We start from the raw sequence: 115343 nt of genomic DNA, 5'->3' as shown, positions 1-115343 counted from the left end.
GTATAAACAGAATCAGCGGTTTCCACTTGCCGCCGATTAGTTGCAGTGTGGTCAGGATGCCGTCAGTGTTAGGCCGTTCATGTTCGGTTGTTCTCATATTCTCATCTCCCATAGGAAGTGTGCCATCGGTCTTTGTTCATGTGATGTTAGTAATGTAGCACAGTATTCGGTTAAAACCCAGTACTATTCTTTCTCGTACTTAGTATGTTTTATCGTACTATGCATGGGATGAATAGGTACGCTAAAACCGACTAAGTACATAAAAAGAGCGTACTTTTCAACGAAACCGATCCGAAACATAATGGGGGTGTCAAACAAACCAAATGAGACAGGAGAGACCTGAATATGAAAATCATGGTGATTGTAGCTCATCCGAATTTAGACAATTCGCGTGCGAATCGAGCGCTGATGGAGCACAGCGGGCTGTATGCGAATGGAAATGTAGATGTCCGAGATCTTTACAAGGAGTATCCGGACTGGAATATCGATATCGAGCGCGAGCAGCAGCTTCTTCTTCAGTATGATCGGGTGGTGTTCCAATTCCCTTTTTACTGGTACAGCTGTCCGCCCCTGCTGAAGAAATGGTTTGATGACGTGCTGATCTTCGGCTGGGCGTTCGGACCGGAAGGCAACAGCCTGAAGGGCAAGGAATTTATGCTGGCCATGACGGCAGCAGGCTCGGAACAGGAGTATCAGGCAGGCGGGGAAAATTGGTACACCGTCAGTGAGCTGCTGCGCCCGATTCAAGCCACGTTAGACCGGTGCAAAGTCCGTTATTTGCCGGCCTTCGCGGCCTATAACGTGGAGCGGGTAAGCGATGGAACCCTTCAGGCTGAGGCCGATAGATATGCCAATCAGGTTCTAGCACCTGCAGCCGAAAGTCGATACTGAGGCATGTTTGAACAGTAACTGATCGAATGTTGGGCCCCACTACGATTAGCTCGAGGCAGCTTCATAAGCATATGCGCACCAAATTGGAAGGAGGAAGCTTTATGACGATTGATGAAGACATTCATTTGGAGTCCTATGACAAGCAGTGGGCGGATCGGTATAGCGACGAACTTCAGACGTTAACCAGAGAGGTCGGTCCTTATACAGCTGCTATCGAACATTTCGGAAGCACATCGGTTCCGGGGATGACGGCTAAACCTATCATCGACATTCTGGTGGGCGTGGAGAACGCGCTGCACACGAAAGAAATCATCCGCAGACTGACTGCTATGGGTTACGATGACTTGGGAGAAGCCGGGATTCCCGGCCGTTTATATCTCCGGAAAAGAGGTAGGCATGCCTATAATGTTCATATTGTGCTACACCGTGGCGACATTTGGAATCATAACATCATGATCAGGGAGTACTTGCGAGCACATGCCGTCGAAGCTGATCGTTATAGTGAGATCAAACAACGGATCGTTTCGCAAGGAACTCGGACTCTGCTCCGATATTCCAATGAGAAGAATGCGTTCGTTGAGCAGCTTCTTGCCAGAGCCAAAGTCTGGATGAATGGTCTCCAATCCGAATAAGCGTCTGGTAACTCATCCTCCATACATGGCCTTGCACTGCTTTCGGTAAGCGGAAGGGGTGAGGCCATGAAATTTTTTGAACGTCTTGCTGAAATGGACATAGTCCGAGAAGCCGACGCGGTAGGCCGTTTCCTGGGCAGAAAGCTCAGACTCCGCCAGCAATTCCCTCGCTTTTTCCATGCGAACCTGCACCAGGTATTTCACGAAGTTCATATTCGTTTCGCTCTTGAAGGTACGGCTTAAATACGTGACCGACATCCCCACTGAATCAGCCACCTCCTGTAAGGACAAATCCTCCATCGCGTAATTCTCTTCAATGTATCGCTTGGCTTTCTGAATATTGTGGCGAGACCCTAGATTTCGAGAACCCTTAATTAACGCCAGCATTTCCTTGACCTTATCCTCGATTTGACGGCGGCAGGCCATGGGATCGTCCTGCGGCCATTGATCCTCGCCGATCTCCATTGCAAGAAGCAAACCGCGTTCTTCAAGCGCAGCTTGCAAATCCTGTATCAGCATATGAGCGTATCGTGATAAGCTCACCTCTTCGGGCCCCCTCGTCTCAAAAAGAGACATGATCTCGCGGATTTGTTCCAATGCTCCCTGCTCATCGGCAGAATACAGCAGCTGGGCGAGCCTGGCTTTATGGCGCTGCTGCGCAAGCGTCCATTCCGTTTGCCGGGAGAATCGCACTTTCCGGTTATCCAGCTCCCTGCAGGCACGTTCCAGCGTTGTATGGAACTGCACCGGGTCGATCGGCTTCAACAGGAAATCTGATGCACCATAGCGCAGGGCCTGACGTGCAAATTCGAAGTTGTCGTGGCCCGACAGAATAATGAAATGCATCTGTGGATGGGACTCCCGGACAAGGCGGATAAATTCCAGTCCATCCATTTCAGGCATGCAAATGTCGGTCACGATAATATCGGGCCGGCTGTTCTCTAGCATCTGCAGAGCTTCAACCCCGTCTTCGGCTTCGCCGGTGACCACAATTTGAAGACCGGACCTCTCAACAAGCTTTCGCAAACTCAAATGAATGGCGTATTCGTCATCAATCATCATTAACCGGTACATGGTGTCCCTCCTCGCTAGTCCTATACGGCAGTCTAATCTCAAATATCGTGCCTTCCAAGGGCACGGACTCCACAAGGTGCAGGCCATACTCGTCACCGAAGGTAAGCTGAAGTCTTTGATGTACGTTTAAGAGCCCGATGCCGCTGGTCGTTTCCTCCCCGCCGTTACGCAGAATGTCTTCACCCGGCTTCTCTCGGGTTTGCAGGATTCGCCTGATCTGCCACAGCGTTTCCGCTGCCATGCCAATCCCCTTGTCACGGATCATGATGGCAAAATAGCCCGCCTCCGCACGGGTGCTTATCCCGAGGTAGCTTGGCTTCTTGCCTCGGTATCCGTGTATGAACACATTCTCTACGATTGGCTGCAGCGTCAGTCTGACGGCATTTACGCGATCCAGGTCCCGTTCGTTCACATCCATATCAATCTGGAGTCTGCGGAAACGGGCGCTTTGAAGATCGAGATAATACTGGACATGCGTCATCTCCTCCCGCAGCGGCACGACAGACCCGGCATGGCCGATATTGTAACGGAACATATGGGCCAGCGCCCGCGTCATGCGACTGATCTCCATATGATCGTCCGCAATGGCATATGAATTAATAATCTCCAGTGAATTGTACAAAAAATGCGGGTTGATGTGGGACTGCATGGAGCGGAGCTCGGATTCCTTCTGCTTGATCAAGAGCTCCCGCTCCTTCAGTTGGGAATCCTGAACCTCCCGGATCAGCCGCTTCAACTCTCCCGTCATGCTGTAAAAGCTCTGGAATACGGCGGTCATTTCATTGTTGCGGAACCGGTTCATTTTGGTAGGAAGCACAAAATCGCCCCGCTCGACGCGGGCCATCAACTTCTGGAGCATGGATAGCGCTTTCGTCAAGGACAAGGAGAATCCGCCCACAAGCGCCAATGCAATGATCAAGAGAATGGCTGCGGCCGCAAGCGAGTAATTACGCTGGGTGATCAAACCGCCGATGAGATTGTTCAGCGGCAGGTCAGCGACGACCGTCCAGCCGGTGATCTGCGAGCGTTCATGCAGGACCATCTTTTCGGTGCTGGAAGCTGCGTCTTGATGCCGGAAGAAGGAGGAGTCCCGGTTTTGAATATGCGTTAACAGCCCCGGTTCGACTTGGGTTCCGACCCGACTCGGATCCGGGTGGTAGATCATCTGCCCATCCTTGCTCATGATCCAGACGTCAAAGCCGCCCAGCGAATCATTAGAGCAGATGGCTCCGATTTGCTTCAGATTGAGATCGACAATCAATAAGCCTTTATAGAGAAAGGAAGAATTGTCATAGAGCTTCCGGGCGACGGTAAGGGCTGGCGTGTTTCCTACCCGGCTGAGGCCGATGATTTGAAAATCGTTGAATTGATCCAGCTGCGCTTGAAAGGAACGGTTGCGTTTGCGGATTTCACTCATATCGAGCAGCCCCGGCGCGCTTTCGTAATCGGTGATTTGTCTCTTGTTCTCGGCGACGAGCGAGATTCCGATAATATCGGACCGGCCGTAGATCATCTGGGCAAACAAGTCGTCCTCCACTTTTTTGGCAAGCTGAAAGTACGCATAGGGAGTAAGCTGGGTGGTCGAGAGAAATTGCTGGATCTGCGGGTTGTGGATAAAGGGATAGGTAGAATTCTCCAGATTGGATATGTACGAATCCAGCGAGACGTTGGTTTGCTCGATGATACGCTTGTTAGCGCCTGCGGCAAACTGTTCTATCGCTTCGGTAGACGACTGGTACCAGAAGCTGCCGAGCAGAAAGAAGGGGAGGCCAATGAATAGGATGATCAGAACGAACAAACGTTGGTTAATGGTCAGATTACCGGTGGAAACGCCTTGGATGTTCATCGCTCTTCCGCCTTCCTCGCATTGAAGTAGGGAATTTAAGGAACATTGTAGCAAAAAAACACAAGTTGTAAATAAAAAACCATGATGTCGCAGCAAGAAATCACAAGTGGGCTAAGAAAGCACATGGGCGCATTCGGTCGTTATCAACTACAATCGCATTAATCCATTTTTCAAACAATAGGGGGCGAGGATTTGTGAAAAAGAGAAAAGGGCTTTACAGCTGGTTAACGGCCTTATTGCTGATATCCGTTATCGTAAGCGGTTGCAGCAATGCTGGTGAAGGAAAGGGTGGTACTGCCACACCCGGCACCGGAGGCGATGAAGGGAAAAAGGCTGAAATCCTGCTGGGGTATTATTCCAGCGACAGCTCCGATACGAAGATGAAGGAGCTGATCGAGCAGTTCGAAAAACAGCATCCGAACATTAAGGTGAAAACGCAAAGCGCGCCATACGGGCAGTTCTATCAAAAGCTGGATACGCAGATCGCGGCCGGCCAGGCGCCGGATGTATGGCTGTCTGACGGCGTCTACGTCATGAAATACGCCCAGCGGGGCGCCGCCAAGGATCTGACGGATTGGATCGCAAGAGACCTGAAAGCCGACGAGTACTACGGCCTCGATTTTAATAAGGATGCGGACGGGCGCTATTGGGGCGTACCGCAGGGCATTCAGGTCGGCGTGCTGTTTTACAATAAGGAGCTGTTTGATAAAGCGGGCGTAGCGTATCCAACGGATGAATGGACCTGGGAAGACCTGAAATCGTCGGCAGCCAAGCTGACGGTGGATGCCAGTGGAAAAACAGCCGAGGACAGCGGGTTCGACGCAGCCAGTGTGAACCAGTTTGGGCTGACGTTCTTCAGCATTACCGAAGGCTGGTTCTCGGTGATGAAATCCTACGGCGGCGGAACCCTTGACGAGAAAGCGGAAAATTCCATCATCAATTCGCCGGAGAACAAGCAGGCGTTCGAATGGATGGTCGACGGCATGCAGCGCGGCATCATTACCGATCCGGTCGACTTGAAGAGCTTTCAGAGCAATACCGCTGTGTTCCCAAGCGGATCGGCAGCCATGCGGATCGGCATCTATGCCCGGGTACAGGCAGCGAATGAAGCCGGCCTGAATTACGATGTAACGCTGCTGCCGAAGGGACCTGACGGCAAGCGGGTGTCCCCGGTCATCGCCAACTCGTGGGTGATTAACCAGAAGTCGAGCGACGAGAAAGCGCAAGCTGCCTGGGAGTGGATTAAATACTGGGCGACGGAAGACGATGTGCAGAAGCAGTGGACCGAGCTTGGCGAAGCCGTGCCCGTGAAAAAATCCGTAGCGGAATCCGAAGTGTTCCTCAAGGCGGGTGAGCAGCCGGCTAATCGCCAGGCCTTCCTGGATAGTCTGGAGTTCGCTCAGACGCTCGACAATAACGCGGTCTGGGAAGAATGGGTAGGCAAATTCAACGAACATGCGGAGCGTGCCTTCCTGGGGGATGCGACCATCGATCAAGCGCTCAGCGAAGCGGACGCAGCCGTTCAGGCGGTCCTCGATGATTTCTATAAAAAATAAAACCAAGGGTGGAAGAAAGGCGGGAGTGAAATGGACAATACGTTAAACGACAATGCAGCACTCAAAGCCGATCCGATGCCGCACGGAAAGCCCGCCCGAAAACGGAAATGGGATCATGAGGGGAGATGGGGGCTGCTCATGGCCTCCCCCTATTTTCTCCACTTTATCATTTTTGTGGCGGGTCCCCTCGCCGCATCCCTGTACTTCAGCTTTTCCGATTACGATATGCTGAATCCGCCCGAGTGGAGCGGACTGGATAATTTCCGGCGCATGGCCGAGGATTCGATGTTCTGGCGTTCCCTGTGGAACACCTTGTATTTTGCAGTTCTGTTCGTGCCGCTCCAGACTTTTCTCGCTTTAGTACTGGCTGTCGCGCTAAACCAGCGTTTGAAAGGGCTTAAATGGTTTCGAATGGCCCATTTTATTCCGGTGATCTCCTCATGGACCGTCATCTTGTACGTCGCTGACGCCGTATTCAACCCTCGCTTCGGCATAGCGAATACGCTGCTTGCCAAGCTGGGGCTGGCGGGGCAAGGCTGGCTGCAGGACCCGAAGCTGGCCATCCCGCTGCTTGTCTTCATCGCGGTCTGGAAAGGGATCGGCTATATTATGGTCATTTATCTGGCGGGTCTGCAGAGCGTTCCCGGGGATCTGTATGAAGCCGCGGAGATCGACGGCGCAGGAGCTCTGCGCAAATTTCGCTACATTACGGTTCCGTTGATCTCGCCGACCACGTTCCTGGTGGTCATCATGAGCACGATCTCTACCTTCCAGGCATTCGAACAGATCTATGTGCTGACCGGCAGGGGCGACATCAGCTCGGCAGGAGGCCCGAATAACTCCAGTCTGGTCATGATGCTGTATTTATATCGTGAAGGGTTCACGTTTATGAGGATGGGTTATGCTTCAGCCATTGCCTGGGTGCTGTTCATGATTCTCTTCCTGTTGACGCTGATACAGCTCAGGGGTCAGAAGAAGTGGGTGCACTATGACTGATCAAGCGATCAAGATGGAGCTGCAGATGTGGAACCGCATCGGAGGAAGGAGGAACCTCGCATGAGAAGAAAGCTGATGGGAAAAAGCATCGGTTACGTGCTGATCGGGATCAGCTCGCTTATCATGATCGTGCCGTTTCTGTCGGCACTCATGAATTCATTGAAAACCTACAAGGAATATACAACCGTTCCGCCCCGCTGGATTCCCGAGGTATTCCAATGGTCTAACTACGCGCAGGTGTTTCAGCTTGGGAATATTGGCGGCTACACATTAAACAGCATCTTCGTAGCCGTATTGTCCGTCGTCGGCGCCCTGATCTCCTGCTCAATGGTCGGGTATGCGTTCGCAAGACTGCGCTTTCCGCTGAAAAGTGCGCTGTTCGTGATGGTGCTGGGAACGATGATGATTCCGGCGGTGGTCATCATCATCCCGCATTTCATCATTTTTAATAAGCTGAACATGCTGGATACACTCACGCCGCTGTGGATTATCGAATGGCTGGCTCAGCCGTTTGGGATTTTCCTCATGCGGCAGGCTTTTATGAATATACCTAAGGAGTACGAGGAGGCGGCCAAGATGGAGGGCTGCAATCCGTTCCAGATTTACCTGCGGATTTTTATTCCGATGGCCAGGCCTACGCTGGCGACGCTGGCGATCTTTACGTTTATGGGCAAGTGGAACGAGATTTTGACGCCTGTTATTTATTTGACCTCGAATGAGAAGTATACACTGCCCATCGGCATTCTCTCCTTATCAGGCCAATGGACCGGCAATGAACAGCTTATGATCGCGGCCGCACTGGTCAGTCTCGTTCCGATTCTGCTGGTATTCCTGTTTGCCGAGAAATACTTTGTGCAGAACCACAATATGGCAGGGATTAAATAATGGAGTGTTATCATCGGCCCGGGAAGGGACCATGTCTGTGAAGGAAAGGATGAAAGACGAGATGAAAATAGCGGCATTCAGCGGATCGTTAATCGATTACAGCTTCCATGAAGCGATGTCGATCACGGCCGGGCTCGGTTTCGACGGAATCGAAATCGCCTGCCGCGAACCGCACTTAAGTCCGGAAGCTTCACTGCCGCGGGTTCGCGAAATGAAGGCTGTTGCGGAAGGCCATGGCTTGGAGATTCCTGCATTGGCCGGTTATATGGGACATTTCTCGACAAGCGGAGATGCGGAATGTGCTGAGGCATATGATCAGTTTATGGGCCTGCTGGAACGCGCGGTGATGTTGGAGGCGGGCATGATCCGGATCTTTCAGGGAGGGCCGAATGCCTTCCTGGCGGAGGATTATCATTATGCCAAGGCGGCTTTTTGGATTCGGAAATGCGCGGAGGAAGCCCGCGCTGCGGGAAAACGGATTGTGCTGGAGATTCACAATCAGAGCCTGGTAGAGACGACAGATAGCGCTCTGCGACTGCTGGATTTGATAGGCGATGATCAGGTTGGCCTGATTCATGATGCAGGGAATATGTACATCACGGACACGGAATTTGGGGAAACGTCGGTCCGGCAGCTCGGAAGCTATTTGTTCCATGTGCACATCAAGGATGAACGGCGGATCAGGCAAGGGGGCCCGCCGGGAACGTTCAAGAATTTGACCCGACACGGGGAAGAGTTCTTCCTGCAGTGCCGCCTTGGTGAGGGAGAAGTGGATCACGGCGGGCTGCTCAGGGGACTTCGGGAACAGCGGTACGCAGGTTGGCTTACGCTGGAATGCGCAGCACCCTATCCGCCGAAGGAACGGCTCGCTTATGATCTGTCGGTCATCAAGGAATGGCTGCAGGCTGTGGAGGTGTCGACAAGATGACGGGGAAAGCGCGGAAATTTGGAATCATCGGCTGTCAGCATGCCCACATCGGCATGTTTATCGAGGAGATGCTGGCCCTGGGCTACGAATGTGCAGGAGTATACGAACCGGATAATAAGCCGTTAGCCCGTACTCTTGCCGACCGGTACGGCCTGGAACTTACGGGGGATCGGGAATCGCTGCTGAGCGATAAAGGAGTGAGTGTTATCGGCTGCGCGGCCATTAACCATGAGAAGATGGATGTCATTGAGCTGTGCGAGCTCCATGGCAAACCAATCATGATCGACAAGCCCGCCGTGACGGATCGGGCGGGGCTGACCCGGCTGCGCGGCGTTCTGGAGCGGGGAAGGATCGAGGTAGGCATGATGCTGACCGAGCGTTTCCGCCCTTCTCTCCACACCGTTCATCGGATGATCCGGGCGGGTGAATTGGGGGACATTGTCCATATCTCGATGCGTAAGCCGCATCGGCTGAATCCGGAATCCCGGCCGGCCTGGCATTTTGACAGAGGGCAGTCCGGCGGCATCATCAACGATCTCTTCGTGCATGACTTCGACCTGTTAAGGTGGCTGACGGGCCGGGAAGTGGAGACGACATCCGGTTATCTGGCGAAGCATATGCTGCCGGAATACCCGACCTTCTACGATGCGGCCGGCGTGCAGGTATTCATGGCTGGTGGGATCACGGCACAGCTTTACGCGGACTGGCATACACCGGCAGGCAGTTGGACTTGGGGAGACGGCCGGATATTCATTACGGGGACGCGCGGCATTGCCGAAATTCGGCTGGAAGGCGATCCTTTATTATCGAGCCATGAGGTTGCGCTTGTTATCACCGATCAGGAGCTGCGCTCTTTGCCTTTAACGCCGCCGGCGTTCTCCCTTTCGCAGGATTTTCTGAACCGGCTGGAGGGAGAAGCAGGCATGGTCACGCATGACGATATTTACAAAGCCTCGGAGGCTACGGTAACGGCCGATGAGGAGGCACGGATCCTGATCCGGGAATAGGGAACGTATCGGCTTTCACCGCAAACAGAGCATATTGAGGAGGCGTAGGATACATGACAAAGGAAAAGCTGCCCGTCCGATTCGGTATCATCGGCTGTGGGATTATTGCGGATATTCATGCTCAGGGCATCTTGAATACAGAGGAAGCTGAGCTTGCCGCCGTATTCGATACGAAACGGGAATCTGCGGTCAAACTGACCGAAACGTACGGAGGAGATATCTGCGACACCGTGGAAGAACTGCTGGCACGCGAGGATGTGGAGGTGGTCTGTATCTGCACGCCAAGCGGTATGCATGCAGAGCAGACGGCGATGGTTGCCCAGGCGGGCAAACATGTGCTGGTGGAGAAGCCGATGGCGATCCGGCTTGACGATGTGGAGCGTATGATCGAGGTATGCGCGGAGAACAGGGTGCTGCTGGCAACCGTCTTTCCGAGGCGCATGTCCCCGCAGGCCCGATATGCCCGGCAGGCCATCCAAGAAGGACGGCTTGGGAAGCTTAGCTTATGCTCGGCGTATGTCATGCTGTACCGCGATCAAGCCTATTATGACAGTGCGGGCTGGCGCGGGACCTGGGAGATGGATGGCGGCGGGGCCATGATGAATCAGGGAATTCACACGGTGGATATGCTGCAATGGCTCGTTGGACCCGTTGCCTCCTTGTCTGCGAAGGCCAAGGCCGTGCTGCGCAATATCGAAGTCGAAGATACCGTTATCGCTGCGCTTGAATTTGAAAGCGGCGCGCTGGGCGTGCTGGAGATCACAACGACAGCTTGCGACGGGAAAGGGCAGCGGCTGGTGATCCATGGAGAGAAGGGTGTGCTCGTCATTGAAGAAGATACGATCGTATCTCTTGAGATCGATGGCCAGCAAGTTCATCTGCCTGAGTTCGAAGCGTTTAAAGTTATACCTGACGGGCACCGGCTGCAAATTCGAGATATGGCGCTTGCCGTTCGTGAAGGCCGCGAGCCTGTCGTCACCGGGAAGGACGGCCGGCATTCATTGGAGATTATTCTTGGCACATATGAAGCTTCCCGGCAGCGCAAGGAAATCGAACTGCAGGCCGAAACGCCGGTATTGTAGGGGGTGGAGGTGAGTTTATGATGTCTCAGCACAGTATAAAGCCTGTTCTTGAAGACGTTCAAGATCAATTGAAGGTCTGCATTTATGATCAGCGCGAAGCGATGGGGAAAGCTGCGGCCGCCGATATCGGCGCGGCCATGCAGCGCCTTCTGGCCGAGAAAGAGCGCATTCGCATCGTCTTCGCAGCCGCACCGTCCCAGAATGAGTGCCTGGCGGCGCTGGTTCAATCGGAAGGATTGGACTGGAGCCGGGTCACGGCTTTTCATATGGATGAATACATCGGCCTGCCTCCGTCGGCACCTCAGCGATTCGGGAACTTTTTATCCCGGCAGCTGTTCGATTTGGTATCTCCAGGAGAGGTGCATTTGATCGACGGCATGAATGATCCTGAAGCGGAGTGCGACAGATACAGCGGATTGATTACCGCTGCGCCGATCGATATGGTGGTCCTGGGCATTGGCGAGAACGGACATATCGCCTTTAACGATCCACCTGTTGCCGATTTTGCGGATCCTTTATGGGTGAAACGGGTGAAGCTGGACGAGGATTGCCGCCGACAGCAGGTGAATGACGGCTGCTTCGCGAGCTTGGAGGAGGTTCCGGAATACGCCCTTACGCTCACCATTCCGGCGTTAATGTCAGGTGCCCATCTGTTCTGTGTCGTTCCGGGCGCAAGCAAGCGGGCAGCGGTACAAAGAACGCTGCACGGCGATATAAGTGAGGCCTGTCCTGCCAGTATTCTGCGGCGGCATGCGGATTGCATGCTGTACGTGGACCTGGAGTCGTATGGGGAAATCCAGAATGGATAGCCATGCCCTTGTTCGTAGGGGCCGTTATTACGCAACAGGTGAGCGGATAAAGCTAACATGGAACTCTGACGGCCGGATCGAGCAGATGCTTCCTCATGATGATGAAGAGGACACCTGGATCGCTCCTGGACTGGTTGATCTTCAGATTAACGGTGGTTTCGGCCATGATTTCAATTCCATGCCGCTCACAACGGAGACGGTTATTCAGGCAACCCGGTGTTTATGGGAGAAGGGCGTAACGCTGTACTACCCAACCATCATTACCAATGGCGATGAAGAGATCGAACATTTGCTGCGTGTTATCGATGCGGCTTGCCTGGAGGATGAAGCGGTCGGTTCAACCATTGGAGGGATTCATTTGGAGGGCCCCTTTCTTTCTCCGGAGGAAGGGCCCAGGGGAGCCCATGATTCCCGGTACATCAAAGCGCCGGATTGGGCGTTGTTTACAAGATGGCAGGCGGCATCGGGAAATCGGATTCGGATCGTGACGCTATCGCCGGAGTGGCCGGAAGCTGCGAGTTTTATCCGGTCGTGCGTAGAGGCGGGGATCAGGGTATCGATCGGGCATACTGCCGCTACGCCTGCGCAAATTCGGGAAGCCGTGGAAGCGGGAGCGACGATGTCCACGCATCTAGGCAATGGCGCGCATCTAACGCTGCCGCGCCATCCGAATTATATATGGGAGCAGCTTGCGCAAGATCAGCTGTGGGCAGGAATAATTGCGGACGGGTACCATCTGCCGGATTCGGTCATCAAAGTGATGCTCCGCGCTAAGTCCTCCAAAGCACTGCTCGTCAGCGATGCCGTCTATTTAAGCGGTATGCCGCCAGGCGAATACGACACCCATATTGGCGGCAATGTCGTCTTAACGCCCGAAGGCCGATTGCATCTCGCCCGCAAGCCCGAGCTGTTGGCCGGTTCGGCCATGATGCTTGCCGATGCGGTATGGCGGCTGGCTCAGTCGGGGCTGTGCACGTTTCCTGAAGCTTGGGACATGGCTTCAACGCTGCCAGCGCAGGCGATGGGGAAATCAGACTGTTACGGATTGAAGAGAGGGGCACATGCCGACTTCGTGCTGCTGGAGAAAGAAGAGGGAAGTCTTCGCATAGTGGAGACTGTCAAGGGAGGGCGTTCGGTTTACCGGGCGGAGCGGTAGATGTCGAATACAAAACGTATAACTAATAACCCAGATTAGCCATCTGGGTTTTTCCTCATTACGGAACAGGAGACGTGACATTATAATGGATTATTACGTGTGAGGCCTAAGGTGAAAAATGGGGGTGTCCCAAAAGTCTAAAAAGACTTGGGACGCCCCCTTCTTTTGGCGGTCCGCATGCTGCGCAAGGACCCGCTGCCGAGGAAGAATGATTCAACCCGAAAGTTTGTTTGGTCAAATCGTGAACAATCGAGGATCATGTAACATTTAATTATCTAGTTAAACTATATGTGCATCCATAGGATTCGGCGGTAGCCGTCTCCTTAGAGATGCTATTTTTGATGGGAATTCAAACCTGATTTGTGGATTATTCTTGTGTGCTGTCAGTTGAAATCAAATTTTACAACTTCTATACAAGATGATCTAACTTATCATATATCGACTTGCTACACTTGTTGAGTCATTGAAGATATCAGCATGTACCGATTAATCGGAGTAAGGAGATTGTATGAAAAGGAAAAACAGAAAACAGCGTCAACGCCGCCAAGCGATATTGGTGGTCATTGTTGTTGCTTTGATAGGAATGATTTGGTCGATCTACGAGCAATTTTCACCCTCGGTTTCCGCGGAGTTAAAAGTTGCACTGTTCCCAAAAACGGCAGTGCCACAAGAAATATCTAAGCGTTACAAAATCGTGATCGATCCGGGGCATGGAGGCAAGGATCCCGGCGCGGAAGGCGTCAGCGGCAACCATGAGAGAGCGTACACACTGGCGCTGTCACAGAAGGTATTCGAATTGCTCCAGCAAGAACCTATGTTCGAGGCGTATATGACACGTACGGACGATACCTTTGTCCATCTGGAGGATCGTAACCAATTCGCACACGATCTCGATGCGGATGCATTGGTTTCTATTCATGGGAACACCTATCAAGATCCCGGTGTATCTGGCACTGAAACCTATTATTATGCGGACGATAGTATTCCGTTCGCGCGCGAGGTGCACGAGCGCTTGGTGGAGGCTACGGGATTCAGGGACCGCGGCGTGAGAAAGGAAGGTTGGAAGGTACTGACGGGAAGCAACAATCTCGCGATTCTGTTGGAGGTAGGGTTCCTCACGAACCCGGGCGATGAAATGGAAATGCTCAGTGAAAGTCATCAGGATCGAACGGCTCAAGGCATCGTGAACGGGATCAAAGATTATTTTACGAATAGAGAAGATTAGAAAGGGGCTCGTGACGCTTCTGAAAACTTCATAGAAGGGCTAGATAAATAATGAGAATATCACGAAATGATAATAAAAAAAGCAGGGTAATCAAGGCGAGAAGAAGATTAGTCGTAGTTTTAGCAGCTAGTTTCCTAATGATCTTTTTAATAGGGAAACTCACGGCTGCTCCTGAGGAAGACGTTGTAGCCAAAGAAAATATCATAGAAAGCACCGAACAACCAGCAAGCCCAAAAAAATCAGGCGGAAAGCCTGGGGACAAAGTTGTGTATTTAACGTTTGATGATGGTCCTACTACGTTAACGGAGCAATTCTTAGATGTATTGAAAGAGCAAGGTATACAAGCAACCTTTTTTATGCAGGGGACTAATTTACAAAAAAACGACTTGCAGGAAAGTGTCAAACGAGCCACAGAAGAAGGCCATTATGTCGGAGCTCATAGTATATCGCATGATTACAAAAAGTTATACAATAATGGATTGTTTGTATCCGAGATGAAAGAAACACTGTCTCTAATTAAAGATATTACAGGTACCAATCCTAAGTTGGTTCGTCCACCTTATGGTTCAGCACCCGGATTGGAAAGTGAACAGGTTCGTAATCAGATTGTAAAATCCGGGATGAAGGTTTGGGATTGGACCATTGATTCTAAGGACTGGGATTTAAAAGATAACCCAAACCAAATTGTAGAAAACATTAAAAGGCAAACTAGAATTGACAGAGAAGTTATTCTCATGCATGAAAAACTACAAACCTTACAAGCGCTTCCCGAAATCATTGCCTTTTACAAGGAAAAAGGATATGAGTTTGCTGTATATAATGACGCAGACCATTTTTCAGTTAACTTCCAAAATGACAAACGTTTGTAAAAGATATTTGGCTGGAGCGCCAAAGTTAGTGCTTGAGTCTAGGATACGGTTGCAATTTTAATATGGCTTCGTTATCGTAGCCTTAAGATAGAGACTATCATTTGTGTTAGGAGATTCAGAGGATGAGCAAAAAGATTTTGATTGTTGAAGACGACGTTCATATATCCAAAATCATTAAAATGAATCTCAATATCGTGAGCTACGAAACGATGGAGGTTTACGATGGCGAAGCTGCGCTTAAGCTAGTGCAACAGGAAAAGTTCGATCTCATTTTGTTGGATGTCATGATTCCGAAACTGGACGGTTTTGAACTTATGCAACGAATTAAGCCGTACAAAATTCCAGTTATTTTTTTGACGGCGAAAAACTCGGTTTATGATAAAGTGGACGGGTTGAAGATGGGCGCTGATGATTACATGGTCAAGCCTTTCGAAGCGATTGAACTGCTGGCCCGTATAGAAACGGTACTGCGAAGATATGACAAGGAAGAACAGGTGATGGCATTCCAAACCCTTCTCGTCGATCTGGACAAACGGGAAGTAACCAAACAGGGGAAAGTTGTAGAGCTAACGCCCAAAGAATATGATTTGCTTGTCGTTCTGCTGAAAAACAAGAACATCGCCTTATCAAGAGAGCAGTTCATCGACAAAGTATGGGGCGCCGAATATTATGGCGAAACAAGAACGGTCGATATGCATATTAAATCACTGCGCAAAAAACTAGAGCTGCAAGATCATATCAAGACCATTTATAAACTCGGCTATCGGCTGGAGGATTGAGGGGATGAAATTTTGGCAAAAAATTTATGTCTTCTCGATTCTAGTTTTCGTCATTATCTTTAACGCAGCCTCCATTATGGTTATCGAGCGCAGCCACAATAGAATGCTTGAGCAGGAGATCAATAGTGCGTTAAGCCAAAATATGAGTATTCAATCCAGTGTCAACGCGATTGTACCGATCCTTCGCATCTATGATTCGATTGATTATGAGAAAACCGTATTAACGAGAATCGCTAATGAATTTGTGGGTACAAATCATGAACAGCGTGTGTATTTGGATATCAGGGATCAGAAGAATCGAGCGGTCTTCAGTAATACCGATTTCCAAATGCCGACACAACGTGAGGAACTGGGCAAGCTGGGCCCGGATGAAATCCATTATATTTTGCGGGATATCCATGAGCGAACGATCCTGTTCACATCCAATACGGTGGATGTGAACCGAACAAGCTATCTATTTACCTATATGGTAGATGTCACCTCTTTATATCAGGACCGTGTAGATCAGTATCAGTTCTTTGTACAAGTGGATGTGGTGGCTTGTTTCATCTATATGCTGATCATGTTTTTTGTAAGCCGGGGACTGACGAGATCGATTGATCGGCTGGGTCGAACAGCTCAGGTCATTGCACAGGGGAATTTCTCCGAACGTGTCCAGTTGAAATCAAAGGACGAAATCGGGATGCTGGCCTACAATTTCAACAATATGGCCGCGGTTGTGGAGGACACCATCACGGAACTTGAGCGGAACAATCAAGAGAAACAGCGGTTTATCAATAATTTTACCCATGAATTAAATACGCCGCTGACTTCCATTATCGCCTATGCGAATTTTATGAGAACAACCAAATATGATGAGGAAACGTTTCTGGACGGTCTCAATGTGATTTATTCAGAAGGCAAGCGATTACAGATGTTGTCCATGAAGCTGATGAATTTGATTGTGTTGCAAGAGGATCAATTCGAGATGGAGCCGCATCATTTGGGAGCGGTTATAGCTGAAATCAAGCCTGCTCTGGACATGATGGCCAAAGAAAAGCAGGTGACAATCGTTACGGAGTGCGAGCCGGTCGAACTGAGATTGGAGAAGGATTTGATCAAAGTTCTGATCTTCAATCTGGTGGATAATGCCATCAAAGCTTCGGATGAACAGCAGACCATTACGCTGCGAGTCGTACGGCGCGACGGGGATGGTGTGCTTGAAGTGACGGATCAGGGCATTGGGATCGCTAAGGAACATCAGGATAAAATTTTTGAGCCTTTTTACATGGTGGATAAATCCAGAACAAGAAACGGTAAAGGGGCAGGTCTTGGTCTTGCGTTATGTCAAAATGTCGCGAGTGTCCACAATGCCGTCATTCGGGTAAACAGCAATGAAAACCAGGGTACTACCGTAGAAGTCGTATTCGCGCTTACCCATCCGAAAGGTGGGATAAAGGAATGAACAAGCTTATTGTAGTTATCATTTGTGTGTCGTTCATCATCCTGACGACAGGGTGCCAGAGTGTCTTCAATACGATTCCCAAAGATACCGTCATGGTTAAAAAAATAATCAGAGAGAACGAGGATATTGAGGAGGAATATGAGGGCGTTCTGTCCCAGGATGCGGTGAAGACACTTAGTCTTAATGCGGTAAATAAGTACTTCGATGAAAACTTGACGAAGGACGAGCTCCAATTCGATTTGGCGGTTATTGACCAGAACAAGTTTAAAGTTATGCTAAATGAGGCGGAGAAGGGCCTCGTCGTTACGCCAGCAGGGGGTTCAGCAGCGGTTCCAGAACTAAAGGTGAACGATCAAATTGATTTTTCTTCGTATTCTAGCGGCGTATATTATACGACGCTGACCAAACCGACCGATCCAGATGAAGGCTATCAAATCGTGCTGAATGCGAGGGACGGTGATGTCATTAGAGCTGTCAGAAGGCGAGAGGCGATGCAGGATCATGCCAGGTCTACAATGGAAGATGATCTAATGGTGAAATATCATATGAACAAAGTTGAACCTCTCGCAACAGCATTTATTCAGCATAAAGGGAGCTATCCGTTGCCCGATTTAACACTGAATGAGGACATGACGCGCTCGGGCAGTGTTGTGGAATTGTATTACATGAGCAAGGACGGGGAGAAGCTAAAATATAATGTTACCGTCGATTTGAAACGAAATGAAATTATCGGGTTCAGTAAGGATGTCATGGCGCTGCTTAGTTACTATTCCAGACTCTAAGCAGACCTGCTCGCCTAACCCGGTGCGGGAAGACCACACCAACCGGTTCTAACGGCGATAAACCAAGGACTGTCAGGGGAATCATTTACCTCTGACGGTTCTTTTTTTTATTTTTACAACTTCATTACAAGTCGATCTAACTCCTCATATATCGCTGTACTACACTTAATGGAGTAACTTTCGCGGGACGATCGCGGAGAGATCGATTATGGGAAGGAAGAAAAACAATGAGAAAAGCGATGGTCATTCTATTCACGTTCATCATGGTCATGGTCTCTGCTTGCAGTGCCCCTACTGGCGGCAATCAAGGGGGGGCGCAGACGACAGATGGAACAAGCAGTAATAGTAACGGTAACAATCAAGCGAAAGAAGAAGAAGGAATGCCGGTTGATGAAACGAAGGACGGCAAGAAAACTGTTGTTGTATCTCTCCTTGCAGCGGACGATTTCTACCTGCAAGCGAAGCAGAAATATGAAGCCCAGCATCCGAATACGACGATTGAGTTCAAAGAGTTTCCTACTGAGGGTGCAATGATGAGCCCAGCTGAAGTGGAGAGATATGTCAAACAGATCACGACAGAGGTGTTATCAGGTAAGGGAGCGGATTTATATGCTGTTTCAGTTGTTCCCCTGCCCATTGAGAAGTTTGTTAACAAAAAGGCCTTCGTTAATTTAGAAGAGCTAATTCAGAGGGATACCACCTTTGATCCCAGCCTGTACGAAATGAATATTATTGAAAATTCCCGAATGAATGACGGTATTTATACCCTTCCTTTAGAGTTTGGCTTAGAAGTTTTGTTTGGGGATGGTGCAATTATCGAGAATGCTGGTGTCACCATCGATGATAAGAAGTGGACATGGAGCGAGTTTGCAGAAATAAGCAAAGAGCTGGCTAATAAGGGAGGGCATTCCGTCTCCATGGATAATTGGCCTCCGGAACAGCTGTTAAATAACCTTGTATCCGACAATTATGCCAAATTGGTCAATGGGCGGACGGCATCGTTTGACTCCGCGTTATTCATAGATTTGCTGAAGCAAGTGAAAACATTGTATGACGACAATATTATCACGTCGGAAGTCGTTGGGGGCTCGCAAAAAACGAATTTCTTGCACTCTAGAATCCTCTCCCCTTCAGATTATCTTGTCCGTCTCAGTTTATATTACGATAACGCAAAAATCTTTCAGAAGCCGCATTCAGCGGACCAACAATCAGGCGTATCCTTTAGCGTGACCAGAGAGCTAGCGATGAATGCAAATTCTACGCTCAAAGGGGAAGCGTGGAATTTCATGAAGTTCTTAATGTCAGAAGAGATGCAGTCCTTCCCGGAGCTATCTAATATTTCGATAAATAAGGCGGTCAACGATAACGCTATCAAAGATGTAGTGGAGAAAGGAATTAATGATCCCAAGGCTGGCAAGGTCATTGAAGCAACCGAAGAGAATCTTCAACCATTTAAGGAATTGGTATCGGAGGCACGTTTAAGAAATTATGGATACGATGACGAACATAACATGTTTTCAAAGATCATCGCCGAGGAAGCCAAAGCATTCTTCACGGGTCAAAAATCTGCCGAAGCCACCGCTGAGCTCATACAGAACCGGATCATGACCTATTTGAATGAATAGGGAGCAGCGCATGGAGCGGAATGGATCTTGATTGATAATGAAGCGCGGGAACGAAGAATCAGCATTAACGAAAAAGGGAGAACCAACGTGAAAAAATCGATTGTTATTTTAACTGCGATTTTTATGATCATCGTTACGGCGTGCAGCCATTCGAGTAATGGCAATGGGGGAGAAGCAATTACATCTACAACGGAAAAGGAGGAATCCTTGACAAAAAAAGAAAGAAATGAGACATCGTCGTCTAATAACACGGAGAAAAAAACGATCGTCCTTTCTACCTTTTATCACGAGAATTTCTTCTTAGAAGCAAAGAAGAGATATGAAGCAAAATACCCTCATATCACAATCGATGTTCAATATGTTGAATCTACGGATGCAGATGGCGAGGCTAAGCTGGAAAAGTACGAGAAAACGATAGGAACGGCACTGCTATCGGGTAAAGGACCTGATCTGATTGAGATGGATCACTTGCCAACCGAGAGTTATGTAAACAAAAAGCTGCTAGTTGATTTGGGCACAATGATGGATCATGACGACACTTTTAATAGGGACGACTATTTCAATAATATTTTGGAAGGAATCCAAGTAAATGGTGGATTATACGGAATACCAATGGGCTTTTTCGTTTACGCTCTCGTTGGCAATGAAACGATGATCGAGAAGAGTGGTGTAACAGTCGACGACAGTCATTGGAATTGGAGCCAATTTGCCAACATAACGAAGGAAATTAGCAAGACTGTGAACGGTGGAGCATCGGGGCTAGGTGTAGGTGGATCAGCAGGTATCATTCCAGGGGATTTTAAAGTTAGTCAATATGTTAGTGAATTTGTTAACGACCAGTATGCAACGTTTGTAGAGCAAGAAAGCGGGAAGGCCAATTTTGAATCCACTGCTTTTATCGATTTGCTTAAGGAAGTAAAACGTTTAGTGGATGAGAAAGTTATAGATCCAGCAGCAAACAATGTTCTTTTTCGAGAAACTCAAATTAACTCCCCGGGCGACTATGTACGTGTGCTGAAGCAGAGTCAATATTACTCGAATAACGCTGATTACAGGTCTAAGCTTTACTTAAGACCGAATGGAAGCGGACAGGAAGCAGGGGGTTACTTTAGAACATATCAAATGGTAGGCCTTAACGCGAAGTCTGAAGTTAAGGAAGAGGCGTGGCACTTCTTGAAATTTATGATATCTGAAGAGATGAAGGATGTTGCAAGCAGTTCGGGATTTCCATTAAATAAAAAGTCCTACGCATCAATTGCCGAAAAGGCATTGGAAAAAGGAAAAGTGGAGTCTGATCAGACGATTGGACCGTTAAAAGGAGTCATATACGACATTACAAAACAGGACATCGACGACCTGGAAAAGTTTCTGGTCAACGCGAAGTATCCCGTACAATACAAGGAATCTAAAATCAATGACATCATAACCGAAGAGTCCCACGCTTATTTCACTGGGCAAAAATCACCCGAAGAGGTGGCAGGGCTTATTCAAAACAGGGTGACCACTGTATTAAACGAATAGGAAGACAAATAGGGATGAGCCCTGAACAGTTGGTCCAGGGTTCATTCTCTCTTTTTCGAAATGGTGAAGGAGGTATAAGGTGAAAGGCAATCTATTCTGGAGAAAAATGAGGGGCAAGCTGCGTCAAGACTGGTTCGTTGCAGCTCTGTTCCTGGCACCAAGCCTGATCGGTTTTTCTATCTTTTATCTCGTTCCGTTCGGCATGGGATTTCTCTATTCGTTTCAGGATAGTACGATCGATGGTTCATTTGTTGGATTTGATAATTACGATACATTGCTTGCAAGTTCTTCCTTCCGCAAGGCAGCGACGAATACGTTTCTATTCACAAGTGTGAGCGTGCCCTTTATGATCTTGGCGTCATTGTTGCTTGCGCAGCTGTTAAACAAAAAGTTATTTCTTCGGAATTGGCTGCAAACCGCTTTTGTATTGCCACTGGTCGTCCCCGTAGCATCGATCGTGATGATCTGGCAAATTGTATTTGACTGGAATGGCACCTTAAATGCATGGTTGCAGAACTTCAATGTGGAGCGGATTGATTGGATGAAATCGGAGTGGTCCATTGGTGTGCTGGCCATCGTCTATACGTGGAAAAATCTTGGCTACAACATCATATTATTTCTGGCGGGGCTGCAGAGCATTCCCAAAGACTACTATGAAACGGCAGATATCGAAGGAGCGGGCAGATTTCATAAATGGTTTCATATTACACTGGTTTATTTGACTCCAACGATGGTGTTTGTTTGTCTGATGTCTATTATTAATTCATTCAAAGTGTTTCGCGAAACATATCTGATTGCAGGCGATTATCCGCATGACCGTATTTATATGTTGCAACATTATATGAACAACATGTTTCTTTCTCTCGATGTTCAGAAACTGACTGCTGCTGCTGTGTTAATGGTCGTCTGTATTCTTATTTTTGTCATGATGATGTTAACTGTTGAACGTCGTTTTAGGAATTCAATGGAATAGGCAAGGTGGTTGGAAAATTGACTTTCATTCAAAAGCTTAGTCTATCGATAATGATGGGTGTGCTGGCTTTGATGATGCTGTTACCGATTGTGATCACGGTCGTAAACTCATTCATGACGGAGGCCGAAATCGAATATAACTATCATCTCATTGGCCAATTGATCGATATAGGAGCAGGGGAAAAAGATGGATTTATTAATGTAAAGCTGCTTCCTGATTGGGTATCTTTCCGTCAATATGCAGAGGTACTGGTTCACAAACCTGTGTTCCTCCAAATGTTTTGGAATTCGGTGTTTATGGTCGTACCTATTATTGTTTTGCAAGTGCTGGTAGCGTCATTAGCTGCCTATGCGTTTGCAAAGCTGAGATTTCCGGGACGAGACAAGCTGTTCTTTCTATATGTTTTAACGATGCTTATGCCATTTCAGGTGACACTCGTGCCCAATTATATCATTGCCGATAAGCTGGGGCTTATCAATACAACCTCAGCGATTATACTGCCGGGTGTATTCAGTGCTTTCGGTGTATTTATGCTCAGACAGTTCGTGATGCATATTCCTAATTCTTATATCGAAGCGGCTAAAATAGATGGCGCGGGGCATTTGAGAATTTTTTATCAAATTATTGTCCCGCTTGTTCAGCCGGGTATGGCTGCGCTCGTCGTTCTGCTATTCGTTGATCATTGGAATATGGTCGAGCAGCCGCTTATTTTTCTTGAGGATGCCTTTAAACAACCGTTGTCGCTGTATTTGTCGCACATTAATAAAGATGCACGGGGTGTCGCCTTTGCTGCATCAGTCCTATACATGACTCCGATGGTGCTTTTGTATTTGTACGCTGAGTCTTATTTTGTACAGGGCATTCAGCTATCCGGAGTTAAAGGTTAGTCAATTACGGGGGGATATGAATGGAAGTGCAACTTGCCAGTAAAACGATATCTGGACGCAAACGGAGGATTCGCATTTTCTTTGGTTTATTTGTGTTGCTACTCGTTGCATTGACGTTGTTTAGCAATACGCTAAAGGCGTTAACGCTCCCTAAGGTTGCAGTTGCAACTCCGGAAAGAGGGGAGTTAAACCACACTTTTCAAGGCATGGGAATTGTGAAATGGCGTGAGACAGCATCTTTATCGGGCACTGCAGGAGGCAAAGTTGAGAAGGTCCATGCCAAGGAAGGTGAAACGGTTAAGAAAGGAGCGATACTTGTTGTTTACAACCAACAGACGCTCCAGCGTCAGATCGAGGATGAAGAGACGCAATTGAGCCAGTTCATGCTAACGCTAAAGGAGCAGCAAAATAGTTATAAGGAAGCTTCGATAAGCGACGATGAGAAAACAATCGTAAAAGCTAAAAACGATATGAAGAGGACTCAAATCGATATCGATGTCCAAAGACGGAAAGTTCAGAGATTGCAGGAGGATTTGCAAGAAAACAGCACATTGATTGCACCTTTTGACGGGATCATTATGAAGGTTAATGCAGTGGAGGGGCTTGAATCAAAAGGGGAAGAATCCGATGTCATTCTCGCCAATTCGAAACTCGGCTTTGTGTTTGAGTTTACGGCTCCAGCTACATTAATTGATAATCTGGAAAAAGGAGCAAGATTGAATGTTCGATTAGGAGGCAGTAATGCCAGACAAGTCGAGGGGAGCATTGAGGATATTAAAGATACCGAACAACCGCTTAGTGAACCAGAAAACGGTGGAAACACACCTGCTTACACAACACCTATGAAACAACTGGTTATTGCTATTGAGGATAAGGAGCTAAAGGGCGGAGAGCCGGCAGAGACCCAATTGATTAAAACGGTGAATGATTTGATCCTGGTACCGAATGAAGCGATCCACAAAGAAGGAGACAAATCGTACGTATTTGGTGTCGAGGAAAGAAACGGACCGCTAGGCAACAGCTTTGTTGTTAAAAAAACCTACATTACGATCAAGGATTCGAATGAAAACCAATCGGCAGTAGACGGTTTAATGGAGCATCAACCGATCATTGTTGAGAGCAGTGCTCCGCTGCAAGAAGGCGATAAGATTCGATTGCACTAAATTATGTTTATCGGGAGGTACATTTATGTACAGGCCAAAAAAGATATGCGTGACCATGCTGCTCAGCGCTGCGGTGTTGAGTCCATTCGTTGCCATGGATACATATGGGGCATCTGCAGCTAACTCGTCCGTTTCCAAATCTACCGCAGCCGCTTCTATGTTCACATTGGATAAACTCGGTTCGGTCACATTGAAGCAGAACGTCAGTGTGAAGCTGACGGGGATGGATATGATTACGGCGCCTGACGGCAATATTCTGGTATACACGCTTCAATACAGTAACCGTAGTAACAGTAGAATAGATCTGATCGATTATTTCTCCAAGGTTTCCACGCCGAGTGGCGCCATCGTAAAAGGAAAAGCAGTCACGAGTGATGCTGGTAAAAGAACGTTGCATGCGAATAGCAGTCAATCCGTGACGTACTATGTGAATATCGGAAAATCGTCACAGGTAAACGGAATGAAGGTTTCCATGTTCGGTTGGGATTTTAGCAGCCCCACTTATGAAAAAAGACTGGGAGGTTTCACGATTCCTGCCCACTATTCGTCTGTAGTTCCTGTAGGCAAGAGCAAGAAGATGACGATGAATGATTCTTCAGTGACGGCCAAGGCAGATATCGTGGAGAGGTATAAAATCAATGGAAAAGTATATATAAAACTGGGGATGAAGCTCTCGAATGGAGGAACCACGGTGCTTAGCGATCCCGGATATAAAGCCTATCTAAAATCAGCCGGCGGCTCGGTATATGAGCTCTTGCCCGATTCGGCCAGCACCAGCTATAAGCTCCAGCCTCAGGAGAGCAGAATGATCTATTACTGGACAGAGGTTCCTTCCACGATGAAGACGAATGGCATGACATTGCAGCTCGCGCTAGAAGACAAAGAGTTGAACATAAATCTTCCGGTGCAATCGTTCAAACTTCCTGCGGTAGCTTCCGACAATGCTGTTGCTAAAGGCAAAAGCGCAAAGATTATGATGAAACAGCTGCCTGTTACGGTCAAGGCGGAAAGTTTGCAACGAATGAAAGATAATGGGAAAGTGTATATGAAGGTCGGGGTTCATCTCGCAAACGAGGGAAAGAGGGTACTAAGCGATCCTGGGTTTAAAGCACAACTGAAGTCAGTCGGCGGCTCGGTAATCGATCTTGAGCCTGAAGATGATACAGGAGGAAGTTTCAAGATTCAGCCAGGGCAGAAGAGAACGATATATTATCTGGCTGAGGTGCCTTCCAATCTGAAAACAGACAATTTGACGATGCAATTCACGCAGGAAGACGAGGGTTTGAAAATGACGCTTCCGGTAAAAACCTTCAAGCTTCCTGCCGTTACCGCTGATGTGCCTGTGGCTGATTATGCCGTTAAAAAAATATCCATTAATCACAGTACGATTGAAACGCAATTGAACAGTGCTTCCGTATTTGCTGAAAACGATACCGGGAAATGGAGCCTTCAATTCCGCGTTAAAAATCTCGGCGAAAAATCAGTGAAGCTGCCAGCTTACGAGCTTTCCATCCGAACTGCTGAGGGTTACAGCATACCGGTAAATGCGAAGGCGTTTGAGAATGTTACGCTCAAGCCGCTGGAGGAGAAACTTATTGATCTCGAGGCAGACATACCGTTGGACATGAAACAGAATATGCTTCAGTTGCAATTAATGGAGCCTGCTATGGAAGGGAAGGTCCGTTTCCCGACGGCCTATTATAAAATTCCTTATGCTCAAGAAGGTAAGAGCCATCTGGGCTTAGAGAATATCATGGAGAATAGTCATGGAAAATTCGGCGTAAAGCTAAGCTTGTATCAACGGCTGCCTTGGGGGGACGGCGATCAAATTGCCGCCCGGATCAGCATTCGTAACACCAAAGACTCGACCGTACAGCTGCCTGAACTTAAAGCCATGGTTAAGGCCGATATGCGAGATTTGAGCAGTACGGCTCAAATCGTGGTGCCAACCGATCAAACGACTCTGGCGCCTAATGAAACCGTAGAGATGTATGTGCTTGCCAAGGTGCCATATTCCTACAATTTTAATCAGTTACGAATTGAGCTGCAGGAAGTATCAGAAGAGAAGGTCACGAAATTTCTGTCGCTCAAAACCAACGCGCTTAACAATGTAATGAATCAGGTTGCTGCAGGCGAATCCTATCGTATCAATACTCCAGGCAAGAAAGCAGAAATCCGTGAACGCATGTCTACGGTATATCAGGGAAGCAGCTCCAATTTGATGTATACGGAACTGGAGATGACCAGTCAGGAAACACGTTACTCCAGGCAGGCGCAGCTGGTGGCGTACTACAAAACACCGGACAACGAGTATTTTGAAGCAGAAATCAACCAATCGGCCGACAAGACAAGTCCGAATGGAAAAAATCTGGTTACGGTTTGGAGCAAGCTTCCGCCGAATGTGAATACTTCAGAACTTGTACTGTATATCGGCGAAGGTGTGTCTAACGGAAAACTGACAGCTTTGGGAGAAGAATCAACAGGATCGATCAATACCATGGGATTAGCCTTAAGGCCTAGAGTTATAGATCCGGCAGCGAGTTTAGGGAGTGTGGAATTGTTCCCGTACAGACTCTCCATAACGAGAGGGGAAGCTGAGCTTAGCCAAGGGAAGGATCGGCTTGATACCGTCATTCATTATAACCTCTCTAGAGATGGCGATTACGAGACAGGCGAATATGAACACAAGCTCATCATGGAGATTATTGACCCGACCGGACAATCCACGGAGAAGACGTTAACACTCGGCACCGATTTGACCATCGGCAGCAATAAATCATACTCCATTACATTGAATAACAACTTCGGCAAAAATGTAAGCGGAGGGGCTGTTCGCATCAATCTGTATGATGAGTTCCAGGGGCGGAGAATGCTGCTTGGAAGTCAGTCGTATCCAATTATTTATGAAGGGATCCCAAGCGAAGGAACGGATAAGGCGAACGATTAAAAGGATGAGCGGCACATATACCAGTTAAAATTTGCTTAAGAAGGTGACGATAGACCAAAATAAAGAAACGGCGGTACAAGGAGACCATCCCTGTACCGCCGTTTCTTTATTTGTACGAAAAAGGAGAGTTAACTACCTCTATCCATACTTCGCCATCATCTCTGTGAGCATGCCCTTGATGCGAACCACCAGTTCCTGCGGCTCCTTCACGGTGGCTTCATTTCCTAATCCGATAAAAAATTTAGCAAAATACATAAGTTCGCTCGCAGGGACGTTCTGATCGAGCCGTCCGCTTCCATCCGGCTGCATGTCAATGCGGGGAACAGGACACAATTCGGATTCACAGCGCTGAACGCCTTCCCGGCTTAGTTCAATCACCATCCGGACATAGACCGATTTCTCTGCTCCGTATTCCCTCCAGTTGCCCAGATGGATATGGCGGTGATTCCGCTGCTCGATTCCGGTTGTATCATAGGCCACGGACTTCATGCGGTCACAGCGAAACAGGCGAAAATCATCGCGCAGAAAACAATAAGCGGGACAATACCAGAAGCCATTACTTGCATAAATGCCCACGGGCTGGATGCTTCGCTCGGCATAGCCTTCCCTGCTCTCGTATAACACCGTAACGACCCGCTGATCGACGGCGGCATCCAGCAGAACGCCGAGAGATTCAACCTTCTGCTGCCTGGTATGCGTCAGAAAATCCACCCGGTTCTTCATCTGGTCAATCCGGTCGCGCACATCCCCGGGCATGTAATAATAAAATTTTTGAAGTGCGGTAGAGGACTCGGCTTCAAAGGGAAGAAATAGATAGTGACGCAGGGCATGGCTGGCAAAAAACATCGCAACGGCTTCTTCCTCTCTAAAAGCGATTGGCGGAAGAATTCGTTCTTTCAGAACCTGATATCCGCCGTGAGGTCCTACCTCGGAATAGAGCGGCACCCCCAGCTCGCTCAGCTCCTGCAGGTCCCGCAAGATCGTGCGAGAGGACACGCCGAATTGATCGGCCAATTCCCTTACCGTGAATTTCCGCATCCGGTTCACGGTCATCATCAGCTCCATGAGACGTTTGGATTTGGACATAAGATCAGCTCCGTATCGTTTGATGACTATGACAATAGTTGTCACTATTATACGCTATACTGACCGTAGAACCCAGAGTACCCCTTATAACTAAAAAATGGAGTGATGAAACGTGAGTCAATTGAATGAAATGAAGCAGCTGTTGTTCGAGGAGCTGGAGCTTATCGTTAGGACCAGTTCGAATCTGATCGGCAAAATTTCGCCAGAGCACTGGGATTACAGACCTGCCCACAATATGAGATCGCTTCAGGAACTCGTGCATCATCTGGTTTCGGTGCCTGCTACGGACCTGTTGATTCTGCAAGAGAAGAGCGAAGCGGAGATCCGGGAGCTGGAAGCAAGCATCGCTGCTGACGGCGTGGACAAGGACAAGCTGATCTCCTGGATGACGAAGGGTCTTGCGGATGTAAAGTCATACATGAATGGGTTGACGGATGAAGAATTTATGCAAAAGAAAACGAAACCCTTCTATTTGGAGCACGGAACGACACAAGCCAAATGGCTGATTGAAATCGTCACGCACGCCCAGCATCATCGGGCGCAAATGTTCAATTACCTGAAAGCCCAGGGCTATGAAGTGAGCATGTTCGATTTATATTAAACTGCGGGTGCAGGATGATTGAGGCGAAAGGATGGTAAAGGATGCAGCGGCATGTACTGGGAAAATCACCGAAGCTTCCGTTAACCGAAGAAGAGCGAGCGAAGCTGCGGTCAAACAAAATGAAGCTCATCGATATTGCGCACATGGATATCGAGTTATTGTCTGGCGTGCTTGGCATTTCGGATAGCCGTGCACAATATGTCCGGGGGCTGGCGCAGTTTCAGACGGTTCCTTCGATCGGACCGAAAGTGGCTGAACGCGTAGTCAAGATGGGATATTACGCATTGGAAGAAATCAAGAATGAAGACGCCGCCGCGTTAACCGACCGGATGGAGGCAAGCAGCGGATTCTGGGAGGATCCTTGCGTAGAGGATGCATTTCGCTGCATTGTTCATCATGCCAATCATCCGGAAAGCGGGAAGAACTGGCATGATTTCAGCGAAGAGCGTAAGCAATTTAGGGAGGAGCACGGATACCCTACAACCCGTCCGACACGATCGTGGTACGACAACAAATATGGACAACCATAGGGTCCATACCTTGACCTATCGGGAGGCACTGCCACAAGGCGGTGTCTTTTTCCTGTCTTTTACCAGAATTGAAAAATCACTTGAAAGTGACGCAACGTCATCTTGTACAATGGTTTCAAAGTTGAAAAGGGGTGGAGAAAGAGATGAAACGATACGCAGCTGCAATTCTATGTCTGCTCAGCGTGTTATTGCTCAGTGCATGCAGTTCGACCAGCGAAGATGAGGCTCTTCAACGCGTAACGCTTGAGGAGGTTGAAGTGCTGGAGATTGACCATGGCAGCACGACCTTGTACGTTGAGACAGCGGATGTGGAAGCATTGGAAGTTTCGCTGCTCAGAAACACCAAGTCCGCAGGGGCCGTTGTTGATCAGGATGGCAGTCGGGTGAAGATTCGTTTAGATAACGACATCACGCGGATGTTGAATATCGGCAGGATGCCTCAGCTTAGCGTGAGAATTCCTGCGGATTATGCAGGGAAGGTCGTCATTGACGGTTCTTCCGGCAATGTAACGGGGACTGGGTTGCAGAATCATAGCCTCGAGGTGAAGGGGAAAAGCGGGAATATCTCACTTGCGTTCACGCGTTTGAATCATGATGTGGAGGTATCGTCGACAAGCGGAAACGTGAAAATCCAGCTGGATGAAGAAACTCCTGATGCGACATGGATGCTGCAATCCGGAAGCGGACAACGGTCCATTGCCGTTCTGCTCCAGGACAGGAAGGAGAGCAACCGGAAGACGGAAGGGCGATCCGGTCATGGCAAGCATGAGGTGAAGCTCAAAACCTCCTCGGGGAACATCTCGATAAAATAACCATGTAAGAACAGAGCTTAAGAAAAAACAAGCATCCCCGTACTCGTCCTTTGCAAGAGCTCACAGCTTTTACGGCTCTTGAAGCAGACCATCAGAGGATGCTTGGCATGTTAACCTATTCAAGTTATATGACAAAGAAGAATGATTGCACTTATTTATTCTTCAGTAGGCACAGAAACCTTGGATGAAGCGGAGGATCTCATATATTGCGGCGGGTTTACATCATCAATAAGTAGAATACCATCGTATTGGTCACGGGCAATCAGACTTTCGGGGATCATGCCCCAGCTGTAGGCGAAACGCGGCTCGAACATCCAGGAGTTGCCCGCCTCACGCTTCTGGTATCGCAAATCAACGAAGGTATACGGCGCACCTGCGGCCGACAGGATCGATTCAATGGAGCCCGGTTCTGCCGGCAGAACGTCATGCACATTCCCCATGTTATCTGCGGTCTGACCGCTGGCCGGATACAAGCCGAGTACGTAACTGTATTTTTTCATTTCGTCCGAGAGTTTTTCCCCCATGAGAGTAACCGGATATGGCGATCCCATGACCTCGGTTTGAGCCTTGCGGATGTGGTCGTTATGTCCCCAGACGATGAATTTCTCCGTTGGATAGACTTCGGTAGCCAGCCACATGAGATTATCGTGCATCGCCTGATCCCGCCATTCCATCGATTCCAGAAATGGTACATAATCCCCGCTCTCCATGCCGAGGGTCGACTTGATGGAAATCTCTACATACTCCTGAGCTACCCGAATCCGGTCGTTCAAACCTCTTTCAAGTTGCAAGGGCAGCTGGGGATTATCTGGATATAACTGCTTCAGATGAGCTTCGTTTGCCTCCGTTTTTAAGGATTTGATAGCATCTTTGTACACTTGAATCAGCTGATGTTTCTCTTTGCGGTAAGCGGCAAGATCCGTACCAAGAGAGTAGTCTGACAATTTCTTCTCAGCTTCCGCGAGGCGCTTGGCCATGGCCTGATCCTGCAGCCATTGTCCGTCCAACAGCGGATACTGCAGCTGCATGTCGAAACCGGTCAGCACGAGCGGCTGCTTGCTCTTTTGTGCTGTTTTCATGTAGTCGAACAACGGCAAAACCTCCTTGGACCACCAGACGCCGAAGATGGAATCCTTCATGGTCGACTCTGGGCTCTGTTGTCCTGCTTTACCATATGCCAGAGAGGTATTGCTGAGGCTGCTTTCGAAGGCAAGCACGTTATAGCCCATTTCCTGATGCAGGAACTGGATTAAACGAGTCTTGGCCAGATTGAACTCGGCAACGCCGTGGGAGCTCTCGCCGAGGAACACAAAACGTTTATCTTGCAGCAATGGTTTTAGCATTGCCAGATCCTTATATTGGTTTGGACCGCCGGCCGTGTCGGCGGGCTGAATCGTATCCAATCGGTATACATGGTCTTTCGCCCAGTTCTCCCATTCGGCAATCTTTTCGTCGGAGGTTCGGGCCGTTTTCACTTCAGTAACCTGACCTTGGATGGTATCCAGGGTGGAAGCGTATATTTTTCCGGCAGGGATTAGGGAAGTCCCCACAAGGGAGGCGGTGAGCAGAAACACGGTGAATGCTTTTCTAGTTTTATGTAGCGGCATGCAGGATCACTCCTTATAAGATGATGATCAGTTATATGTTTTGTGGTGGGTTGAACGTTTCGAAGAGAATATCGACACTATTATTCCTTGTCTTGAAGCGTTGGCATCACCTCCTTAATATCGTCGCAATTACTGTCCGGCGGCGTTAGAGAACTGAAATGCGGTTGGCCTACCTTAGTCCTCTTCCCAGAACAAATCGTTAAGCGTACGCGATAATGCCTTGCATATGGCAACGCACAGGCTGAGGGACGGATTATATTTCCCCAGCTCGATCAGGCCGATGGTCTGCCTGGAGACACCGACGATCTGGGCGAGTTCTTCCTGCGATAAATCTTTCTCGACACGGGCCATCTTCAATTTGATGTTTTTCATGCGGCACTCACCCTGATATCCCTTTCTACGAGTCGAACGGATCGTTCTGCGACATTTTCTGGCTTACCTTGTTGGCGCCGTAGTGGATCACCGAATTCACGCCAACAAAGAGCGGGATATAGATGATCAGTGAAACGAAGAAAACGATAAAGAAGTATTTGATCTCGGTCGCACTGCTGTTATTGCCAAACAGAATCGCGCTGCGGATGCCGAGAAAAAGAGCAAGTGCGATACCGATAACGAGCCCCCATATCGCCGTACGCATGCTGAATGAAATTTTGCTCCGCTGGTCATGGACCTCCACTTCATCAGAGTAAATCCCCAGTGCCACGCTGCGTATCCCAAAATATAAGCTTCCTCCCAGCATGATCAGCATTTCCAGCCAGACGGATTCCGTTCGGGGCAGCGCAAAAGATTTGATGATAACGGAAATGCTGCAAATGATCATGATCAAGGTATACACCTCTTTATATAACTTGTTCTTCAGATTGACGATACGCTCGTCTTCAACCGAGTTTTTCTTAAACCAATTCAAGCTCATCATTCCTTCCTTTGGTTAGAGATACGTTCCTGAGATTTTCTGGATACCTGCATTGTAATAGTATTTACGTCTTTTTGCAATATATATATGTCATTATGGTTTTAATATTTGTCTTTATAAGCGAGGAAGTGGATGCAGCCTCAAGCATTCATCATAGTCCATAGGGGAAGCTTATTCTTGATATATTTTGCTGAACCGGACGCTTGCCCTGGAGGTTTACATTCTGTGCTCGCGTGGTAAAATTGGAACAGGGCATTTCTCTTGCCCAAATTGATGTCAGGAGCGTATTCCTTCATGATCCATTTCATTCGCTTACGTTAATGTGAGGTACAGATCCAAATAGGCTCGGCCCTTTTTTTTTGAGATTGAGGCTTGAGTTTATTTTTCTGTGCCTTTTTCATTGCGGTCAATCGAATGAAAGGGTGATTTTGCTGTGTCCAATAATGAAAAATTGTTAAAGAAAGCACGGATGCTTTCGTACCATGAGAAGATGTTTCAATGTCCGATCTGCGGCGGTGCCATGAAGGTAGAACGCATGGCCAGCCTAGAATGCGAGAACAGGCATTGCTATGATATATCCAGACAGGGGTATGTAAACCTGCTGAACCATTCATCCAAAACCAAATATGATAAGGCCTTGTTTGAGGCCCGAAAAATGATTAGCAGCAGCGGGTTCTTTGGCCCGTTGATTGAAGGAATTTCGAATCGTCTTATCCAGATGCAGAAACAGAAGCTGCCGGAATCCGGCAAGCCTCTGAGATTGCTTGATGCAGGATGCGGGGAAGGCTCCCATCTCTCGGCGATTGGACATAACCTCCAGGAGAAGGGGCATAAGCCTAACGTTATTGGTGTCGGCATGGATATTGCCAAAGAGGGAATCGCAATGGCTGCTAAGACATATTCGGACCCTATGTGGTGCGTGGCCGATCTGTCTCAGTGCCCGTTTGCAGACGAACAGTTTAATTACATTTTGAATATTCTGTCTCCTTCCAATTATTCGGAGTTCAGGCGATTGCTTACGAGTGACGGAATGTTGGTGAAGGTAATTCCCGGGGGCCTGTATTTGCAGGAGCTTCGAGCTTTGTTCTATACAGGTACAGGTAAAGAGACGTATTCCAATGACGGCACCATGAAGCTGTTCAGCCGTCACTTTGAACGGAGCGGGTTCGAAGAGCTTCGGTATCACGTCATTCTGGATTCTGAGCAGGTGAAGCAACTGATTCACATGACGCCGTTATCCTGGAGCGCTTCACCTGAGGTTATTGAACGGATGTCAGATGGGGAGATGGAGGTAACCGCTGACTTCACGCTTCTGTATGGATGGAAATAATGGAAAGTGTCCCGTCGTAGATTTCCGTCATATTTTGCTAAAGTGTCCACTGTAGGAGATAATATGAGTTATCTAGTCAATATCAATATAAAGGTGGTTAACGATCGAATGACACTTCGAATGAATCCGTATCTCTTTATGGACGGGGATGCTAAGGAAGCTATTCAATTCTATGAGAAGGCCTTGGACGCTAAAGTCGTCATGGTTCAGACTTTCGGCGAGATGCCGGCTAACCCGGACTTTCCGCTGCCGGAGAGCGCACGGGATCGGGTATCCCACGCAAATCTTATCGTCGGAGAGACGGTCTTGATGTTATCCGATACGTTTCCCGGTCAACCGGTCCAATCCAGCAATCAGGTCCAAATCTGCATCATGACCGATGCAGCAGAGCGTGCAAAGCAGGTATATGAAGCACTGCGGGAGGGCGGGAAGGTGGTTATGCCACTGCAGGAAACCTTCTGGAGCCCGGCCTACGGGATCGTTGAGGACAAATATGGCGTACATTGGAATATCTCAACCGAAGTTGAAGCATAGAAGTTGATTCCACTCCTGTCGGTATTATAAAAAGGGTCCTGACGATTTGTTGTCAGGGCCTTTTACGGTTAAAGCAAAAATCGATTTCCCTAATCTACGCCCGCGATCCATCCCACCACTTATAGTAGATGTGGATATGCCCGGCGGGGCTAACCACAAGCGGATCGATCACGAGTGTTTTGCCGCTCACCTTCAGCTCGATCACCTTTTTGTTCTTCTGATTGTATAAGTCTGTTTTTCGAGCGGTCAAGCGCCTGGAAGCGGTTCTTGTCAAAGATGGGCTGTTATAACTAGCTCACTAACTTAAGTGATACTTAGTGACTACAGGACTAAGGAAGTGCACAAATCCTCCACTTTGAAATATGGAATAATGAAAGAAAGACATGTTTTTCGCGAAGGAGCTAGGAAATGGAGTACGCTGTACTGTGAAATATTCGAGCACGGAATAAGAAGGATTTAGTCTAAAAGTTAGGGGTTCGTAATTCCTATTGGAAGATACCAAGCCATTAGGTAAAATATCCCTTGTTTACTATCTATAGAAGAGGGGCGAAATTCAATGAGATTGGTGCGAAAATCCTTATTGACCCTATGCAGCCTTTTGCTTGCCGTCTCGGTCCTAATTCCGCAAACAACGGTTCATGCAGCGGATCAGAAATGGATCAATCAAGTATGGAGCGAGTATAAATCCTATCATAAGAAGACGTTGGATGCTTATAACAATTACCAGAAGCTAGCGGACAAGAAATATAAGTTGTTTTATGATGCAAGCCATGCGTCCCTGGATCAATTGGAGAAAAAAGTGCTGGAGGATCAAAAGCAGTGGGATGAGAAGCTTCAAGCTGATTTGGATCAGCTGAAGCTGAAGTATGAAGGAAACCGCGACTTAAAGGATAAGCTGACACAATATGAACGGTTCATCAATCCAAGTTATTTGAACAGTCCGATGTGGAAGTATGCGAATGCTGCAAACCGGCATTATTTGAATAGCACGCTCTGGAAGCTAAGCAAAGAAATGAACGAGGATTATTTGAACAGCTTGATGTGGACCTATAAGAAGACGATCGATCCGGATTATTTGGACAGCTCCGCGTGGAAATTTAACAAAACGGTCAGTGAGACTTATTTGAACAGCCCCATGTGGAAGCTGCGGAACGGGTCAAGCACGTCGTATCTGAACAGTCCGATGTGGAAATACAAGCACGGAAAAATAAGCAAGGCAACAGCCAAGAGCCAATACAGCAAGCTGTTTAAAGAGCAAACAACCGCGATATCCAAGAGCAACGCCGCAAGAAAATCCGAAATAGAGAAAATGGCAAGCGGCACGCAGAAGAAGATAGGCGAGCTTTACAAGGAAACCGTGATCACCCTTGAGACAAGACGCGAGGAGGCACTGAAGAGCATCTCTGATCTGCGGATCGAAATCACCGGAGAAGGCTTGCAATGGGAAGCGCTGCTTGTGGAGAGACCGTAATATTATTTTATTGTTAACAAGGGAAGAGCTGCCCTACTGGTCTGAACATGACCAGAGGGCAGTTTTTGTTTTTGAAAAAATGAAAACAAGAGGCTAGATGTCAGCAAATGAAAAGAAGTCTAGCACTTTACTATCGGTTACTCTAGATGGGCAGACATTCTGTTGGGACATGTCCATACCCTTAAGCAATGATCAGGAAGGGGACTAAATATGAAAAAACAAGTTTTGTTCATCCATAGTGCCGGTCCACAAGGCATTCACCAAGGCAGCAGTGACTTGATTGCCCATCTACAAGATCAGCTCGGGAAAGCTTACCATGTCTTATCTCCCGGCATGCCGGATCCGGATTACGCACTGTGGAAAGCGCAGATCGCCAAAGAAATCAATGCATTGAATGGGGAGATGCTGCTCGTAGGTCATTCCCTAGGCGGGTCCGTGCTACTGAAATATCTTTCGGAAGAAGACTGCCAGCTAACCATCTCGGGACTGTTCTTGATCGCCGCCCCCTACTGGGGCAAAGACGATGATTGGCAGAGCGAAGATTTTAGATTGCCTGATTCTTTCGCCACCATGCTGCCTCGCATATCCAGTCTGTACCTGTACCACAGCCGTCACGATCCCGTGGTGCCTTTTGCGCACGCTCAGCACTACGCGAAGCAACTCCCCGAAGCTGTCACCCGGGTATACGAGGGCGACGATCACTATTTCCGCGAGGGCTTGCCCGAGCTTATAGATGATATCAAGCGTATATAATCCAAGCCTTCAATCTTCGTCTGTTCAGCCACCCCTGTATATGTGAATTACAGGGGCGGCTTCCTCTCACTCCCCCCTCCCCAAAAAAGGCGAGAGTAGCTGCGCCGCGGCTATCATTCGTCCCTTTTTATGGCTAATGTGAGATGTATCGAAGCATGATCTAACAACGGACTACTTAAGGTAGTGCTCCAGCGGAGAAGGCGGAATGATTCTGGAGAAGCGAAGCGGTCTCCTTTGCCCCCGGATTTCTACTCTGGCCCATTCATTCATAGAAATCTGGGGGCAACAGAGATCGGAAGAATCATCCGCATGCGGAGCGATGCAAAGTTTTCAAACGACATAACCGATGCAAATGTGTGCTGAAGTGTTAAGAGTGAAGCTAGCATCTTTTAATCTGCATATAAAGCTCGCATAAAAAAAGACGACATCAGCTTTTCGCTAATGTCGTCCTCTTTTTTACTTGCTCGCTTTATATGCGCTCAAGTACTCCTTCACCTTCGCCGGATCGGCGACCAGCTCGTTGCCGGTTTTAACGATTGGGCTGACGGTGGAGTAAGCTTTAATTTTGTTGTTGTTGTAGTAAGTCAGGATCTCATCCTGATTAATGGAGTAGAGCACCGCTCTTCTCAGATCGTCGCTTGTTGCCACATCACGGTTTTTCGTGTTGAACAGCAAGTAGGATACGGCGTTGCTTTCGATGGTTTGCAGCTTCAGCTTGCTGTCGCCTTTAACCACATCGTATTTCGTTTCAGGCACGCCGTAGTACAGGTGAATTTCGCCGCTGCGCAGTGCGGAGAGGGTGCTGTCCGCATCTTTGATGAAGCGTACTTTCACTTGCTCGATTTTCGGTTCGTGCTCGGTACCTTTCATGTAGCCAGGGTTTTTGAAGAAGGTGGCTTCATAGTCCGTTTTGGATGACAGGATGTACGGACCGCTGGCATACAGCGTGTTGTTGTATTTGTCGCCTTCGGTTACCGTGTTTTGGTCGCCGTAAGGGATGTCTTTGTTGACATCGAATTTCTCAACGTCATACGTGTTGATGGACTCGACCTGTTTCTTGGATACGATACCGGCCGATTGGTGAGCCAGGTAGTTCAACACTTGCGGGAACGGCTCAGTGGTCGTCAATTTAATGACTTGGTATTTACCATCTTTCGTGCTTGCTTGATTCTTGTCGTCGACGAGGGATGTGATCTTGGTATCCAAGCCAGCTTCCAGCGCATCCTTGATGCTTCCGCTGCCACCGGACACTTTAGTGTTCTCCAGTGCGCTCAGATCGGTTACAGCTTCAACCGTGTTGATATGCTCGTGAAGCGTGTAGGTGCGATGATCAGGTACCGAATTTTTGTCTTTGGCTCTGTTCATGGAGAAGATGACATCGTCAGCGCCTACGCGCTCGCCGGAATCTTCAGCCTTTTTATTTGTGATTTTCGCAAAGTCAATATCGTCTCTAAGAATGAAGTAGTACTCCGAGTTGCCTTCGCCAATGGCATGGTTATAAGACAGCGATCCTTCGGATGTGATCTTGTCATCATCGGTCAGATTGATCAGACGTACGTTCATGTTGGTGTTGATGATGTTGATGGAACCATCGTTACCCTTGATCGGATCAAGAGATGTCAGTTCAGAGATCGATTGGGACAGAATCAGCGGCTGCGTAGCACGCTTGGATTGGTCTTTGAAATCAACGGCTTCCCAAGGAAGGGAACGGGATTTCGAGAGACGGACAGAGTTTTCGTCCAGCACATCCTTGTTGAACGCTTGGCTCTTCAGGGAAATGTACAATGGCGCGATGTAAGCTTTGTCTGTAACGAGACGCTGTTCAAGCTGTTTGTAGGTTTCCGCAGCGTCCTCAGGCGTTTGTGTTGCCGCTTGGTCGATCAGCTTGTCCACTTCTTCGTCGGACATGATGCTGTAGTCGCCGCCCGTTTTGAACAGGGAACGTACAGCGTAGTCAGGGTTACCCGTAACGGTTGTCCAGCTGGACAATGCGATGTCGTAATTTCCGGCATCTTGCTGTGCCTTGTAGCTGCCGTAGTCCGGCTGCAGATTCAGCTTCACGTTGAAGCCGTTCTTCGTGAGCTGGTCGCGAATGATGTTGACATCGGATTCGTTAGAGCTCATGCCAAGCAGTTCAATATTAACAGCGGATGTGTCTGTGGCTGTATCCGATGGTTCTTGCTGATTTTGCTGTGCATCATCTTTGGTTGTTACGTTGCATCCAGCCAGTACAATGACTAGCGAGAGGAACAGTAACAGCAAGGAACTCTTTTTCATTGTGATACCCTCCTGAGTTGTATATATATAAAAAATATTTTTGAAACCATTAGTTAGTGTGCCATGGGCACAGAAGCACATTAATCCAGTTTAGGATCTAAGGCATCCCGCAGTCCGTCGCCAAGGAAGTTGAAGGACAGGACAAGCGCGATGATGGCGAGGCCCGGATAAATGGCCAAGTAGGAATGCGTCTCAAGATACGTGCTTCCGATCTTAAGGATATTCCCCCATTCCGGGATGTGCGGCTCAACGCCGAGACCCAGATAACTCAAGCTGCTCGTCGAGATGACGGCTGCACCGATAGTCAATGTGGATTTGACAATCATGGGTGCAAGCGAGTTTGGAACAATATGCTTGAATATAATCGAAAAATTGCTCGAGCCGAAGGCTCTGGCCGCATCAACGTATTCAAAGGTGGAGGCCAGGAGCACATTCGCCCTCATGGTTCTCGCATATGTCGGGATAGCGCCTACGCTGAGTGCCAGGATGAGGTTGAGAGTGTTGGCTCCGAATGCAGCAATGATCGCAATGGCGAGTAAGATACCCGGAATGGCGTACAGCACATCCAGCAAACGCATGATGATGTTATCGGTATGACGGCCATAGTAGCCGGAGATGGCACCGAGAACACCGCCGATGACAACCGGGATCGCCGTAGAGGCAAATCCGACGATGAGCGAGATTCGGGCCCCGAATACGATGCGGGAGAACAAATCCCGGCCGAAGTTGTCCGTACCGAAGGGGTACACAAGGCTTGGCGGCTGCAGGATGGCACTGTAGTTGTTATCAATCGCGATGCTGTAATCGAAGGTAAACAGACTGCTTACCGACAGACAGAACAGGAAGATCACAAAGAACAGTCCGGACATGGCCGTGGAGTTAGCGGTAAGCTTCACCCACACGTCGCCCCAGCGGGTCATCGCCGGATTGCCGTTCTTGCGTATCTTCGCTAGCAGGTTGATGCCGAGCACCAGGGCAAAAATATTACCCGTCACCGCGGTCAGAATGATCGGAAAGGCAAGCCAGGCCATTTTGGGATGTGCATAATTCGTTGTTACATATCGGGCAACGAGTATAAGCGCGATCAGCTGAATGACTGCAATAATGAGAAGCGCGCCCATTGCCGGCAGGAATGTATTCGAGACATAAGGCTTGAACAGATTCAGTGCCGATACCGCGATAACAAACAGCTGGGTTAACAGCATGTAGACGGCAATCGTATATTCAGGAGGCTTCTGTTTTTTAATCAGATTGAAACCGAACGTGACAGTAAACAGATTTCCTGTGACGATGCTCAGCAGCTGAATGTATCCCAGGATCCTCGTCGAGCGCCGGATTTCTCCCTGGCTTTGAAGATCTCTTCGGATCAACAGCGTGATGATGATCTGAACGATGGTAAACAATGCATATACCGCAAAGGCGGTGAACACCCACGGTTTGATGGTTCCCCCAGTGAAATCAAAGCTGTTCAGAAGCAGGATCACCGTTAAGGTCAAAGAAATAACCCATGTGAAGCTGGCTTGACTGTACTCGTGTGAGGATTTCAGCTGGTGTTTGGTTTCTTGTTTAGAAAGAAGCTTCTTGATCATGAGTACACCTGCTTTAGTATTGTTTCATCTTGGATCTGATCCGTGGATCGAAGAACGCGTACAAGATATCAATGATAACGTTCACCAGCGATATGGTAATGGCGGTATATACCACGCCGCCCATAATGGCTGGGATGTCAGGGATGAATTGTTTATCGACGATGTAGCTGCCGATACCGCTGATGTTGAACACCTTCTCCGTAACGGCAGAGCCGCCAAGCATCCCGCCGAACTGAAGTCCGATGACGGTAATGATCGGAATGATGGCGTTGCGGACAGCATGCTTCATTAGGATGGTGCCCTTGCTGAGCCCCTTCGCTCTGGCTGTGATCATATAATCTTCATTAATAACCTCCAGCGTAGAGGAGCGCGTCATTCTCGCTACCGAAGCGGTAAGTCCTGTGCCGAGCACAATCACCGGCATGATCATGGATAACCAGTTCTCAGGATTAAAGGTGGCGGGCAGCCAATGCAGCTTGATCGAGAAATTCAGGATGAAGATCAGTCCCTGCCAGAAGTTCGGAATGGACAGCCCGAGCAGAGCCACGAACATAAAGGTATAGTCAAAGAACGAATTGGGTCTCGTAGCCGAGATAATCCCGATTGGCAATGCAATCGCAATCGCAATGATCAGGGAAATGACCGTGAGCGTCAGTGTGATCGGGAACTTTCTGGCGATGCTTGAGGTGATCTCTTCGTTGCCAGAGAAGGATTTGCCAAGATCGAAATAGGCGATTCCTTTAATATTGTTCCACAGCTGCGCCAGGTACCCTTGGTCTAGACCGTGCATTTTGTTAAAAGCCGCGATCTGTTCCGGCGTTGCCGTCTCGCCCAGGATGTTGGCTGCAGGGTTGAACGGCGACAAGTGGAGAATCGTAAAGACAAGCACGGCTACGCCAAAGATAACGAAGACCGTCATCACGAGTCTCTCCATAATATATTTCAGGTAAGGATTGCTGTACAAAAAAATAAGGATGTACATCAGCAAGCCTGGAATAAGTGATATAATGAAGAACAACGGATTCTCGATGAGAGAACCAAACGTATCGGCCATGGTCAACCGTTTCCGGTTGTTCAGCTTTAGTTCCTTGGCAGTCCGTTCCTTAAGGACTTCCTGGAACCTTGCTTCTACGATTTTGTCGACTTCCTGCCGGAGCTGCCCCTCATTGACTTTTTGCTTGAAAAAGTCGTGCTTGCGTTTCTGCTGCTCCATAATCTCGGAGCGAAGGGTCTCCAGAAATCCGGCAGCCAGCATCTCGCTGCGTATGCGGTTCTCCGCCGCTGTGTAGTCGTCCTTCTTTCTCTGAACCAAATAAAATAGGAAGACCACGAGATTCACGGGCGCTCCCAATAATAATAGTAAGTATCTATAAGAAGGGTTCAGAAGGATCTTACTGTATGTGATGCTTATCAAACCTATGAGTCTGTTTGGTCTTGCTGCTTCTGTCCCCCCCATAAGCTGCCTTTCCTCCTTGTTTCAAATTGCATTATTCCGAGTGATATAGTATATTTTATTTTAGCCTATTTTAAAAGTCAATAGATTATAAGAGTTGTAGATGATATTCCTTTCATGACATAAACGCATAATGGCAGGTGAGCAGAGTTGGAACCGATATTGCAGGTTAAAAATTTGAGTGTAGCCTTTCAATCCCGTGATTCAGAATTTCACGCGGTCCGTGGGGTCAGCTTTGAAGTGAAGAAAGGGGAAACGCTCGGGATCGTTGGGGAATCCGGGAGCGGCAAAAGTGTCACCGCACGCTCGATCATGCGGCTGCTTTCGTCACCGCCTTCCTATATGAAGGATGGGGAGATCCTGTTCCTGGGCCAGAACCTGGCGGAGAAGACCGAGAAAGAGATGGAGAGCATCCGCGGACGCGATATCGGGATGATTTTTCAGGATCCGATGACCTCGCTTAATCCGACGATCCGAATCGGGGAACAAATATCGGAGAGCCTGGTTAAACACCAGAAGCTGTCCAAGCAGGAAGCGAAGAAGCAGGCGCTTGAGATGCTGAAGCTGGTCGGCATACCGAACAGCGAAGCGCGCTATAACCAGTACCCGCATGAGTTCTCGGGCGGCATGCGGCAGCGGGTGATGATTGCCATCGCGCTGGCGTGCAGTCCCGCGCTGTTGATCGCGGATGAACCTACAACGGCGCTTGACGTAACGATTCAGGCCCAGATCCTCAATTTGATGAAAAATATGCAGGAGCGCTTCGGTTCTTCCATTATATTGATCACGCATGACCTCGGCGTTGTCGCAGGCATGTGCGACCGCGTGGCGGTGATGAAGGACGGCATGATCGTGGAGACAGGCACGACGGAGGAAATCTTCGAGAATCCTCAGCATCCTTATACTTTGAAGCTGTTAAACGCGCTTCCGCGCCTGGATGAGAAGAAGAAAGCGAAGCCGGCTCCGATCATCGTGCCAAGCACGGATTACAAGGGACCACTGTTAGAGGTTAAATCCTTGAAGCAGTATTTTGATATGGGTAAAGGGAATGTGCTTAAAGCGGTGAATGATATCAGCTTTCACATTCAGGCTGGGGAAACGCTTGGGGTCGTTGGGGAATCCGGCAGCGGAAAATCGACGACGGGACGAGCCATCCTTCGCCTTCACCAGCCAACAGGCGGAGAAGTGCTGTATCAGGGAATGTCTGTGAATCGTCTCTCTCCTTCGGAAATGAAGGCCATGCGGCGCCATATGCAAATGATTTTCCAGGATCCGTATGCTTCGCTCAACCCGAGATTGAAGGTGGTGGACATTATCGGCGAAGCGCTTGATGTTCACAAATTGACTAGCAGTAAGCAGGAGCGGAAGAAACGGGTCGAGGAGCTGCTGGATATGGTCGGATTGGATCCGGCCTATGCCACGCGTTATCCGCATGAGTTCTCCGGCGGTCAACGTCAGCGGATCGGGATTGCCCGGGCGCTGGCGGTGGAGCCGAAATTCATCGTGTGTGATGAGCCGCTCTCCGCGCTCGACGTGTCGATCCAATCGCAGATCGTGAAGCTGCTGGAGGAGCTGCAGCATCGTCTGGGCTTGACTTATCTGTTTATTGCGCATGACCTGTCGATGGTGAAGCATATCAGTGACCGCGTTGCCGTTATGTATATGGGCAAAATCGTGGAGCTGGCTGAAAGTGAAGAGCTGTACTCCAATCCGCAGCATGATTATACGAAGTCCTTACTCGCGGCGATCCCGGTACCTGATCCGAAGATCGAATCCAAGAAGAAACGGGTATTGTTGGAAGAGCGCACCGGAGAGGACAAATATAATCTCGAGCATTCGGAGCTTGTGGAAGTATCGGAGGGCCACTGGGTGGCCATGCCGACCGGAGCCTAATCGAACAATACTAGAACCTGTCCCGGCCGAAGTCGGGGCAGGTTTTTTATGAATAAGAAAAATTTGCTCGTAAATCGACGATTTGCGTGGTACATAAAAAGGAATTGAGCCTTGGACGGCAAATATTTAAATGTTATATAGATTGAACTAATGAAGAGAAGAACCTCAACGGAGAAGGCGGAATTATTCTGGAGAAGCGGTAGCGGTCGCCCGAAAGCTTTCCAAAGGAAAGCTCGCATCGGAAGCATATACTGCACCCGGATTTCAACCATTTTTATTGAATTGATAGGAATCTGGGGGCAACAGCGATCGGAAGAATAATCCGTATTCGTAGTGATGCTCGGGCTGAGAATCTTTAGTTCAACATATCGATGAGGAGGAAGTGGAATGAATCGTTTGCAGCAAGGGGATGTCGTATTATTTCAAGGGGACAGCATTACGGATTGCGGTCGTGACCGGAACTTTTCCGGCAGCTTGGGGAACGGCTACCCGCTATTGATCGACTCGTTGTTTGGCATGAAATTTCCTGAGTTGAACGTAACCTTTTTGAATAGAGGGATCAGTGGAAACCGGGTTGTCGACTTGAATGACAGATGGCAGGAGGATTGCCTGGACCTGAAACCGGACTGGGTATCCATCTATATCGGAATCAATGACACTTGGCGCCGGTATGACAGCGGGGACCCGACAAGCACCGAGGATTACAAAGCTGGCTACCGTCAATTGATCGAACGCACTAAAGGGGCGCTGGACGCCAAGCTGATTCTGGTTGAACCGTTCGTACTGCCGCATCCGGAGGATCGCAGAGTTTGGCGCGAGGATCTGGATCCGAAAATCACCGCGGTTCGCGAATTGGCGGTTGAATACGGGGCGCTGCTGGTACCGCTGGACGGATTGTTCGCTGCGGCGTCGGTGCGCCGCGAAGCTGCCTTCTGGGCACCGGACGGCGTGCATCCGTCACCGGCCGGACACGGCCTGATCGCGAAGGCTTGGCTCGAAACGATGGGCATTCGTTTGGATTAACAGATTTAAGAGCAGAAGTTAGAGGCAACCAACTCGGGATTATCTTGAACGGCTTATCAATTAGAAAGAGCTCGGGCGTGAATCACTGCGTCCCGAAGCTCTTTTTAAATAAGATTTGAACTTAGAGTATGAAATAGGGGCTTGGAGCTGCCGATACATATATAAACAAAGGGGATGACGTTATGCTGTATGGGCAACGGGTAATTCTCAGACCAGTCGTCGAAGAGGATTGGGAGCAACGATATCAATGGCTTACGGATCCTGAAGTGAGTTCTACACTGCCATCCGGTACCGGGGTGCCTTTAACCCCGGCAACCGTGAAGAAACGGACACAGAAATATGCGGAGGGTGACCAGTCAGGTGCATATTTCACTGTGCTCAACCTGGACGGGAAGCTGCTCGGCAATGCTCAGTTGTTCAAGATCGATCCTTGGGCGCGCAAAGCTGAATTCGGGATATGGATCGGAGATAAAAGCGTGTGGGGACAAGGCTACGGCACGGAGGTTACGCAAGTCCTAGTTCAGTTCGCTTTTGAGAGACTGAATTTGCACAAGGTGTATCTTACCGTGGATGCTACCAATGCCGGCGCAATTCGGTGTTATGAAAAAGCCGGTTTTCAGCGGGACGGAATTCTGCGTGATGAAGCGTATAAGAACGGCTCGTATGTGGATCGTATTCTGATGAGTTTGCTTCATTCTGAATATGTCGTAGGGTCCTGACTTTTTTTAAAATGAAAGCTTCTCGAAAGCCGAACGAGAGTTAGAAATCACTTTCATTTTTTTTGCCTATGTGTTGTAATGCATTAAAGCGGAAAAATAATGATTGACGCCTCCGGTTAAATCCTATAGGATTACTTGTATTAATATTTGTCCTTTTTACGGAAAACAGGGGGAGAGAGAACATGAAAGGCAGTAAACATGTAAGGAAATTAACGACGCTGGTGCTCGCGTTTATGATCGTCTTAACCGGATGTGCCGAATCGGGCAGCGGCGGCGGTAGCGGGGCAGGCAAGCTGGCGGACAAGGTCGAGAACCTGCCGGCAGGCATTGCCGAGAAGGATCTGGTGAAATTGATGGTCGTCCGGAAAATCGGGGGCGATGATCATACGGCGCAATTTTTAGCAGGTGCGAAACAGGAAGGCGAAGCTCTCGGGTTTAAGGTGGATACCTTCTCGGCGAACGGAGACTCCGCCAAATTCCACGATGCGATCTCACAAGCCATTGACAGCGACTACGATGGATTTATCATATCGCATGGCGACGATCCTGCATCCGTTCAAGACGTGAAGAAGATTACGGATAAAGGGATTCCTGTTGTCACCTTTGACTCCTTGCCGGAGATCGGCGACATTGCAGGGGTAACTCAGACATCGCAGGATGACGAGCAGCTGGCGAAGCTGGCACTGGACAAGCTGGTCGAAGAGCAAGGGCCGGAAGCCAACATTGTCTATCTCTGGGTAGACGGATTCCCACCGATGGTGCGACGCAATGCTGTATATCAGGAAACGCTGAAGAACAACCCAGGCATCAAGGAATTGGAGCGTTTCGGTGTAGCGAGTAACCAGACTTCACTGGAAACACAAAATGCAGTGTCCGCCATCCTGACGAAATATCCGAAGGGCGAGCTCGATGCCATCTTCGCTACTTGGGATGCTTTCGCCATCGGTGCAGCCAGAGCGCTGGAGGAAGCGGGACGCACCGAGGTTAAGATTTACGGCATCGACGTATCCAATGCAGACCTGGAGCTGATTCAGAAGCAAGACAGTCCATGGGTGGCTACGGCTGCAGTGGATCCGAAAACGATCGGCGCGATCAACGTCCGTTTGCTTGCTAAAAAGATTGCCGGCGAGGAAACGCCTGCTACGGTCAATCTGGAGCCTGTATTGATCGAGCGCTCCGACCTTGCGGGTGCAACCGAAGCGGTCAACATGGTCAACCTGGCGGATATGATCCCTAGCTGGGGGACAAGCACCGAATTCGAAGAGGACTGGATGAAGGCGTTGAAAGAAGCAGGCGGCAAATAAACAGCAATATTCATACAGGCGCTCTTATCGGTCATCGATAGGGGCGCCCTATCCTATTTGAAGGGAAGAATACACTTGCGAAGCGTTATGGAGCCAACAACTGCCGCCTCGACCCACTCGTCGAATACGGCACCCTTACTTCAAATGAAGCACATATCGATTTCTTTTCCGGGCGTTAAGGCGTTAACCGATGTGAATTTTCAGACGACCGTAGGAACGGCCCATGCGTTGATCGGCGCGAATGGCGCAGGGAAATCTACATTGATGAAGATCCTATCGGGAGCTTACAACCATTACGAGGGCGAGATCTGGATCAATGGGAGCAAGGTTCACATTCGTTCCCCAAAGGAAGCGAAGGACCTGGGCATTCAGATCGTCTATCAAGAGGTGGATACGGCGCTCATTCCAAACCTGACGGTCGGGGAGAACATTATGCTTGACCGGACGGTTCACGATATGGGCAAACGGCACTTGGTCCGCTGGAAGGAGCTCCATCGGGAAGCCGAATCGATTCTTGCACGGATGGATATCCGGGTTCCCTCCAAGAAACTGATCTCGGAGCTGACGCTGGCGGAGAAGCAGATGGTGCTGATCGCAAGAGCCGTCTCCAAGCAGTGCCGGATTCTGGTGCTGGACGAGCCGACCGCGCCGCTCAGCCACAGCGAGACGGATCAGCTGTTCCAGCTGATGCGCAAGCTGAAGCAGGATGGGGTCGGTATTATTTTTATATCGCACCGGCTGCCGGAGCTGTATGAAATTTGCGATGATATTACGATCATGCGGGATGGTCTGCTGGTGAAAAGTGACCGTATTGCGAATATCGATCAGCCGAAAGTGGTGGAGTACATGCTGGGCTCCAAGATGGAGCAGCAGTTTCCCCACGTTGAGCGGGACATCGGCTCCACCTGGTTCGAGGTGAAGAACATGTTCGACCCGGGCAAAGTCAACGGCGTTGACCTGCACATCCGCAAAGGGGAGATCGTCGGTCTGGCCGGGCTGGTCGGGGCCGGGAAAACCGAGCTGTGCCGGGCGATATTCGGAGCATCCGACACATCGACCGGCGAGATCATGCTGAACGGGAAAAAGCTCCGCATCCGCTCGCCGCATGATGCCGTTTCGCAGGGAATTGCGCTGGTCCCCGAGGAGCGCCGCCGCGAGGGCGTGTTCGTGGAAGAGCCGGTGTCCGTCAATCTAACGGCTGCGGTGCTGTCCCGTTTTTCCAGATGGGGATCCTGGCTTAGCTTCGGCAAGGAAAAGCAGGAGGCGAGGGAGATCATTCAGTCGCTCGGCATTAAGACCCCAAATGAGCGAGCCAGAGTGAAAAACCTGTCCGGGGGCAACCAGCAGAAGGTGGCGATCGGCAAGTGGCTGCTGGTTGACGCGGATGTGTATATTTTTGATGAGCCGACCAAAGGGGTTGATGTTGGCGCCAAGAGGGACATTTTCCATCTGGTGGCCGAGCTGGCCAAGCGGGGGAAATGCGTGCTGTACGCCTCAAGCGAGCTGTCCGAAATCGTTGGCATCACGGATCGGGTGTATGTGATGTATGACGGGGGCATCACGAAGGAGCTTACGACGCTGTCATCCAACGAAGAGGAAATATTGCTTTATTGCACAGGAGGCGGGTTGACATGAATACAGCAAGACCTGTTAAGGAGAAGCCGACGGCTAGTTTCGCTTTTGATTTTCTATATAAATACGGCACGTTGATTACGGTATTCGTACTTATTCTGGTATTCGGGACGGTCGCCGACAACTTTTTGAATACGAGCAACATTATCAACATACTCCGTTCGATCTCGATCGTGACGATCATTGCCGTGGGCCTGACCGTATCGCTGGCCGTTGGCGGCTTTGACCTGTCTGTCGGCTCGACGGCTTCCCTGGCGAACGCGCTTGTTATTTCCATGTTCGTCTGGCATGGGCAAAATATCGGCATCGGCATTGGTCTCACGCTGCTGTTCTGTCTGGTCGTGGGATTGATCAACGCCTTCCTGGTCATCAATTTCAAAATTGACGATATGCTGATGACGTTGGCGACGATGTTTATCTTTCAGGGCGTTGCGCTCACGTATACCCGCGGCGCTACCATTTCCCAGAATATGATCCTGCCGAGCGGAGATTTTGCCACCGGTAAAATTCCGGCGGTGTTTGAGAAGATCGGGCAAGTGCCATGGATCATTATCATCATGGTTCTCGTGGTCCTCGTAGTCCATCTGTTTCTGACCTATACGAAACACGGGCGGTACATGTACATGATCGGGGGCAACCGTGAAGCCGCTGCTTTATCCGGGATACCGGTGAGTAAATACCGTTTGATTGCTTACTTGGTCTCCGCTTTGTTTGCCGCCATCGGCGGCATTATCCTCGGGGCTCGGGTCATGACGGCCGAAGTCAACTCCGGCGGACCTTATCTGATGGATGCCGTCGCTGCAACCTTTATCGGATACTCCGTATTCGGAGCCGGCAAGCCGAACGCGCTCGGAACCTTTGTCGGGGCAGTATTGATCGGTATATTGCAAAATGGTCTGATCATGCTGTCCGTGCCGTATTATGCGATGGATATCGTGAAGGGCGCCGTGCTGGCGTTGGCACTTGCTTTAACTTACTATAAAAAGCGGCATTGATCGCTTAAGCTGCGCTTTTTTTAACCGAACTTTGTTCCATTCATACTGATCGAGACCATCCCTCCAGTGATCCTGCACCGGAGCGGGTGGTCTTTTTTCATGACTAGCTGCATTTAGACAACGTATGAGAGAAGCGAATTTCAAGCCTTATTCAACGGACCAATCCGGCAAGTTATCCATGATTTGGTTATTTAGTTGACGGACTCAACTTGTATTCATTATCCTTGTAGAAGACTGATTATAAATTGTACATACATTTGCCTCGTATAAAGAGAAAGGGGACTCATCATGAAAAAAACTACCTTCATACAACCGGATCCTAAGACTTGGCTGGACACATTTCACTTTGAAATTCCGATAAAGATAAGGTATTGCGAAACGGATATGCTGGGTCATGTCAATAACGTCAGTTATTTCATGTATTTTGAGCAGGGACGCATTGAGTACTTCGAGAAGCTGGGATTGACCGAGGATCTGTTCAGCGACAAAAAGGTGTCTGTGGTTGCGGATCTGGAATGCCAGTATCTTGCTCAAATGTATCTGAAGGATCCGCTTAAGCTTCATGTCCGGGTGGCTGAGATCGGGCGTTCCTCCATGGACGTCCAGTATGCGATCGTGGTGGATGGTACATTAAAAGCGGCAGGTCGCGGAACCATTGTCCTCATCGATACCGCGTCAGGCAAGAGCACGCCGATTCCGGATTCGGCACGCGAGCGAATTTCGGCTTTTGAAGGATGGATGTAACGAAAAGCGAAAGATCGATCATAATCAGATAAGAAGGGAAGGGATTAGGGATGAACATCCGTTTTGCCGTTATCGGCACAAACTGGATTACCGAGCGGTTTCTCCAAGCTGCTCTGGAGACGGAGGAATTTATTCTTACTGCCGTATACTCTCGGACAGAAGAGAAGGGCAAGGCTTTTGCGGCCAAGTACGCGGATCCCAAAGTGTACACGGATCTTGTGACGATGCTCCAGGATGACGAGATTGATGCGGTGTACATTGCGAGCCCGAATTCCTACCACGTAGATCAGGCGATATTATGCATGAACCACGGAAAGCATGTTCTCTGCGAGAAGCCGATGGCTTCTAACGCAGTCGAAGTGTCCGCCATGATTGAAGCTGCGAAGAATAACAACGTTCTGCTAATGGAAGCCCTGAAGTCGACGTTGATGCCGAATTTCAAGACCGTCAGGGATAACCTGTACAAGCTGGGTCCGATTCGGCGTTATTTTGCAAGCTATTGCCAATACTCCTCTCGTTATGATGCGTACAAGCAGGGGACGGTACTCAATGCATTTAATCCCGAATATTCCAACGGTTCACTCATGGATCTGGGGATTTATTGCCTGTACCCGATGGTCACCCTGTTCGGTAAACCGGACTCCGTCAAAGCTTCCGGTTATATGCTATCCTCCGGGGTTGATGGCGAGGGCAGCCTGTTGTTGTCCTATCCCGAGATGGATGCCGTTATCATGCATTCCAAGATCAGCGATTCCTATGCCCCTGCCGAGATCCAGGGCGAGAACGGCACGATGATTATCGACAAGATCAATCAGCCTTACGATGTGAAGATCCATTACAGAGACGGCACCATTGAGAACGTCACCCAGCTGCAGACCCATGAATCGATGTATTATGAAGCTCGGGAATTTATCGATTTAATGAAGTGTGGCGAAAGGGAAAGTGCAATCAATACCCATGCCAACTCACTCATTACAGCTGAAATCATGCAGGAAGCCAGACGCCAGGTAGGACTGCGGTTTCCAGCCGATTCCCGCACCGATATATGATATTTGTCATACTCCCGAAATGACGTTTATGACTACGACACGCATGACGTTCTATCTATACTTAAGTTAGACAAGTGCGTGATACATGTATAACGTCCTTGCGCCATTTCGAGGAGGAAGACAACTATGGCTAAACCCGATAACAAACTATCCAGCTTAAAAAAGAACGTTGCCCCTTATGAGGAAATTGACACAAAGGCGAGTATAGGTCAGCTTTTCAATACACTGGTTCCCTTGATATTGCTATGGTATGCAGCTTATTTAAGCCTATCCGTATCGTACTGGCTTACCATTCCCATAGCGGTTATTGCATCGGGGTTTGTTGTCCGGACGTTTATCATATTCCATGACTGCTGTCACGGATCTTTCTTCAAAAGCCGCAAGGCGAACAAAATTCTCGGCACGATTACAGGCGTGCTTACATTGTGCCCTTACGAGCAATGGAAGAACACGCACGCGATTCATCACGCGACGAGCAGCAATCTCGATAAGCGTGGAATCGGCGATATGTGGGTATTAACCGTTGAAGAGTATGGGGCGGCTTCCTTTTGGCAGCGTTTATACTACCGGGTATACCGCAATCCGATCGTGATGTTCGGACTGGGTCCTATCGCCATATTTCTGGTATCCTATCGTTTCAACCGTAAAGGCGCGAGACGCAAGGAGAAGATCAGTAACTATATAACGAATATTTCGATTGTTGCGCTGTATGCATTGCTGTGCTGGGCGATTGGATGGCAGGCATTTCTGCTTGTTCAAGCTCCTATATTTATGGTATCGGGGATGCTTGGCATTTGGTTGTTCTATGTACAGCATCAATTCGAAGAAACGTACTACGAGCATGATGAAGAGTGGAGTTATATCAATGCAGCCGTAGAAGGCAGCTCTTATTACAAACTTCCGAAGGTTCTGCAATGGATTACGGGTAACATCGGCTTCCATCACGTTCACCATCTTAGCCCGAAGGTTCCTAATTATAACCTGGAGAAGGCGCATGAAGCGGCTCCTCCGCTGCAAAAGGCAACAACGATTACGCTCAAGACCAGTTTGAAGTCGATTCGTTTCCGTCTGTGGGATGAAGACAAAAAGGTGTTCGTCACGTTTAAGGATGCAAAGAAGTCGCTCCGTAAACCGCAGGAATCGGTATTGGCGAAAGCCGAGAAGAGCCTGGCGAGCAGTAGACCTAGAGTGCAGGGAGAGTAATTCCTTTGCAACTACGAGGTTATAATAGGAATAGGAATGAATAAGAATACGGGTCTGCTTTGCAGAAATGAGGACTAAGCTCGAACCGACAGAAGGTGGGACACCATGCAGAAATGGTATCAGATATTTCATAAAAGTACGGGGCTGAGCCCTTATGTATGGGTCGTCTTCTACATCCTTCCGTTCTATTTCATCTTCCGGTCGACCTCTACCTATCAGGTCATCAGTGGCACGCTGATGATTGTAATGTTCTTCGCCTTCTATGTGCTCTCATTTCTGGCCAAAGGCTGGCTCGTCTACTTCTGGACGAGTCTGCAAATTCTGATATCGATTACGATGTCATTGGTATTCGGGTATATCTATTTCTCGTTGTTCCTCGCATTTTTTATCGGGAACATCAAGAATAAGGCCGGGTTTATCACGCTGTATTCGGTCCATCTGGTCACGACCATCATTACGGTCAATTATGGACTGTTAACACGGAATCCGTTCTTTATCACACAGCTGCCATTTATGCTTGTCAGTGTTGTCGGGGTGATTCTGCTGCCCGTGACGAACTATAACCGGAATAAGAATGATCAACTGCAGGGTCAGCTGGAGGATGCCAACAAACGGATTTCGGAACTGGTGAAGCTGGAGGAACGTCAGCGGATTGCCCGTGATTTGCATGATACGCTGGGACAGAAGCTGTCTCTCATTGGTCTCAAAAGTGATCTGGCCGGTAAATTGATGACGCAAGATACGGAAAGAGCGCAGGCCGAGATCAACGATGTGCGCCAGACGGCCAGAACGGCACTCAAGGAAGTGCGCGAGATGGTGACAAGGATGCGGGGGACCCGGCTCACGGATGAAATATTCCGCATTCAGCAAATTCTAAAGGCTGCCCAGATTGAATTAACCTTTGAGGGAATGTTGGAGCCGGAAAATCTGTCGTTAATGAATGAAAATGTGATCAGCATGTGCCTGAAAGAGGCCGTGAATAACATCGTGAAACATAGCAATGCCACGGCTTGCTCCATTGTGATCGAGTCCACGGAAACGGATCTGGTTGCGAAGGTGAAGGACAATGGAACAGGGTTCGTGACGGATGCGAGAAACCGCGGAAATGGACTTCGGGGAATGAGAGAGCGACTTGAATTCGTAAACGGAAGCATGGAGTTCACTTCCGGCGAAGGAACTACGCTGATCCTTCGTGTACCTAACGTGCTTAGAATGCCGGATAAGGAGGCGGGAATATGATCCGAATAGTCATTGCCGAAGATCAGCGGTTGCTGCTTGGAGCCCTGGCCTCACTGCTTGATCTGGAAGAAGATATGCAGGTGGTCGGGACAGCAGGTAATGGGAAGGATGCCGTGCAGCTTGTCAAACTTCATCAACCGGATATCTGTATCATGGATATTGAAATGCCGATGATGAACGGACTTGAGGCTGCCGAAGAGTTAAAGGGCTATGGCTGTAAGGTGATGATCTTGACGACCTTTGCCCGGCCGGGGTATTTCCAACGTGCTGTGAAGGCCGGCGCCAATGCCTACCTCCTCAAGGACAGCCCGAGCGAGGAACTGGCTGCTTCCATTCGAAGCATTATGGCAGGCAGAAGAATATACGCCTCGGAGCTTGTGGATGAAGCCTATTCCGGTGAAGAGAATCCGCTGACGGAACGGGAAAAGGAAGTGCTGAGCCTGATTGCGGACGGTAAGAATACGAAGGAAATTGCCAGTCAGCTGTTTATTACAACGGGTACTGTGCGGAATTATATTTCCGTTATACTGGATAAGCTTGGCGTCAGCAACCGGATCGAAGCGATCACGCGTTTTAAGGAAAAAGGTTGGTTTAAATAATTAAATAAATATAGCCGGAAGCCCCGTGGTTGAGCCACCGGGCTTCTTTTTTGTGTGGATAAAGAGAAAGGAGATAGGCTCGAGGAGTCCATTTTGATTCGCAATATATGTATTTTTTTACCTGATATAGTATTCATTTTTATGAATAAATATTCGCTACCTTTTGTGTGGTAAAGTATTTGGATATAATTTATATTTTTTGGAAATGATAAAATCACTAATAAAATTAAGCCTGTACTTTATGTAAATAATGTAGTATCTATTGGGCTATCAAGCAAGAATATTGCTGTTGCTTTGTAAATGTATGCATTTTTATGTATAATAGTAATGATTGCCAGAAGTCAAATTTGAGGAGGAGGAGGTCTTCTATGGACCATATGATGTTTGAGGTTGGAACTGCTCTGATCCTGGTTGCTATAGCCTCCATAATTGCAGGAAAGCTCAAGTTCTCGATTATACCGTTCTTGATTGTACTCGGGATGCTTGTAGGTCCGCATGCACCAACGATAGGAATTCTTGACTTTAAGTTTATTGAGAGCCAGGGAATCATCGATTTTCTGGGACAGATCGGTATTTTATTCCTGCTCTTTTACCTAGGTCTAGAATTCTCTGTTCAAAAATTAATCAAGTCCGGACGAAACATTGTGGTAGGCGGAACCATATATGTCATACTCAACTTTGCATTGGGTCTGGCTTACGGATTTGTGATCAACATGCCGCTATATGAGACGTTAATCATTGCAGGGATGTTGTCAGTTTCCTCTACTGCAATTGTGGCGAAAGTGCTGGTGGATCTGCGGCGCACCGGTAATGCGGAGACGGAGCTTATTCTCGGCATGATTTTGTTCGATGATATATTCCTTGCCGTGTTCTTATCGATTATGTCGGGACTGCTGTTAGGCGGGGCTACTTCGGTAGGGGCAACGATCATTTCCGTGGGGATATCCATAGGTTACATGCTGTTGTTCTTTGTGATTGCGAGAAAAGGTCCACCTATACTTAACAAATTGCTGAATATTACGTCCAGCGAAATTTTCATTATCGTTGTTTTCTCGTCGATGTTCTTTATTGCTGGATTTTCAGAGACGCTGCACGTAGCTGAAGCGATTGGCGCGCTGTTGTTCGGACTAGCCTTATCCGAGACAGATCATAGCGAACGGATCGAGCAGTTGGTTATTCCTTTCCGTGATTTCTTTGGAGCGATCTTCTTCTTCAGTTTCGGTCTCGGTATCGACCCGACCACGCTGGGGAATGCGTTATGGTTGGCACTCGGTGCCGTGGGACTGACTATTATTGGTAACCTTGTAGCAGGCATGATCGCAGGACGCAAGGCCGGACTATCGCATAAGTCGTCGCTTAACATCGGATTGACTATTATGGCGCGCGGGGAATTCACGATCATTGTTGCGAATCTGGGACTCGCTGGCGGACTGTCCGCCGTGCTGAAACCGTTCTCGGCGCTATATGTTCTGATTCTTGCGATCCTCGGTCCTCTTCTAGCCAAGGAGTCAAAACGTGTCTACCGTGGCGTAAATAAAATATTCAAATGGAGCGAACCTGTGGAGAAAGTAAAAAAAAGGAAAGTATGAGGATGCTGGGATGATTTACTTTCTTCCAACTAATCTATATAATCTAGAGATTGAATTAACCCCAGAACGGAGGATTTTCACATGAGTATTATTCGCGAATCTGATCTGCCGGGTATCGGGAAGAAGTTCCTTATTCAGGCGAGATCAGGGGATAAGCTGGTTATTGTGATTCATGACGATGGCCGTAGAGAACTGTATCATTTTGAAGATGACGATCCTGAGGAGACCATCTCCCAGATTACATTAGAGGATGATGAGGCTAGACAAATTGCCGGCATCATCGGCGGCATGACGTATAAGCCAAAAGCGCTTGAGACGATCGAGGTGACACTCGAAGACCTGATCATCGAATGGGCACGCATCGAGCCGCATTATAAATGCGTGGATAAGACCATTGCTGAGCTTGGAGTTCGCCAAAGAACAGGTGCAAATGTACTGGCGATCGTAAAGCGGAACGAACAGAAAATCAATCCGGGACCAGACGACATCCTGACAGCGGGATCGACGCTGGTTCTTGCGGGCGAGCGCAAGCAGATCAAGCAGCTGAAAGAACTGCTGGTCAACGGCTAATAGCGCTCCTTGGTTGATACGATGATAAACCATACCGAAAGCAAGCTCCTCTTTTGTGAGGGGCTTGCTTTTTTATGCGATGGGCAACCTATTCATCCAAGGGATAATATAAAAAAAGCGCCAAGGGCTTCGTCCCTTGTACGCTTTTTCTGTTTAACAGCGGGATGCTGCGGGTTATGGAATTGCAGAGGGGCTGGTTATTTCCGGGCCACTATCATAAACCGTGCGGAATTCGTCCGAATTCCACGATCTGTGCGATGGTCTCTAACGAACTGCTGCAGGATGCGAAAATCCGCTTCCTCCTGTCCAAACCCGGGGATGATGGGCGTATGCTTGAGCAGGAAGATGAGATCCTCTTCACGCTCATAGTATTCAACCGCATCGTATTCGGCATATTGGATATCGCGGAACCCGGCAAGCCGAAGTTCCTTCATATATTGATCCTTTAAGGCACCGTCTTCACGGGAGGATTGTCCTCTGCCGAAGGCTTGAGCCAGATTGGCTTTATCACATTCGCGAACCTGCTGCGTCAAAAACACGCCATCCTCTTCTAGTACTCTTGCTACCTCTGATGCACGGAAAGGGGAGTGTCTGCATGAGATCAAATTGAAAAATGCCTCCGGGAATTGAAGCGCCTCTGCATCCATCTGCATCAAGCGTACATTGGAAGCCGATAGGTTCCGTTTATTCCGCCGGGCTGTCTCTATCATCGCATGTGAAAGATCGATTCCAACCAGCAAGGCTGCTTTGTCGGCAATGGAGAACAAGCTTTCTCCGCCGCCCGTGCCGATATCGAGCACAACGTCGGATGGTTTGCATAATGTGCCGATCTGATCGTAAAAATCCCACTTCACACCTTCCGAGATACATCGGACCTGGCTGAAGTCCCAGCCGTTTAAGGCCCCTACGGTATCATAAAACTGCTTGTATTCCTGTGAATTCATTTATATTGTCCACCTTCCATATGAGATAAAATGGGATGCTGTAAACAGATTGATCCTCATTCGTTTGAAGCCAAAAGCCGGCAGACTTCCTGGTTATAGAGCAGGAGAACTTGTCCATAGGAACGGACGACTCCCTTTCTGTCCGGCAGCTGATTTATGTTATATAGCAAAATGCAGCTCATATGGCTACGAGTTATAATTTTGGCATGGCCCGGTCCTCTGTGAACCCGAGCCTAGCTACTTCGAATGATACGGATCAAGAGCAGCATCCCATTCACCCCCATTCTGAAAAGTTTATTTTTTTGAGATTAAGAAAGATAAACATCTGAGGTTTAGAATCCTTATCTCGCAAGAAAAACTTCCGCTATATGCGGTCTGTCTACTGAGAAAGTACGTCAATAGACGTTTTTCTTATTGTATGTCCAAGGATTCTTCGTAATCAAGGAGAATTTTATTAGGAGGAAGGACCATAATCTTAAGCAAATGATAAGAATTTGGAAGTATGGCGTTAAGAAATGTCTACTATACTTGATGAATCCGTTTCGGAAGGAACGAGAATAATCGGATTTTAAAGATGAGAGGGTATTGCCATGAACAAAATAAACGCTTTACCAAGGGAACGTCTTCCCGAGCTGCAATTGGTACGCGCATTTGCCATCATCGGCGTGCTGTCCGTTCACTCCACATCGTATGCCGTATCTGCGATGACAGACTCCAAATACTTTTTTATGTACAATTTCATGAACATCTTTATGAAATATGGAACGCCTACATTTATATTTTTGAGCAGTCTGGTACTCTTCTATAATTACTATGACCGTCCTACGACGAAGAAGCTGATCGGCGGATTTTACAAGAAAAGACTGCTGTATATTATCATTCCATATACGCTGTTCTCCGTGTTCTACTTCGCGGTGCTCCACTATTTATATTATCAGGGCAGGCCGTTTGGCGAGACGATGGAGAGTTTTGTTCAAAAGCTGTTGACGGGCAAAGCGTATACGCATCTGTATTTCGTATTTATCAGCATTCAGTTTTATTTGCTGTTTCCGCTTGTATTGTGGCTGTTCAAGAAGGTGCCTCAGCTTGCGAAGTGGGCGATACCGATTGGACTGGTGATCCAGTGGGCGTTTATACTAATGAATAAGTACTATTGGCAGGTACCGAATAAAGGGAGCTGGGCATTGTCCTACATTGCCTATTTCATGCTGGGGGCTTTTATCGGCATCTATTACCCGAAACTGAAGGCCTGGCTTGTCATTAGCCGCGCGAACGCACGACCACACCGCATCGCGGCCTGGGTGATGCTATGGATCGCATGGGCAGCTGCCGGTCTCGGCCATGTGTACATTTATTACAACAGCCGTCTTCACGGAACCGGATATAATTCAACGCTGTATGAGCTGCTGTGGAATTTGCATACTTACTTTGGGACACTTGTTCTGCTTCAGTTCGCCATTCTGTTCTACCGGGCCGGAGTACGCGGATGGACGCCGGCGCTGGAGAGACTGGGGGCCGTGTCCTTCGGGATTTATCTCATTCATCCATTCTTTCTGCTCGTCTACCGGGAGTTTCCGCTAACCACGGGGAACTCGATGTTGATCCATCTGTGGTATGCTGGAGGTTTTGCGGCAGCGCTAGGCTGTTCATGGATCGTTGTGGAATTGACGGTTCGATATATACCGGGCTCATGGGTGATATTCGGTAATATTCCGAAGGCGAAGAGATCGGTTAAACCAACCGATACGCCGGCTGTGCCGCTTTCCGGTTCATAGTCTATTACGTACGTTAGCAAACAAGGATGTATACCCGACAAGGGCATGGCCGTGACAAACAGAATCCAAAACAGCAGCAACGCACAGTCTACACATCCATGGTGCAAGACGACGTAAAAGGCGTTATGCTGACTGCCGCTTTTAATCAAGGAGGAGCCATGTCTGGAGTTACGATATTAATGGTTGATGATGAAACCGAAATTTTGAAATTGATGGAGATTTACGTTAGAAATGAGGGCTATACACTGCTCACCGCATCTCACGGCCTGGAAGCGCTGGAGATTCTAAGAACCCATAAAGTGGATTTGATCATCCTTGATGTCATGATGCCGCAGATGGATGGCATTGAGGCATGTATGAGAATTCGGGAGGAGAACAACACACCAATCATCATGCTGTCCGCAAAGAGTCAGGAGATTGACAAGATCGCCGGGCTCAGCATCGGGGCGGATGATTATGTGACCAAGCCGTTCAGCCCGCTGGAATTGATCGCAAGAATCAAATCACAGCTCCGCCGATACAAACAGCTGAACAGTAAATCGGTGAGGGATGAGAACGAAATCCAGATCGATGAGCTGACTATGAATGTCGCTTCCCACCGAGTAACGGTGGCAGGCGTTGAGATTAAGCTGACGCCGCGCGAATTTGCCCTGCTGCATATGCTGGCCATCAATCGCGGACTCGTGCTTAGCATGGACAAGATTTATACCGAGGTGTGGAACGAACCGTTCATGGAATCGAAAAATACGGTTATGGTACATATTCGCAAGCTGCGCGAGAAGATCGAGAAGGATCCGCAGCAGCCGGAATATATTAAGACGGTGTGGGGGATTGGTTACAAAATAGAGTAAACTTTAGCAGAGGTGACTAACTTGAAAGTAATGAAGCTTCATAGCATCCGCCTGAAGATGCTGTTTATGCTGCTAAGCAGCATCGGCATCACGGCAGCCCTGCTTGTCATCCTCTATGCGTTAAGTACGCTGATACTCTCGATTCCGGCAATCAAGCCGCCGCTCGTCTGGATCATTAACCACATTGGATCGGATCCGGTCATGCTGGTTGCGGGCATCATTCTCTTTTTTGCCAGCTATTATATGAGTACGAAGTGGTTTGTCCTTGATCTGCAGAAGATCCAGACCGGTCTTCAAGACATCACGGCAGGACGATTCGATTCCAGAATCGAGCTCAAATCCCAGGATGAATTAGGCGGCGTCGCTTCCAGCATAAACCGCATGACCGAACAGCTGAACGTTTATCTGGAGGAAATCAGGAACGGGCTTCGCGAGATTGCCAAGGGGAATTTCGACACCGACATTCCGGTGCAGTCAGGCAGCCAGCTGGGTGAGGTGGCGGAGAGCATCAACCAAATGAGCAGGCAGCTTCACCAATCCATTCTGGAAGAGCGTAACGCGGAGAAAACAAAGAATGATCTGATTACGGGCGTTTCCCATGACTTGCGGACGCCGCTTACATCGATACTGGGATTTCTGGAGGTTATCGAGGAAGACCGGTACCAGGATGAAGTGGAGCTGCGATATTACGTGAATATCGCTTATGAGAAAGCGCAAAATCTGAAGAAGCTGATTGATGATCTGTTCGAATATACGAGAATCAATAACGGGCTCCCGCTGGATATCCGGGAGATCGATATGGCTCAGTTTATTAGACAGCTGATCGAGGAATTCGTTCCTGCCCTGGAGAAGTCCGGGATGGAATGCAAGCTTGCGGCAGAGGAAGGCCTCGTTATTCGGGCAGACGGCGCCCAACTCGTCCGGGCTTACGAGAATTTGATAACCAATGCGATCCGTTACGGGGATTCGGGCAACAGGATCGACATCGCCGTCCGCAGCGATGGCAATCAGGTGAGCATTAGCTTCACCAACTATGGAGATCCGATTCCTGAGCGGGATTTGCCGTTCATCTTTGACCGCTTCTACCGTGTGGAGACCTCACGTTCGAAGCAGACAGGGGGGACTGGTTTGGGTCTGGCGATTACAAAGAGCATTGTGGAGATCCAGGGCGGTGAAATCCGGGTGCGGAGCGACCAGCAGAGGACAACCTTTGAAACGCGGTTTCCTAAAGTCGTATAACGGATGCTTTAACTTGCCTGTATGTATATGAGAGCTCTGCAAAACGAATATAGTTTCTATACAACAAACCCAGTGCCGCGACGGTACTGGGTTTGTTGTATACTGGAAAGAAGGATATTTTTCTGGGGATTAAACCCACTAAAATCGAGGCCATAATTGTAATTGTAAAGTCTACTCTGTCTCATAGGTATCATTGTTCTCTCGAATCACTTCCATAAACTCTAGGACAATCGTTGATATGGCATCCTCTTGAGGCATATAGATATATTGACTGATTCTCATTATATCGTCTTTGTATAAATCAATGAGTTGCAGGATGGCTTGATCATCATTCTGCTTTGCGGCTTGCAGCAAGGTCATGAATTCGCGATCTGAGATAACTTTTGGATCATTTTTCTTTTCCATCGGTTCACCGCCTGTTGAGAGATATGGAGCTGCTTGGCTACTTCCGCTTCAGTGAGGTCTTCTATGAAGAGTTTATATATAATGGTTCTCCCTTGCGGCGGCAATGAATCCAGTAATTGACCAATCCAAATGCGGTCAACGGATCTCGCATGAAATGAGCCTGTCTGCACGGTAGTAAAATCAGGGTACGGCGTTTCTCGTTTTCTAAGCTTTTTAGCCTGATATTGTATTCTCCAACCAATTCGATAAATTTCTGTTTTATAGCGTTCGTATGCTGTTATATGCTTCTTCATAACGCATCCCTCCTATGCCTGTCTATAATCGTATTCATCATTTAGGGAAAAAAGAGAAGTTAAAGAACTACAAAACAAGAACATTTGTTCTTATTTTATTATACTATTTTTTACATCTATTGTAAAATGGTACTCAATAAGTTGAACTATTGAATCCACACGATAGAGCAGCCGGGTGAAATATTGTTCCGGTCGGTTTTGTTCACGGACAAATGAAAAAGGACAGCTCCGATAAAGACCGAGCTGTCCTTTTTCATTTTCATGTTATTGGAGTGTGACCTTAGGATTGAGTGTAATCTCAAAGGCGCGCCACCAGATGAAATCAGGGTTGTCATAATCCAGCGAAGCACTGCTGTATTCTGCCAATGTCCACGAACACCCCTTTATTTGTTTGACATTGCATGCCGGAGCGGAGGTGCCAATCAGGAAAGCGTCCCTTCCGGCCAGTGTTGTTTGGTGGATCTGCATTTGATCTCGGAGGATCGTGAACACTTGCTGGTAAGCTGATTCTGTGTTAAAGAGACGCATGTTCTGATCAGCGAACGAGGCTTGAAGATTATCGTAACGAATATGGCTTGGAGTTCTGGAATAGCTTCGGACATCGACGACAGCAAGCCTCTTATAATAGTAATCCTTCAAAAATCGTTTAAAGAGTAGTGACCCATGAGCGTTAACGGCCGTATTCAACTCGGAGGCAGAGGTCGCTGATACCAAAAAAGCGTATCTCGCTTGCCCCATGCCAAGCGAGATGCCCATAAGGTTCCCGGCAGTGTTCCATGCACTATAACCTAATAGGCGTCCCGTATACTGGCTGTCTAGCAGCGCTTCCGTTACTGTTGGATTGGCAGAGCCTTTCCCGGTGAAATCCATAACCACAGTTGATACGAAGTTTGTTCCATTGGCATGGATACGGTTTATGGCATTGGACACCTGTGTTTCGTCTGTGATTGCCAGAATTTCAATGTTTGGTGTGCAAGTGACATATTGGCCACCAACAACATCAATATGACGAAGAATATTCTGATGTACAGTCATGTATTCATAGTCGTTGATGATCGTGGATCCATGAGGACCGTAATATTGCACCGACATTTGCGTTTTGCTGCCTTCTCGATGCAATTGATTAGCCATCCGTGCTACCAGTGAATGACCCAAGCCATCTGCATCAGGCAAGATAATGGTACGATTCGGATTTTGCCCCTCGCAACCGCCTAGATGACAATCGATGTAGTTCTCCACAAATTTAATTTCATTGATTTGCACACCTTCTATTTTCGCATCGTCCACTCCAACGGCCAGGAAATCAATATAGCCCTGACGTACAAGCCTGTCCAATACATAATGATTGGTTTTAAACTTATGCTGCCTTGTGTTGTAGTAATGGGTTTTATTGAAGTGGACGGTATCGCCCAGTTCGGTGCCATCACTGGATACATTATAGCCGTTCAAAATATGGTTGAAGTCTGTATATTTTTTGCGAGCTATACCCATGAAACTGCGAGACTCGGTGTACGCGTCATAAGAGAGTCCCTCCACATAAGTGGTCGTAGCGAGTCGCAAAATGGTATCAAACACATAGATTGGCTTGCTGGGATAAAGCTGTTTAATCTCACGGATGACGTCAAGCAAGTCTGTTGTCTCTGAATCATAATGGGGATACGTCCCTCCTCCGCTTGTGCGCAAACGTCTACTACCGATTAACCCCCCATAAACGAGCATATCGATAGAAATAATAAAACCCTGGACGGAAGAGGCATGACTCAATATGAACTGACGAATATCCTCCGGTTTACCAAAAGTAGGTGCGGAGGTGCCTATAAGTTGGCTGCCTGAGGCTTCTGCGACCGAATCGATTCGGTTACGAATATCTGCAGCAGTAGGAGTTATTAGGTTCAAGCCCGAAGCTTGTCCCAATTTGATTACATCATCAAGGTTTACCGGGCGATCATCCAAGGGTACATACAATACATTTCTCATTGGTCAACTCTCCTTATTTATGGTTTAATTGGCCTTCATATATATAGGTAAATTATCCATTCCGTTTACAACCACAAATCATTTATTTTTTTCAATCCAATCTTCCAAATATAAAGGCTCTTTACTAAAAAAAATGCTAATGTGGGTAACGTTAATTCATACCACAAACGTTTGAAAGATTGGATGGGACGCTTTAATGGTGCTAGATGCGTGTAAGAAAGCCAACTTTATACCTGTTCGATCATTCAAAACTGCATAAGGAGTGATTAGAAATGGATAGCTGTTGTCAAACGTCCATTGAAAAGCAAATAACACTTACCCAATGCCCTGCTTGTCATCAAAAGGGCAAGAGCGTTCAACTGATTACACTCAAATCGTTGCTACAACCAACAGCGCTAGAAACCATTCATCCTGATTCGTCATACGCATTTTATTCCAATCCATCTTGTGAAGTAGTCTATTTTAGCGATTTGCAAACCTATGACAAAGATACGCTCAAAGTTTCGGTATTTCAAAAAGACGATGAGTTAGATGTGCCTGTTTGCTACTGCTTTGGATGGACAAGAGAACGCTTAATACAAGCAATTCAAAAGAATCAACGACCTACTGACCATATTCGTGAACAAGTTCAAGCTAATCGCTGTGGTTGTGAGATTAATAACCCACAAGGAACCTGTTGTTTGGGTAATATTACCACATTCATTCGAAGTCTTAACAGGAGTTAGCTTGTTGTCAATCTTAACTTTATGAGGGGGTGATGATCAAAAGAACGAATATTACAATTTTCGCTGCGCTGAGGCATCCGAAGGTAATTGTTCAGCTTTATTTAAGCATTCGTTAAGAACTTGGACCATGGAATGGTAAGATGTGTTCCTTATACTTTCCTTTAGGAATGTACATAAGGAGGCAGTCGGGATGGGATCCATACATCATGCGAAACGGAACATTAGGCTTACTATGGTATGGCGGGCAATCATAGTATTGGTTGGTGTCTTGCTATTATCGGGATGCGCAGAGTTCAAGATTTCTGGTGAAGATACCCGGATTGAGAATCGAACTATTGGCGGGACGGCAGCAGCAAGCAATAGAAACTCATCGATGGCTCCAGCATCCTTTCTCGAGCAGTTATGGTGGGAAATATCAGACGGGGTGACGAATCGCACCAGAAAAATGACAGGCAGGCAAACGCCGGGCCATACCCTATCCGAAGCGAGTTGGCGTATGGAGGCACGATAATGCAGGGAAGACGGCTAATTGTGAATTTGCTGCAGAAATCATTTTAACGAGATCCTCTTGTGAATGTAGACGACAATAAAGAGAATTAGGATGGGCTCCTTTCCTGGAAGGGAGTTTTTTTGTTTTGATTTTGGAACCGATTGCCTTATAATAGCGTTTACATTATATAGGCTTGTATGGGAGAGGATGGTTTCTGTGAGTTTACGCATATCGATCCGAAAGCGATTTTTCATCGGAATAACCGCAGCCGTCTGTATTTCACTTGTTGGACATCCGGCTCAGCGAACACAGGAGAGTGCTCATGTCGTATTCGCTGATGCTGCTGAAGCTGGGGGATTTACATCCGGCCAACGCGTTACGATTCAGCAGAAGACTGCTTTATTTATTAATGCGCTTAGTAAGAATAGCAATCTGACAAAACTCAAGGTAAGCTATTACGGCACCAAGGGGGAAACGCTCCGGCTTACCTCCGTGAAGGGGGAATTGGCTTTAATCAAATCCGATTCCCGGGGAGACTTATGGCTCCCGACATGGTATGTGTCCAAGGAAGCAACACAAAGCAAAGAGATTTCGCCAGTCTCGCTTCAAATGCGCAGTAGTGGCAGTCTATTTCTTGCCCCCGGAAGCGGGCTTAAATGGCCGGTAACCGTAAGCGGAACGTCACTCACTGCCGTGGCGCAATGGAAGGACTGGTACGGTGTGCTCCTGAGTCCTTCCATCTGGATGGAGGATAATCAGGGCTATCTTCCTATAATGATGTGGGTACAGGGGAAAGACATAATAAGCAAGAAAACGATGCCTGACGGCATTCTCGATGGGAATTCCGAAGTATCAACGGACGTGGTTCGCAGCGTGACGGAGTTCCTTTTCAAGAAAGGAACAACTTCTGCGTATGTAAAAAAGCTGCTCGGTGAGCCGCAGGTGAGGGAGACATCACGGAATCAGGAGTATGACTCTAATAAACCGATGATCCTCGGTGAGACCTGGAGATATGAGCTGCGGGATGTGTTTTTTACAACTACCTTCTCACCATCCGGAAAGCTGACGGCTAGTGAATGGGTGTCTCCTGCCCGTTCCAACTTTTCCGTTTTACCGCCGCAGAAGACGATCGAAGCTGAGCCCGACTGGCGAAATCAGGGCAATCTGAATTTCACTTTCCTGCTTGAAGCAAACGAGGATGTCCTGCTCCTCAAGGGGGATGATGGCGGATACAGCGGGATGCATGATAATTCATCCTTGTATGCGATAGATCGTCGTACCGGCAAGAAGCTGTGGCAGGAAGATGCGGGTTTTGGCTGGTATACGGCTGTCACGGACAAGGAGAGGGAGCATGTCACCATGTTCTCGGCCTATAACCCGGAGGTTAAGGATTATGTAGCCCGCGTGCGGCATATCCGGTTATCCGATGGAAAAGTGTTATGGGAGGTTAAGCCGAAGAATGAATTTGGCCTTACGATGACGGCTGCGCAAGCCACAGTAGTTCTGGATGAACCGCTCGATCTGAACGTAACCCAAAGCGTATTGAGCGTTTTGGATCAGGAAACCGGAAAACTGCGTTGGAAAAAGACGTTGTCTGGCGAACACCGCTTGTTAAACCAAAGTACGGATGACCCGTACGTGCTCATTGAACAGAACGGACGCCTTGACGCGTACGATCCTGTAACCGGCAAAGCAGCATGGAATATCAAGTTCGGGAACAAGGTAATGGACGATCCGAACCGAAATCCATATTTTACTGGAGGATATCGTTACGATCCGGTGGCGCCTGCGGATATGACAACAAGATGGATGCTGCTTGGCAAGGAGTGGGTTCTGCTCAATACGGAAACCGGTGAGCGCGAAGGCGTGTACCCAGCACGTGAGATGGAGCGGTTCGAGGTGCTGAATGAGCAGTATCTATTGGTGCAGCGCGCGTTGAACGGGAAGTATTTCAGCGGGGCGACCGCTTACGAAAGCGTGTTGTATGATCGTCTTGAAGATAAGGAAATATGGACTGTGAATGGTAAGGCCGCCCGCGGCGTCATCGAGGGAGAGCGAGTCTATCTTACTTTGAATGGCATTCCGGCAGCCGTAGATAAAGAGAGCGGCAGCGTAATATGGAAGATGGAGACTACTTCCAAAGCGAGTGACGATCTATCCCATCTGGTTGCCAGCAGCTATGGAATCCTGGATAGCTACCTAATTCTGAGTTTGGGAAGCGATCTTGTGGTGTTGAACAAGGAAGACGGCAGAAGCTTGGGAAGATTGCATAACGTGATTACCGGCAACGTGGATTTGCGAGAGCAATATGCCAGAAACGGAGCGCTGAACGTAACGGATCATGAGGTATTGGTCGGCACGGTGAATGGAGCTTTTATTCGCTATGATGCGGAAGAATTAAAGGCTCGTCTGGATGAGCTGCTATAGCCTGTTTTTATCGTTAGATGACAAGGTCGTATTTATCTTCCAATGAACTTCAGGAAGGTACGGAAATCCATATAGTGAATGATGATATGTTGGTGGCTTTGCAGGAAGATCGAAGGTTTAAGGTGTTTGAACGCACGGAATAAAGATGAACTAGCGATACGCGTCCCTCGTGTCTGGTAACAGATGCTGGGGGCGTTTTTTTGTGGATGGCGATGGATGAACAGAAGAAAAGAATCACTTGTTAAAATTTCCCTTGACTTTTTTCGAAAAAAAGCTAATTATAAATATATCAAACAGATATATCGAACGGATACATTATGAGAAATGTGGTGATGATATTGCTGGAGTACATTCTCCTCGGCATGCTGATGGAAGGAACAATGAGCGGCTATGATCTTAAGAAAACAATCGACAGCACTGTAGGCACTTTCTACAAAGCGAGTTACGGTAGTCTTTATCCTGCGCTCAAGAGACTCGCAGAGAAGGACATGGTTACGCTGACCGAGACGGATAACAGTAAGAACAAGAAGTTATATTCTCTGCGGCCCAGTGGTCAAAAGGCTTTTCTCGACTGGTTGTCCGGACCGATGCAGGCAGGGCGCAATGAGCAGCTGATCCGCATTTTCTTTTTTGATTATTTGGATGAAGGCATTCGTCAAAAACGATTGGCTGAGTACATATTTAAGCTGGATCAGGAAATTCAAATGCTTGAAGCGGTGCAGAACGTCGTGGCGGGAGAATTGGCGGAGATCGAACATCCGGAGAATTATTACTATCGGGTATCGGTTCTGGCGTATGGACTGAACCATTTTCAGATGGAACGACAATGGCTGAAGGATATTATGGAGAGGAAGGATCTGAACCATGTCAAACCGGAAAACTAAGGCTTCTTTTTCACAAAAAAGACCGATTTTAACCGTAGTCATTATCGAGGTTCTGCTGTTGTTAGCCGTATTTGCAGCCGGAGCTTACGCCACCATTAAAGAGTTAAGTTACACTTCGCCTGTGCTGATCTCGTTTATCCCCATCGCTCTGGTGATGATCGCATATTTTACATGGAAGAAGAAATGGAATGCGCTCGGTTTCCGTAAACTCAGCAGTATTCCAGCCAACGGTTGGGTCTACTATTCTCCCTTGCTCCTTATTCTGATTGTCATCTCGTTCAAAGGAATGCGCGATATCAGCGCTTCGGAAGTCCTGTTCTTTATCTTCTTTACCCTGCTCGTTGGTTTTGTGGAGGAGAGCATCTATCGGGGATTGATTCTGAAGACGCTGCTGCCCAAAGGCATTAAAACCGCGGTCATTACCTCCAGCATTCTGTTCGCCGTCACGCATGTATTGAACGTCTTGTCAGGGCAGGATGCATTCCAAACGATTTTACAGATTGTATATGCTCTGCTTATCGGCGCTGTACTGGCCTTGCTGATGGTGAAGAACAAAAATATTATTCCTCTGATTCTTTTCCACTTCCTTCACAACTTTATCCAGTTTGTAGGTAATGACAATAGTGACGCATTTATCGGATACGATCTGTTCCTTTTGCTGGTGCTGGCCGTTCACTGTGTCTGGCTGTCACTGTCGCTGAGAAGGCCTGTCATATCAGCCAGCGCAAATCAAGCGAGCTAGATCATATTCTAACGGTTCAGAATGAACTGTCTGATTTTATTGTACTAATTTATTGGAACGAAATTTATAAGACAGCCGTATAATGCATCTTCTCGAATGGGATGTATGTCCGGTTGTCTTTTTATCTAGGCTTCGTTTCTATCGAGTGGTATAATATTCCTGGTCCAAATTTACTAGATTTGAAAGACGTATATTCTGATAAGAGATGAGGTTCATTCATGTTCAAGAAAATGTTGGTTCTGCTGTTGGCGGTTTGCGTGATGGTTCCCACCGTGGCCGGGGCAGCTTATGGGGAGTCGGGCAAGGCAAGCTCGAAGATTGCAATGTTATTGCCTGACGGCACACCTTTGATGGAGGATGGTACTGTCTGGGTTACGTACAGCCGCCTTCCAATCAACCCAATCCCGATTCCGCTGGGTGGTGATCTGAAGTTCATCGCGGGCTCCAGCGGATATGGATTCGGCGTCAATAACGCAGGTGGACTCGTGATGTGGGGGGAAGCGGGATATCAGGCTGTAGCGGGTGCGAATCATGTGAAACAGGTTGGACAAGGATACTGGTTGACCTCTGACGGCAATGTTCATCGTATGGTTAACTCCAAGCCGCAAGCGGTAAAAGGCTTTGAGGGAATAAGCGTTTTTGACGAGAATAAGGGAATTATCGGCGGCGTTACCCAGTCGGGAACAATCTTATATCATAATAATGCCTATACCCCGGAACCTGTGACGCTTGGTCAAGCAGCGGATGTGAACGCCATTCGCAAAATCAAAGTTGCCGGCGATTACGCCGCTATTTTATACAATGACGGAAGACTTGTGCTGTTCAGTACGCTTCGAATCAACGGCAGTACGACTTATCTGTCCCAAAACCTGATTCCTGACGGGGCAGACATCTCTTTTGGCAAAGAACAGAAACTGATTTTCGTTAAAAAAGATGGAACGGTGTGGAATGCGAGATTGGATGTATTCTCGCAAACATTCGAAATAACCCCGTTGAAGGGAATCAGTGGAGTACAAGAGATTGTGGGAATTGAAGGTTCCAAGAGCTTTTTCGCCCGGTTATCGGATGGGACTTGGACTGAGTATGATAATGGACAATTATATGATGTGACGGTTCCGAGCATTATCGGCGTCACTTTAAAGGTAGCGAACAATAAGCCGAAGGTGGGAAGCTCCATCACGCCAACGATTGAGTTTCAGTACAGCAGCGGAGAAAAGCACAAGATTCCGGCGAATATGATCTCGTTATCCGTAGACAAGCCCCATTTGGTCAAAGCAGCGGATAAAGGCACCTATAGAATCATGGGCGTGGGCGAGTCCACGCTGACAGTGGAAGTTGCAGGCAAGAAGCAATCGGTAAAAATCGTTTCAGGACTTGGCAAACCGCTGGAGAACGCCAAACAGGAGAAGGGAATTACCTACCTGCCCCTGAAGCCGGTGTTTGAAGCCGTGGGAGGTTCGGTCCAATATCAGGCTGCTTCCAAAACCTTTGATATCACCGTAGGACAGACCGAGCTTACCGTTAAGGCAGGAAGCAAGCAAGCGAAAATCAACGGCAAAACCGTGAACATGAAAGGCGCTCCGATCCAGAACAAAGGGGGGACGCTCGTATCCGCGGATCTGCTGACGGCAGCACTGGGTGCAAAGCTGAAATGGGACGCATCCAAGCAGCAAATGACCGTGACGCTGGGTGCGGCACAATTCGTTGTGAAGGGCGAGCCGAAGAAAGCAACGAGCGGCGGCAACACCGGAAGCTCAGGGAAAAGCAAAATGTCATCGGTCCCTGCGACCGGAAGCATGGCTGGTTGGAAGCTGCTAAAAGGCCATGAATACGAAAAATCTTTGCGGATTTATTACCAATACAAGAATGGCATCCTGTCGACCAAAACGGAGGATATCCGTAAGGTGGATTTGAATAAAAAGGTGACTTGGACGGATGATTACGGTCGCAAGCATACCAATACCGTCCGTGAAATCTACTCCCTGTTCACCCTTTCGAATGAATATACTTCAGAATGGCTTCACAAAAAGTTCGGAAGACTTTATGAGGACTGGTTGCTTAGCTCTTTGGTAGATGCCGCTCGGATTGTTGAGCAATATTTGCAAGAGACCGGTCAGATGCCGAGTTATGCGCCGAATGTCACCCTGACGCCGGATGCGGTATTTGAATACGAGTAAGTGAACACGGGCAAGGAAAAAAAGATATTCTCGTTTTCGAGAGGGCCAGGAGATTCCTGGTCCTTTTTGCTATGGAAGCAAACCTGTCCAGTAAACGTCATTTTTGTGCAAACTCCATGCACAGAAGTTGCAGCGAATAATATAACTTACATCAAAATATGATAAACGTAAATGCAAGCCCTGTTACTTGCAATTTTAAATACAAGGGGGGACATTTATGAAGCGAAGGACGCCGCCTAACCGATCACCTGAGCCGGGGGATACCGATTCTCCGCCTCCCAGAAGGAAGACCCTGTTTTGGAGGCTGTTCGCCAACTATTTTCTCCTCATTCTCATCCCCGTCATTGTTGCGTCGGTTCTTGCCCAGGTGCTGGTCGTTCGCATCATCGAGAAGGACGCCGAACGTTTCAATCAAGTGATGATGAACCGATTCTCCGAGCAGACGGACACCGAGCTTCAGTCCTTGAAGACGAGCATGATTAATATCCTCAGCACCTCCAGATTACGGAGCGTGCTTCTCGCTCCCATGGCTTCTTCGCCGGAAAGCCAGCTGCTTCCGGAACTGCTTCATTCCCTGCGGGAGCAGCTGCAGCAGTTGGAATCGGATGATCTCGTCGAGAGGGCCTATTATTATTTTGTTCACCAGGATTTGATGATGGATGCCGAAACCTACACGAATAAAGCGTATTATTTCCATTCCCATTATCCTTTGGATCTGAACCGCCGCCATCAGCTGGAAGCTGAATTATCCGGCAAAAAAATGATGGACTTTATGGATACCCCCGACACGTTGACGGCTTCCATGAGCTACCCGTTTAATACCGCGGCTCCTGAAGTCTATCTCCTGGTCGAAGTGAAACGAGACAAGCTTCAGGAGAAGATCCATATTCCGGAGAGCTGGGTTACGGGCACGGCGATTGTGGACGATACGGCCAAAGTGATAGCCCAGAACGGACTGACCGAGCAGGACCAGCTTGCCCTGCAGCAGCGAATACGTACAGAGGGCATTGCTTCGCAATTCACGATATCGGACAAGACGGGGCTGTCCTTCATGGCATCCGGCTTTGACGAGTCCTGGCATTATATCAGCATGATCGATTTGGGTACATTGATGAAGCCGGTCTATATGACCCGATGGATCTGCTGGTTGTTCCTCCTGTTCTTTCTTATCGTCGGGGCACTTGCCTCGTACTATTTGAGCCGGCGCTTATACCGGCCGATCCGGGAGATCAAGGATGGATTGAAGCTGCATCACGCTCCGAACGGGGAGGTCGGCCACGAAGAAAATGAGTTTGATGTCATCAAACGCTATTCCCAGTTCATTATGACGGAGAATAAAGAGCTGTTCCAGATGGTGAACGGGATGCTTCCGATTGTGCAGGAGCAGTTTTTTACGAAAATCCTGCTGGGGCAATACCGCGATGCTTTATCGATTGAGTACTATGCCAAGGAGATTGAGTTTGCCTACAGCCATAAGGCGGCAAGAACCGTCCTGTGCATCTCGTTCCATTATGATCCAACCGTTTACGAGTCCGCATCGGAATCCACCAAGACTTTTTTGCTGACAGAGCTGAAGGACAAGATTCATCGGCTGGCACATGGCATGGTCTGGATCTGCCAGACAAGGCCGGATCTGATAGCGTGCATCGTGGAGCATGGTCCCATTACGGAGAATTATCCTGAAAAAGTAGCGGAGCAGGTTCGGGACGTTTTTCTCGAATACGGTGCTTATTATAAAGCGACCATCGGTATCGGAAAGACCGTTCATGCCATTGAAGAGCTGCACCAGTCCTATGAGCATGCGCTGGCCATGCTGAAGTACCGGGGGCTGCATTCCGCGGTGGAGATTTGCAGCAGTCAGCCTTCCCGGGAGCTGCAGCAGTGGGATTCTTTTCTATCCGTACAGGAGGTTCAGCGGATTCTCAATCAGTACAAAACGAGGGAGTATGACAAGCTGCTTCATTCCGTGCTTGCTCTGCTGGAGGAGGGAACGGGCAAGGATGCATCTGCCATGCAGATGAAATATCTGCTTGCCGATGTGCTCAACACCTGGATTCGGGCCGTGGAATCGGAGCGCAATGAACTCAACGTTCCGTATTACTCGGGTCTGTTCGAACGAATGAATCGCTGCATGACATGGGACGAGCTGACGTGCTGCTTTACGGAGATTCATGGTTTTCTGTTCCGGAAGCCGACTTCCAGCAGCCGGGGTCAACAGTTTATGGAGATTGTGGAATACATTCATGAGCATTATGATCAAGAGCTGTCGATCGAGCATTTTGCCGGCATGTTGAATATGTCCATCGGGCATTTCAGCCGGACCTTCAAGGAGGAGGTCGGCGAGAAGTACGTGGAATATATCGCGAAGTACCGGCTGATGAAGGCGAAGCAATTTTTGCTTGAAACCGATTTGAAAATTGACGAAATTGCCGAGAAGGTCGGGTATTGGGGCCGAAATTCTTTGATCCGGGCTTTCCGCCGATATGAAGGCATTACGCCCGCCAAATACCGGAGTTTTCACCAATAGGAAAGAAGAGACTGCATTATTTTCTGAAGTCTCTTTTTTTGCATGGAACAGGCTGGAAGCCTTGCGGCACAGGCAGTGCAAAACATGTGTCTCAAGGAAAAGATGTTTGCTTTACGCGAAGTGAGTACGGCTCGTATAGTGGGGACAACAACAAACGAATGTAAATGCTTTCAATCGGAGGTGGGGATTATTGGCGCAGCTATCACGGATCGGCTATGTTCTGAGAAAACATAAAGCGTTGTACTTGCTGATGCTGCCCGGCATTTTGTACTACTTGATATTTAAGTACGCGCCGATGTACGGCATCATCATCGCCTTCCAGGACTATTCGATCGGCCGGGGCATTTTGGGAAGCAAGTTTGTCGGATTCAAGCATTTGATTGAATTCTTCTATGTCACCCCCGATGCATGGAAGCTGATTCGCAACACGATCATGCTGAATGTGTACGATCTTCTGTTTCATTTTCCGGCGCCGATCATTCTGGCGATCCTGTTCCATGAGTTGAAGAGCAAATGGTTCAAACGGTTTGTGCAAAACATCAGCTATATGCCGCATTTCCTATCCACCGTCGTGATCGCGGGCATTCTCGTGACCTTCCTGTCTCCCACCACGGGCGTGGTGAACCATCTGCTCGTCAAGCTGCTTGGCATCGAGCCGATCATGTTTCTAGGCATGCCGGAGTGGTTCCGGACGGTGTATGTGGGCTCCGAAATATGGCAGAAGGTGGGATGGGGCACCATTCTCTATCTGGCTGCGATTGCCGGAATCGATCCGACGCTGTATGAAGCCGCCAAGATGGATGGGGCGAACCGGTGGCAGCAGGTCAGACATATTACGTTCATCGGCATGGTGCCGGTCATGATTATTCTGTTCGTGCTGTCGCTCGGTAATTTCATGGAGGCCAGCTTCGAGAAAATACTATTGATCTACAACACGATGAATTATGAAACCTCGGATGTCATTAACACCTTTGTGTACCGGCGGGGCATCTTGGATGCCGATTTCAGCTTCGCGACCGCGGTAGGCCTGTTCCAGTCGGCAATTGGCTTCATTCTGGTCGTTGCGGCCAATCGGATCGTACGCAAATATTCGGAGACCAGCCTGTGGTAAGGGAGGTGCGCGATGAAAAAGCAGGAAAGCTTCGCCTCGAAGCTGTTTGACGTATTCAATGTATTGTTCATGATTGTGCTGATCATGGTAATGGCTTATCCGATGCTTTACGTATTCTCGGCTTCCATCAGCAACAATGCCATGGTCGCGAGTGGCGCCGTACTGCTATGGCCGAAAAAGATTACGCTGATCGCTTACGAGCAGCTTATCTATAACCCGGACCTCTGGGTCAGTTATTGGAACACCATTCGATATACATTTCTTCAAACGGTGTTGACGCTGATTGCGACCTCCGCAATGGCATACCCGCTTGCGAAGCGGTGGCTGCCCGGGCGGAGAGTGATTCTGCTGATGGCGGCGTTCACACTACTGTTCAGCGGCGGCATGATTCCAACCTTCCTGATCGTTCAGAAGCTGGGGATGCTCGATACGATCTGGGCGATCGTGCTCCCGTCACTAATCAGCACATGGTATCTGTTTATCATGCGGACATTCTTCGAGGCGCTGCCGGAGGAGCTTGAGGACGCAGCTGCCATCGACGGATGCGGGTCCATGCAGATTTTAGTGCGGATCGTGCTGCCTTTATCCGTGCCGGTGATGGTCACGATCGGCCTGTTCACGGCGGTGAATCAATGGAATTCTTTTTTCAGCGCTTTGATCTATCTGAATGACCGGGAGATGTACCCGCTGCAGATCATGATGCGCAACATCCTGATCGCTGGTACGAATGTGCAGGGTGAAGGGGACCTGACGCATCTGGAGACGTTGAAATACGCCATGATCATGATCGGTACGCTGCCGATCCTATGCGTCTATCCGTTTATCCAGAAATATTTTGTACAGGGCACGATGATTGGCGGCATTAAGGGGTAGTTATGGATTTCAAGCAAATCCGTCTCTATAGGTTGTGAAGATAAAAAGGAGGTTAGGGAATGAGGCGAAAGGGGTTCAGAACGGCACTTGCCATGATCCTGCTTTGCGCGTTACTGGCCGGATGCTCCGGCGGAAGCAAGGATGATTCGGGAACGTTAAGTCCTGACAAACCGGTTACTTTTTCATGGCTCGTATACGACCGGGTGGAGGGCAAGGTTCGGGATGACTGGGAGATTTTCAAAGAGATCGAGGCGAAGACGGGCGTCAAAGTGAAGTTCCAGATCGTAAGTCAGGAAGGGCTTGAGGAGAAAAGGCAAATCATGATTGCCACCAACACCGCCACGGATTTTATCCAGGTGCCGACGCAGGACGGCAGGGAGCATGGGCCGGAGAAGGTATTCCTGAACCTAAATGATTACTTGGATCGGGCACCGAATCTTAAAGCCTTTTACGAAAAATATCCCGAGGCCAAGGCGCTGGCAACGGGCACGGACGGAGGCTTGTACACCGTACCCGTATTGGAAGGGGATGCGGAAGGCAAGGGCTTCAACTTTATCTGGTATGCCCGCAAGGACATCATGGATCAGCATGGGATACAGGCACCGACTACGGTGGACGAATTTTATCAGTATCTGAAAACATTGAAGGAAAAGGTTCCAGATTCCTATCCGCTCATATCCAACGCCATCGTTGGCGATACGGGGCTGTATACGACTTTCGGGCGTATCTTCACGGGGATTAGCGGTTTCTACAATCTGGATCCGACCACGGATCAATATGCGTTCGCGCCTTACCATGAGAATTATCAGGATATGCTGGTCTATCTGAATAAGCTGTATGCGGAAAAATTGCTGGATCCGGAATTCTCACTGCTGACGCAAGCGCAGTGGGAGGAGCGGATATTAACGGGAAAATCCTTGGTAACGTTTTTCTGGAAGGCCGATCTGGAATCCTTGGTTGCCAAGGCGAGGGGGGCCGGTACGGCGGAATATGAGCTGGACGCGATTCCTTCCTTTGCCGCCGAAGGGATCAAGAACTATCAGTTCTCCCGTCCGGTCGTTGGCACCGTCGGCAGAGCGATCTCGGCCAAAGTGAAGGATAAGGAGCGTGCCGTTCAATTCCTCGATTATTTGGTCAGCGAAGAGGGAACGAATTATTTGTCCCTGGGAATCGAAGGCAAAACGTATACGATGGAGGACGGCAAAGCGGTATATAACAAGGAATTTGGCGAGTCTCCGTTTAATGCGCTGCGCAAGGACTGGGGCGTATGGTATGACCTGATCACGCTGAATAACGCTAAATCCCGTGAAGTGTGGGAGCGTGGTTTAAGCGAGAAGAGCAAGGATATCAATGCCCGGTATGAGCACTACATTGTCCCGGCACCGAAACAGATTGTCAAGACGGAAGAGGAGTTGGAGCTCGAGAAATCGAAGCTGAACAATCTGAACAAATTCCTTGAGCAGAAGGTGACGGAGTTCGTGACCGGCAAAACCCCGATTAACGACACCACCTATCAGCAATTTATTGACCAGGCCAAGAAACTCGGCTCCGATGAACTCCTTACTATGTACAACACCGCCTATACGCGCACATACGGCGGCAAGTAATTCCTTATGGAGATTGGAGGAATCAGGCAATGGACGATATGAAAATTATCGATGTCGACGTTCATAACGAGCAGGACGACAGGGCGCTGCTTCCATATTTGCAGGAGCCCTGGCGCTCCCGGGTAGCCGCATCCGGCATCGGTTATGCAGGCTCCGGGTATTACTCGCCAATCGGCGTGATGAAAAAGGACTCGATCCCTCCAGGGGGTGGCAAAGCCGGTTCCGATCCCGATTATATGATCAAGCAGTTGATAGAAGGCTACAATCTGGATTATGCCGTATTGACGGGAGTCGTCTATAATATCTCTTCCACGCATGATCCGGATTATGCGGCAGCGATCTGCTCGGCCTATAACGATTATCTGATCGCCGAGTGGCTCGGCAAACATAAAGCATTCAAAGGCGCAATGGCGGTAGCGACTCAGGACCCTTTGCTGGCGGCACGCGAGATCGACCGGATCGGCGGCCATCCGGATATCGTGGAGGTGATGATCTCCAGCGCGGCGCGTTCGCCGCTGGGTCAGCGTCATTATCACCCGATCTACGAAGCAGCGGAGCGCAAGGGTCTCCCTGTAGCGATTCACCCGGGAGCGGAAGGCGGCGGGAGCACGACGGCTCCCACCGCGGCTGGTTACCCGACCCGCTACATTGAGTGGCACACCTGCCTCTCCCAGATGTTCATGGCGCATCTGGTGAGCATGGTATGCGAAGGCGTATTCGTGAAGTACCCGAACCTGAAGGTGGTTCTGGTTGAAGGCGGAGTGGCCTGGCTGCCGGGCCTAATGTGGCGGCTGGACAAAAACTATAAGGCCCTCCGCTCTACCGTGCCCTGGCTGACGAGAATGCCGAGCGAATACATCCGAGATCACTGCTATTTATCGACGCAGCCGATCGAGGAGCCGGACAATCCACAGCATCTCATCGATCTCTTCGACATGATGGATGCCGAGAACATGCTGCTCTATTCCAGTGACTATCCGCATTGGGACTTCGACTCGCCAAGCCATATTTTGCGGGGGCTGAAGCCGGAGGCGCGGCGGAAGATTTTTTACGAGAATGCGAAACAGCTGTACCGATTGGATTGAGTGGATGGAGGAAGATAAGTGGTCTGATGAAACTGGTTCGCATGACTGAAGCAAAGCTTGCATGGACGAAGTAGGTTTGCATGGTCGAGGCTGGCTTGGATGGTCTACGGTGACTTGCATGATTGAAGTAGGCTTTGCATGACTGAAACTGATCAACTATGAATGTACAACAACTGTTAACTCTGCTGATTATGAGTAGATAAAATTCGGCTGTTCGGCTGTTTGGGCTGCCTGGATTATATAGACCTTAGCTAAATTGAGTAATTTGAGAAATTGGACTAATTATTATTAACGGTGTGGACAGCGTAGATGCTTTAACTCGATTAACCGGATGTAATGGGTTTGGCTGGGGTCAACTAAGATTCTCTGGATGAATAGCATGAGGGTGAAAGACAAACTCATTCAATTAACTGGGTACGAGGTGAATAACAAGCTCATCCAACTAACAGAGGTTGAAGGCAAGGTGGTGACATGTATGGCGGTACATTACGTGCTGGCGGAGGATGATGTCCCGGAGGGTGGGCACGCGGTCGTGAACATTGAGGGACGCGAAATCGGCATCTATCGGGTCAACGGCGAGTATCATGCGATTCTCAACTATTGCCCGCATCAGGGGGCGCCGATCTGCGCAGGCCTGGTCTCCGGTACGACGCTTCCTTCGGAAGTATACGACTACGAATACGGCCGGACAGGCGAGATCGTCCGCTGTCCCTGGCATGGCTGGGAGTTTGACCTGCAGACAGGCAAGTCGCTGTTCAGCGACCGCATCCGGGTGAAGAAATACAAGGTGGAGGTTCATGAGGGGAAGATCGGGGTGGTGATGGGGAGGAAGTAGATGGGGAGTTGAGTGGGTGCCATATGGAGCAGTGAGATTCACCTAAAGCAATGACCACGACGGCATCGGATATCAGATGTGATGGGAGGCTGCGGTTGCTCTTTGGGAGTTGGGGGAGCTCACTTTTGTGGCGTCGGATATAACCGGATGTCGCCATTTCGCTGATGGGGTGCAGGGATATAACGGGGTGTCGCTAATTTCGTTGACTGCTCCTTGGTTAATCGGGCCCCTCGCCATGATTTGGGATTACTTAACGGGAAAACGCAGGTTTCATCGCAGATCAGTAGTGCTCAAGAGACTAATGTCAGCTTTTAACGGACCGTAGATCCGTTATTTGAGGTTATAACGCGGTTATTTACCATCTTCCGGACTCCAGATCCGCTATTGTGCGAATTACGGGGGCAAATACCGAGTAAGACGGCAAATAAGGTCCTCTGGGTCCGCTGCCCCCTACAAAAGCGCTGTTATTCGATAAATAAGGTATTCTGAGTCCGTTAGGAAGGCCTATCGACCAAGGAGCAAGAGTGGAGTTTGGACATATTGAATGATATTGCGATCCATTGGCAGACGCTCGGTTATCAGGTGGATTTCTACTCATTGCCTTGTTAGTCTAAGCGGGGTGATAGTCCGGTGCGTGGTCCGGTGCGTTGTCTGGCCCGTGGTCTGGTGCGTAGTCCGGTACGTGGTCTGGTGTATGCTTGGATGGCTGTCGACTGAAAAAGGAGCGAGTATGGACGGGAATGAGTCCCTCACACTCGCTCTTTTCGTCATGGCGATTGTCCCGAACGGGTTATAGTTGTTCTACTCTAATCCCCTCACACCACCTGCGACAACACCAATCCCCCGTAAGCGAACGCGGCCAGGATCACCAGCGCCGGGTGGATCTTGCGGATGTTCATAGCCCAGAAGGCGATGGCGGCGATGCCGAGGGATTGCAGAAGGCCGATGGAGATGACGGAGCTTTTGCCCATCTGCCAGGTCAGGGTCAGCATCATGATCGCGATGACCGGCTGAACTAACAGGGTCATCCCTTTGACGACTGGCGATGTACGGTATTTTTGCAGCAGATTCAGCAGCCAGATGAGTGCAACCGCCGAAGGTATAACCGTAGCCGCGAGGGCTAGGGTCATACCCATCCAGCCGGATACGTCGTACCCGACAAAAGCGGCGATTTTGGTGGCGATCGGTCCGGGAAGCGCGTTGCCAAGCGCAAGCATGTTGGAGAATTCCGGATCGGTCAGCCAGCCGTGATTGGTGACGATCTCTTTGTACATGAGCGGGATGGAAGCGGGACCGCCGCCATAACCGAGCACGTTGGAGACGAAAAAGCTGATCAACAGCTGAAGCCACTCTTCCATTAGGCGGACCCCTCCTTATCCCGTCTTTGTTTTTTTAATTTGGCTACGGTTTTGAAATGAACGGTGCCGTAGGCAAGGAACAGTACAATGACAATGGCCGGATGAATCTGGAGACTCTCCAGCAGAAGAAACGATACTAAGAAAAAACCGATCCCGGTGTAGATGCCGAGCCCCTTTACAGCCTTCTCGCCAAATTCGTAAGCCATCGTTCCCAGCATCACGGCAATGACCGGCGTAACACCGGCGATCATGCCTGCCACCACTTTGGAGCTGCTAAGGAACGTTACCGCCGACAACAGCGCGATCATCGCAATACAGGTCGGAAGGATATGCGCGAGAACGGCAACTATGGCGCCAACCACCCCTTTTTCCCGGTAACCGAGATAGGCGGCCATCTTCGTGGCGATGGGACCCGGAAGCGCGTTGGCTAACGCGAGCACCTCCCCGAATTCATCGTCGCTGAGCCAGTTGTAACGAACGACGGCCTCGTGACGGATCAACGGAATAACTGAAGGGCCGCCGCCGTAGCCGAGTATTCCGGTTCGGAACATGCCGAACGTTAATTCCATGTATGGATTGTTAGTTTTATCAGGCAAGGTATGCGTCCTTTCTGTTATAAGAGTTAAAGTCGGATGCCCATTCGGCTTTTATAACGCTTGATTAAGATCTGCGTATCCACACTTGTAATGCCCGGGAGCGGGTAAAGCTTCTCATTTAAAAACATTTCCATTTCCTTATGATCGGTAAATAGTCCGTGCATATGCAGCTTACTGGGACCGGTCATATGATAGAGACTTGTTACATACGGCTCGTTCTCCAATGTGTCCGCTACCTGCTGTAGATGTTTGGGTTCGACCTCCACATTGAAAAAAGCAGACACCGAAATCCCCACTTTCTCCGGATTAATGACCGCCGCGAACCGTTCAATGACGCCGTCATCAATTAGGGAGTTGACCCTGGCCTGGACGGCAACGCGGGACAACCCAATCTCCTTGGCCAAATCCGTGTACGAGATCCGCCCGTTCTTGCCGAGGATCGCAATGATTCTGCGGTCCGTATCATCAATCAGGGGAGGCGCGTTCTCGCCGGAAGAATGAATATTCATGGGCTGCAGCTCCTTTGGTTTTACTTATATGTAAGAGTTACCCGACATAATTATTACAAAACGTAATTAAAATGAAAGTTATACTTTCGATATGTTTAAATATATAAGCAATTTATAATGTTTTCAATCTGATTTGCAAAGTTTGAAACTTTTTGTCTGCTTTTCAAGTCTAAGACTATGGATAGAAAAAGATAGTTTTGATTTATTTGGATGTCAGGGATCGGAAGAATAATCCGCATGCTTAGTGCTGAAAGGCTAACTGGTTAGAATTCGTTTCTTAATTCTATTAAATGGTCCATTTTATAGAATTACCCTTTTATATCAAATTATGATAGGATAAACGTGGTAAATGACTAACTTCTTAGAAGTTCTTATTTGGAAAGGCGGCATCGATATGAAAAGATTATTTTGCCTCATTCTGGTTATCGTTATGATTCTCCCGGTCAGCATCGTTTCGGCAGCGGGCACGAATGAGAAAGAGACTCAGAGCAAGGTCCAGGAGGATAAGGATACAGCGGGCACAACCACTCAAGCCAAATCGAAGAGCAAACCGATAGATCTTGTTTTTGCAGGTGACATTCTGCTGGACGGCTACGTGGGGGACCAGATTGATAGATTCGGAAACCTATACCCATTTAAGAAGGTCGCCCCCATATTGAAAAAAGCGGACATGGCGTTTGCCAATCTGGAGACACCGGTCTCCACTCGGGGTAAGGCAGCGGATAAAACCTTTGCTTTCCGTTCGAAGCCGGATACGCTTGAAGGCTTGGTCTATGCAGGAATCGACGGCGTAACGCTGGCTAACAACCACATTCTGGATTATGGGCAGCATGCGATGCTGGATACGATTACACATCTGAAGCGCCAGAAGATCGGGTACACGGGAGCCGGGCGCAATATTGACGAGGCCTTCCAGCCTTACGTGCAGAACATTGATGGGAAGAAAATTGCGGTGTTGGGCGTCAGCCGGGTGCTCTCGGGTAATTCTTGGATCGCGGGCAAGAACCATCCGGGCGCTGCTTCCGCCTACACGATGGAGCCGATGTTGACCCATATTAAGAAATCGGCAAAAACGAACGATTATACAATCGTGTACATCCACTGGAATGAGGAATTTGCCGACTATCCGGAAGAATATGCACGCACGATGGCGAAGAAGATGATCGATGCGGGTGCCGACATTATTATTGGTTCCCACAGCCATACGTTGATGGGCATTGAATATTACAAAAACAAACCGATTTATTATTCGCTCGGCAACTTCGTGTTTAACCGCTCGACCCGGGGTGGTGACAATACCTTGCTGTCGATGATGGTCCATTTTGAGATCCAGGGCTCCAAGATCACGAGCCGGATTACACCAGTGAAGATTATTCAAGGTCAACCGAATCTAATGGACAAGAAGTACAACAAAGACATCATCGCGAAACTGAACAAACTCTCCTACAATGCAAAAATTGATGCCAACGGCAATGTCACCAAAAAATAATCGGAAATTTATAAACAACTGCAGCCATAACCATAGGTCGCGGTTGTTTTTTTATGCGCTGAGGAAGACCTCCGCGAAAAATGTCAGAAACGGGTGCATGGATATTTTTTCTCATTCTCTGCTTCGACAAAATCTGCACTTACGCCATTCAGCCTAAAATTCCTGCCCTAAAAAATAAAATAAAGTTTTACAAAACGTATTGTAATTCGAAATAAAATTTCAATATGATGAAGGGAGAGAAGATGAGTTAAACTTTGATCGCTGGAAGCGGTGATTACGAATCGGCAGCATACTTTTTTGCAGTCCTTCCAGCTAATGACTGAATGTAAAAGCCGTAGCGGCAGAGTTAACTTCGTCTTAACACAGAATGGAGGTGGAATTAACAAGCTAACGTTATACTCCCGAGTAGGTCTTTCGTTCATGAGCGGACTTACAACCGAGAGGAACCAGAGTCCAAGCATAGAGAAGGAGGAATTAATGTACATGATAAGAAGCAAAAAGAGAATATCGTCGCTGCTCAGCGGTGTGATGTTTCTATCGCTGCTGTTTCCCGCAGGACAAGCAGCTGCTGTCGATCCAGCCGATGCTGCGTCATCGGTCATTGATATGCGACAGATGGAGATCGGGCCGGGGGCTACATATACGTGGGCGAATATGCAAAAGGGCAGCGGTGAGCAGAAGGTCCATATGGTGGAGTTTGATCCATCGCAAGGAAATCTGCAGCTTCAACCCGGCCTCACCGATGGCAAGGTCTACGGCATGCAGGGAGTCAGCAAAATGGCGTCCGATGCCGACAAGGCAGGCAATCGCGTCATCGCGGCGGTGAATGGGGATTTTTACGATATGTCCACCGGGATTCCGCTCGGATTGTTTATGGGGGACGGGGAGCTTCTGACGGATCCGCCCAGCGGCCGGAACGGCTTTGGCATTAAGCCGGACGGGACCAGCCTGTACGGCAATCCGAAGTTGACGAAAAACGTGACGATAGGCGGAACCGTAAGCAGTCTATCATCCATTAACCGTCTCAGAGGGACGGACGCACTTGTTCTTTATACCGAAAAATTCAATGCCACAACGATGACTAATCATCTTGGGGACGAGATTATTCTGGATATCGAGAGCGGCAGGGTCGCCAGCGGGGAGACCTTGACGATGAAGGTGGCATCCGTTCTTAAGGATCAGGGGAACTCGCCGATCGGTCCCAACCAAGTGGTGCTGTCCGCATCAGGATCACAGCGGAGCAAGCTTGCCGGACTTCAGGCAGGGGATGAAGTAACCGCGAGTTTTGAGCTGGACAACGAGTGGAAGGATGTCACGATGGCGATTGGCGGTACGGTGATGCTGGTGCAGGATGGCGTAATCCAGCAGCATACCGATCCGGCTGTGCATCCAAGAACGGTGGTGGGCACCAAAGCGGACGGCTCCGTTGTGCTGTTCGAGGTTGATGGCCGTCAGCCCGGCTTCAGTGAAGGGCTTAACTACATCGAACTTGGTGAAATGCTGCAGGAGCTTGGCGTAGTGAACGCACTGAATCTGGATGGAGGCGGTTCGGCTACCTTCGTTGCCCGCCTGCCGGGAGAAACGGAGCGTAAGGTGCTCAACTCGCCGTCAGACGGCGGGGAACGCAAGACGGCCAACGGTATTTTACTGGTGAACAAGGCACCAGAAGGAGCAGCTAAGAAACTGGTCGTTGCGCCCACATTGGAGAGAGTGCTGACGGGCTCCTCTACAACCTTCAAGGCGGCAGCAGTGGATCAGAATCTGCACCCGGCGCAAATGACGGAGGCTGCAGTCTGGAGTGTTGACCCTGCTTATGGGACGATGGACGCGAGTGGTACGTTGACGGCAGGCAACCAACCTGGAGTGACCGAGGTATCCGTACAATCCGGTAATTTGACAGGTAAAGCCGAATTGGAAGTCGTCGATGAGCTGACCGAGCTCAAGTTCTCGGACGCGGTGAAGACCTTCTCTTCCAGCTCGACCGAGACGCTCAAGGTCACGGCGCTTCGCAATGGTCAAGTGGTACAGGCCGACAATAAACGTTTGGAGTGGCGTACCGAAGGCGACATCGGGACGATTGACGCAAATGGGACGTTTACCGCCACGGACAAGCAGGACGTAAGCGGCAAAATCTATGTAAAATACGGAAGCGTTGAAACTTCTATTGATGTGAACGTCGGTCTTCCGCCGGTCATGCTCGAGGATTTCGAGAACGGCCTTAGCCGTTATAAACCAAGCGCCGGTGCCCAGTTCAAGTCGACCAAGGTATCCATTGAAACCGATGAGACCTATATTCGTTCCGGGAATGGCGCCTTGAAGCTGGAGTACGATTTTACCGGAATGGCCGGTACTTCTGGTGCTTATCTGCAGACGAACGGCACCTCGGACAATATTGAAATTCCGGGCTATCCGGAGAAAATCAGCATGTGGGTCTACGGAGACGGCAAAACGCACTGGCTCCGTGCCCAAATTCGTGACAGCAAGGGTGCGATCCCGCTCGATTTTACCGATCAGACGGTCGGCGTCGATTTCAAAGGATGGAAATATCTCGAAGCGTCCATACCCAAAGGAAGAACCCTTCCGCTGGTGATGGACATGCCGGTTCGATATATGGAAACACAGGCCGCGAAAAAAGACGCCGGTGCCATCTACGTGGACGAAATTCGGGCATTGTACGGTCCGGCCAATGACGATATCGATCCGCCGGTTCTGAAAAAATTCTCGCCAGCTAATGGTGAGGAGATCAAGGTGAATACGCCGACCATTACGGTTTATGCCGAGGATGCAGGTTATGATCCTGTGGCGCACCCAGGAACGACGCTAATTGATCCGGACAAAATTCGGTTCTATCTGGACGGCAGCTTGGTACAGCATACCTTGTATCCACCGGAAGGGAAAATTCATTATACGCCGAATGTTCCGCTCGCCGATGGTGTTCATCAGGCGAAAGTCACCGTCCGTGATCTGTCGGGCAACCAAACAACCGAGGAATGGAACTTCACCGTAAATACCGGTGCAGCCAAAGTGGTATACAATACGCCGGATAAGATCTATGTTGGCGGCAGTTATACGCTGGATATCGGCGGTGTGAAGACATCCCAAATCCGCAGCGGCCATGTTGATTTCCAATTCGATCCCACCAAAGTGGAGAATCTGGAGCTCATACCGGGGGACAAGCTGAGTGCATCCCAGGTTAGCGCAAGCATCGACGGTACAACAGGAACGGTGAGAGTGACCTGGAAGGACATCCACACCGCATCCCTGCAGGATACGGATTGGATCGGCCAAATCCGGTATGACGTGAAAAAGAACGCAACCGGCAGCAGCATCATATCGCTCACGTCCGGAGCGGTATCCTTTACCGATACGGGCAATACCGAGTTCTCGTTCTACGGTCTCCCGATAGAATCGCAGATCGCAACGCATTATGTGCTGAGCTGGAATGAGGAAGGAATCGTAGAGGGATACGAAACGGTGTTCGAAGTTGCCGATGCCCAGGGGCAGCCTGTGGAAGGCGTACAGATCTTGGCAGACGCGGCAGCGGTGGGTACAACGGATGCAGCAGGTATCCTGAAGACCGGATCGCTGACGTCCCAGGTCAAGACGTATACCGTACAGGCCGTGAAAGGCAATCAATATAGTCCGGCATTGGAGTTCAAGGTTTCGCCGCTGGCCGGAAGCAAGACCCCGTTCAACATTAGCGTGGGCATGGGCGAAGATCCGACCACGTCGCGGATGTTGAACTGGCACACGGACCCGGCGACGGATGGGACCGTCGTGGAACTGACCAAACAGTCCGAATTCACGGATTTTGATGCGCCGAACGTCCAGAAATTCAATGGTGCCAGCGAGCTGTACCATACCTTGGATCTCGGCACGGTCCGCGTCCATAAAGCGACGGCGTCCGGCCTTGAGCCGGGCACAGAATATGTGTACCGTGTGGGTGACGGACAAGGCCATTACAGTGCCCAAGGCTCGTTTAAAACAACGGAGCTCGTTGGAGACACAACGAAATTCCTGTATTTTGCGGATTCCCAGGCATCCACCGCCAAAGAGTTCGAGCTGTGGGGGAATACGATCGACAAGGCGGCAGCCGAGCATCCGGACGCCGAATTCATGGTCCATGCCGGGGATATGGTGGACAAGGGCTTCCTGGAGGAGCAGTGGAACTATTGGTTCGATGAAGCCCAGAAGCATTTCCTGAATACGACGTTAGTGTCTGCCATCGGCAACCATGAAGTGATGGGGACCAAGGAAAACGGGGACTTCCAGGCTCACTTTAACCAGCCGGGCAATGGCTTGGACAGCCTGAAGGGAACGAACTTCTCTTTTGATTACAAGGACGTTCATTTCATTATGCTGAACAGCGAGTATCAGTTGGAGGATCAGAAAAAATGGCTTCAGCAGGATCTGGAAAATAATGATAAGAAATGGACCGTCGCGATGTTCCATCGCGGGCCTTACGGCAGCATCTACGATTCCGCCGAGGTACGCAGCCTGTGGGCGCCGGTACTTGAGGAATTTGGCGTGGATCTCGTGTTAAACGGACATGATCATATTTATATTCGTTCCTACCCGATGATGAACAACCAGATTGCCGCGGACGGGAAGGGCACGACTTACGTCGTGGCGGGATCGTCAGGGCCTAAATTTTACTCCCACACCGAACGGGGCTGGCATGAGGTGGTTGACGATGAACCAACCCAGATGTATGCTTCTGTCGAAGTGGAGGGAGACGAGCTTCATTACGTAACCAAAACGGTTGACGGGCGCGTCGTGGATGAGTTTACGCTGGCGAAATCGGATACGAAGCCGGAGCCGCAGCGGATTGAAGTAACTCCAAACCAGCTGACACTGGCTGTAGGTGAGAGCCAAAAGTTACTGGCTGAAGTGAAGCCGCGCAGGGCTGAACGAACCGTTGTATGGTCCGTATACCATTCCGAACCATCGAATGACGTCGTCAGCGTATCCGCAGACGGTATCGTGACGGCTCAAGGTCTGGGCAGCGCGATGGTAAGAGCAACCAGCACGGCAGCACCGGACGTCTATGCAGACGTGAAGATTACGGTGGACCGAATTCCGAACGGCAGCATCGAGTCGATACGCTTAAGCGGCAAATCCGAGCTGAAGGTCGGGGATACCGATCAGACCGTAACGGAGGCGGTTTATACCGACGGCAGCCGTATCCGCTTAATCGAAGGTGTAACCTACGAGAGCAGTAAGCCCGAGATCGCCTCGATCGATGAGTTGGGTTCGGTACGGGCTTTGGCAGAAGGGGCGACCGTGATTTCGGCAACCTATGAAGGGTTCAAGTCGGAATATGATTTGAAGGTGACCACACGTGGTGGGGGTAATCCCGATCCGGGACCGGAGCCGCCGGTAGACCCGCCCGTGCAGCCGCCGGTAACACCACCGGTAACGCCGCCAGTAACACCGCCTGTGACACCGCCGTCAGGCAGCGTCACCTTATCAGCGAGCGAGCTGGCAGCTAAGCTGTCGAACGGGCAAGTTGTAATCACGGTGAATGGAAACTTTACGGATATCACGCTGCCAGGGAATGCAGCAGACATACTCAAGGATGGTTCGATCCATATTGAAGCGAAGAATGTGGCCATAACGATCCCGGCCGAAGTGCTTCGCCAGCTGGGTGGTCTTGCAGATGCTGGTCAGCTTGAGAAGAGCAAGATGAAACTGAGTGCCGCCACGTTATCGGATGCGGAGATGAAAGAGCGAATCGCGCTAGCTGCCCGCGTCTCCGGTGCGAAGCTGACTTCAGCGGGAGCCATGCTGAAGTTCCAGTTTCAATTAACGACAGCGGATGGCAAAGCCTACAACTTAGCTGAATTCGGTCATCCGATTACGCTGGAACTGCCGTTATCTCATGCAACGAACGGCAAAAGAATGGCCATGTACTATTTGTCTGACAACGGGGAGTTGGAGTATATAGGCGGAGTGGAAAAAGATGGCCGCATGACTTCGGGAATCCGGCATTTCAGCGCCTATGGCTTACTTGATTATGAGAAAACCTTTGCCGATGTGCCAGCTTCATTCTGGGCCGCGGAAGTGATTGCCGACTTGGCTGCGAAGCAGCTCATCGAAGGCGTCAGCACGGAGCGTTTTGCACCGGCTCAGCAAGTGACCCGGGCCGAGTTTGCCGCGATGCTGGTTCGCCTGCTTGATCTTAAGGCAGATGGTTCCTCGCCGTTTGCCGATGTAGCTTCAAGCAAATGGTACGCAGAGGCGGTGGCCGCAGCTGCCGAGTCGGGCATCGTGAATGGAACAAGCAAAGGCCGTTTTGATCCGGACGCCCCGATCAAACGTCAAGAAATGGCGGCGATGCTGGTACGTGCTTATGCCCACGCCATGAAACTACAGCAGGAGAGCATCAGCGTGGGCAGCGATTTTGCCGACCTTGCTTCATCCCCGGACTGGGTTCGGGAAGCGGTAGAAACCGCCCATGCCCTCGGTTTTGTTCAGGGCCATACACCGAGCCGCTTTGAACCGGAAGGCCTGACCACGCGTGCGGAAAGCGCGCAGGTCATCTATAATCTATTGAACAAACTGAAGTAGCGTTAGAAGGCAGAATACCGCTTCTCTCCTCCTGTAGACCATCACAGAGGAGAGAGGCGGTTTCTTTTTTTAGATATCGAAAGACATTTTTCTAACAGGTTAAAGAATGACGGAAGTTCCGATATAATGATTACATGGTCAATGAACGAATGTAAATCGAAATAATGGCTAATCTGGTAACCGGAAAGAGGGGAAGAGAATGACGGAGTACGCCAATACGCCGAAGCCGCCTTATTATGCCTGCATTTTTGTGTCCAAACGAACAGAGGGTGACCGGGGTTATGGGGCGATGACCGATAAAATGGCAGAGCTCGCAGCCAAGCAGCCCGGCTATTTGGGGGTGGAGTCTGCACGGGATGAGGGCCTTGGGATCACGGTATCGTATTGGGATTCCCTGGAGGCCATTCGTTTATGGAAGGAGAATGCCGCTCATCAGGTAGCACAGGAACGGGGCAAGAACGAGTGGTATGAAAGCTTTGGATTGCGAATTTGCAAGGTGGAGAGGGATAGCTTCTACAAGCTTTAAGCAAGGCCAATCAAGGAAGAGGATGAGGAGGAGTGAATAATGATGCAGAATCCGGGCAAGATCAGATGGGGAATCATAGGGACAGGCTGGATTGCGGAGCAGTTTGCAGCCGATCTGGCGTATGTGGAGAATGCTCAGTTTGTGGCCGTGGGCTCTCGTACGGCAAGCAATGCAGGAGAGTTTGCGTCTAAATACGATATACCGCGGGCTTATGGCAGTTATGAGGAACTCGTGAAGGATCCCGAGATTGACGTTGTGTACATAGCGACTCCGCATCCGCTGCACCGCGATCATGCCTTACTGTGTCTTCAGGCCGGCAAAGCCGTCCTGTGCGAGAAACCCTTTACGATTAACGGGGATGAACTGGAGGAATTAGTGGCAGCTGCGCGGGAGCAGAAGCTGTTCCTGATGGAGGCCATGTGGACGCGTTTCCTTCCCCCGATTCGGAAGGTGCGCGAATGGTTGAACGACGGGCTTATTGGCGACGTTCAGCTGCTGAAGGCCGATTTTGGTTTTCGCAGCGGATGGAATCCGCAGGGCCGTTTGCTGAATTTGGAACTTGGCGGCGGCGCGCTGCTGGATGCGGGTATTTATCCGGTGTCGTTTGCATCCATGATTTTTGGAACCGAGCCGGAGAAGATTTGGAGTACCGCGCATATCGGTGAGACGGGCGTAGATGAGCAGTTCTCGGTTATTCTATCTTATGAATCGGGCAAGACCGCTTCGTTAAACGGGGCGATCCGGCTTGGATTGACGAATGAAGCTTATGTTTATGGCACAAACGGGTATATCCACATTCCGTCCTTCTTGAATGCAACATCCGCTTCGCTTCATGTAGATGGCGAGGAACCGGTGGTTGTTACAGATGACCGGCAGGAGAAAGGGTATAGCTTCGAAGCTTATGAAGTGGGGCGGTGTCTACTGGAAGGGCGGCTTGAGAGCGATGTGATGCCGCTTGATGAGTCGCTTGCGATTATGAGGCTGCTGGATCAGATCCGGGGGCAATGGGGACTGAAGTATCCTTCAGAAAGTTAAGCCGTCTTGGGGAATAAGGGAGCAGTGCGAGAGAACTTCTCGCCCTGCTTTTTTTGTTGCTGCTATAGTTCAGATGACGTGAGCAGAATGATTACGCGTTTTCAATGACATTATTTACATAAGTTTTACGTTGGGATGACAAGCTCTTAATACCCCCTTGTTATGCTGGAGCTGTTTGACAGTCTTACTTCGAACTCATCCAACATCATAAAGGAGAGAATACATGATTACTCATCTGTACAAAAGGCTATTATCCATGCTATTATCCACAGCGTTAGTGTTTGGATTATTTGCAGGAATCGGATCCTCATCCACTGTTGAAGCAGCAACACAGGATCAGCCTGATATCTTACTTCAGCGCAATGCGGAGTGGAAGTATTTTGATCAGGGCCAAGATTTAACGACCGTATGGCGTTCCACCTACGATGATTCCTCATGGGAATCCGGATTGGCCCCTTTCGGTTATAAAGATAACGGCAGCGGCATAGCAACCACGGAGTTTGGTCCGCTCAACACCGAAGTAGACTACGGTACGGATAAAAGTCTCAAGCACCGCACAACGTATTTCCGCACGAACCTTCAAGTCAACAAGGACCAAATTGACGGTTACGGCCAGATTCTCGGCACGTTTGGCATTGATGACGGTGCCGTTGTCTACGTCAACGGCCATGAAGTAAGACGCATGGGTATGCCGGAAGGGGAGATCACGTACGACACGAAGGCGACCTCGAGCAAGGACCTGCCCGTTATATATGGGGACGTGGACCTGACCGAGCCGTTGAAAACATATTTGCAGGACGGCAATAACGAAATTGCGGTCGAGCTCCATCAGCAGAGCGACGGCAGCTCGGATCTGTATTTCGATATGGAGCTTACCGCGTTAGCGCAGGCACCGGCACTGGATATTTCCAAGGTTACGGTAACCTTCCATGGAGACGCGACCAGCGCAAAAGGATTTACCTGGTATACACCGCTTGGCTCTTCCCAAAGCGATGTCCAGGTTGTGGAGAATCGCGGGGCCGCACCGGACTTCAGTCAGGCGCTAGCATTTAGCGGTCGTACTTCCGTCTCCTGGAATTCTCCGGGAGAGCATGTACATAAAGCGGAAGCGACAGGTTTAACGGCCGATACCTCCTATTATTTCAGAGTGGGGGACCAGAGCCTGAATGTGTGGAGCGAGGTAGGTACCTTCCAGACGGCACCTGTCAGCGGCGCCTTCACGTTTATCGATCTGACGGATACGCAAGCGAAGGAAGAGGACGAGGCGATGCTGTCGGCAGCCACCTTGTCCAAAGCACTTGCCACTATTCCAGATGCTAAATTCGTTGTTCATAACGGAGATGTGGTGGAGAACGGCACATCGGAGCAGGAATGGAACTGGCTGCTGGGTCATTCGCAATCCAGCCTGTTGAATACAACGATTGCCCCGTCCGCAGGAAATCACGAGAATAAGAATTATGCCTTCTACGAGCATTTTAATGTGAAGCAGCCGGACAACGCTGCGACGATTACTGGCGCGTACTACTCGTATGATTACAGCAATGCGCATTTTATCGTGCTTAACTCCAATGAGAATTCGACCGAGTACGCAAACTTCTCTGCAGAGCAAGTGGCGTGGATGAAGCAGGATGTGGAGCAAGCGAAGGCTGCCGGCGCAGACTGGATTATCGTCAATATCCATAAAGGGCCGTATACAACTTCGAATCACGCAACCGACAGCGACATCATTGGCACGAACGGAGTAAGAAACAAAATTGCTCCCCTGATGAACGAGCTGGGAATTGATATGGTGCTGCAGGGCCATGATCACATCTATGCGCGGACGAAGCCGATCAAGAGCGACGGGACCGCCGAAGATGTCACGAAAATAACCGAGACGCTTAATGGGCAGAACATCGAATACGCAGTTAAGCCGGATGGAACCATCTACATGATTCCTGCCACCGCAGGAGCCAAGGTTTATTTCAAGAACCAAAAGCCGGAGTTGGGTGAAACGTATTTCAATTTGTTTGAGCGCGCGGAAGAGAACCACGCCCGTCAGTACGGAAATACAACCAGCCTTGCCAGAGGTCACGTTCAGAACTTTGTCGGGTTCACGATCGACGGTAGCAAGCTGACGGCTGTGACGTATGAGATCGACCAGAATCAGCACAACGCGCAGCCGTTTATCGTGGATCAGTTTGGAATCATGAAAGAGACGAAGCCGGATCCTGTTCAGGAACAAGTGAGCAAAGTGACGGTGACGTTCCACGGCGATGCCAAGACATCCAAGGGTTTCACCTGGTATACATCCCAGCAGGTGACAGGCAGTGACCTTCAGATCGTGGAGAAGTCTGCTGACGCTCCTGACTTTACGAATGGGATCACGTTCCAAGGACGTTCGGCTGCCTCTACTAATTCAGCAGCAGAACTTGTGCATAAAGCGGAAGCAACGAAGCTCAAGCCCAATACGTCCTACGATTTCCGTGTAGGCGATGCAGCGCTTGGGGTTTGGAGTGAGACGGGAACCTTCCGGACCGCGCCGGAGAAAGGGGCGTTCACGTTCATTGATTTGGCTGATACGCAGGCGAAGGAAGAAGAGGAAGCGGTACTTTCATCCGAGACACTTGCCAAGGCGCTGGCTACTGTGCCGGACGCGCAATTCGTTGTCCATAACGGCGATATTGTAGACAAGGGCGTCAAGGAAGAACAGTGGAATTGGCTGTTAGGGCATTCGCAGGAAAGCTTGCTCCATACGACGCTGGTGCCATCCGCGGGTAACCACGAGGATGAGAACTACGCTTTCATCGAACATTTCAATGTACAGCAGCCGGACAATTCGGCAACCGAGACCGGAGCGTATTACTCATACGATTACAGCAACGCGCATTTCGTTGTGTTGAATTCCAATGAGGACTCGGAGGTGTACGATAATTTCTCTGTCGAGCAAGTGGAATGGCTCAAACAAGATGTGCAGAAGGCTAAAAAAGCCGGAGCGGAGTGGGTGATCGTCAATATTCATAAAGGTCCGTACACCACATCGAATCATGCGACGGACTCCGATATTATGGGAGCTAACGGCGTGCGGTCCAAGATTGCTCCGTTAATGGCAGAGCTCGGCATTGATTTTGTATTGCAGGGTCATGATCATATTTATGCCCGCACCAAACCGATCAAGGCTGACGGCAAAGCGGCAGAGCCGGAGAAGATTACGGAGATGCTGAACGGCGAGAAGCTGGAATACTCGGTTAATCCGGACGGTACGATCTATTTGATTCCGGCAACCGCAGGACCGAAAGTTTATTATAAGAATCCGAGCGAAAAGCTTGGGGAAACATACTACGGACTGTTTGAACGCGCGGAAGAAAATCATGCGGCCAAATACGGCCCGGATCCGAGCGATAACCGGCGTCCGAAACGCAGCCAGGTACAAAATTTCGTCGGTATTACGATCGATGGAGGCAAGCTGACCGCGGTCACCTATGAAATTGATCAGAACCTCAATGGTGCACAGCCATTTATCATTGATCAATTCGGCATCGTGAAGAAGGATGTTCAGACGCCGAATCCTGATCCAGGAACACCGAATCCGGGTCCTGGCACATCCAACCCAGGATCAGGAGGGGGCAACACTGGTTCAGGCAATAATCCAGGTTCCGGTTCAGGAAGCGGATCAGGATCAGGTTCGGAGAACGGTTCGGGTTCCGGGAATGGAACGAACCCGGGTAACGGATCGGGAACGGGTTCTCAGCCTGGAAGTAACACGGGTACGGATACGGGAAATGGGAATCCACCAGCGCTGAAGGATACCGCGGGGCACTGGGCCAAATCAGCCATCGACAAGGCACTCGCGGCAGGCTTCGTCAACGGGTATGGAGACGGAACCTTCAGGCCCAATCAACAGGTTACGCGGGCTGAATTCATGGCTATGCTGGGCCGCGCGCTGCATCTGACCGAAGGCGGAACTAAGCTTACGTTCACGGACGCAGGCAAGATTCCTTCGTGGGCGAAGGATGCTGTATCGCAAGGTGTGGTAGCAGGCATCATCAGCGGTTACAAAGATGGCTCTTTCGGTCCGCATAAGCCGCTGAACCGGGCTGAACTGGTAGCGATGATCGTTCGCGCCAGCGGAATCAGTCCTGACTCGGTAGCGAAATTGACCTTCAAAGATACGAAGGAAATTCCGAAGTGGGCTGCGCCGTACATTGCGACTGCGGTTGATGCAGGACTAGTGGGCGGTGTGGGGAACAATCGCTTCGCACCACAGCAATTTGCAACACGGGCGGAAGCCGTGACGCTGATTATCGGACTTCTTGAATACGTGAACTAAATGAATCATGAAGCCAATACGGGAGATTGTCCCGTGTTGGCTTCTTTTTTGTGATTCCTACGTCACGGACAGCTTAAATTCCTGCTTGTTTAATAAAATTATATTTTACTAAAACTATTGAAATTTGAAATAAAATTTCAATATGATAGAGATAGAGATGAACATGTGAATACAGACCATCATGATCATCTACTCCAGCAGATCGATAGGAGGTGAGCGGCAGCCGATTTCGCTTGGAATTGGACTTCAGTTTGGTAGCAAGCATTCATACTAAAGGGAGTGAATTCGTGAATGATAACCAAAAGGCGTGTCTATCGTAGCAGCAAGTCGATCCTATCCATGACGCTGGCGTTAGCCGTGATGTTCAGCTCGGCTGTTTCTGCTTGGGGTTATTCGGTTGATGAGTACGTAAGCATCGAAGAGCCAGGGGCTGTCGTAATGGAAGATTTTGAATCGGTAACCAATCTGTCCGCATCCTCAGCAAGGGGAAAAGCCCAGCTGGATGTAGTGGGAAGGCCGGAGCCCATCTATTACGGATATCACGCTGCAGCTCTAACTTATGATTTTGTGGGCAGCGAATCCGGCACCTCGGCGGCTTATCTCAACTTCAAAGATCCGGACGGTTCTGCCGGCAGAAGCGTCCCCGGTTCACCGACTGCACTCGGCTTGTGGGTTTACGGCGACGGCGGGAATCATTGGCTCCGGGCCCAGCTTCAGGACGCTTCCGGCGGCAAGCATACCGTAGATTTAACCTCTACCTCCGGTTTTAGCTGGAAGGGCTGGAAATACGTCAAATTTAACATTCCTTCTACCATCAAGGCTCCTCTCAAAGTGAATCAAATCTATATCACCGAATTAAAAGATACGAATAAAAACAAAGGTACCGTATACTTCGACAGGCTGTCCGCATTCTATACGGCTTCCCAAGTGTACGGGCTCGACATTGGCGGGCTGACGCCCATGGGCGTAGGAGAAACGGTAAAGCCCCAAGTATATGCAACCTATGAAGGATATACGGAACCTGGAATATTAACAACCGGCGTGAAACTCACCAGCAGTGACAACAACATCGCCACGGTCACGGGCGCTACATACGACACCATTGAAGCATTGGCGCCGGGAACGGTAACCATAACGGCTGAATACGGAGATGCACCAAAATCCCAGTATGAGCTTCATATTACGGAGGATGTGCCAGCCCCTGGAGAATTGCTGTTATCCGGGCCGCTTCATATGGAGACCAGTCTTACCGGAAAAATGAGAACCAGTGTGGTTTACTCCGTATACGGAAACCAGGTGGACCCTGTATGGCTGACTGAAGGAATTAGCTATGCAAGCGATCAACCGGGCGTTGTATCGGTAGATCAAGCGGGTCAGTTGACCGCAATTTCCGCGGGAACGGCAGACATTACAGCAATGTACCGCGGAGTAACCGCACAGCATGCCATTACCGTGACGGACCCGGTTCCTGTTCTGCAGAGCATCGAACTTCAAGGTCTTACAGCGGTTACGGTTGGCGACTCCTTCGAGACGGCGGTGTCCGCAACCTACTCCTGGTTGGAGGAGCCGGTGATCATAACGGAAGGCGTTACGTTCACCAGCAGTCATCCGGATGTAGCCGCTGTCGATGATAAAGGAGTGGTATCCGGCTTGAAGATAGGTTCCGCTAGAGTAACAGCCACATTCCAAGGAAAGACCAGCTCACTCTACATCACGGTGAATAAAGCTTCTGAGCATCCGAAAGCCGAGATGAGAGCGGCCTGGATTGCAACCGTCGACAATATTGACTGGCCCGCCAAAGGAGTCACCGATCCGGATCAGCAGAAACAGCAGTTTATCAGCCTGCTTGATCAGCTGGAGGATGCGGGGATGAACGCGGTCATTATGCAGATCAAGCCGACGGCGGATGCATTCTACCCGTCCAATTACGGGCCATGGTCAGAGTGGCTGACGGGAGTTCAGGGCAAGGATCCAGGTTATGATCCGCTGGCATTCCTGCTGGAGGAAGTTCATAAGCGGAACATGGAGTTTCACGCTTGGTTTAATCCATATCGCATCAGTCTTCAAGGGGACGTTAACAAACTTGTGGCAGACCACCCGGCCCGGCAGCATCCGGAGTGGGTCGAAGAATATGGCGGCAAGCTGTATTTCAACCCGGGGATACCGGAGGCACAGCAGTTTATCATCGACGGTATCATGGAGGTCGTTCGGAATTACGACATCGACGCCGTGCATTTTGACGATTACTTCTACCCGTATCCCGTAACCGGTGTGGATTTCCCGGATACGGACACCTTTAACCAGTACAAAGGCTCCTTTACGAACAAGGGTGACTGGAGAAGAAATAACGTTAATCAATTTATTCAGAACGTGAACAAAGCCATCAAGGCAGAGAAGAGCTACGTGAAATTCGGCATCAGCCCGTTTGGTATCTGGAAAAATAAATCCAGCGATCCGACCGGCTCTGAAACCAATGGTCTCGAAAGTTACAATGCCATCTATGCCGACTCAAAGAAATGGGTTGAGGAAGAGTGGATCGATTATATCACGCCTCAGATTTATTGGAACATCGGTTATTCCGCTGCCGCTTACGATAAGCTGATCGATTGGTGGAGCGGGATCGTATCCGGCAAGAATGTTCATCTATACAGCGGACAAGCCGTATACAAAATCGGGTCGAATGCCGATTGGTCCAATCCCGAAGAGATGCCGAACCAGATCTATTATAACCGCAACTTTGAGGAAGTTCGGGGCAGCATGTACTTCAGCTCCAAATGGTTTAAGGATAATGCACTCGGATTTACGGACAGACTGAAGAACGATTTGTATCGATATCCGGCATTGATCCCGGCGATGCCTTGGATCGATTCGACGGCTCCGGCTGCGCCCAAGAAGCCGAAGGCTGATCAAGAGCAGGATGGTGTGCAGCTAAGCTGGAGGTCGACAGGTGACGAGGCGTATTATGCAGTCTATCGTTTTGATGGCAGAGGCGCCGGCAATGTTCAAGATCCGTCGCATTTGTTAGGGACTCTCCGAAAAACCGCCGGTACGACGCAGTCCTTTGTTGATCATACCGTCGTAAAGGGACAAACCTACACTTATGTCGTGACGGCTGTCGATCGTCTGCATAATGAGAGTGCCGCAAGCCCATCTGTAACGCTAAAAGCGGGAGACAATGGCCAGCCGCCAGTCAACCCGCCGGGGAATCCGAACCCACCGGTGACCCCTCCGGTGACGCCGCCGGTAGCTCCACCAGTAACACCACCGGTGACTCCTCCCGTAACACCGCCAGTGACACCGCCGAATCCACCGAAACCTCCGAAACCTCCGAAACCTCCGGTATTCAGCGACGTGGAAGGACTTAGCTGGGCGAAAGCGGCGATTGAGGAACTGGCTGCGCTTGGTATCGTAGAGGGAGTGGGTCGAGATTCGTTCCTGCCGCTAAAATCGGTGACGAGAGCCGAATTCCTGGCCATGCTTGTCCGTGCTTTTCAGCTGACGGGCGAGGCGGAACTTCATTTTACCGATGTGAAGCCGACCGATTGGCACTATACGTTTATCGCATCAGCGGTCGATGCTGGACTCGCCCAGGGAATCGGCGGTGGCAAATTCGATCCGAACCGGCCGATTACCCGCGAGGAAATGGCCATCATGAGCGCGAATGCGTTGACATTATTCGCCGGGATGAAGGCAGAGGATGAGAACGGAACCTTGGCGAGGTTTAAAGACGGCAGCAGCATTGCAGGCTATGCAAGAAATGCAGTTGCCCTCTTGGCCGAGAAAGGCGTGATCCAAGGAACCGGCAATGACCGGTTTACGCCGAAAGGAATTGCCAATCGTGCTCAGGCAGCCGTAATCATCTATAACCTGTTGAATCTTTAGAATTATATAAGAGATAAAAGGGACATCCCGGCTTATAGCCTTGGGATGTCCCTTTTGCGCTTGTTCCAATGGATATGCTACGTGATACAATAGGTGCATTACGACCTGGAGTGTGGTGCATGTTCAAGAAATTAGGAATCGCATTGGTTTACGCCGCCATAGGTGGTCTTGTTTACTTTTATGGCGATGTCATATTGATATGGATTCGATCGACAGACAGTATCACGCTGATGATGGTCATGGCCGTCATCATGGCCTTGTTTCCGGTGATCCCTTATCCGGTGGTAGGAGGCGTAATCGGTGCCGCCCTGGGGCCGGTCATTGGCGGAATTGTCACTTGGTTCGGCTCAACCGCCGCTTCCATCCTTATGTTCATGTTCATCCGATATGGTTATCAGGAATGGGGCGACCGGGTGCTTTACCGTTATAACAGGCTGGGAAAAGTGACAACGATGTTCGAACGGAACGCCTTTTTGACCATCTTATTTACCCGGTTGATCCCGTTTATTCCTTCCATTGTCATCAATGTGTACGCGGCTCTCAGCAAGGTAACGTTCGCATCATATAGCATCGCGTCCGCGTTAGGCAAAATTCCCGCCATGCTGCTGTTCTCGATGGTAGGCGATCATCTCATGACCGATCCTTCCCACATCATCATAACCATTGGTGTTTACGGCGTATTTCTCGCGATAACCTTGCTGGTTTATCGGTTCTCAGGCTTTGACCGTTTTAGGAAGAACGGAGGCTAAACGGTTATAGCTGCTCAATGGATGAGGACGGACCACTCCGTTCTGCAGGTGCGGAGTTCTCGCCCTTTTTCTTTTGGAACCATGCCCGAACAGCCTCGATCTCTCGCTGATCCATTCCGCTTAAACTTTCGTTGATCTCGCTGAATATCATCTTCACTTGAAGCGACAGAAGGCCTCTTCTCCGCTGTCTGCGGGTACCGCTAACTTCCATGGCGATAATCTGCGGCCGACGTATATACCTGGTGGACATTGCAATGAAACGGCTGCGGATCGTAAGCTGTTTGTCCGTTACATTAAGTCCGGAATCCCGGTGCGAGAGGAGTCCCCAAGCTAACGAGAGCGGAAGCAGCAGAAGCGATAACAAACCGAGCTTGTCAAAATACCAAATGCACGCGGCACTAACTACCGCGGCAAAAGCCAGCTTCCAGCGCAGGTACATCCATTTGGCGCGGGGCGGCGGCGAAGCCGTAATCGCCTGAGCGCTGAATTGAGGAGTAACCCGGTTCAGAAGCGCCGGGATATCCCCGGTCTTCAGCAGAGGATGAAGCATGAAATGTTTGTCGGACTCTGAAGTTAGCACATGAACCTTCACTTCAGCGTAACCGAACCAGCGCCGGAATACACCTTCTTTAACGGTAATGGCCAGCACTCGTTCGGGAGAGAAGAGCAGTCTTTTTCTATCCAGCAGACCGCAGCTGACCGAGATTTGTTTCCCGATCCGCTCGACGGTAAATCCCGCATATTTGATCGTGTAGAGTACGGCGGAGAGCAGCCAGGATACGATGAGCGCCAACGCCGCAATGCTGATCCAGCTGCCTGGCAGCAGCTTCCCTGCCGATTGAAACAGCGATTGATACATCCGATTCGGGAGCAGGTCATCGGCAAAAGATAAAATACCGCCTACAAAGGCTAAAGCCAGTGACAGGTTGGGCGAGGAGAGAGCAGCAATGAGCAGGCGTCCGGAGGATAGCTGGAGCAGCGTGCTGCGTTCCTCTTCTGCCGTGATTGGATCGCTGGCATTTTTTCTGCCAAAGGCGCCTGAATCGGAATCCTCCAAAAGACCGCTTCCGTATTCCATGTTCTGATTCGAAGGTTGAATGGATTCGTAATCCTCTCGGTTTTCCGAATGTTGAACAGATGGCTTCTCGCTCGGAGCGGGAAAGCTCTGATCGGATGGGTCGGAATTTTCATGAGCTTGGTGAGCCTCCCGTTCCGTCTGCCTTGTTCGGGTTTGCTCGCGCAGCCAGCGCTGCAGCCGTTCGCCTTCGCTATTGGTGATGGCAGGCAGTATGCCGCCGCCTTCCGTTTTGCCCGGCGTTTCGATTCGGACCTGGGTAAGCCCCAGTATGCGCTGCAGCAAGGGCTGCTCCATATTCATGGAATGAATGCGGCCCGTATAGATGGATAATTCCTCACGGAACAGAACACCGCGGCGGATGAGGATTTTGTCTTCTTCTAACGTATAGACGAAGCGTTTCCACTTCAGATACCCGTACAGAAGTAGAAACGAGACCAGGATGACGATGACAGCGGACAGCCAGTACCAGGGGATGTCGCGCAGCGATTTTCCATTAAGGAATTTGATGGATACCAGAGCGGCGATAGGAATGAGCGATTTTATGCTGTTTACGAGCGGGAACAGGATGAACAGCCGGTGAAGTCTTGTCGGTTCATTCATCGTGATCCACCACTTTGGCCAGCTCGCCGATCTGTTTTTTCAGTTCCTCTGCTTCTTCCAGCTTGAGCGCCTGAATGACATGAGTCGTTGCGGCGGTAACGACCTTTACCTTGGCTAAGCCATATTTACGAAGGAGTGGTCCCCGCTCCAGCTCGACATGCTGTACCCGCGTCATTGGAACAAGGGTGTCACTGAGCCAGATCCAGCCGGAGCGAAGCTCCAATTCTTCCTCGCTTACCTTGAAGCCGAATTGTTTGTAGGTGAAAGAGGGCACGGCCCAAGTAAACCAGGCTCCGAGAATCAGAAGTCCGATGGTGATCCAGCCCGGTATCAGGGTCCACCCGAATATAACAGCAATGATTAGATAGGCTGCTGCAGCGAGTAGGATAACCCCATCCGTAATGAAACCCGTGATGCGAGAGATCGTTACGGAGTCCGTGTGACACCTGCGCATGGCGTCGAGTCGATTGTCCATATGTATGTTCCTCCTTGATGTTACAGATTCAAGCATTTTGCATCTTTAATGTATGTCTACGTTCTTGGGAATGGTTCGTTTCATCCCGTCCTTTGGCGTGCTCGCCGTGCCTATCATTGTAGCATAACAGGCTAACGAGCATCTGAACCTGACCTAACGGTTGCATGAACACATGCCGAATCTGTTAAGCTTGAGTTAAGGAATCTTTGCGAACCCGATAGAATTGTTCCTGCTTTCCTATGTAATAACTGAGAAATAAGGGGTAGCGTGTAATGAAAATAGACCGACTGTTAGCCATAACCGTCCTGCTTCTGAACCGTGGGAGACTGAGTGCCAAAGAGCTGGCGGATCGGTTCGAGGTATCCAGTAAGACGATATACCGTGATATGGATACGCTGTGCCAAGCCGGGATTCCGATTGTTGCCCACCAGGGGATCACCGGCGGATTTGAGATCATGGAGCATTATATGATTGACAAGTACTGGCTGTCTGCTGAGGAGATGAGTACGCTGGTTACAGCCGTCAAAGGGATGAGCAGCGCACTGGATGATCAGCAGATGGGCATATTGCTTGAGAAGGTAAAAGCGCTGCTGCACAGGGTAGAGCAGGGGCTTGGCGATGAATATCGGAGGGAACCCGTGGTTATGGACTTTCAGCCTTGGGGACAGCGCCAAGGACTGAAACCGGCCGTGGGCTTACTCAAACAAGCTATTCAAGAAAAGCGCAGGGTCGTGATGGAGTATATCGATAATCTGGGCAACGCGGAGCGAAGAACCATTGAACCGGCATCCCTGATTTTAAAGGGAAATATTTGGTATGTGCAAGCCTTTTGCCTGGAGCGGGAAGACCATCGAATCTTTCGGTTATCACGCATGCAGCATATCGAGATGCTGGATGAGACTTCGGAGTCAAGAATGATACCGAGCATGGAACGATTGGAATGGGATGCTTCTTGGTCGAGCGCGCAGGAGCAGGAGACTGTGCTGTTATTCGAAGCAGCCGCGCGTCAGCGGGTGGCGGATATTTTTCCGCCTGAACAAGTAACCGTCAACCCGGACGGCTCTTTACGCGTTCAAGTGTTATACAAATTGGATGAATGGTTTTACGGCATGATTCTAAGCTTTGGTGATCAGGTGCTGGTTGAGCAGCCGGGCGAAGCGGCCGAGGAAGTGAAACGAAGAGCACAATTGATTATGCAGCGCTACGATAACCAGGACGGATAGGTGTCCACGTTACCTCTTTAGAATAGAGATATATCATCTCAAGGAGGAAACAACATATGAGTCATAGTCAACAGCAGAATCAGAGTGAGCGATTTATAGAGGTTAGACCCGCCATGTCCATTCAGGGTGTCGACGTTCGAACAACGAATGAAGCGGAGGCTGGACCGCAAGGCAAGATCCCGAAGTTATGGGACCGGTATTTCCAGAGCGGTTTGCAGGCACAATTATCTGATAAGGACCAAGCCATCTATGCGTTGTACACGGATTACGAAAGCGACGCATCCGGGGAGTACACTTTAATTATCGGCAACAGGATTAATGAAGACGTGGCTGTTGCAGCTTCTTCGGAGGAACTGCAGCAGGCGTCCGTCCCGGAAGCAAAGTACATGGTATTCCGGACAAGATGTGGCCCTTTGATGGAAGTCGTTCCGCAGGTGTGGCATGAAATTTGGAGTTACTTCCAGCAATCAACCGAAAAAAGGACGTATACGGGCGATTACGAACGCTATGACATGCGGCAGTTTGATCCTGCCCATACTGTGGTGGACGTCTACATCGCCATTGAATAGCGGTTATGAATCGGTAGACGGCTCCATTGCTTGGAGTAGAAATGACGATTCTTCGGTAATACGACCTAATCCGGGAATATGAGTTATTGGCCAATCATGAAGTAGAGGGTGAACCCATGGCGGGATCACCCTCTTTATTTTCGCTATCCAGAGACTGGCACTTTGACCATCGTTATGAACGTAGTGCCGCCATAATCAAACGAAGTTACTTCCGAGAAGCTCAGCTGGGTATACAAGCGAATGGCTCGTTCGTTGAATTTGGCAACGGTCAGCCGAAACGATGTGCGATTGTGAATATCAGCGATGGAAGACAGCACGAACGAGAGAAACTCTTTTCCCCGGCCTTGTCCGGTCAATTCGGGTTTCATGCCAAGTCCGAAATCCAGCAGATCGTCGTCATATGCACCTAACGGGATCGCAATCGGAATTTGGGCAGATGAGCCTGTGCAGCAAAAGCCGAAGAGCTGCCCTTCCTCATCGAGTATGGCGTAATACGAACACTCCAGGAGTTCTTTCCGGAACTCCTCATCCGGCTCGCTGTTGTAGAAGTCATAGGGAGGTTCATAGCTCCATTGCATAATTTGATCGGCATACGTTTCGGTCATGGCCGTGATACGAAGAGGCATGATTCTCATCCTTTGGTTTAAAAATAGGTTTCTTCCATAATCCCTATATTTCGATTTGGAAGCGAAAAAACCTTCTCTTCCGTGTACATGGCCGGGGATACGCCCGGTGCATGCTGAGAAAGAGAAGGCATCCATTCCGAAGGTCTAGCTTATTTGAACCCGGTTAGTGCCGATCCCGATTTCATGAAATACTTCTGTCCGAAGAAATAGATCAGGATCATGGGAATCGCCATGATGGTGGAAGCGGCCATGAGTTTCTCCCACTGCGCCCCGTGGTCTTGCTGAAAGCTTTGCAGGCCAACGGTGATGGTCCATTTCGCCGAATCGTTCAGATAAATAAGCGGTCCCATGAAGTCCACGTACGCCCACACAAAAGAAAATAAAGCGACGGTAGCCAGAGCCGGTTTCAGGATCGGCATGATGATCTTGACATAAATTCGCAGCTCCGAAGCCCCGTCAATTTTGGCAGCCTCGGACAACTCGGTCGGTACGCCAAGCAGGAACTGCCGAAGCAAAAAGATGAAGAACGGTGCCCCGAAGAATGCGCCGATGGTCAGCGGCATGATCGTATTCACCCAGCCGAGCTTGGTGAAGATGATGTACTGCGGGATCATCTGCACTTGAGCCGGCAGAATCATGGTCGCCACCACGATGGTAAAGATAATGTTTCGGCCCCTCCAGGGAATGCGGGAGATCGAGTAGGCTACCAGCGGTGCAGAGAATAGCTGACCGATGATATTCACCATACAAATCAGAAACGTGTTCATCATATAGCGGGTAAAAGGAATAGCTTGAAGCGCCTCTTTATAATTCGACCATTGGAACGTTTCAGGCAGAATACTCGGCGGAAACTTGAGTATTTCTGCCGGCGTTTTCAACGAGGTCATCACCAGCCATACGAATGGGAACAGGAAGATCACAGCGCATAGAAGAAGGACCACATGCGGTAAGATCACTCGCAACTTGACAGCCATGTTACTCACCTCCGTAATAGACCCAGCGGCCTGACGTTTTTAACAGAATGAACGTAATCAGCAACACGATAATAAACAGAATCCAGGCGAGCGCCGAGGCGTAACCCATCTTCAGAAAGACAAAGGCTTCCTGATATAGATTGACCGCATAGAACAGCAGAGACTGTTCCGGACCTCCCAAAGAGCCGCTTCCATCTACCTTGCCTCCGGCCAAAATATAAGACTCCGTAAAGATTTGAAAGGCTCCGATTAATCCCATGATGAGCTGAAAAAGAATGATGGGGGACAGGGCAGGGACCGTGATTTTCCAGAACCGGTACCACCAGTTTGCTCCGTCGACCTGAGCCGCTTCATAATATTGCCTCGGCACGCCCTGAAGGGCGGCCAGGAAGATTAATGCGCCCGCACCTGAGCCCCACAGGCTCATCAGGATAAGAGACGGTTTCGTGTACCGGGGATCAAGCAGCCACGCCGGGTCTGTTAAACCGAGGGTGCGAAGTGCCATGTTAACCAAACCGAAGTCGGGGTTCAGCATCCATGTCCACAAGAGAGCGCTTGCAACGATCGGTATAACGGATGGAAGGTAGAAGATGGTACGGTAATAATTGATTCCCTTCACTTTGAAATTGAGCATCATGGCAATCAGCAGAGAGACGGCCAGCGTGATCGGCACGGATATGAACGCCATGAAAAAGGTGTTACCGAGCGACTTATAGAAGCGGTCATCCGCAAAAATTAACTCGTAATTCTGAAGCCCTACCCACTTGGGAGGGCTGAATAAATCGTATTCGGTCAGACTCAAGTAGAGCGAACCGAAGAACGGATAGACTGTAAAAGCCAGAAAGCCAATAATCCAAGGAGAGGCGAACGCCAGGCCAAGGTATACATAATGACGCTCCTTCCTGGACCAGCCTGATACGTGTTTTCGTTGATTGGCTGCTGTGGAGACCTTCATCTTCGCGATTCTCCTTCCGCTTTAAGTATTTAGTATGCAGCCCCGCCCAATGCATCGCTGCATTGGACATAGCATGCTTGGCTCATCATTTCACCAGCGGCTGAATCTTTGCCTTTACCTTGTCCAAGCCTTCCTCCATGCTGACGGTATCTCGGAGAATAGCATCATATTGCGCGCTGAACTCCGTCATGTACTCGTTCGCGTAGGAGGAAGCCGGGAAGGACCTCAGGTTTTCGCTTCCCGAATAGTCCAGGAATTCCTTGAATCCGGGCACATCCTCATAGAGTGGATTGGAGAAGGCAGAGTTTCTCGTCGGGAGATTCCCGAGAGCAGCCGTAAATTCGGCCATTTGCTCCGGCTCGGTCATCCATTTAATGAATTTCCAAGAAGCGTCCGGGTTTTTAACGCCTTTCGGGATATAGAATACGCTGGTCGTTACATTTCCGGAGTTTTTAAATTCCGGGTTGTTCTCAACATAAGGAATCGGGGCGATGCCATAATTCAGATCAGGCGAGTATTGTTTGATGAAGGTGGGCAGCCACTCTCCATCTATCGTCATCGCATACTTGCCCGAGAAGAACGGATTCTGTGCCGACATGTATTGGCCAAGCCCGGAAGAGAATCGATCCAGATTATCGGAACCGTATTGATCCCAGATCTCCTTCGAGAGTTTAATGGCCGATTGGATCCCGGGATGGTCCGGCGTCACCTGCTGCGCCGCTTCATCATAAAACGATCCGTTAAAGGCATAGCTGAACGTATACGCATCCATTCCGGGCCACAATCCGAGTCGCTGGAGGCGTCCGCCATCCTGGGCGATGCTCAGCTTTTTGATATATTCTTTAAGCTCGCTTATCGTTTCCGGTGGACCGTCATAACCGGCTTCCTGCAAAATATCCTTGTTGTAGAACAGCATGGACACGTGCATGGCTGTCGGGATCGCATACGTCTTGCCTTCATGCTGAGAAGTGCTTAGGGCAGCCGGCACGAAGTCCTTAAGATCCAAGCCGTCCTTCGTTATATATTCATCGAGCGGCATCATGGCGCCGCGCAGCCCCCATGGCACGACATTTTGTCCGAATTGGGATGCAATGTCCGGAGGATTGCCCCCGGTAATCGCGGTAAGCTGTTTCTGATAGTCGCTTTGGGATAGGCCTTTTACTTGAATGTCGGGATTGGCCGAGTTCCACTTGGCAATCAATTGTTCCAGCGCTTCCGCTTCCGGCCCGGTCCAGCCGTACCAGAAGTCGAGCGTTACGGCATCCTGGGCAGGCGGATTATCGGATGGCTTGTCACCAGCATCACTGCCCGATTGCGGCGGATTTCCGCCAGAGCATCCTGTTACGATAGAGAACAATAGAATAAGACTCCATATCAAATGTTTCTTCTTCATTCCTCTTCCTCCCCTTGAGCAATCGTGTACAATCGTGTAATCGTAATCGAAGTTCGATCAATTCCCTCCCCAAAACAGTTGACTAAACAACCGGCCCTGATCCAGTTATTTGTAAGAATTATGGATATCGTAGCATGTACAAAAATCATTTCATTTCACTATCGTGTTCAAAAATAGGATTATCGTATGGCATTGAACGTTCTATTTGATCGCTTGTTTACGAAAGTCGGTAGGGGAGATGCCCGTGTATTTTTTGAAGATTCTGCAAAAATAGGAGAGTTCATTAAAACCGGTGGAGTAGCAAACATCCGTAACGGTTAACTCCGGCTGCTTCAGCATCATCATGGCCTGCAGAATCCTCAGGTCGGTAAGATACCGGTTGAATGTTTTGCCTGTCCATTCTTTGAAGAGGATACAGAACGTGGACCTTGATAAATTTGATAGGGTGCATAGATCATTCAGATTCATATCTTCCTGGTAGTGGTTGTGGATATGATCAACGACCCTTGTCATGATTCCTCGGTATTTCTCTGATTTCTCAAACCCTTCTCTGAGCAGTTCGCCGTTGACCTGCCGTACCAGAATCGAGAGGAGGACAAGCAGCTTCGCTTTGAGCGAGATTTGAAAAAAAGGGGTTCGTCTCTCGTATTCAATCAGCATGTCCTTCAAGACATTTTGGACCGTTACGTCGGTAACGCTATCCAGCGTTATTTTGGACTGGGCGTTCATTTCCTGGCGCAGAAAGTATTCCAGAAACCCCACATCGAAAAAAGCATGATCTGTTGGCATTTCCTCAAATCTCTCGTTCACGAAAGCAGGCATAAATTCGCATCCGTAAATCTCGATGTCCTCATCGGGTGAGATGCTGACACTGTGCAAGGTAAACGGTGGTATAACAAAAATATCGCCCTTGGAGATCTTGTACGCCTGTTGATTGACGGTGTGTTGGAATGCTCCTTTCGCCACATACCAAATCTGGAAATAATCATGACAATGCGTCCATAAGCTCTGTTGATAGGTCAATTTATACATTTTGCACGGAAGACCTTCCAACATCTCCATCTTTGAGTTAAAATAAACGACACCTGATCCAGTTAGTTCTTCAATATCAACCTGACTCCAATAAATACTCAATGTGTTACCCTCCCCTATTGATTTCCTTTAGATTTAAGAAAACGCTTTCAATTTTTGTTGGGCATTTTCTTAAAGATGATTATCCCTGAAAAACGTATCGTGTACAGCCTTCCTCTTCCTGCCCTATGAAATATGTTTCGCATCGCAAACATCCTATTTCTAGGGGAATGTGGGGTTGTTATGAAAATTGTATATTTGGATGGCTTGAGAGGTTTAGCTGCCTTGATTGTGGTCGTATCTCATTTTTTTCAGGTGTTTGTACCATCGGTTTTTGAGGGGAGGAAGGAGATCGAGCATTTCGCTTTCGAGGGAATTGCCGCGCGCACACCGTTCAATCTGCTGTTTAACGGCAACTTTTCGGTTTGTCTGTTTTTTGTGTTGAGCGGATATGTGCTCAGCTATCGATTTTTTCAAACCGGGGACAGGCTCATCATTTATTCGTCTGCCATTCGCCGCTATTTTCGTTTGGCAGCACCCGCCTTGGTATCCGTCTTCCTTGCTTATCTGATCATCGTGCTGGACCTCGGAGCGTACGACCATATACGCGGAATGACGTTATCTTCAATGCCGGATCCGTTTGCTGCTGATGCCAATCTGCTGGTCATGCTGAAGGAAAGCCTGGTTCATACCTTTTTCACGTATGGATCTCAGTACAATCCCGTGCTCTGGACGATGACATACGAGCTGTTCGGGTCGTTTCTGATATTTGGGTTTCTTGTCCTGTGTGGTAGGCGGGTGATCCGTTATGCTGCATATGTTCTTCTGATCTACGTCTTCAATGATTCTTACTATCTGGGATTTGTGCTGGGGATGCTGCTCGCAGATTTGAAGCATAGCGGTCGGGATTGGCTGTCTTACTTTCATGCACCCTGGATGAGCTTCATATGGATCACGGTTGGCATTTATCTTGGCTCTTATCCATACTTGGATCCGGAGGGAACCATCTATTCCATCCTCGTGTGGGAATCGGATGGGTTCGAATTTTTTACATTCTATCATGTGATTGGATCGTTTCTGATTCTGATAGCCCTGCTGAATTCGAGATGGCTGCAGGCGTTGTTTCAACATAAGTTATTTGCCTATCTGGGAAAGATATCGTTCTCGCTTTATCTGGTGCACTTCACAATCATCTGCACACTGGGATGTCATCTATTTCTTTTGTTCAGCACATTTCTTTCCTACGGGTGGAATATCATGGTCACGAGTCTAATCACGGTTCCGGTGATCTTTGGCGCTGCCCATGCATTCTACCGGCTGGTAGACGTTAACGTCTTATCTGTGCTGTCGCGCTGGAGCAAGAAATGGCTTAACAGCCGAAAGAGGAGAGCCTTCAAAACCCAAGTCTCTCATGAGCAATCCGTAAAGGCAGACTAAGTTGCTAAGGATATCAAGTAAGTCCATTTATGTATGAGAAAAAACCTTCTGGTCCGCGGCCGACAGAGTCTGGGTGTTTACCTGATCCCAGGCTCGGCAGGCTGCGGTGACCGAAGGTTTTTTGCTATTCCTCCTTACATGAAGTGAATATGTCTTAGATACCCTGCTTCGATTTTTTACAGTTCAAGGGATAGTAGCGTCCGTACGCTTTTCCATAGGACACGATTCTTTCAATGGTGTCCTTCTCTTTAAGTTTGGTGAATGGGCATGGATCAGGGAGCGTGTTCACTTCCAGTATCCAGAGCGTAAGGTCCTGATCTACTGCGAGGTCGAGTCCCAATTCGTTCAATGCAGGATAAGTATGGCTCATGTGAGCAGCCACTGCCAAGGCAATACGGTCGATCTCTTGAAGGAGTTCGTCTGTCTTCGCATCATCCGCACTTGCGCGAATAAGTCGGTCTGCGGCATAAATCGTACCGCCTTGGCTGCCGTTGGTAACCGCTTTTCTCGGATGGGCGACACGCCCAACCGTTCCGGTAGCCTCCCATTCCCCTTTCGGGTTTCTTTGAATCATGACACGAAGGTCGAAAGGGCGGTGATCATATGTCAGCAAATGTATTCCTCTCTGGATCAGATAGCGCTTGCTGTCTATTTGTTTACTCAATGATCGGCACAGTTCTCGATAAGAACGACAAGTCAATGTTCTTATACCGTGTTGATACTGATATGCCGACCCCTTCTTCTCCACGCGCATGACCCCTTTACCTTGTGAACCAGCATCGGGTTTCACATATACCATGCCGTAGCGCTCCAGCATGTCAAACAGATGTCTCCGTGAAAACAGCTGGGTGGGTGGAACGAGCTTTGCCAACTCTTGTTGGCTTTGCAGAAGTTTTGTTTTGGTCCACTTGCTCTTCACCGTGAATCGGGAGGTTTTCATAAGATGTGCCTCATTTCAGGAAGATATGGTGTTATTGTACGAAGCTGGCGGTCAAAGTGTAACCGTGCAGTTTTTTTCTATAGGGGGAATCGAACGAAGTGAAGGAAGCGACATAGACTATAGTCAGGGGTAGTGACTCCAATCTGTCGAAGGGGGAAGCGAAGTGCGGGATTCCAACATTCTGCAGCAAGCCTTGGTCCGTTCGCGTCGTTATATGCCATGGTATGAGGGCTGGGTACGGGGGAGCATCGGAAGAGCGCTCGATGAGATGGCGCAGGAGCCGAGGTTAGAGCTGGAGCATCTACCGCTGATGACGCACACCGTGCTGGAGGAGTTATACTATACGGATGACAATCCGTTGGCAGCTCAAAGCGATGTTCATTATTATCTGACTTCCGGCACGAGTTCGGGTCGGCGCAAAGCGATCTATTACTCTGAAGCCGATGAAGAGGATTATATTCGGTTTAAGCTCCAGGTGTACCGGCAGATCCTTGGATCCGGCCAATATCGATCGGCTATTGCGGATATGGGAACCGGGCACGCGGAGGCAACGTCGATCGAGGTGTTCCGCCGCTTAGGTATGAAAGCCGAATCGATCCCCTTTCAGGCGCCGATTGAGCAGCATCTTGAGCGGCTCGCACTGTGCAAGCCGGAGGTGCTATATACGATGCCGTCGATACTGGATCGCATCCTGAACGCTTCGACTGACGGGACCGTATATGGCATCCGTCACGTCATACTGGTTGGCGAAATGGCTTCCCCCGCCTGGATTCAGCTCACCGCCAAACGGCTAGGAATCGGTGCAGACCATATTACGGATACGTACGGTTCCATCGAGATCGGTACGATTGCTTATTACTCCCATGAACACCGGCGATATCTTCTGACGGACGGACTGCTTGCCGAGGGAGTACGCCCGGAGCAACTGGACGCTGATCTGGAACCGCTTGTCAATCCGGAGGAATGCGTGCTCGTCCTGACATCGGGCCATCGGGAAGCGTTTCCCGCCATTCGCTATGTCACCTACGACGTAGTGCGCGATTTGCGCCCGATCATGGTGGATGGAAGACTCCGCCAAAGCTTTAGCAGCATCGTTAAGCGAATCGGACCTGATCTGAAGCATGGAGAGAAGATCAGCATCTACGATATTGAAAATGTCGCCTTGCGCCATCTGCATGCGGGCAGCGTTCAGGTGAAGGTGGCTCATAACGCCTTGATCGTGTATATTTTCCATTCCACGGCAGAGCGAGCGATATTGCAGAGGATCAAGCATGATATCGAGCAGCAGATTCCCGAGATCGGTACGATGATACAGTCCGGAATCCTTGGCGAAATCCAGGTGATTCGCGGAGATGGTGAGCCAGAAGCAGGTAAGACAACGGTTAAACATAAAAAAATATGGTACGAGTAAATAAGGAGAATGACCTTGGAACTTCAAGACGGGATTGCAGGCGTGATCGGGGTCACCCCATTAATTCGCCTTAGTCGATTGTTTAACAACTGTTCGTTTGATGTATACGGAAAACTGGAGTGGATGAATCCCGGAGGAAGCACAAAGGATCGACCGGCGCTTCATATGCTTCGGGAGGCCATGCGCAGCGGCGAGATCACGCCAGGCACGGTCGTCATTGAATCCAGCTCAGGCAATCTAGGCATCAGCCTGGCCCAACTCTGCAACTACTTGGGGCTGCGTTTCATCTGCGTCATTGATCCGCGCACAACGGATCAGCATCGCCGCATCATTCGCAGCTTTGGCGGGGAGCTTGAACTGGTCACGGAGCCCGACTTGGAGACCGGTGAATTTCTGCCTGCAAGAATAAGAAGGGTTAGTGAACTGGTTCACCGTTTGCCTAATGCTTACTGGACCAATCAATACGGTAATCCGGACAACTATTTGGCCCATAAAGAAACCACCATGCAGGAAATCGCTGAGCGGTTGGGCGAGATTGATTATTTGTTTTGCGGGGCTAGCTCATGCGGCACGATCCGGGGATGCAGAGAGTATATTGCGGATCGGCAGTGGTCTACCCAAGTAGTGGCTGTGGATGCAAAGGGAAGCGTTATTTTTGGGGGAGAGAAAGGTCCGCGGAAATTGCCTGGATTGGGTGCAGGCATAACGCCGGCTTTATACCACGAGGATATAGCGGACCGCGTAGAGTACGTGTCGGACCTAGATTGCATACAGGGCTGCCGGGATCTGGTTCGGTACGAGTCGATTCTCGCCGGCGCTTCATCCGGCGGGGTCATCTCAGCAGTCCAACGGATGTCGGGCAGCATCCCTGAAGGAGCGGTATGTGCGGTGATTTTACCTGATCGCGGTGAAAGATATTTGGACACGGTGTACAACGATATATGGGTACAGCAGGAGTTTGGTGTGGACCCGGTTACTTTCTTGTTTGGAGGATAGATCATGATTTATTTACATGACGGACACATACGTGAAATCGGGATGGATTGGTCAACGCTGATTCAAAGGATAGAAGAAATCATCAGGATCAAAGAGAATGGGGACTGCGTTCATCCGCTAAAGCCGTATTTACGCTTTGGCGCCCCCGAGAACCGAATCATTGCCATGCCAGCTTTTGTTGGAGGAAATGTAAATATGTCCGGCATCAAGTGGATCGCAAGCTTCCCGGGTAATAGCCTGCATGGCCTGCCGAGAGCGCATAACACGATAATCCTAAATCATCCGTTGACCGGTGAGCCCGTGGCTGTCATATATAGCGGATTGCTGAATGGTTTGAGGACAGCCGCGGTAAGCGGGTTCATGCTGAAAGCCTTCATTGCAGCCAGGCGGCTCGAGAGCGTACGGATCGGTATCATTGGCTGGGGGCCAGTCGGGCAGATGCATCTCGCGATGTGCAGGGCGCTGCTGGGGGATCGCTTGGAACGCGTGCATCTATACGATCTCAAAGGCATCGATCCGGCAACCGTGCCTGAGGAGGTTCGGAACATCACAGATATTGCGGATCATTGGCAGCCTGTCTACCGAAACGCCGACGTTCTTGCCACATGCACCGTCTCGGAAGAGCGATATATCAATGAGAAGCCATCGGAGGGGATGCTGCTTCTCAATGTGTCGCTGCGGGATTATACAACAGACAGCGTAGCCGGGGTTAAGGCCATTGTCGTCGATGAATGGTTGGAGGTTTGTCGTGAGAACACGGATGTGGAACAACTGCATCTGATGACGGGATTGCAGGAATCCGACGTCCTGACGCTTTCAGATATTCTATGTCGTGACGGCCTGGCGGCTTACGACGATCATGAAACGGTATTCTTCAACCCTATGGGGTTAGCGGTATTCGATATTGGCATAGCCAGTTACTATTATCGCGAAGCAAAGCGGCTTGGGAAAGGCATCGGGTTGGATAAAGGATAGCGATCCATATTAGAAATACAGGGCCCTTTGTTCCGCTG

The 115343-nt window shown here is 49.4% G+C and carries 95 protein-coding genes (1 of these 95 running past the window's edge); 69 read left to right on the top strand and 26 right to left on the bottom strand.

Translation table 11 applies throughout. The annotated features are described in order from the left end of the window. On the bottom strand, positions 1–97 hold the 5' end (the start) of the coding sequence (locus ABEW73_RS23240; RefSeq protein WP_430168404.1) for a winged helix-turn-helix transcriptional regulator. Its footprint begins 290 nt before the window's first position; only the first 97 of its 387 coding nucleotides appear in the window; it begins with the start codon at positions 95–97; its stop codon lies beyond the left edge, outside the window. A gap of 248 nt (positions 98–345) precedes the next feature. On the opposite strand from ABEW73_RS23240, the gene ABEW73_RS23235 reads away from it, so the two are divergent. Together ABEW73_RS23235 and ABEW73_RS23230 are read left to right on the top strand one after the other, a co-directional pair. After that, entirely contained in the window at positions 346–891 is a 546-nt protein-coding gene (locus tag ABEW73_RS23235) for an NAD(P)H-dependent oxidoreductase (protein WP_430168407.1), read from the top strand. A 101-nt stretch (positions 892–992) separates the two neighbouring features. Then, on the top strand, positions 993–1523 hold the full coding sequence (locus ABEW73_RS23230) for a GrpB family protein (RefSeq protein WP_430168410.1): 531 nt from the start codon (positions 993–995) through the stop codon (positions 1521–1523). 12 nt (positions 1524–1535) lie between these two features. On the opposite strand, the gene ABEW73_RS23225 is transcribed toward ABEW73_RS23230, so the two are convergent. Together ABEW73_RS23225 and ABEW73_RS23220 are read right to left on the bottom strand one after the other, a co-directional pair. Then, positions 1536–2597 carry a response regulator transcription factor gene (locus ABEW73_RS23225; protein ID WP_430168413.1) on the bottom strand — a complete coding sequence of 354 codons (1062 nt, stop codon included), beginning with the start codon at positions 2595–2597 and terminating at the stop codon, positions 1536–1538. Then, positions 2575–4443 carry a sensor histidine kinase gene (locus tag ABEW73_RS23220; RefSeq protein ID WP_430168416.1) on the bottom strand — a complete coding sequence of 623 codons (1869 nt, stop codon included), beginning with the start codon at positions 4441–4443 and terminating at the stop codon, positions 2575–2577. The genes ABEW73_RS23225 and ABEW73_RS23220 overlap by 23 nt, the downstream gene beginning before the upstream one ends. Positions 4444–4637: 194 nt before the next feature. On the opposite strand from ABEW73_RS23220, the gene ABEW73_RS23215 reads away from it, so the two are divergent. The 19 genes from ABEW73_RS23215 (at position 4638) to ABEW73_RS23125 (ending at position 27077) form a co-directional block, all read left to right on the top strand. After that, positions 4638–5999 (top strand): ABC transporter substrate-binding protein, encoded by a 1362-nt coding sequence (locus tag ABEW73_RS23215; protein WP_430168419.1) that lies wholly within the window; start codon positions 4638–4640, stop codon positions 5997–5999. 30 nt (positions 6000–6029) lie between these two features. Next, positions 6030–6995, top strand: a complete 966-nt coding sequence (locus tag ABEW73_RS23210; protein ID WP_430168421.1) for a carbohydrate ABC transporter permease — start codon at positions 6030–6032, stop codon at positions 6993–6995. Between the two features lie 60 nt (positions 6996–7055). Continuing rightward, on the top strand, positions 7056–7880 hold the full coding sequence (locus ABEW73_RS23205) for a carbohydrate ABC transporter permease (RefSeq protein ID WP_430168424.1): 825 nt from the start codon (positions 7056–7058) through the stop codon (positions 7878–7880). 61 nt (positions 7881–7941) lie between these two features. Then, entirely contained in the window at positions 7942–8808 is an 867-nt protein-coding gene (locus ABEW73_RS23200; protein WP_430168427.1) for a sugar phosphate isomerase/epimerase family protein, read from the top strand. Continuing rightward, on the top strand, positions 8805–9815 hold the full coding sequence (locus ABEW73_RS23195) for a Gfo/Idh/MocA family protein (RefSeq protein WP_430168430.1): 1011 nt from the start codon (positions 8805–8807) through the stop codon (positions 9813–9815). The genes ABEW73_RS23200 and ABEW73_RS23195 overlap by 4 nt, the downstream gene beginning before the upstream one ends. Before the next feature lie 53 nt (positions 9816–9868). After that, entirely contained in the window at positions 9869–10897 is a 1029-nt protein-coding gene (locus tag ABEW73_RS23190; RefSeq protein WP_430168433.1) for a Gfo/Idh/MocA family protein, read from the top strand. Positions 10898–10917: 20 nt separating this feature from the next. Beyond that, positions 10918–11706: a glucosamine-6-phosphate deaminase gene (locus tag ABEW73_RS23185; protein ID WP_430168469.1), complete on the top strand. Its 789-nt coding sequence runs from the start codon at positions 10918–10920 to the stop codon at positions 11704–11706. Then, complete coding sequence (locus ABEW73_RS23180) at positions 11699–12862, top strand: N-acetylglucosamine-6-phosphate deacetylase (protein ID WP_430168436.1); 1164 nt, start codon at positions 11699–11701, stop codon at positions 12860–12862. Before ABEW73_RS23185 ends, ABEW73_RS23180 begins: the two co-directional genes overlap by 8 nt. Positions 12863–13370: 508 nt before the next feature. Beyond that, positions 13371–14087 carry an N-acetylmuramoyl-L-alanine amidase family protein gene (locus tag ABEW73_RS23175; protein ID WP_430168439.1) on the top strand — a complete coding sequence of 239 codons (717 nt, stop codon included), beginning with the start codon at positions 13371–13373 and terminating at the stop codon, positions 14085–14087. 50 nt (positions 14088–14137) lie between these two features. Beyond that, on the top strand, positions 14138–14956 hold the full coding sequence (locus ABEW73_RS23170; protein WP_430168442.1) for a polysaccharide deacetylase family protein: 819 nt from the start codon (positions 14138–14140) through the stop codon (positions 14954–14956). A 122-nt stretch (positions 14957–15078) separates the two neighbouring features. Then, positions 15079–15735, top strand: coding sequence for a response regulator transcription factor (locus tag ABEW73_RS23165; RefSeq protein ID WP_430168445.1), 657 nt, complete (start codon positions 15079–15081; stop codon positions 15733–15735). A 4-nt stretch (positions 15736–15739) separates the two neighbouring features. Next, on the top strand, positions 15740–17179 hold the full coding sequence (locus tag ABEW73_RS23160) for a sensor histidine kinase (protein ID WP_430168447.1): 1440 nt from the start codon (positions 15740–15742) through the stop codon (positions 17177–17179). Further along, entirely contained in the window at positions 17176–17961 is a 786-nt protein-coding gene (locus tag ABEW73_RS23155; RefSeq protein ID WP_430168450.1) for a hypothetical protein, read from the top strand. The genes ABEW73_RS23160 and ABEW73_RS23155 overlap by 4 nt, the downstream gene beginning before the upstream one ends. A 227-nt stretch (positions 17962–18188) precedes the next feature. Continuing rightward, entirely contained in the window at positions 18189–19586 is a 1398-nt protein-coding gene (locus ABEW73_RS23150) for an ABC transporter substrate-binding protein (RefSeq protein ID WP_430168453.1), read from the top strand. A 27-nt stretch (positions 19587–19613) separates the two neighbouring features. Then, the gene (locus ABEW73_RS23145; protein ID WP_430168455.1) at positions 19614–21107 is read left to right on the top strand and encodes an ABC transporter substrate-binding protein; all 1494 of its coding nucleotides are present in this window, start codon (positions 19614–19616) and stop codon (positions 21105–21107) included. Between the two features lie 106 nt (positions 21108–21213). Continuing rightward, entirely contained in the window at positions 21214–22080 is an 867-nt protein-coding gene (locus ABEW73_RS23140) for a carbohydrate ABC transporter permease (RefSeq protein ID WP_430168472.1), read from the top strand. Between the two features lie 50 nt (positions 22081–22130). Beyond that, positions 22131–22967: a carbohydrate ABC transporter permease gene (locus ABEW73_RS23135; RefSeq protein WP_430168475.1), complete on the top strand. Its 837-nt coding sequence runs from the start codon at positions 22131–22133 to the stop codon at positions 22965–22967. Between the two features lie 20 nt (positions 22968–22987). Next, positions 22988–24130, top strand: coding sequence for an efflux RND transporter periplasmic adaptor subunit (locus tag ABEW73_RS23130; RefSeq protein ID WP_430168458.1), 1143 nt, complete (start codon positions 22988–22990; stop codon positions 24128–24130). A 25-nt stretch (positions 24131–24155) separates the two neighbouring features. Continuing rightward, on the top strand, positions 24156–27077 hold the full coding sequence (locus ABEW73_RS23125) for a hypothetical protein (RefSeq protein ID WP_430168461.1): 2922 nt from the start codon (positions 24156–24158) through the stop codon (positions 27075–27077). 138 nt (positions 27078–27215) lie between these two features. On the opposite strand, the gene ABEW73_RS23120 is transcribed toward ABEW73_RS23125, so the two are convergent. Next, positions 27216–28163 (bottom strand): helix-turn-helix transcriptional regulator, encoded by a 948-nt coding sequence (locus ABEW73_RS23120; protein ID WP_430165823.1) that lies wholly within the window; start codon positions 28161–28163, stop codon positions 27216–27218. A gap of 112 nt (positions 28164–28275) precedes the next feature. Here ABEW73_RS23120 and ABEW73_RS23115 point away from each other — a divergent pair, with 112 nt between their 5' ends. The 3 genes from ABEW73_RS23115 to ABEW73_RS23105 all read left to right on the top strand — a co-directional run bounded on the left by ABEW73_RS23115 (position 28276) and on the right by ABEW73_RS23105 (position 30106). After that, positions 28276–28764, top strand: a complete 489-nt coding sequence (locus ABEW73_RS23115; protein ID WP_430165820.1) for a DinB family protein — start codon at positions 28276–28278, stop codon at positions 28762–28764. A 41-nt stretch (positions 28765–28805) separates the two neighbouring features. After that, positions 28806–29294, top strand: coding sequence for a helix-hairpin-helix domain-containing protein (locus tag ABEW73_RS23110; RefSeq protein WP_430165817.1), 489 nt, complete (start codon positions 28806–28808; stop codon positions 29292–29294). A 143-nt stretch (positions 29295–29437) separates the two neighbouring features. Then, positions 29438–30106: a DUF4097 family beta strand repeat-containing protein gene (locus ABEW73_RS23105; protein ID WP_430165815.1), complete on the top strand. Its 669-nt coding sequence runs from the start codon at positions 29438–29440 to the stop codon at positions 30104–30106. 155 nt (positions 30107–30261) lie between these two features. Here the strand turns inward: ABEW73_RS23105 and ABEW73_RS23100 are convergent, their stop codons facing one another. The 3 genes from ABEW73_RS23100 to ABEW73_RS23090 all read right to left on the bottom strand — a co-directional run bounded on the left by ABEW73_RS23100 (position 30262) and on the right by ABEW73_RS23090 (position 32626). After that, complete coding sequence (locus tag ABEW73_RS23100; protein ID WP_430165813.1) at positions 30262–31713, bottom strand: erythromycin esterase family protein; 1452 nt, start codon at positions 31711–31713, stop codon at positions 30262–30264. Positions 31714–31887: 174 nt separating this feature from the next. Then, positions 31888–32085: a helix-turn-helix transcriptional regulator gene (locus ABEW73_RS23095; protein WP_009594955.1), complete on the bottom strand. Its 198-nt coding sequence runs from the start codon at positions 32083–32085 to the stop codon at positions 31888–31890. 25 nt (positions 32086–32110) lie between these two features. Beyond that, positions 32111–32626 carry a DUF6773 family protein gene (locus tag ABEW73_RS23090; protein ID WP_430165810.1) on the bottom strand — a complete coding sequence of 172 codons (516 nt, stop codon included), beginning with the start codon at positions 32624–32626 and terminating at the stop codon, positions 32111–32113. Between the two features lie 433 nt (positions 32627–33059). Between ABEW73_RS23090 and ABEW73_RS23085 the strand changes: the two genes are divergently transcribed. Then, the gene (locus ABEW73_RS23085) at positions 33060–33956 is read left to right on the top strand and encodes a putative RNA methyltransferase (RefSeq protein WP_430165807.1); all 897 of its coding nucleotides are present in this window, start codon (positions 33060–33062) and stop codon (positions 33954–33956) included. A 108-nt stretch (positions 33957–34064) separates the two neighbouring features. Continuing rightward, the gene (locus ABEW73_RS23080) at positions 34065–34490 is read left to right on the top strand and encodes a VOC family protein (RefSeq protein WP_430165804.1); all 426 of its coding nucleotides are present in this window, start codon (positions 34065–34067) and stop codon (positions 34488–34490) included. Between the two features lie 94 nt (positions 34491–34584). Here the strand turns inward: ABEW73_RS23080 and ABEW73_RS23075 are convergent, their stop codons facing one another. After that, positions 34585–34764 carry a hypothetical protein gene (locus tag ABEW73_RS23075; protein WP_430165801.1) on the bottom strand — a complete coding sequence of 60 codons (180 nt, stop codon included), beginning with the start codon at positions 34762–34764 and terminating at the stop codon, positions 34585–34587. 282 nt (positions 34765–35046) lie between these two features. Here ABEW73_RS23075 and ABEW73_RS23070 point away from each other — a divergent pair, with 282 nt between their 5' ends. Both ABEW73_RS23070 and ABEW73_RS23065 read left to right on the top strand, forming a co-directional pair. After that, positions 35047–35961 (top strand): hypothetical protein, encoded by a 915-nt coding sequence (locus ABEW73_RS23070; protein WP_430165799.1) that lies wholly within the window; start codon positions 35047–35049, stop codon positions 35959–35961. A 210-nt stretch (positions 35962–36171) separates the two neighbouring features. Further along, on the top strand, positions 36172–36714 hold the full coding sequence (locus tag ABEW73_RS23065) for an alpha/beta hydrolase (protein ID WP_430165796.1): 543 nt from the start codon (positions 36172–36174) through the stop codon (positions 36712–36714). Positions 36715–37170: 456 nt separating this feature from the next. On the opposite strand, the gene ABEW73_RS23060 is transcribed toward ABEW73_RS23065, so the two are convergent. The 3 genes from ABEW73_RS23060 to ABEW73_RS23050 all read right to left on the bottom strand — a co-directional run bounded on the left by ABEW73_RS23060 (position 37171) and on the right by ABEW73_RS23050 (position 42036). Then, positions 37171–38991, bottom strand: a complete 1821-nt coding sequence (locus tag ABEW73_RS23060; protein WP_430165793.1) for an ABC transporter substrate-binding protein — start codon at positions 38989–38991, stop codon at positions 37171–37173. 80 nt (positions 38992–39071) lie between these two features. After that, on the bottom strand, positions 39072–40580 hold the full coding sequence (locus tag ABEW73_RS23055) for an ABC transporter permease (protein ID WP_430165790.1): 1509 nt from the start codon (positions 40578–40580) through the stop codon (positions 39072–39074). Between the two features lie 13 nt (positions 40581–40593). Then, positions 40594–42036: an ABC transporter permease gene (locus tag ABEW73_RS23050; protein ID WP_430165787.1), complete on the bottom strand. Its 1443-nt coding sequence runs from the start codon at positions 42034–42036 to the stop codon at positions 40594–40596. 147 nt (positions 42037–42183) lie between these two features. Here ABEW73_RS23050 and ABEW73_RS23045 point away from each other — a divergent pair, with 147 nt between their 5' ends. The 13 genes from ABEW73_RS23045 to ABEW73_RS22985 all read left to right on the top strand — a co-directional run bounded on the left by ABEW73_RS23045 (position 42184) and on the right by ABEW73_RS22985 (position 56592). Then, complete coding sequence (locus tag ABEW73_RS23045; RefSeq protein WP_430165785.1) at positions 42184–43926, top strand: dipeptide ABC transporter ATP-binding protein; 1743 nt, start codon at positions 42184–42186, stop codon at positions 43924–43926. A 387-nt stretch (positions 43927–44313) separates the two neighbouring features. Beyond that, positions 44314–44949, top strand: coding sequence for an SGNH/GDSL hydrolase family protein (locus ABEW73_RS23040; RefSeq protein WP_430165782.1), 636 nt, complete (start codon positions 44314–44316; stop codon positions 44947–44949). Between the two features lie 182 nt (positions 44950–45131). Next, on the top strand, positions 45132–45668 hold the full coding sequence (locus tag ABEW73_RS23035) for a GNAT family N-acetyltransferase (RefSeq protein WP_430165779.1): 537 nt from the start codon (positions 45132–45134) through the stop codon (positions 45666–45668). Between the two features lie 182 nt (positions 45669–45850). After that, a complete protein-coding gene (locus tag ABEW73_RS23030; protein ID WP_430165776.1) occupies positions 45851–46972 on the top strand; it encodes a sugar ABC transporter substrate-binding protein in 1122 nt (373 codons plus the stop codon). Between the two features lie 144 nt (positions 46973–47116). Further along, complete coding sequence (locus ABEW73_RS23025) at positions 47117–48607, top strand: sugar ABC transporter ATP-binding protein (RefSeq protein WP_430165834.1); 1491 nt, start codon at positions 47117–47119, stop codon at positions 48605–48607. Continuing rightward, on the top strand, positions 48604–49599 hold the full coding sequence (locus ABEW73_RS23020; RefSeq protein ID WP_215163823.1) for an ABC transporter permease: 996 nt from the start codon (positions 48604–48606) through the stop codon (positions 49597–49599). The genes ABEW73_RS23025 and ABEW73_RS23020 overlap by 4 nt, the downstream gene beginning before the upstream one ends. Before the next feature lie 288 nt (positions 49600–49887). Continuing rightward, positions 49888–50343 (top strand): acyl-CoA thioesterase, encoded by a 456-nt coding sequence (locus ABEW73_RS23015; RefSeq protein ID WP_430165772.1) that lies wholly within the window; start codon positions 49888–49890, stop codon positions 50341–50343. A gap of 50 nt (positions 50344–50393) precedes the next feature. Further along, positions 50394–51392 carry a Gfo/Idh/MocA family protein gene (locus tag ABEW73_RS23010; RefSeq protein ID WP_430165769.1) on the top strand — a complete coding sequence of 333 codons (999 nt, stop codon included), beginning with the start codon at positions 50394–50396 and terminating at the stop codon, positions 51390–51392. A 126-nt stretch (positions 51393–51518) separates the two neighbouring features. Next, on the top strand, positions 51519–52595 hold the full coding sequence (locus ABEW73_RS23005) for a fatty acid desaturase (protein WP_430165766.1): 1077 nt from the start codon (positions 51519–51521) through the stop codon (positions 52593–52595). Positions 52596–52700: 105 nt separating this feature from the next. Continuing rightward, positions 52701–53834 carry a sensor histidine kinase gene (locus ABEW73_RS23000; RefSeq protein WP_430165763.1) on the top strand — a complete coding sequence of 378 codons (1134 nt, stop codon included), beginning with the start codon at positions 52701–52703 and terminating at the stop codon, positions 53832–53834. After that, positions 53831–54433, top strand: a complete 603-nt coding sequence (locus ABEW73_RS22995) for a response regulator (protein ID WP_430165760.1) — start codon at positions 53831–53833, stop codon at positions 54431–54433. The genes ABEW73_RS23000 and ABEW73_RS22995 overlap by 4 nt, the downstream gene beginning before the upstream one ends. Before the next feature lie 368 nt (positions 54434–54801). Beyond that, positions 54802–56022 (top strand): cation:proton antiporter, encoded by a 1221-nt coding sequence (locus tag ABEW73_RS22990; protein ID WP_213645875.1) that lies wholly within the window; start codon positions 54802–54804, stop codon positions 56020–56022. 81 nt (positions 56023–56103) lie between these two features. Continuing rightward, a complete protein-coding gene (locus tag ABEW73_RS22985; protein ID WP_076322887.1) occupies positions 56104–56592 on the top strand; it encodes a cation:proton antiporter regulatory subunit in 489 nt (162 codons plus the stop codon). Between the two features lie 197 nt (positions 56593–56789). Here ABEW73_RS22985 and ABEW73_RS22980 read toward each other — a convergent pair whose 3' ends face one another. After that, positions 56790–57536, bottom strand: a complete 747-nt coding sequence (locus tag ABEW73_RS22980) for a class I SAM-dependent methyltransferase (RefSeq protein WP_430165757.1) — start codon at positions 57534–57536, stop codon at positions 56790–56792. A gap of 590 nt (positions 57537–58126) precedes the next feature. Between ABEW73_RS22980 and ABEW73_RS22975 the strand changes: the two genes are divergently transcribed. From ABEW73_RS22975 to ABEW73_RS22965, 3 genes are all read left to right on the top strand, one after another. Beyond that, on the top strand, positions 58127–59311 hold the full coding sequence (locus tag ABEW73_RS22975) for an acyltransferase (protein ID WP_430165754.1): 1185 nt from the start codon (positions 58127–58129) through the stop codon (positions 59309–59311). A gap of 158 nt (positions 59312–59469) precedes the next feature. Beyond that, complete coding sequence (locus tag ABEW73_RS22970) at positions 59470–60162, top strand: response regulator transcription factor (protein WP_430165752.1); 693 nt, start codon at positions 59470–59472, stop codon at positions 60160–60162. Positions 60163–60183: 21 nt separating this feature from the next. After that, a complete protein-coding gene (locus ABEW73_RS22965) occupies positions 60184–61401 on the top strand; it encodes a sensor histidine kinase (protein ID WP_430165749.1) in 1218 nt (405 codons plus the stop codon). 171 nt (positions 61402–61572) lie between these two features. Here the strand turns inward: ABEW73_RS22965 and ABEW73_RS22960 are convergent, their stop codons facing one another. The 3 genes from ABEW73_RS22960 to ABEW73_RS22950 form a co-directional block, all read right to left on the bottom strand. Then, positions 61573–61806, bottom strand: coding sequence for a hypothetical protein (locus ABEW73_RS22960; protein WP_430165746.1), 234 nt, complete (start codon positions 61804–61806; stop codon positions 61573–61575). After that, positions 61758–62099: a sigma-70 family RNA polymerase sigma factor gene (locus ABEW73_RS22955; protein WP_430165743.1), complete on the bottom strand. Its 342-nt coding sequence runs from the start codon at positions 62097–62099 to the stop codon at positions 61758–61760. Before ABEW73_RS22955 ends, ABEW73_RS22960 begins: the two co-directional genes overlap by 49 nt. A 264-nt stretch (positions 62100–62363) precedes the next feature. Beyond that, positions 62364–64076 carry a DUF4127 family protein gene (locus tag ABEW73_RS22950; protein ID WP_430165740.1) on the bottom strand — a complete coding sequence of 571 codons (1713 nt, stop codon included), beginning with the start codon at positions 64074–64076 and terminating at the stop codon, positions 62364–62366. 272 nt (positions 64077–64348) lie between these two features. Between ABEW73_RS22950 and ABEW73_RS22945 the strand changes: the two genes are divergently transcribed. The 12 genes from ABEW73_RS22945 to ABEW73_RS22890 all read left to right on the top strand — a co-directional run bounded on the left by ABEW73_RS22945 (position 64349) and on the right by ABEW73_RS22890 (position 79559). Continuing rightward, positions 64349–64801, top strand: coding sequence for a putative iron-sulfur cluster-binding metallochaperone (locus ABEW73_RS22945; protein ID WP_430165737.1), 453 nt, complete (start codon positions 64349–64351; stop codon positions 64799–64801). 190 nt (positions 64802–64991) lie between these two features. After that, a complete protein-coding gene (locus tag ABEW73_RS22940) occupies positions 64992–65312 on the top strand; it encodes a hypothetical protein (RefSeq protein WP_430165734.1) in 321 nt (106 codons plus the stop codon). A gap of 195 nt (positions 65313–65507) precedes the next feature. Next, complete coding sequence (locus ABEW73_RS22935) at positions 65508–67718, top strand: PQQ-binding-like beta-propeller repeat protein (RefSeq protein ID WP_430165731.1); 2211 nt, start codon at positions 65508–65510, stop codon at positions 67716–67718. A 332-nt stretch (positions 67719–68050) separates the two neighbouring features. Continuing rightward, complete coding sequence (locus ABEW73_RS22930) at positions 68051–68602, top strand: PadR family transcriptional regulator (RefSeq protein WP_430165831.1); 552 nt, start codon at positions 68051–68053, stop codon at positions 68600–68602. Continuing rightward, the gene (locus ABEW73_RS22925; protein WP_430165728.1) at positions 68583–69344 is read left to right on the top strand and encodes a CPBP family intramembrane glutamic endopeptidase; all 762 of its coding nucleotides are present in this window, start codon (positions 68583–68585) and stop codon (positions 69342–69344) included. Before ABEW73_RS22930 ends, ABEW73_RS22925 begins: the two co-directional genes overlap by 20 nt. A 218-nt stretch (positions 69345–69562) precedes the next feature. Next, positions 69563–71521, top strand: a complete 1959-nt coding sequence (locus ABEW73_RS22920) for a stalk domain-containing protein (RefSeq protein ID WP_430165725.1) — start codon at positions 69563–69565, stop codon at positions 71519–71521. 217 nt (positions 71522–71738) lie between these two features. After that, a complete protein-coding gene (locus tag ABEW73_RS22915; protein ID WP_430165722.1) occupies positions 71739–74048 on the top strand; it encodes a helix-turn-helix domain-containing protein in 2310 nt (769 codons plus the stop codon). A gap of 190 nt (positions 74049–74238) precedes the next feature. Then, the gene (locus ABEW73_RS22910; protein ID WP_076322906.1) at positions 74239–75159 is read left to right on the top strand and encodes an ABC transporter permease; all 921 of its coding nucleotides are present in this window, start codon (positions 74239–74241) and stop codon (positions 75157–75159) included. Between the two features lie 12 nt (positions 75160–75171). Further along, on the top strand, positions 75172–76032 hold the full coding sequence (locus ABEW73_RS22905; RefSeq protein ID WP_430165719.1) for a carbohydrate ABC transporter permease: 861 nt from the start codon (positions 75172–75174) through the stop codon (positions 76030–76032). Between the two features lie 59 nt (positions 76033–76091). Next, a complete protein-coding gene (locus ABEW73_RS22900; protein ID WP_430165716.1) occupies positions 76092–77639 on the top strand; it encodes an extracellular solute-binding protein in 1548 nt (515 codons plus the stop codon). 29 nt (positions 77640–77668) lie between these two features. Further along, positions 77669–78724 (top strand): amidohydrolase family protein, encoded by a 1056-nt coding sequence (locus ABEW73_RS22895; protein WP_430165713.1) that lies wholly within the window; start codon positions 77669–77671, stop codon positions 78722–78724. A gap of 475 nt (positions 78725–79199) precedes the next feature. After that, a complete protein-coding gene (locus ABEW73_RS22890; RefSeq protein ID WP_430165828.1) occupies positions 79200–79559 on the top strand; it encodes a Rieske (2Fe-2S) protein in 360 nt (119 codons plus the stop codon). Positions 79560–80374: 815 nt separating this feature from the next. On the opposite strand, the gene ABEW73_RS22885 is transcribed toward ABEW73_RS22890, so the two are convergent. The 3 genes from ABEW73_RS22885 to ABEW73_RS22875 are packed head-to-tail and all read right to left on the bottom strand — an operon-like array spanning position 80375 to position 82022. Continuing rightward, positions 80375–80917: a chromate transporter gene (locus ABEW73_RS22885; protein ID WP_339271110.1), complete on the bottom strand. Its 543-nt coding sequence runs from the start codon at positions 80915–80917 to the stop codon at positions 80375–80377. Then, positions 80917–81486 carry a chromate transporter gene (locus ABEW73_RS22880; RefSeq protein ID WP_430165826.1) on the bottom strand — a complete coding sequence of 190 codons (570 nt, stop codon included), beginning with the start codon at positions 81484–81486 and terminating at the stop codon, positions 80917–80919. The genes ABEW73_RS22885 and ABEW73_RS22880 overlap by 1 nt, the downstream gene beginning before the upstream one ends. A gap of 53 nt (positions 81487–81539) precedes the next feature. Then, the gene (locus ABEW73_RS22875) at positions 81540–82022 is read right to left on the bottom strand and encodes an Lrp/AsnC family transcriptional regulator (protein WP_430165710.1); all 483 of its coding nucleotides are present in this window, start codon (positions 82020–82022) and stop codon (positions 81540–81542) included. A gap of 394 nt (positions 82023–82416) precedes the next feature. On the opposite strand from ABEW73_RS22875, the gene ABEW73_RS22870 reads away from it, so the two are divergent. The 7 genes from ABEW73_RS22870 (at position 82417) to ABEW73_RS22840 (ending at position 100582) form a co-directional block, all read left to right on the top strand. Beyond that, positions 82417–83511, top strand: a complete 1095-nt coding sequence (locus tag ABEW73_RS22870) for a CapA family protein (RefSeq protein ID WP_430165707.1) — start codon at positions 82417–82419, stop codon at positions 83509–83511. A gap of 483 nt (positions 83512–83994) precedes the next feature. After that, complete coding sequence (locus ABEW73_RS22865; RefSeq protein ID WP_430206401.1) at positions 83995–90081, top strand: phosphodiester glycosidase family protein; 6087 nt, start codon at positions 83995–83997, stop codon at positions 90079–90081. Between the two features lie 199 nt (positions 90082–90280). Further along, positions 90281–90607: an antibiotic biosynthesis monooxygenase family protein gene (locus tag ABEW73_RS22860; protein ID WP_430165701.1), complete on the top strand. Its 327-nt coding sequence runs from the start codon at positions 90281–90283 to the stop codon at positions 90605–90607. A gap of 39 nt (positions 90608–90646) precedes the next feature. Beyond that, positions 90647–91642 carry a Gfo/Idh/MocA family protein gene (locus ABEW73_RS22855; protein ID WP_430165698.1) on the top strand — a complete coding sequence of 332 codons (996 nt, stop codon included), beginning with the start codon at positions 90647–90649 and terminating at the stop codon, positions 91640–91642. Positions 91643–91865: 223 nt separating this feature from the next. Then, positions 91866–95951 carry an S-layer homology domain-containing protein gene (locus tag ABEW73_RS22850; RefSeq protein ID WP_430165695.1) on the top strand — a complete coding sequence of 1362 codons (4086 nt, stop codon included), beginning with the start codon at positions 91866–91868 and terminating at the stop codon, positions 95949–95951. Between the two features lie 291 nt (positions 95952–96242). Then, positions 96243–99833, top strand: coding sequence for a family 10 glycosylhydrolase (locus ABEW73_RS22845; RefSeq protein WP_430165692.1), 3591 nt, complete (start codon positions 96243–96245; stop codon positions 99831–99833). A 119-nt stretch (positions 99834–99952) separates the two neighbouring features. Beyond that, positions 99953–100582: a TVP38/TMEM64 family protein gene (locus tag ABEW73_RS22840; protein WP_430165689.1), complete on the top strand. Its 630-nt coding sequence runs from the start codon at positions 99953–99955 to the stop codon at positions 100580–100582. Between the two features lie 4 nt (positions 100583–100586). Here ABEW73_RS22840 and ABEW73_RS22835 read toward each other — a convergent pair whose 3' ends face one another. Next, on the bottom strand, positions 100587–102260 hold the full coding sequence (locus tag ABEW73_RS22835) for a PH domain-containing protein (protein ID WP_430165686.1): 1674 nt from the start codon (positions 102258–102260) through the stop codon (positions 100587–100589). Continuing rightward, complete coding sequence (locus ABEW73_RS22830) at positions 102253–102735, bottom strand: PH domain-containing protein (protein ID WP_430165683.1); 483 nt, start codon at positions 102733–102735, stop codon at positions 102253–102255. Before ABEW73_RS22830 ends, ABEW73_RS22835 begins: the two co-directional genes overlap by 8 nt. Positions 102736–103007: 272 nt before the next feature. On the opposite strand from ABEW73_RS22830, the gene ABEW73_RS22825 reads away from it, so the two are divergent. Then, a complete protein-coding gene (locus ABEW73_RS22825) occupies positions 103008–103958 on the top strand; it encodes a helix-turn-helix transcriptional regulator (protein ID WP_430165680.1) in 951 nt (316 codons plus the stop codon). A 56-nt stretch (positions 103959–104014) separates the two neighbouring features. After that, positions 104015–104527, top strand: a complete 513-nt coding sequence (locus ABEW73_RS22820; RefSeq protein WP_430165677.1) for a GyrI-like domain-containing protein — start codon at positions 104015–104017, stop codon at positions 104525–104527. A 143-nt stretch (positions 104528–104670) separates the two neighbouring features. Here ABEW73_RS22820 and cpaA read toward each other — a convergent pair whose 3' ends face one another. The 5 genes from cpaA to ABEW73_RS22795 all read right to left on the bottom strand — a co-directional run bounded on the left by cpaA (position 104671) and on the right by ABEW73_RS22795 (position 109609). After that, on the bottom strand, positions 104671–105153 hold the full coding sequence (gene cpaA / locus ABEW73_RS22815; protein ID WP_430165675.1) for a capreomycin N-acetyltransferase CpaA: 483 nt from the start codon (positions 105151–105153) through the stop codon (positions 104671–104673). A 149-nt stretch (positions 105154–105302) separates the two neighbouring features. Next, positions 105303–106127: a carbohydrate ABC transporter permease gene (locus tag ABEW73_RS22810; RefSeq protein ID WP_430165672.1), complete on the bottom strand. Its 825-nt coding sequence runs from the start codon at positions 106125–106127 to the stop codon at positions 105303–105305. 1 nt (position 106128) lies between these two features. Next, positions 106129–107082, bottom strand: coding sequence for a carbohydrate ABC transporter permease (locus tag ABEW73_RS22805; protein WP_430165669.1), 954 nt, complete (start codon positions 107080–107082; stop codon positions 106129–106131). 85 nt (positions 107083–107167) lie between these two features. Beyond that, positions 107168–108475, bottom strand: a complete 1308-nt coding sequence (locus tag ABEW73_RS22800) for an ABC transporter substrate-binding protein (RefSeq protein ID WP_430165666.1) — start codon at positions 108473–108475, stop codon at positions 107168–107170. A 201-nt stretch (positions 108476–108676) separates the two neighbouring features. Further along, a complete protein-coding gene (locus ABEW73_RS22795; protein WP_430165663.1) occupies positions 108677–109609 on the bottom strand; it encodes an AraC family transcriptional regulator in 933 nt (310 codons plus the stop codon). A 180-nt stretch (positions 109610–109789) separates the two neighbouring features. Here ABEW73_RS22795 and ABEW73_RS22790 point away from each other — a divergent pair, with 180 nt between their 5' ends. Continuing rightward, positions 109790–110983: an acyltransferase family protein gene (locus ABEW73_RS22790; RefSeq protein ID WP_430165661.1), complete on the top strand. Its 1194-nt coding sequence runs from the start codon at positions 109790–109792 to the stop codon at positions 110981–110983. Positions 110984–111137: 154 nt separating this feature from the next. Here the strand turns inward: ABEW73_RS22790 and ABEW73_RS22785 are convergent, their stop codons facing one another. Next, positions 111138–111923, bottom strand: coding sequence for a YheC/YheD family protein (locus ABEW73_RS22785; protein ID WP_430165658.1), 786 nt, complete (start codon positions 111921–111923; stop codon positions 111138–111140). A 163-nt stretch (positions 111924–112086) separates the two neighbouring features. Here ABEW73_RS22785 and ABEW73_RS22780 point away from each other — a divergent pair, with 163 nt between their 5' ends. Genes ABEW73_RS22780 through ABEW73_RS22770 form a run of 3 tightly spaced genes read left to right on the top strand, consistent with a single transcriptional unit; the run spans position 112087 to position 115305 of the window. Continuing rightward, on the top strand, positions 112087–113334 hold the full coding sequence (locus ABEW73_RS22780) for an AMP-binding protein (protein ID WP_430165655.1): 1248 nt from the start codon (positions 112087–112089) through the stop codon (positions 113332–113334). Positions 113335–113343: 9 nt separating this feature from the next. After that, on the top strand, positions 113344–114330 hold the full coding sequence (gene sbnA / locus ABEW73_RS22775) for a 2,3-diaminopropionate biosynthesis protein SbnA (RefSeq protein WP_430165652.1): 987 nt from the start codon (positions 113344–113346) through the stop codon (positions 114328–114330). 3 nt (positions 114331–114333) lie between these two features. Continuing rightward, positions 114334–115305, top strand: coding sequence for a 2,3-diaminopropionate biosynthesis protein SbnB (locus ABEW73_RS22770; protein ID WP_430165649.1), 972 nt, complete (start codon positions 114334–114336; stop codon positions 115303–115305). Positions 115306–115343 lie beyond the last annotated feature (38 nt).

Origin of the sequence: Paenibacillus lautus (assembly GCF_050482385.1) — a bacterium.
Taxonomy (GTDB): domain Bacteria; phylum Bacillota; class Bacilli; order Paenibacillales; family Paenibacillaceae; genus Paenibacillus_AQ; species Paenibacillus_AQ lautus_B.
Note: the sequence above shows the minus strand (reverse complement) of the source record. Positions and strands in the feature narration are given on the sequence as shown.

Coding starts and splice junctions, on each gene's coding strand:
- ABEW73_RS23200 (WP_430168427.1), top strand. CDS start 7,942: ATGAAAATAGCGGCATTCAGCGGATCGTTAATCGATTACAGCTTCCAT.
- ABEW73_RS23095 (WP_009594955.1), bottom strand. CDS start 32,085: ATGAAAAACATCAAATTGAAGATGGCCCGTGTCGAGAAAGATTTATCG.
- ABEW73_RS22825 (WP_430165680.1), top strand. CDS start 103,008: ATGAAAATAGACCGACTGTTAGCCATAACCGTCCTGCTTCTGAACCGT.
- ABEW73_RS23165 (WP_430168445.1), top strand. CDS start 15,079: ATGAGCAAAAAGATTTTGATTGTTGAAGACGACGTTCATATATCCAAA.
- ABEW73_RS23160 (WP_430168447.1), top strand. CDS start 15,740: ATGAAATTTTGGCAAAAAATTTATGTCTTCTCGATTCTAGTTTTCGTC.
- ABEW73_RS23015 (WP_430165772.1), top strand. CDS start 49,888: ATGAAAAAAACTACCTTCATACAACCGGATCCTAAGACTTGGCTGGAC.
- ABEW73_RS22880 (WP_430165826.1), bottom strand. CDS start 81,486: ATGGAATTAACGTTCGGCATGTTCCGAACCGGAATACTCGGCTACGGC.
- ABEW73_RS23060 (WP_430165793.1), bottom strand. CDS start 38,991: ATGAAAAAGAGTTCCTTGCTGTTACTGTTCCTCTCGCTAGTCATTGTA.
- ABEW73_RS22870 (WP_430165707.1), top strand. CDS start 82,417: ATGAAAAGATTATTTTGCCTCATTCTGGTTATCGTTATGATTCTCCCG.
- ABEW73_RS22845 (WP_430165692.1), top strand. CDS start 96,243: ATGATAACCAAAAGGCGTGTCTATCGTAGCAGCAAGTCGATCCTATCC.
- ABEW73_RS23175 (WP_430168439.1), top strand. CDS start 13,371: ATGAAAAGGAAAAACAGAAAACAGCGTCAACGCCGCCAAGCGATATTG.
- ABEW73_RS22960 (WP_430165746.1), bottom strand. CDS start 61,806: ATGGAAAAGAAAAATGATCCAAAAGTTATCTCAGATCGCGAATTCATG.
- ABEW73_RS22915 (WP_430165722.1), top strand. CDS start 71,739: ATGAAGCGAAGGACGCCGCCTAACCGATCACCTGAGCCGGGGGATACC.
- ABEW73_RS23130 (WP_430168458.1), top strand. CDS start 22,988: ATGGAAGTGCAACTTGCCAGTAAAACGATATCTGGACGCAAACGGAGG.
- ABEW73_RS23105 (WP_430165815.1), top strand. CDS start 29,438: ATGAAACGATACGCAGCTGCAATTCTATGTCTGCTCAGCGTGTTATTG.
- ABEW73_RS22995 (WP_430165760.1), top strand. CDS start 53,831: ATGATCCGAATAGTCATTGCCGAAGATCAGCGGTTGCTGCTTGGAGCC.
- ABEW73_RS22925 (WP_430165728.1), top strand. CDS start 68,583: ATGTCAAACCGGAAAACTAAGGCTTCTTTTTCACAAAAAAGACCGATT.
- ABEW73_RS22805 (WP_430165669.1), bottom strand. CDS start 107,082: ATGAAGGTCTCCACAGCAGCCAATCAACGAAAACACGTATCAGGCTGG.
- ABEW73_RS22790 (WP_430165661.1), top strand. CDS start 109,790: ATGAAAATTGTATATTTGGATGGCTTGAGAGGTTTAGCTGCCTTGATT.
- ABEW73_RS23020 (WP_215163823.1), top strand. CDS start 48,604: ATGAATACAGCAAGACCTGTTAAGGAGAAGCCGACGGCTAGTTTCGCT.
- ABEW73_RS23185 (WP_430168469.1), top strand. CDS start 10,918: ATGTCTCAGCACAGTATAAAGCCTGTTCTTGAAGACGTTCAAGATCAA.
- ABEW73_RS23125 (WP_430168461.1), top strand. CDS start 24,156: ATGTACAGGCCAAAAAAGATATGCGTGACCATGCTGCTCAGCGCTGCG.
- ABEW73_RS22830 (WP_430165683.1), bottom strand. CDS start 102,735: ATGGACAATCGACTCGACGCCATGCGCAGGTGTCACACGGACTCCGTA.
- ABEW73_RS22890 (WP_430165828.1), top strand. CDS start 79,200: ATGGCGGTACATTACGTGCTGGCGGAGGATGATGTCCCGGAGGGTGGG.
- ABEW73_RS23110 (WP_430165817.1), top strand. CDS start 28,806: ATGCAGCGGCATGTACTGGGAAAATCACCGAAGCTTCCGTTAACCGAA.
- ABEW73_RS23220 (WP_430168416.1), bottom strand. CDS start 4,443: ATGAACATCCAAGGCGTTTCCACCGGTAATCTGACCATTAACCAACGT.
- cpaA (WP_430165675.1), bottom strand. CDS start 105,153: ATGCCTCTTCGTATCACGGCCATGACCGAAACGTATGCCGATCAAATT.
- ABEW73_RS22865 (WP_430206401.1), top strand. CDS start 83,995: ATGATAAGAAGCAAAAAGAGAATATCGTCGCTGCTCAGCGGTGTGATG.
- ABEW73_RS23205 (WP_430168424.1), top strand. CDS start 7,056: ATGAGAAGAAAGCTGATGGGAAAAAGCATCGGTTACGTGCTGATCGGG.
- ABEW73_RS23195 (WP_430168430.1), top strand. CDS start 8,805: ATGACGGGGAAAGCGCGGAAATTTGGAATCATCGGCTGTCAGCATGCC.
- ABEW73_RS22950 (WP_430165740.1), bottom strand. CDS start 64,076: ATGAGAAATGTATTGTATGTACCCTTGGATGATCGCCCGGTAAACCTT.
- ABEW73_RS23080 (WP_430165804.1), top strand. CDS start 34,065: ATGACACTTCGAATGAATCCGTATCTCTTTATGGACGGGGATGCTAAG.
- ABEW73_RS22770 (WP_430165649.1), top strand. CDS start 114,334: ATGATTTATTTACATGACGGACACATACGTGAAATCGGGATGGATTGG.
- ABEW73_RS23035 (WP_430165779.1), top strand. CDS start 45,132: ATGCTGTATGGGCAACGGGTAATTCTCAGACCAGTCGTCGAAGAGGAT.
- ABEW73_RS23180 (WP_430168436.1), top strand. CDS start 11,699: ATGGATAGCCATGCCCTTGTTCGTAGGGGCCGTTATTACGCAACAGGT.
- ABEW73_RS22820 (WP_430165677.1), top strand. CDS start 104,015: ATGAGTCATAGTCAACAGCAGAATCAGAGTGAGCGATTTATAGAGGTT.
- ABEW73_RS22900 (WP_430165716.1), top strand. CDS start 76,092: ATGAGGCGAAAGGGGTTCAGAACGGCACTTGCCATGATCCTGCTTTGC.
- ABEW73_RS22840 (WP_430165689.1), top strand. CDS start 99,953: ATGTTCAAGAAATTAGGAATCGCATTGGTTTACGCCGCCATAGGTGGT.
- ABEW73_RS22810 (WP_430165672.1), bottom strand. CDS start 106,127: ATGGCTGTCAAGTTGCGAGTGATCTTACCGCATGTGGTCCTTCTTCTA.
- ABEW73_RS22945 (WP_430165737.1), top strand. CDS start 64,349: ATGGATAGCTGTTGTCAAACGTCCATTGAAAAGCAAATAACACTTACC.
- ABEW73_RS22975 (WP_430165754.1), top strand. CDS start 58,127: ATGAACAAAATAAACGCTTTACCAAGGGAACGTCTTCCCGAGCTGCAA.
- ABEW73_RS23055 (WP_430165790.1), bottom strand. CDS start 40,580: ATGATCAAGAAGCTTCTTTCTAAACAAGAAACCAAACACCAGCTGAAA.
- ABEW73_RS23210 (WP_430168421.1), top strand. CDS start 6,030: ATGGACAATACGTTAAACGACAATGCAGCACTCAAAGCCGATCCGATG.
- ABEW73_RS23005 (WP_430165766.1), top strand. CDS start 51,519: ATGGCTAAACCCGATAACAAACTATCCAGCTTAAAAAAGAACGTTGCC.
- ABEW73_RS22800 (WP_430165666.1), bottom strand. CDS start 108,475: ATGAAGAAGAAACATTTGATATGGAGTCTTATTCTATTGTTCTCTATC.
- ABEW73_RS22835 (WP_430165686.1), bottom strand. CDS start 102,260: ATGAATGAACCGACAAGACTTCACCGGCTGTTCATCCTGTTCCCGCTC.
- ABEW73_RS23170 (WP_430168442.1), top strand. CDS start 14,138: ATGAGAATATCACGAAATGATAATAAAAAAAGCAGGGTAATCAAGGCG.
- ABEW73_RS22940 (WP_430165734.1), top strand. CDS start 64,992: ATGGGATCCATACATCATGCGAAACGGAACATTAGGCTTACTATGGTA.
- ABEW73_RS22920 (WP_430165725.1), top strand. CDS start 69,563: ATGTTCAAGAAAATGTTGGTTCTGCTGTTGGCGGTTTGCGTGATGGTT.
- ABEW73_RS22850 (WP_430165695.1), top strand. CDS start 91,866: ATGATTACTCATCTGTACAAAAGGCTATTATCCATGCTATTATCCACA.
- ABEW73_RS23070 (WP_430165799.1), top strand. CDS start 35,047: ATGAGATTGGTGCGAAAATCCTTATTGACCCTATGCAGCCTTTTGCTT.
- ABEW73_RS23090 (WP_430165810.1), bottom strand. CDS start 32,626: ATGAGCTTGAATTGGTTTAAGAAAAACTCGGTTGAAGACGAGCGTATC.
- ABEW73_RS23100 (WP_430165813.1), bottom strand. CDS start 31,713: ATGCCGCTACATAAAACTAGAAAAGCATTCACCGTGTTTCTGCTCACC.
- ABEW73_RS22970 (WP_430165752.1), top strand. CDS start 59,470: ATGTCTGGAGTTACGATATTAATGGTTGATGATGAAACCGAAATTTTG.
- ABEW73_RS22930 (WP_430165831.1), top strand. CDS start 68,051: ATGATATTGCTGGAGTACATTCTCCTCGGCATGCTGATGGAAGGAACA.
- ABEW73_RS22990 (WP_213645875.1), top strand. CDS start 54,802: ATGGACCATATGATGTTTGAGGTTGGAACTGCTCTGATCCTGGTTGCT.
- ABEW73_RS22785 (WP_430165658.1), bottom strand. CDS start 111,923: ATGAAAACCTCCCGATTCACGGTGAAGAGCAAGTGGACCAAAACAAAA.
- ABEW73_RS23140 (WP_430168472.1), top strand. CDS start 21,214: ATGAGGGGCAAGCTGCGTCAAGACTGGTTCGTTGCAGCTCTGTTCCTG.
- ABEW73_RS23030 (WP_430165776.1), top strand. CDS start 45,851: ATGAAAGGCAGTAAACATGTAAGGAAATTAACGACGCTGGTGCTCGCG.
- ABEW73_RS22875 (WP_430165710.1), bottom strand. CDS start 82,022: ATGAATATTCATTCTTCCGGCGAGAACGCGCCTCCCCTGATTGATGAT.
- ABEW73_RS23190 (WP_430168433.1), top strand. CDS start 9,869: ATGACAAAGGAAAAGCTGCCCGTCCGATTCGGTATCATCGGCTGTGGG.
- ABEW73_RS23040 (WP_430165782.1), top strand. CDS start 44,314: ATGAATCGTTTGCAGCAAGGGGATGTCGTATTATTTCAAGGGGACAGC.
- sbnA (WP_430165652.1), top strand. CDS start 113,344: ATGACCTTGGAACTTCAAGACGGGATTGCAGGCGTGATCGGGGTCACC.
- ABEW73_RS23065 (WP_430165796.1), top strand. CDS start 36,172: ATGAAAAAACAAGTTTTGTTCATCCATAGTGCCGGTCCACAAGGCATT.
- ABEW73_RS22895 (WP_430165713.1), top strand. CDS start 77,669: ATGGACGATATGAAAATTATCGATGTCGACGTTCATAACGAGCAGGAC.
- ABEW73_RS22855 (WP_430165698.1), top strand. CDS start 90,647: ATGATGCAGAATCCGGGCAAGATCAGATGGGGAATCATAGGGACAGGC.
- ABEW73_RS23010 (WP_430165769.1), top strand. CDS start 50,394: ATGAACATCCGTTTTGCCGTTATCGGCACAAACTGGATTACCGAGCGG.
- ABEW73_RS23235 (WP_430168407.1), top strand. CDS start 346: ATGAAAATCATGGTGATTGTAGCTCATCCGAATTTAGACAATTCGCGT.
- ABEW73_RS22985 (WP_076322887.1), top strand. CDS start 56,104: ATGAGTATTATTCGCGAATCTGATCTGCCGGGTATCGGGAAGAAGTTC.
- ABEW73_RS23225 (WP_430168413.1), bottom strand. CDS start 2,597: ATGTACCGGTTAATGATGATTGATGACGAATACGCCATTCATTTGAGT.
- ABEW73_RS22980 (WP_430165757.1), bottom strand. CDS start 57,536: ATGAATTCACAGGAATACAAGCAGTTTTATGATACCGTAGGGGCCTTA.
- ABEW73_RS22955 (WP_430165743.1), bottom strand. CDS start 62,099: ATGAAGAAGCATATAACAGCATACGAACGCTATAAAACAGAAATTTAT.
- ABEW73_RS23050 (WP_430165787.1), bottom strand. CDS start 42,036: ATGGGGGGGACAGAAGCAGCAAGACCAAACAGACTCATAGGTTTGATA.
- ABEW73_RS23120 (WP_430165823.1), bottom strand. CDS start 28,163: ATGTCCAAATCCAAACGTCTCATGGAGCTGATGATGACCGTGAACCGG.
- ABEW73_RS23155 (WP_430168450.1), top strand. CDS start 17,176: ATGAACAAGCTTATTGTAGTTATCATTTGTGTGTCGTTCATCATCCTG.
- ABEW73_RS23025 (WP_430165834.1), top strand. CDS start 47,117: ATGAAGCACATATCGATTTCTTTTCCGGGCGTTAAGGCGTTAACCGAT.
- ABEW73_RS23230 (WP_430168410.1), top strand. CDS start 993: ATGACGATTGATGAAGACATTCATTTGGAGTCCTATGACAAGCAGTGG.
- ABEW73_RS22885 (WP_339271110.1), bottom strand. CDS start 80,917: ATGGAAGAGTGGCTTCAGCTGTTGATCAGCTTTTTCGTCTCCAACGTG.
- ABEW73_RS22860 (WP_430165701.1), top strand. CDS start 90,281: ATGACGGAGTACGCCAATACGCCGAAGCCGCCTTATTATGCCTGCATT.
- ABEW73_RS23135 (WP_430168475.1), top strand. CDS start 22,131: ATGATGGGTGTGCTGGCTTTGATGATGCTGTTACCGATTGTGATCACG.
- ABEW73_RS23150 (WP_430168453.1), top strand. CDS start 18,189: ATGAGAAAAGCGATGGTCATTCTATTCACGTTCATCATGGTCATGGTC.
- ABEW73_RS23000 (WP_430165763.1), top strand. CDS start 52,701: ATGCAGAAATGGTATCAGATATTTCATAAAAGTACGGGGCTGAGCCCT.
- ABEW73_RS22905 (WP_430165719.1), top strand. CDS start 75,172: ATGAAAAAGCAGGAAAGCTTCGCCTCGAAGCTGTTTGACGTATTCAAT.